Annotated in this window: 105 protein-coding genes, 5 tRNA genes and 1 riboswitch (2 of these 111 running past the window's edge); of the genes, 63 read left to right on the forward strand and 47 right to left on the reverse strand. The window is 40.6% G+C overall.

Going from position 1 to position 115,343, the window contains the following annotated elements:
- The 3 genes from pdxA to lptD form a co-directional block, all read right to left on the reverse strand.
- On the reverse strand, nt 1–218 hold the 5' end (the start) of the coding sequence (gene pdxA / locus PESP_RS02675; protein ID WP_089346654.1) for a 4-hydroxythreonine-4-phosphate dehydrogenase PdxA. The gene continues 775 nt to the left of window position 1, outside the view; 218 of the gene's 993 nt are visible here — the first part of the coding sequence; the start codon lies at nt 216–218; its stop codon lies beyond the left edge, outside the window.
- Between the two features lie 2 nt (nt 219–220).
- A complete protein-coding gene (gene surA / locus PESP_RS02680) occupies nt 221–1,516 on the reverse strand; it encodes a peptidylprolyl isomerase SurA (RefSeq protein WP_089346655.1) in 1,296 nt (431 codons plus the stop codon).
- Between the two features lie 92 nt (nt 1,517–1,608).
- Nucleotides 1,609–3,861, reverse strand: a complete 2,253-nt coding sequence (gene lptD, locus PESP_RS02685; RefSeq protein WP_089346656.1) for an LPS assembly protein LptD — start codon at nt 3,859–3,861, stop codon at nt 1,609–1,611.
- Nucleotides 3,862–3,962: 101 nt separating this feature from the next.
- On the opposite strand from lptD, the gene PESP_RS02690 reads away from it, so the two are divergent.
- The 3 genes from PESP_RS02690 to djlA are packed head-to-tail and all read left to right on the forward strand — an operon-like array spanning nt 3,963 to nt 6,501.
- Complete coding sequence (locus tag PESP_RS02690) at nt 3,963–4,964, forward strand: aminoglycoside phosphotransferase family protein (protein ID WP_089346657.1); 1,002 nt, start codon at nt 3,963–3,965, stop codon at nt 4,962–4,964.
- Nucleotides 4,961–5,623 carry an N-acetylmuramate alpha-1-phosphate uridylyltransferase MurU gene (gene murU / locus PESP_RS02695; RefSeq protein ID WP_089346658.1) on the forward strand — a complete coding sequence of 221 codons (663 nt, stop codon included), beginning with the start codon at nt 4,961–4,963 and terminating at the stop codon, nt 5,621–5,623. The genes PESP_RS02690 and murU overlap by 4 nt, the downstream gene beginning before the upstream one ends.
- Nucleotides 5,624–5,640: 17 nt before the next feature.
- Nucleotides 5,641–6,501 carry a co-chaperone DjlA gene (gene djlA / locus PESP_RS02700; RefSeq protein ID WP_089346659.1) on the forward strand — a complete coding sequence of 287 codons (861 nt, stop codon included), beginning with the start codon at nt 5,641–5,643 and terminating at the stop codon, nt 6,499–6,501.
- Here djlA and PESP_RS02705 read toward each other — a convergent pair.
- Both PESP_RS02705 and rluA read right to left on the reverse strand, forming a co-directional pair.
- Nucleotides 6,484–7,416, reverse strand: a complete 933-nt coding sequence (locus tag PESP_RS02705; protein WP_089346660.1) for a DUF3530 family protein — start codon at nt 7,414–7,416, stop codon at nt 6,484–6,486. The genes djlA and PESP_RS02705 overlap by 18 nt on opposite strands.
- Nucleotides 7,417–7,473: 57 nt before the next feature.
- Nucleotides 7,474–8,127, reverse strand: coding sequence for a bifunctional tRNA pseudouridine(32) synthase/23S rRNA pseudouridine(746) synthase RluA (rluA, locus tag PESP_RS02710; protein WP_089346661.1), 654 nt, complete (start codon nt 8,125–8,127; stop codon nt 7,474–7,476).
- Between the two features lie 135 nt (nt 8,128–8,262).
- Here rluA and PESP_RS02715 point away from each other — a divergent pair, with 135 nt between their 5' ends.
- The 3 genes from PESP_RS02715 to PESP_RS02725 are packed head-to-tail and all read left to right on the forward strand — an operon-like array spanning nt 8,263 to nt 9,216.
- A complete protein-coding gene (locus tag PESP_RS02715) occupies nt 8,263–8,490 on the forward strand; it encodes a ribbon-helix-helix domain-containing protein (protein WP_089346662.1) in 228 nt (75 codons plus the stop codon).
- The gene (locus PESP_RS02720; RefSeq protein WP_089346663.1) at nt 8,490–8,777 is read left to right on the forward strand and encodes a type II toxin-antitoxin system RelE/ParE family toxin; all 288 of its coding nucleotides are present in this window, start codon (nt 8,490–8,492) and stop codon (nt 8,775–8,777) included. Before PESP_RS02715 ends, PESP_RS02720 begins: the two co-directional genes overlap by 1 nt.
- A gap of 22 nt (nt 8,778–8,799) precedes the next feature.
- Complete coding sequence (locus tag PESP_RS02725; RefSeq protein WP_089346664.1) at nt 8,800–9,216, forward strand: hypothetical protein; 417 nt, start codon at nt 8,800–8,802, stop codon at nt 9,214–9,216.
- Between the two features lie 93 nt (nt 9,217–9,309).
- Here PESP_RS02725 and rapA read toward each other — a convergent pair whose 3' ends face one another.
- A complete protein-coding gene (gene rapA / locus PESP_RS02730) occupies nt 9,310–12,204 on the reverse strand; it encodes an RNA polymerase-associated protein RapA (protein ID WP_089346665.1) in 2,895 nt (964 codons plus the stop codon).
- A 306-nt stretch (nt 12,205–12,510) separates the two neighbouring features.
- Between rapA and PESP_RS02735 the strand changes: the two genes are divergently transcribed.
- From PESP_RS02735 to PESP_RS02745, 3 genes are all read left to right on the forward strand, one after another.
- Nucleotides 12,511–13,908 carry a PhoH family protein gene (locus PESP_RS02735; protein ID WP_089346666.1) on the forward strand — a complete coding sequence of 466 codons (1,398 nt, stop codon included), beginning with the start codon at nt 12,511–12,513 and terminating at the stop codon, nt 13,906–13,908.
- A 66-nt stretch (nt 13,909–13,974) separates the two neighbouring features.
- Nucleotides 13,975–17,766 (forward strand): PAS domain-containing hybrid sensor histidine kinase/response regulator, encoded by a 3,792-nt coding sequence (locus PESP_RS02740; RefSeq protein WP_089346667.1) that lies wholly within the window; start codon nt 13,975–13,977, stop codon nt 17,764–17,766.
- On the forward strand, nt 17,750–18,655 hold the full coding sequence (locus tag PESP_RS02745) for a diguanylate cyclase domain-containing protein (protein WP_089346668.1): 906 nt from the start codon (nt 17,750–17,752) through the stop codon (nt 18,653–18,655). The genes PESP_RS02740 and PESP_RS02745 overlap by 17 nt, the downstream gene beginning before the upstream one ends.
- A gap of 67 nt (nt 18,656–18,722) precedes the next feature.
- Here PESP_RS02745 and PESP_RS02750 read toward each other — a convergent pair whose 3' ends face one another.
- Together PESP_RS02750 and PESP_RS02755 are read right to left on the reverse strand one after the other, a co-directional pair.
- On the reverse strand, nt 18,723–19,103 hold the full coding sequence (locus PESP_RS02750; protein ID WP_089346669.1) for a DUF3192 domain-containing protein: 381 nt from the start codon (nt 19,101–19,103) through the stop codon (nt 18,723–18,725).
- Between the two features lie 178 nt (nt 19,104–19,281).
- The gene (locus PESP_RS02755) at nt 19,282–20,226 is read right to left on the reverse strand and encodes a D-2-hydroxyacid dehydrogenase (RefSeq protein WP_089346670.1); all 945 of its coding nucleotides are present in this window, start codon (nt 20,224–20,226) and stop codon (nt 19,282–19,284) included.
- A gap of 488 nt (nt 20,227–20,714) precedes the next feature.
- Between PESP_RS02755 and PESP_RS02760 the strand changes: the two genes are divergently transcribed.
- A complete protein-coding gene (locus tag PESP_RS02760; RefSeq protein ID WP_089349088.1) occupies nt 20,715–21,842 on the forward strand; it encodes a lysophospholipid acyltransferase family protein in 1,128 nt (375 codons plus the stop codon).
- Nucleotides 21,843–21,944: 102 nt separating this feature from the next.
- Nucleotides 21,945–22,190, forward strand: coding sequence for a DUF1289 domain-containing protein (locus PESP_RS02765; protein WP_089346671.1), 246 nt, complete (start codon nt 21,945–21,947; stop codon nt 22,188–22,190).
- Nucleotides 22,191–22,213: 23 nt separating this feature from the next.
- Here PESP_RS02765 and PESP_RS02770 read toward each other — a convergent pair whose 3' ends face one another.
- The gene (locus tag PESP_RS02770; protein WP_089346672.1) at nt 22,214–22,909 is read right to left on the reverse strand and encodes a type 2 periplasmic-binding domain-containing protein; all 696 of its coding nucleotides are present in this window, start codon (nt 22,907–22,909) and stop codon (nt 22,214–22,216) included.
- A 199-nt stretch (nt 22,910–23,108) separates the two neighbouring features.
- Between PESP_RS02770 and PESP_RS02775 the strand changes: the two genes are divergently transcribed.
- From PESP_RS02775 to PESP_RS02785, 3 genes are read left to right on the forward strand one after another with little or no spacing between them, the layout of a single operon-like run.
- On the forward strand, nt 23,109–23,312 hold the full coding sequence (locus tag PESP_RS02775) for a DUF3283 family protein (RefSeq protein ID WP_089346673.1): 204 nt from the start codon (nt 23,109–23,111) through the stop codon (nt 23,310–23,312).
- A gap of 2 nt (nt 23,313–23,314) precedes the next feature.
- Nucleotides 23,315–23,716 (forward strand): GNAT family N-acetyltransferase, encoded by a 402-nt coding sequence (locus tag PESP_RS02780; RefSeq protein ID WP_089346674.1) that lies wholly within the window; start codon nt 23,315–23,317, stop codon nt 23,714–23,716.
- A 23-nt stretch (nt 23,717–23,739) separates the two neighbouring features.
- Nucleotides 23,740–28,245, forward strand: a complete 4,506-nt coding sequence (locus PESP_RS02785) for an EAL domain-containing protein (protein WP_089346675.1) — start codon at nt 23,740–23,742, stop codon at nt 28,243–28,245.
- An 11-nt stretch (nt 28,246–28,256) separates the two neighbouring features.
- Here PESP_RS02785 and PESP_RS02790 read toward each other — a convergent pair whose 3' ends face one another.
- Complete coding sequence (locus PESP_RS02790; RefSeq protein WP_089346676.1) at nt 28,257–29,180, reverse strand: ion transporter; 924 nt, start codon at nt 29,178–29,180, stop codon at nt 28,257–28,259.
- Nucleotides 29,181–29,203: 23 nt separating this feature from the next.
- On the reverse strand, nt 29,204–31,873 hold the full coding sequence (locus tag PESP_RS02795) for a bifunctional acetate--CoA ligase family protein/GNAT family N-acetyltransferase (protein ID WP_089346677.1): 2,670 nt from the start codon (nt 31,871–31,873) through the stop codon (nt 29,204–29,206).
- A 114-nt stretch (nt 31,874–31,987) separates the two neighbouring features.
- Between PESP_RS02795 and PESP_RS02800 the strand changes: the two genes are divergently transcribed.
- Entirely contained in the window at nt 31,988–32,704 is a 717-nt protein-coding gene (locus PESP_RS02800; RefSeq protein ID WP_089346678.1) for an SIMPL domain-containing protein, read from the forward strand.
- Here the strand turns inward: PESP_RS02800 and PESP_RS02805 are convergent.
- The 8 genes from PESP_RS02805 to PESP_RS02840 all read right to left on the reverse strand — a co-directional run bounded on the left by PESP_RS02805 (nt 32,701) and on the right by PESP_RS02840 (nt 39,737).
- Entirely contained in the window at nt 32,701–33,369 is a 669-nt protein-coding gene (locus tag PESP_RS02805) for a hypothetical protein (RefSeq protein WP_089346679.1), read from the reverse strand. The genes PESP_RS02800 and PESP_RS02805 overlap by 4 nt on opposite strands.
- A 94-nt stretch (nt 33,370–33,463) precedes the next feature.
- Entirely contained in the window at nt 33,464–35,296 is a 1,833-nt protein-coding gene (locus PESP_RS02810; RefSeq protein WP_089346680.1) for a DUF885 domain-containing protein, read from the reverse strand.
- Between the two features lie 87 nt (nt 35,297–35,383).
- The gene (gene hemW, locus PESP_RS02815) at nt 35,384–36,520 is read right to left on the reverse strand and encodes a radical SAM family heme chaperone HemW (RefSeq protein WP_089346681.1); all 1,137 of its coding nucleotides are present in this window, start codon (nt 36,518–36,520) and stop codon (nt 35,384–35,386) included.
- A complete protein-coding gene (locus PESP_RS02820) occupies nt 36,517–37,116 on the reverse strand; it encodes an XTP/dITP diphosphatase (RefSeq protein ID WP_089346682.1) in 600 nt (199 codons plus the stop codon). The genes hemW and PESP_RS02820 overlap by 4 nt, the downstream gene beginning before the upstream one ends.
- A 4-nt stretch (nt 37,117–37,120) precedes the next feature.
- Nucleotides 37,121–37,564: a DUF4426 domain-containing protein gene (locus PESP_RS02825; RefSeq protein WP_089346683.1), complete on the reverse strand. Its 444-nt coding sequence runs from the start codon at nt 37,562–37,564 to the stop codon at nt 37,121–37,123.
- Nucleotides 37,565–37,624: 60 nt separating this feature from the next.
- Nucleotides 37,625–38,158, reverse strand: a complete 534-nt coding sequence (locus PESP_RS02830) for a YggT family protein (protein ID WP_004586837.1) — start codon at nt 38,156–38,158, stop codon at nt 37,625–37,627.
- Nucleotides 38,159–38,184: 26 nt separating this feature from the next.
- Nucleotides 38,185–39,006 (reverse strand): pyrroline-5-carboxylate reductase, encoded by an 822-nt coding sequence (proC, locus tag PESP_RS02835; protein ID WP_089346684.1) that lies wholly within the window; start codon nt 39,004–39,006, stop codon nt 38,185–38,187.
- Between the two features lie 17 nt (nt 39,007–39,023).
- A complete protein-coding gene (locus PESP_RS02840; protein ID WP_089346685.1) occupies nt 39,024–39,737 on the reverse strand; it encodes a YggS family pyridoxal phosphate-dependent enzyme in 714 nt (237 codons plus the stop codon).
- A 2-nt stretch (nt 39,738–39,739) separates the two neighbouring features.
- Here PESP_RS02840 and PESP_RS02845 point away from each other — a divergent pair, with 2 nt between their 5' ends.
- Together PESP_RS02845 and PESP_RS02850 are read left to right on the forward strand one after the other, a co-directional pair.
- Entirely contained in the window at nt 39,740–40,780 is a 1,041-nt protein-coding gene (locus tag PESP_RS02845; RefSeq protein WP_004586840.1) for a type IV pilus twitching motility protein PilT, read from the forward strand.
- Between the two features lie 9 nt (nt 40,781–40,789).
- On the forward strand, nt 40,790–41,923 hold the full coding sequence (locus tag PESP_RS02850; RefSeq protein WP_089346686.1) for a PilT/PilU family type 4a pilus ATPase: 1,134 nt from the start codon (nt 40,790–40,792) through the stop codon (nt 41,921–41,923).
- A gap of 91 nt (nt 41,924–42,014) precedes the next feature.
- Here the strand turns inward: PESP_RS02850 and ruvX are convergent, their stop codons facing one another.
- The 6 genes from ruvX to PESP_RS02880 form a co-directional block, all read right to left on the reverse strand.
- Nucleotides 42,015–42,464, reverse strand: a complete 450-nt coding sequence (ruvX, locus tag PESP_RS02855; RefSeq protein ID WP_058549466.1) for a Holliday junction resolvase RuvX — start codon at nt 42,462–42,464, stop codon at nt 42,015–42,017.
- Between the two features lie 9 nt (nt 42,465–42,473).
- Nucleotides 42,474–43,031, reverse strand: a complete 558-nt coding sequence (locus PESP_RS02860) for a YqgE/AlgH family protein (RefSeq protein WP_089346687.1) — start codon at nt 43,029–43,031, stop codon at nt 42,474–42,476.
- A 124-nt stretch (nt 43,032–43,155) separates the two neighbouring features.
- Nucleotides 43,156–44,106 (reverse strand): glutathione synthase, encoded by a 951-nt coding sequence (gshB, locus tag PESP_RS02865; protein WP_089346688.1) that lies wholly within the window; start codon nt 44,104–44,106, stop codon nt 43,156–43,158.
- A gap of 54 nt (nt 44,107–44,160) precedes the next feature.
- Nucleotides 44,161–44,895 carry a 16S rRNA (uracil(1498)-N(3))-methyltransferase gene (rsmE, locus tag PESP_RS02870; protein WP_089346689.1) on the reverse strand — a complete coding sequence of 245 codons (735 nt, stop codon included), beginning with the start codon at nt 44,893–44,895 and terminating at the stop codon, nt 44,161–44,163.
- Between the two features lie 73 nt (nt 44,896–44,968).
- Nucleotides 44,969–45,445 carry a hypothetical protein gene (locus tag PESP_RS02875; protein WP_089346690.1) on the reverse strand — a complete coding sequence of 159 codons (477 nt, stop codon included), beginning with the start codon at nt 45,443–45,445 and terminating at the stop codon, nt 44,969–44,971.
- An 81-nt stretch (nt 45,446–45,526) separates the two neighbouring features.
- On the reverse strand, nt 45,527–46,420 hold the full coding sequence (locus PESP_RS02880; RefSeq protein ID WP_089346691.1) for a DUF350 domain-containing protein: 894 nt from the start codon (nt 46,418–46,420) through the stop codon (nt 45,527–45,529).
- Nucleotides 46,421–46,498: 78 nt separating this feature from the next.
- Between PESP_RS02880 and glnE the strand changes: the two genes are divergently transcribed.
- Nucleotides 46,499–49,297, forward strand: coding sequence for a bifunctional [glutamate--ammonia ligase]-adenylyl-L-tyrosine phosphorylase/[glutamate--ammonia-ligase] adenylyltransferase (glnE, locus tag PESP_RS02885; protein WP_089346692.1), 2,799 nt, complete (start codon nt 46,499–46,501; stop codon nt 49,295–49,297).
- A gap of 81 nt (nt 49,298–49,378) precedes the next feature.
- Here glnE and PESP_RS02890 read toward each other — a convergent pair whose 3' ends face one another.
- The 3 genes from PESP_RS02890 to tolC all read right to left on the reverse strand — a co-directional run bounded on the left by PESP_RS02890 (nt 49,379) and on the right by tolC (nt 52,374).
- Nucleotides 49,379–49,951 carry a toxin co-regulated pilus biosynthesis Q family protein gene (locus PESP_RS02890; protein WP_089346693.1) on the reverse strand — a complete coding sequence of 191 codons (573 nt, stop codon included), beginning with the start codon at nt 49,949–49,951 and terminating at the stop codon, nt 49,379–49,381.
- Nucleotides 49,952–49,989: 38 nt separating this feature from the next.
- Entirely contained in the window at nt 49,990–50,919 is a 930-nt protein-coding gene (gene lpxL, locus PESP_RS02895; RefSeq protein WP_089346694.1) for an LpxL/LpxP family Kdo(2)-lipid IV(A) lauroyl/palmitoleoyl acyltransferase, read from the reverse strand.
- 96 nt (nt 50,920–51,015) lie between these two features.
- Nucleotides 51,016–52,374 (reverse strand): outer membrane channel protein TolC, encoded by a 1,359-nt coding sequence (gene tolC, locus PESP_RS02900; protein WP_089346695.1) that lies wholly within the window; start codon nt 52,372–52,374, stop codon nt 51,016–51,018.
- Between the two features lie 150 nt (nt 52,375–52,524).
- On the opposite strand from tolC, the gene PESP_RS02905 reads away from it, so the two are divergent.
- From PESP_RS02905 to PESP_RS02950, 10 genes are all read left to right on the forward strand, one after another.
- The gene (locus PESP_RS02905; protein WP_089346696.1) at nt 52,525–53,151 is read left to right on the forward strand and encodes an NUDIX domain-containing protein; all 627 of its coding nucleotides are present in this window, start codon (nt 52,525–52,527) and stop codon (nt 53,149–53,151) included.
- A gap of 26 nt (nt 53,152–53,177) precedes the next feature.
- Nucleotides 53,178–53,636, forward strand: a complete 459-nt coding sequence (locus PESP_RS02910; protein WP_089346697.1) for a DUF1249 domain-containing protein — start codon at nt 53,178–53,180, stop codon at nt 53,634–53,636.
- Nucleotides 53,623–54,408, forward strand: a complete 786-nt coding sequence (locus PESP_RS02915) for a metallophosphoesterase (protein WP_089346698.1) — start codon at nt 53,623–53,625, stop codon at nt 54,406–54,408. Before PESP_RS02910 ends, PESP_RS02915 begins: the two co-directional genes overlap by 14 nt.
- Nucleotides 54,393–54,962, forward strand: a complete 570-nt coding sequence (locus PESP_RS02920) for a YqiA/YcfP family alpha/beta fold hydrolase (RefSeq protein ID WP_089346699.1) — start codon at nt 54,393–54,395, stop codon at nt 54,960–54,962. Before PESP_RS02915 ends, PESP_RS02920 begins: the two co-directional genes overlap by 16 nt.
- 25 nt (nt 54,963–54,987) lie before the next feature.
- Nucleotides 54,988–56,877 carry a DNA topoisomerase IV subunit B gene (gene parE / locus PESP_RS02925; protein ID WP_089346700.1) on the forward strand — a complete coding sequence of 630 codons (1,890 nt, stop codon included), beginning with the start codon at nt 54,988–54,990 and terminating at the stop codon, nt 56,875–56,877.
- A 30-nt stretch (nt 56,878–56,907) separates the two neighbouring features.
- Entirely contained in the window at nt 56,908–58,002 is a 1,095-nt protein-coding gene (locus PESP_RS02930) for a PQQ-dependent sugar dehydrogenase (RefSeq protein ID WP_089346701.1), read from the forward strand.
- Nucleotides 58,003–58,012: 10 nt separating this feature from the next.
- A complete protein-coding gene (parC, locus tag PESP_RS02935) occupies nt 58,013–60,307 on the forward strand; it encodes a DNA topoisomerase IV subunit A (protein WP_089346702.1) in 2,295 nt (764 codons plus the stop codon).
- A gap of 167 nt (nt 60,308–60,474) precedes the next feature.
- A complete protein-coding gene (locus PESP_RS02940) occupies nt 60,475–61,188 on the forward strand; it encodes a 1-acylglycerol-3-phosphate O-acyltransferase (RefSeq protein ID WP_089346703.1) in 714 nt (237 codons plus the stop codon).
- Nucleotides 61,188–61,523 (forward strand): ribonuclease E inhibitor RraB, encoded by a 336-nt coding sequence (rraB, locus tag PESP_RS02945; protein ID WP_004587970.1) that lies wholly within the window; start codon nt 61,188–61,190, stop codon nt 61,521–61,523. The genes PESP_RS02940 and rraB overlap by 1 nt, the downstream gene beginning before the upstream one ends.
- 652 nt (nt 61,524–62,175) lie before the next feature.
- Entirely contained in the window at nt 62,176–63,354 is a 1,179-nt protein-coding gene (locus PESP_RS02950) for a polysaccharide lyase family 7 protein (protein ID WP_089346704.1), read from the forward strand.
- Between the two features lie 55 nt (nt 63,355–63,409).
- Here PESP_RS02950 and PESP_RS02955 read toward each other — a convergent pair whose 3' ends face one another.
- Complete coding sequence (locus PESP_RS02955) at nt 63,410–64,381, reverse strand: zinc transporter ZntB (RefSeq protein WP_089346705.1); 972 nt, start codon at nt 64,379–64,381, stop codon at nt 63,410–63,412.
- A gap of 287 nt (nt 64,382–64,668) precedes the next feature.
- Between PESP_RS02955 and PESP_RS02960 the strand changes: the two genes are divergently transcribed.
- The 3 genes from PESP_RS02960 to PESP_RS02970 are packed head-to-tail and all read left to right on the forward strand — an operon-like array spanning nt 64,669 to nt 67,058.
- Nucleotides 64,669–65,097 carry an ATP-dependent zinc protease family protein gene (locus tag PESP_RS02960; protein WP_089346706.1) on the forward strand — a complete coding sequence of 143 codons (429 nt, stop codon included), beginning with the start codon at nt 64,669–64,671 and terminating at the stop codon, nt 65,095–65,097.
- A gap of 10 nt (nt 65,098–65,107) precedes the next feature.
- Complete coding sequence (gene rimK, locus PESP_RS02965) at nt 65,108–66,013, forward strand: 30S ribosomal protein S6--L-glutamate ligase (protein ID WP_058549486.1); 906 nt, start codon at nt 65,108–65,110, stop codon at nt 66,011–66,013.
- Complete coding sequence (locus PESP_RS02970) at nt 66,000–67,058, forward strand: succinylglutamate desuccinylase/aspartoacylase family protein (protein WP_089346707.1); 1,059 nt, start codon at nt 66,000–66,002, stop codon at nt 67,056–67,058. The genes rimK and PESP_RS02970 overlap by 14 nt, the downstream gene beginning before the upstream one ends.
- 84 nt (nt 67,059–67,142) lie before the next feature.
- Here PESP_RS02970 and PESP_RS02975 read toward each other — a convergent pair whose 3' ends face one another.
- From PESP_RS02975 to recQ, 4 genes are all read right to left on the reverse strand, one after another.
- Entirely contained in the window at nt 67,143–67,688 is a 546-nt protein-coding gene (locus PESP_RS02975) for a mechanosensitive ion channel domain-containing protein (protein ID WP_371862725.1), read from the reverse strand.
- 97 nt (nt 67,689–67,785) lie between these two features.
- Nucleotides 67,786–69,495, reverse strand: a complete 1,710-nt coding sequence (locus PESP_RS02980) for a ShlB/FhaC/HecB family hemolysin secretion/activation protein (protein WP_089346709.1) — start codon at nt 69,493–69,495, stop codon at nt 67,786–67,788.
- A 159-nt stretch (nt 69,496–69,654) separates the two neighbouring features.
- Nucleotides 69,655–69,939 carry a DUF3630 family protein gene (locus tag PESP_RS02985; protein ID WP_089346710.1) on the reverse strand — a complete coding sequence of 95 codons (285 nt, stop codon included), beginning with the start codon at nt 69,937–69,939 and terminating at the stop codon, nt 69,655–69,657.
- A gap of 7 nt (nt 69,940–69,946) precedes the next feature.
- Nucleotides 69,947–71,770 (reverse strand): DNA helicase RecQ, encoded by a 1,824-nt coding sequence (gene recQ / locus PESP_RS02990; protein ID WP_089346711.1) that lies wholly within the window; start codon nt 71,768–71,770, stop codon nt 69,947–69,949.
- Between the two features lie 128 nt (nt 71,771–71,898).
- On the opposite strand from recQ, the gene PESP_RS02995 reads away from it, so the two are divergent.
- Complete coding sequence (locus PESP_RS02995; RefSeq protein ID WP_174694372.1) at nt 71,899–72,354, forward strand: thioesterase family protein; 456 nt, start codon at nt 71,899–71,901, stop codon at nt 72,352–72,354.
- Between the two features lie 129 nt (nt 72,355–72,483).
- Nucleotides 72,484–73,401, forward strand: coding sequence for an EamA family transporter RarD (gene rarD, locus PESP_RS03000; RefSeq protein WP_089346712.1), 918 nt, complete (start codon nt 72,484–72,486; stop codon nt 73,399–73,401).
- Between the two features lie 10 nt (nt 73,402–73,411).
- On the opposite strand, the gene PESP_RS03005 is transcribed toward rarD, so the two are convergent.
- Nucleotides 73,412–74,647 (reverse strand): response regulator, encoded by a 1,236-nt coding sequence (locus PESP_RS03005; protein ID WP_089349090.1) that lies wholly within the window; start codon nt 74,645–74,647, stop codon nt 73,412–73,414.
- An 87-nt stretch (nt 74,648–74,734) separates the two neighbouring features.
- Nucleotides 74,735–75,109, reverse strand: coding sequence for a MaoP family protein (locus PESP_RS03010; RefSeq protein ID WP_089346713.1), 375 nt, complete (start codon nt 75,107–75,109; stop codon nt 74,735–74,737).
- Between the two features lie 90 nt (nt 75,110–75,199).
- Here PESP_RS03010 and PESP_RS03015 point away from each other — a divergent pair, with 90 nt between their 5' ends.
- The 8 genes from PESP_RS03015 to ung all read left to right on the forward strand — a co-directional run bounded on the left by PESP_RS03015 (nt 75,200) and on the right by ung (nt 82,957).
- A complete protein-coding gene (locus PESP_RS03015) occupies nt 75,200–76,069 on the forward strand; it encodes a LysR family transcriptional regulator (protein ID WP_089346714.1) in 870 nt (289 codons plus the stop codon).
- Between the two features lie 197 nt (nt 76,070–76,266).
- Nucleotides 76,267–77,199 (forward strand): porin, encoded by a 933-nt coding sequence (locus PESP_RS03020; protein ID WP_089346715.1) that lies wholly within the window; start codon nt 76,267–76,269, stop codon nt 77,197–77,199.
- A 58-nt stretch (nt 77,200–77,257) separates the two neighbouring features.
- A riboswitch (cobalamin riboswitch) is annotated at nt 77,258–77,385 on the forward strand.
- Nucleotides 77,386–77,543: 158 nt separating this feature from the next.
- Entirely contained in the window at nt 77,544–78,353 is an 810-nt protein-coding gene (locus PESP_RS03025; protein WP_089346716.1) for an ABC transporter ATP-binding protein, read from the forward strand.
- 4 nt (nt 78,354–78,357) lie between these two features.
- Nucleotides 78,358–79,362, forward strand: a complete 1,005-nt coding sequence (locus PESP_RS03030; protein WP_245852136.1) for a FecCD family ABC transporter permease — start codon at nt 78,358–78,360, stop codon at nt 79,360–79,362.
- A gap of 5 nt (nt 79,363–79,367) precedes the next feature.
- A complete protein-coding gene (locus tag PESP_RS03035; RefSeq protein ID WP_089349091.1) occupies nt 79,368–80,852 on the forward strand; it encodes a cobyric acid synthase in 1,485 nt (494 codons plus the stop codon).
- On the forward strand, nt 80,842–81,441 hold the full coding sequence (gene cobO, locus PESP_RS03040; protein WP_089346718.1) for a cob(I)yrinic acid a,c-diamide adenosyltransferase: 600 nt from the start codon (nt 80,842–80,844) through the stop codon (nt 81,439–81,441). The genes PESP_RS03035 and cobO overlap by 11 nt, the downstream gene beginning before the upstream one ends.
- Nucleotides 81,441–82,298, forward strand: a complete 858-nt coding sequence (locus PESP_RS03045; RefSeq protein ID WP_089346719.1) for a cobalamin-binding protein — start codon at nt 81,441–81,443, stop codon at nt 82,296–82,298. Before cobO ends, PESP_RS03045 begins: the two co-directional genes overlap by 1 nt.
- Complete coding sequence (gene ung / locus PESP_RS03050; RefSeq protein ID WP_089346720.1) at nt 82,295–82,957, forward strand: uracil-DNA glycosylase; 663 nt, start codon at nt 82,295–82,297, stop codon at nt 82,955–82,957. The genes PESP_RS03045 and ung overlap by 4 nt, the downstream gene beginning before the upstream one ends.
- 64 nt (nt 82,958–83,021) lie before the next feature.
- Here the strand turns inward: ung and PESP_RS03055 are convergent, their stop codons facing one another.
- Together PESP_RS03055 and tal are read right to left on the reverse strand one after the other, a co-directional pair.
- Complete coding sequence (locus tag PESP_RS03055) at nt 83,022–83,210, reverse strand: DUF3545 family protein (RefSeq protein WP_089346721.1); 189 nt, start codon at nt 83,208–83,210, stop codon at nt 83,022–83,024.
- Between the two features lie 190 nt (nt 83,211–83,400).
- A complete protein-coding gene (gene tal / locus PESP_RS03060) occupies nt 83,401–84,351 on the reverse strand; it encodes a transaldolase (RefSeq protein ID WP_089346722.1) in 951 nt (316 codons plus the stop codon).
- A 254-nt stretch (nt 84,352–84,605) separates the two neighbouring features.
- Here tal and yaaA point away from each other — a divergent pair, with 254 nt between their 5' ends.
- The 3 genes from yaaA to PESP_RS03075 all read left to right on the forward strand — a co-directional run bounded on the left by yaaA (nt 84,606) and on the right by PESP_RS03075 (nt 88,798).
- Complete coding sequence (gene yaaA, locus PESP_RS03065; RefSeq protein ID WP_089346723.1) at nt 84,606–85,385, forward strand: peroxide stress protein YaaA; 780 nt, start codon at nt 84,606–84,608, stop codon at nt 85,383–85,385.
- Between the two features lie 127 nt (nt 85,386–85,512).
- Entirely contained in the window at nt 85,513–86,469 is a 957-nt protein-coding gene (locus tag PESP_RS03070; protein WP_089346724.1) for a mechanosensitive ion channel family protein, read from the forward strand.
- A 358-nt stretch (nt 86,470–86,827) separates the two neighbouring features.
- A complete protein-coding gene (locus PESP_RS03075) occupies nt 86,828–88,798 on the forward strand; it encodes a methyl-accepting chemotaxis protein (RefSeq protein WP_089346725.1) in 1,971 nt (656 codons plus the stop codon).
- 218 nt (nt 88,799–89,016) lie between these two features.
- On the opposite strand, the gene PESP_RS03080 is transcribed toward PESP_RS03075, so the two are convergent.
- Nucleotides 89,017–89,337, reverse strand: coding sequence for a BON domain-containing protein (locus PESP_RS03080; protein WP_089346726.1), 321 nt, complete (start codon nt 89,335–89,337; stop codon nt 89,017–89,019).
- Between the two features lie 259 nt (nt 89,338–89,596).
- Entirely contained in the window at nt 89,597–90,823 is a 1,227-nt protein-coding gene (srmB, locus tag PESP_RS03085; RefSeq protein ID WP_089346727.1) for an ATP-dependent RNA helicase SrmB, read from the reverse strand.
- 76 nt (nt 90,824–90,899) lie between these two features.
- Between srmB and PESP_RS03090 the strand changes: the two genes are divergently transcribed.
- On the forward strand, nt 90,900–91,598 hold the full coding sequence (locus PESP_RS03090) for a tRNA1(Val) (adenine(37)-N6)-methyltransferase (RefSeq protein WP_089346728.1): 699 nt from the start codon (nt 90,900–90,902) through the stop codon (nt 91,596–91,598).
- 54 nt (nt 91,599–91,652) lie between these two features.
- Here PESP_RS03090 and PESP_RS03095 read toward each other — a convergent pair whose 3' ends face one another.
- Complete coding sequence (locus PESP_RS03095; RefSeq protein WP_089346729.1) at nt 91,653–92,411, reverse strand: IS5 family transposase; 759 nt, start codon at nt 92,409–92,411, stop codon at nt 91,653–91,655.
- A gap of 231 nt (nt 92,412–92,642) precedes the next feature.
- Here PESP_RS03095 and PESP_RS03100 point away from each other — a divergent pair, with 231 nt between their 5' ends.
- Both PESP_RS03100 and PESP_RS03105 read left to right on the forward strand, forming a co-directional pair.
- Nucleotides 92,643–94,652, forward strand: coding sequence for an alpha-amylase (locus PESP_RS03100; RefSeq protein ID WP_089346730.1), 2,010 nt, complete (start codon nt 92,643–92,645; stop codon nt 94,650–94,652).
- 172 nt (nt 94,653–94,824) lie between these two features.
- Nucleotides 94,825–95,271, forward strand: a complete 447-nt coding sequence (locus PESP_RS03105; protein WP_089346731.1) for a DUF2147 domain-containing protein — start codon at nt 94,825–94,827, stop codon at nt 95,269–95,271.
- A gap of 2 nt (nt 95,272–95,273) precedes the next feature.
- Here PESP_RS03105 and PESP_RS03110 read toward each other — a convergent pair whose 3' ends face one another.
- Nucleotides 95,274–96,188 (reverse strand): LysR substrate-binding domain-containing protein, encoded by a 915-nt coding sequence (locus PESP_RS03110; protein ID WP_089346732.1) that lies wholly within the window; start codon nt 96,186–96,188, stop codon nt 95,274–95,276.
- A 190-nt stretch (nt 96,189–96,378) separates the two neighbouring features.
- On the opposite strand from PESP_RS03110, the gene PESP_RS03115 reads away from it, so the two are divergent.
- Nucleotides 96,379–97,326: a DMT family transporter gene (locus PESP_RS03115; RefSeq protein WP_089346733.1), complete on the forward strand. Its 948-nt coding sequence runs from the start codon at nt 96,379–96,381 to the stop codon at nt 97,324–97,326.
- Nucleotides 97,327–97,360: 34 nt separating this feature from the next.
- Here the strand turns inward: PESP_RS03115 and fldB are convergent, their stop codons facing one another.
- The gene (gene fldB, locus PESP_RS03120; RefSeq protein WP_089346734.1) at nt 97,361–97,882 is read right to left on the reverse strand and encodes a flavodoxin FldB; all 522 of its coding nucleotides are present in this window, start codon (nt 97,880–97,882) and stop codon (nt 97,361–97,363) included.
- A 105-nt stretch (nt 97,883–97,987) separates the two neighbouring features.
- On the opposite strand from fldB, the gene xerD reads away from it, so the two are divergent.
- From xerD to PESP_RS03190, 14 genes are all read left to right on the forward strand, one after another.
- Nucleotides 97,988–98,914 carry a site-specific tyrosine recombinase XerD gene (gene xerD / locus PESP_RS03125; protein ID WP_089349092.1) on the forward strand — a complete coding sequence of 309 codons (927 nt, stop codon included), beginning with the start codon at nt 97,988–97,990 and terminating at the stop codon, nt 98,912–98,914.
- Nucleotides 98,915–98,974: 60 nt separating this feature from the next.
- Nucleotides 98,975–99,703, forward strand: coding sequence for a bifunctional protein-disulfide isomerase/oxidoreductase DsbC (gene dsbC / locus PESP_RS03130; protein WP_089346735.1), 729 nt, complete (start codon nt 98,975–98,977; stop codon nt 99,701–99,703).
- Nucleotides 99,704–99,779: 76 nt separating this feature from the next.
- Nucleotides 99,780–101,501, forward strand: a complete 1,722-nt coding sequence (gene recJ, locus PESP_RS03135) for a single-stranded-DNA-specific exonuclease RecJ (protein ID WP_089346736.1) — start codon at nt 99,780–99,782, stop codon at nt 101,499–101,501.
- 144 nt (nt 101,502–101,645) lie between these two features.
- A protein-coding gene (prfB, locus tag PESP_RS03140; RefSeq protein WP_099052188.1) for a peptide chain release factor 2 occupies nt 101,646–102,744 on the forward strand; the annotation gives its coding sequence in 2 pieces (ribosomal slippage) (nt 101,646–101,720 and nt 101,722–102,744; 1,098 coding nt in all).
- A gap of 26 nt (nt 102,745–102,770) precedes the next feature.
- A complete protein-coding gene (lysS, locus tag PESP_RS03145; protein ID WP_089346737.1) occupies nt 102,771–104,306 on the forward strand; it encodes a lysine--tRNA ligase in 1,536 nt (511 codons plus the stop codon).
- Between the two features lie 556 nt (nt 104,307–104,862).
- Nucleotides 104,863–105,045: a hypothetical protein gene (locus tag PESP_RS03150; RefSeq protein WP_089346738.1), complete on the forward strand. Its 183-nt coding sequence runs from the start codon at nt 104,863–104,865 to the stop codon at nt 105,043–105,045.
- Nucleotides 105,046–105,173: 128 nt separating this feature from the next.
- Nucleotides 105,174–105,266: transfer RNA gene (locus PESP_RS03155), tRNA-Ser, on the forward strand.
- 35 nt (nt 105,267–105,301) lie between these two features.
- Nucleotides 105,302–105,378, forward strand: a tRNA-Arg gene (locus PESP_RS03160).
- A gap of 47 nt (nt 105,379–105,425) precedes the next feature.
- Nucleotides 105,426–105,502 (forward strand) — tRNA-Arg (locus tag PESP_RS03165).
- 47 nt (nt 105,503–105,549) lie between these two features.
- Nucleotides 105,550–105,626 (forward strand) — tRNA-Arg (locus PESP_RS03170).
- A 141-nt stretch (nt 105,627–105,767) separates the two neighbouring features.
- A tRNA-Arg gene (locus tag PESP_RS03175) sits at nt 105,768–105,844 on the forward strand.
- A gap of 684 nt (nt 105,845–106,528) precedes the next feature.
- Nucleotides 106,529–107,704 carry an exo-beta-N-acetylmuramidase NamZ family protein gene (locus tag PESP_RS03180; RefSeq protein ID WP_089346739.1) on the forward strand — a complete coding sequence of 392 codons (1,176 nt, stop codon included), beginning with the start codon at nt 106,529–106,531 and terminating at the stop codon, nt 107,702–107,704.
- Between the two features lie 9 nt (nt 107,705–107,713).
- Nucleotides 107,714–109,375 (forward strand): penicillin binding protein PBP4B, encoded by a 1,662-nt coding sequence (pbp4b, locus tag PESP_RS03185; RefSeq protein WP_089346740.1) that lies wholly within the window; start codon nt 107,714–107,716, stop codon nt 109,373–109,375.
- A gap of 187 nt (nt 109,376–109,562) precedes the next feature.
- Complete coding sequence (locus PESP_RS03190; RefSeq protein ID WP_089346741.1) at nt 109,563–110,939, forward strand: Na+/H+ antiporter NhaC family protein; 1,377 nt, start codon at nt 109,563–109,565, stop codon at nt 110,937–110,939.
- Between the two features lie 208 nt (nt 110,940–111,147).
- Here the strand turns inward: PESP_RS03190 and PESP_RS03195 are convergent, their stop codons facing one another.
- From PESP_RS03195 to PESP_RS03215, 5 genes are all read right to left on the reverse strand, one after another.
- Nucleotides 111,148–111,813, reverse strand: a complete 666-nt coding sequence (locus PESP_RS03195) for a hypothetical protein (RefSeq protein WP_089346742.1) — start codon at nt 111,811–111,813, stop codon at nt 111,148–111,150.
- Between the two features lie 145 nt (nt 111,814–111,958).
- Nucleotides 111,959–112,717 carry an IS5 family transposase gene (locus PESP_RS03200; RefSeq protein ID WP_089346266.1) on the reverse strand — a complete coding sequence of 253 codons (759 nt, stop codon included), beginning with the start codon at nt 112,715–112,717 and terminating at the stop codon, nt 111,959–111,961.
- A 271-nt stretch (nt 112,718–112,988) separates the two neighbouring features.
- Nucleotides 112,989–113,612 (reverse strand): hypothetical protein, encoded by a 624-nt coding sequence (locus tag PESP_RS03205; protein ID WP_089346743.1) that lies wholly within the window; start codon nt 113,610–113,612, stop codon nt 112,989–112,991.
- Complete coding sequence (locus tag PESP_RS03210) at nt 113,599–114,153, reverse strand: sigma-70 family RNA polymerase sigma factor (RefSeq protein ID WP_089346744.1); 555 nt, start codon at nt 114,151–114,153, stop codon at nt 113,599–113,601. Before PESP_RS03210 ends, PESP_RS03205 begins: the two co-directional genes overlap by 14 nt.
- Before the next feature lie 14 nt (nt 114,154–114,167).
- Nucleotides 114,168–114,803 (reverse strand): energy transducer TonB, encoded by a 636-nt coding sequence (locus PESP_RS03215; protein WP_089346745.1) that lies wholly within the window; start codon nt 114,801–114,803, stop codon nt 114,168–114,170.
- 145 nt (nt 114,804–114,948) lie between these two features.
- Between PESP_RS03215 and PESP_RS03220 the strand changes: the two genes are divergently transcribed.
- Nucleotides 114,949–115,343 carry the 5' portion of a DUF3087 domain-containing protein gene (locus tag PESP_RS03220; protein ID WP_089346746.1) on the forward strand. It continues 112 nt past the right edge of the window, so only the first 395 of its 507 coding nucleotides appear in the window; the start codon lies at nt 114,949–114,951; its stop codon lies beyond the right edge, outside the window.

Here is a 115,343-nt window from a genome sequence, read left to right on the forward strand (position 1 = left end):
ATATAAACACTGCCAGCAGGCGCTATGGCTGCTGGTGCACTTTCATCAAAATCGATAAGCTCAATATTAAGGCCTAATAATTGAGCGCGCTCTTTTAATAAGTCTTTATCTGCTATAACGACTAATTGAGCTTGCCATTGCTGCTGCGCTAATTGCAGCAGCAGGTCAGGACCAATCCCCGCGGGTTCGCCCGGGGTAATTGCAATACGTAATGTCATAATTACTCGTCTGTAGGGAAAATTTCAACGTGAGCTTGCTCGCGCATTTCTTGCTGCCAGTTAAAACTTTCTTCTTTAAATTTACGATTAAACAACATGCCGTGAGCGCGGTTACGTTTAGCCAGCTCTGTTTTATCTGCTACACGCTTATCTAAAAGCTGCACTATGTGCCAACCGAATTGCGTTCTAAAAGGCTCACTAATTTGATTTTTATCAAGCGATAATAAAGTATCTTTAAACGCTGGTACGTAGGTTGTTGGGTCAGTCCAATCGTATTCACCACCTTTAAGTGCTGAACCTGGATCTTCTGAGTATTCTTTTGCAAGCTCACCAAAGTCCGCATCGCCTGCGCGTAGCTCTTTAGCAAAACCAGCTAACATGTTTCGGGCTTTTTCTTCACTTAAAATAATAGAAGGCTTAATAAGAATGTGACGAGAGCGCACTTCAGTTGTTTCTACTACTTGGCGGCCGCGTACATCTTGCACTTTAATAATATGGAAACCGGCTCCAGAGCGAAGAGGCCCTACAATAGCGTCTTTCTTTTGACCTTTTACAGCTTCTGCAAAAAGTGATGGCATCTCGTTAATACCCATATAGCCTAGTTGCCCACCTTCTAGTGCTTTTGAGCCACCAGATGAAGAAATAGCAATACGTTTAAACTCTTGGCCATCGTTTAATAATTCAATTACTTTATCAGCACGCGTTTTTGCGCTGGTAATTTCATCAGGCGTTGCGTTATTAGGAATATCAATAAGGATATGACCAATATCGTACTCTTCAGAGTTTTGGCCTTGGCTTTCCATTATTTTTAAAAGATTATCTACTTCTTGCTGGCTAATATAAATACGGCGATCTACATTAGCGCGAGTAACTTGCTGGGTTGTGATCTCTTTACGAATTTCTTCGCGGTAAGCTTGAAAGCTCTCGCCTGCGGCTTCAATTGTACGGCGTAAATCAGCAATACTACCGCCTTGATCTTTTGCCATATTTGACAGTGTTTGGTCTAACTGGCTGTCAGAAATTTCAAGGCCCATACGCTCTGCCATTTGCATCATAAGCGTTTGGTTAACTAAGCGCTCAACCGCTTGTACACGTAGTGTTTCATCTTTAGGAAGTTGCTGGCCTTGCTCTGCGGCTTGCTTTTTAACACGATTAATAATGGTGTCTACTTCACTTTTTAAAATAACGCCTTGGTTTACAACACCAATTACTTTGTCGATTTCCTGTGGAGCGGCAAATGCGCCATGGCATAAGCTTAAGCTTAAAATAGCTGTTGATAATAGTTTTTTTAAATTCATATTCTTTTTACTACTCTTCTAATAGTACTGCTTTAAAACAGGGCGTACTGCATTTTAGGGCTTTAAAGTATCACCTTAATTGCTCGTTTGCCTTAATTATTAAGAAAATACGGTCTACGATAGCCAAAAATACCTTGTTGTAATAATTTTTGAGCATCGTAACGGCTCTTACTGCCAAGCCCTTTTAATACAAAGTTCAAGCTAATGCCCGAATCAAAAGTCGCTTGTTGTTGCCCAATAGACTGATTTAAATCAGTTTCAATCTGGCGGTGGCCAGTAATTTGGATTGCCCAACAGCATGACTCATACTGTAATCCGCTTAAAAATTCGATACTTCGGTTATTTTCAAGGTCGCGGTGATAGCTTGCAATAAATTGCCACTCGTCACTTAGTGGAATACTTGTAAACACACCCGTTTGCTCGATTGTATTTCCTGAGACATCATTTGCATAGCGATGGTTCAATTGAACTAACTCATTATTGTCACCTTTGTAATCAAGGGTGACATTTGACTGGATCATTTGCTTGCCATCAGTGTCGTATTGCATACCTGCAGATAAGTACCAACGACGGTGCCAATGAAGCATTGTTTGAGCTGCAAATAGGGCATTATAGTTAGTGTCTGAGTCTAAATCTTGCTCGGTCGGTTTAGCTGAGTCGTTTAAGTAAAAAATTTGACCCGCGCTAAAGTTAAATACTTCTTCGTGTTTGTTATCAAATAAACGCGTAGTGGCACCTAAAGTAAATTGATTTGCAGCAGCTATACGGTCAACGCCAGAAAAACGAGTATCTCTAAATAAGCCAAAATAATCGTCTTGTAGGCGGGTGGTGTCGTATATGCCAATTTCTGATTGGTCTTTATCTGGGGTATATAAATACTGAACTTGTGGTTCAAGTGTTTGAATGCCGTCTTCAAAAAAGGTTGACGTGTCGCGCTCAAAATTAAGCTGAGAATATAAACGCACTTTTGGCAATGTTCGCGATACGCTATCGCTGTATTGTGTACCCGTTAAATTACCGCTTTGCTTATAGTTTGTTTGTAATAGGCTAACTTCAGAGAGAAACGACCATGCATGGGTTGCGTAGTTATAGCGTGCTTTTGGCTCAACGTGTACACGCGTTGCACTGTCTATATCTACCTCTATTGAATCGTTCGTAAAGTGGCTTACTTCACCAGATAAACTAAAGTCAAAATTATCAAAGCGCCATGGCGCTGTTTGCGTAAAGCTTATTTGAGGTAGAGCTGCATACGACTCTAAGTGATCGCCCAGTACTTCAAAGTTTTGAAATTTAATATCGGTACGCCATGTTTCACCTAGGTGAGTCACCGAACCTGTACGATATAGCTGGGTGTCGGTTTTATTGGCGTAATTTGAATTTAAATCAGTAATGTAGTTATCGTCACTTACATTGGTGATGTCTATATTGGCACGCCAGTTTTCGTTTAGGTAGCTTTGCTGTTGCCAATGAAACATATAACGCTCATCGAGGCTTGGCTCAGAATCATCGCTATCTAAGTACTCAATACCAACTAAGCCTTCGTGCTGCTCACTGAGGTATCTAAATTCTGTTTGTAGTTGCAAACCAATGCGCGACATATAACGCGGCGTAATTGTGGCATCAAAATTAGGGGCTATATTCCAATAATAAGGCGTAACGGTTTCGAGACCGTAGCGATCAGAGCTTGAAATACTTGGTGTTAGTAACCCCGACTTACGGCGCTCATCTAACGGAAACGTAAAATAAGGTAAATACAATACTGGCGTATCAAGAATGCGTAATATGGCGTTATGCGTTTCGCCCCAGCCTTCTTCACGAGATAGGTTTATTTCATCAGCTTCAATAGCCCATACCGGTGTTTCGCCTGGGCAGGTAGTAAAGCTTGCATTCATTAACAATAAGCCAGACTCGTTTACGGTGAGTTTTTCGGCGCCACCTTTACCTTGTTGATCGGTTAAGCTGTAGTCGGCACCCAGTAGGCTTATTTCAGAATTATTTAGATCGGCATTTAAACCCGAGCTGTTTACCTGGCTTACTCTGTCTTGGTAGGTAATTGGCCCTGTAGCATTGAGTAAACCGCGCTGTTTATCTATAAGCGCAGTTTGTGCGGACAAACTCATGTCAAGGGTGTTAATATCAACATTGCCGGTAAATTCAGCGCTTTGTGTGCCTAGGAGCTCTACATCATCAGCTTGAATATCAACCGACCCTACCGCTAAATTGGGTAGAGGTTGCCAAGCTCTGGTTTGCATTGAAATGCCACAAAGGTTGTGTGTCAGTTCAGTTTCGGCAAGCGATGGTGCGCTAACTACGCCTAGCATCAATATGCCCCAGGTTTTGCTCATTTATCGACCTTAATGCTCTTTGATTTATTATAAGCTAGACATAATAAAGGAAAACAATGGCAAATACAGTAATTGACCTATAAAAATAGACATCTTATAAAATGACACGCTTTGATAATTTACAACTATTTATAAATACGTACTTTAATGCGAAACCGCACTCTTTAGTCGCCATTACCGGAGACGCCAGCTTTCGTCGTTATTACCGTTTAAGCTGTGCAGGTAAAGCCTTTATAGTAATGGACTCAGACCCGCAAAAAGTGAATAACGCACCCTATATTTCGCTCAATAAAGTGTTTACTGAGCAAGGATTTTTATTGCCTGAAATAATTGCTAGTGACCAGCAGCAAGGCTTTTTTATCTTAAGTGATTTAGGTAGCACTCATTTGGCTGACAAACTCGATGAGCCAAATAAAATAGAGCACTACAAACAGCTTATAACGTTAGCCACAAAGTGGGCTCAAACGCCAGCTTCACCGGCAATGAGTGACTACAATAAAGAGTTTATACAGCTTGAGCTTAATATTTTTAGCCAGTGGTTAGTAGATGGGTTTATTGGCTCAACTTTAAGCGCTGAACAACAAGCTATATGGCAACAAAGCACAGTGCTTTTAACTGCGGCCATGCTTGAGCAGCCTACAGTTACCGTGCACCGTGATTACCACAGTCGTAATATAATGCACAGCAATGAGCAGTGGGCAATTATAGATTATCAGGATGCTGTACAGGGGCCACTTTGCTACGACGTGGTATCGTTACTGCGCGACTGTTACTACAAACTTCCTCAAAGTGAGCTTGAAAGCTTGCTTAATTTTGCTTACAAAGAGTTTATTGCTCAGGGCTTAATAAAAAATACGACTTTTAATGAGTTTAAATATTGGTTTGATTTAACCGGCATACAACGCCACTTAAAAGCCGCCGGTATATTTTGTCGGTTATATTTACGCGATGGAAAAACCGGTTACCTTGATAATATTTTACCCACTCTTGATTACATTATAGAAGTGGCCGCTACTTACCCCGAGCTTAAAACATTAAGTAGCTGGGTAAGCCAAGTAATTGTGCCACAAGTGTCAAAGCAGCTTGCTAAGGAGCGTACATGAAGGCCATGATTTTAGCTGCCGGACGTGGTAAACGTATGATGCCACTTACGCAGTCTATGCCTAAACCTATGCTCAAAGTGGCAACTAAACCTCTGATTGAGCATCATATTAATAACCTAAAAGCGGCTGGTATTACTGACATTGTTATAAACCTTGCGTGGCAAGGCGATAAAATAAAAAGCTACTTTAAAAATGGGGCCGGTTTTGGTGTAAATATCGAATATAGCCAAGAGGTAGAGGGTGGGCTTGAAACTGCAGGCGGCATTATTCAAGCGCTGCCATTACTAGGCGAAACATTTATTGTGATTAATGGCGATGTGTACACAGATTACGATGTTAGCGCATTAACTCAACTGCATTTAAATAGTGGCGAAGCGCACATCGTTTTAGTAGAAAACCCTGCGCATAATCCTGATGGCGACTTTGCATTAAGTCATTTAGCACCTGAGAGCCAAAAATATACGTTTTCGGGGATCAGCCGTTACCACGCTGACTTTTTTAATGGGTTAAGCGAAGGGGTCCGCGCGCTTGGACCAATTTTGCGTGAAAAATTAACTCAGCACTGCATATCAACCGAGCTATATATTGGCCAGTGGGATGACATAGGTACACCAGAGCGTTTAGCGCAGCTCAATGAGCGCATAAGCAACACACTTTAATAGGGGTAGCAATCTAGATGTGGGGAAAAATTCTCGGTTTTTGTTTTGGCTTTATGTTTGGCAAAATATTTGGCGCTATTTTAGGTTTATACCTAGGCCATTTATTTGATAAAAGCTTAAAAAATGATTTTGATAAAGCGGGTGGCTTTTCAAGTTTATTTAAAGGTGATGATGTAAACGAGCGCCAAGCCTTGTTTTTTTCGAGCTGTTTTGCCGTTATGGGGCACATAGCTAAATCAAACGGGCGAGTAAGCGAGGTGCATATAAAAGCTGCCAGCTTATTTATGGATGAAATGGGGCTAAAAGGCGATGAGCGCCGTGAGGCTCAACATGCATTTCAATCAGGTAAAGAGAGCGACTTTTCACTAAAAGAAACCGTCCACGACTTTAAAGAGCGCTTTGCTAAACGTTATGATTTACTGCAGCTGTTTTTAGAAATTCAAATTCAAATGGCGTTTTCGGACGGGGTATTAGCTGAGCAAGAAAAACAGTTACTCCAAGAGGTAAGCAAACAGTTAGGTATTTCTAAAGCTCATTTTGCTTTTGTACTTAAGCGCTACCAAGCTGAATTTAGTTTTAGGCAGCAGCAACAACGTTACAAGCAACAGCAGCAAGGACAAAGCAGTAGTTACCGCGAGGGCTCTGGGCACCATGTGCCGCCTAATAACAACATGAATCGCTCGCAAGCACTGGCATTGTTAGGCTTAAATAGTGATGCATCTCAACGAGATATAAAAGTTGCGTATCGTAAGTTAATGGCCCAGCATCACCCAGATAAGCTGGTATCGCAAGGTTTGCCAAAGCATATGATGGAAGTTGCAGTTAAAAAAAGCCAAGATATTCAAGCTGCATACGAGTACTTAAAAAAGGCGGCGTAAAAAGCCGTCTATTTCTTTGCTTAAACGTGCATGTTGCTCTGGGGCATCACGCAGGCCAAACAGTTGGCGCTGTCGGTAATCAAATTTAGCATTACGATTAACCCAGCGCTGACGGTTTTTAAGGCTCATTAGGATGTCTGTGTCATCGTTTGCATAGTAAATATCAAGTAATGCTGGGGTAACCAGCGATGTGGTTTGGCTTAAACTTTCATTACGCTGTGTATTGGGTAAATAACTGCTTAAGCTAATAAAAGCATTAATTTTCGAGTCTGGAAAGTCTGCATAGTACTCCATTAACACACCCGCACTGGCTCCTTGGGCTATCACTACAATATTATTAGGCTCGCTCATAGCGCGTTGATAAAGTGCCTTATAACGCAATATTAAGTTAGTTTTATAGTTGTTAAGCACCGCATTACTTACCGTATCAATTGCATTTACATAGTGCGGCTCATTATTGGGCTTTGGTGCTTCTGACTCGCTATTGCTTTGCTCAGTTTGCTCTTGCGCCGCGTTTTGTTGAGCTTCGCTAGGGGCTTGCATATCGCTGGCTTGCCAATCTATATCAGGCACTGTCATGGCGTAAGTGGTATAACCTAAATTATTCAGCTCCTTTCGAAGATAGCTCATGCCAGTGTTATTACTCGCAGTTGAGTTCCAATCGGGTATAAGTAACGCAATCCCTTTAAAGTCGCGGCTCATATACTCGCTGTAAAGGCTTAAAAACTCGGTATCACCAGCAAGTATTGGCTTTATTTCATCATTTGGTAAAAAGCGTTTTATATTGGTGTTTTCTATTGTCGACGGGGAGGGCGGCGAAATATGATCAATTGCATTACTAGGGCTACTAATTAACAACCCACAAGCCAGTAGTAGGTTAACTAATACGGGTTTTAAAAATCGCGCTAATATCATCACAAGCCCTAATAAATACCATTACTTAGCTATCGGCGCGATGGATAAAAAGTTTAATTAAAAATCAGGCTCAGCTTCAAAAGTAAGCACTTGCTCGCTCACAGGGTGTTTTAGTTGAAGCATTTGAGCATGCAACTGTAAACGCGGTGCAGCTGCAAGCGCCTCTTTATGGGCATAGAGCCTGTCACCTAAAATAGGATGGCCAAGGCTTAACATATGTACACGTAATTGGTGGGAGCGCCCTGTAATGGGTGTAAGCTCTACGCGGGTAGCATGCGCTTCGCGCGTGAGTATTTTGTAATGCGTAAGCGATGGCTTGCCATTTTCATGATCAACCATTTGTTTAGGGCGATTAGGCCAATCGCAAATAAGCGGTAAATCTACAGAGCCACTTTCCCCTTCAAGCTGCCCATAAACACGCGCAATATAACGCTTTGCGGTTTCGCGCTCTTGAAATTGCATACTTAAATGCCTATGCGCTGCTTTATTCATGGCCAAACACAGTATGCCTGAGGTTGCCATATCTAAGCGGTGCACTATTTTAGCTGTAGGAAAAACACGATTAACGCGGTTTATAAGGCTATCGGCGTGTTTTGGATCTTTCCCGGGTACTGTTAATAACTCACTGGGCTTATTAACGATGAGCAAGTCGTCATCTTGATACAGTATTGTTAAATACGGACTCATTGGGGGATTGTAGTTAACTAACACGGCCGACCTCAGTAATTTTACAGGGCGCTATTTTAGGGGAGCGAGGGCAAAGGCTCAAGAAAAAGATAAAACTTTAATTGCGTATTTTTTAGTCTGGTGTAAAATTGCACCAACCTAAAGTTATGGGAACACATTATGGCAAGGCAAAGTATTTCACTTACTGAACAGAATGATTTATGGCTTCGTAATCACGTTGAAAGCGTGGGGGATTACGCAAATAAAAGTGAATTGGTGAATGATTTAATTCGCCGCGCAAGAAGAGCTGAAGCAATAAATGGTAAACTTGCTCACTCAGAAAAAAGCGGTTTTAGCGCTCAATCTGCTGATCAAATGTTAGCAGAATTCAAATCAAGCATTAAGTAGTGCGCACATTTAAACTTTCAAATGATGCCAAAGAGGATTTGCGTCGCATTTATCAATATGGCTGTCGCGCATTTTCACAACAGCAAGCGGATAATTACTTTTATAGTTTCTTCTCTATGTTTGAAAAACTAGCAGCAAACCCTTATTCCTACCAATCAGTAGACCATATACGTACAGGCTATCGACGTGCCGTTTGTGGCTCAGACAGTATTTATTACAGAATTACAGAAACGGATGTTGAAATAATGGCTATATTAGGTGGCCAAGATACTGATGAGTGGTTGTAATTCTATTATCTAGGGGACATAGATGAAATTAAGTCATGAGCGAAAGCTAGCATCAAAAAAAGGAATAATTTGTCGGTCAAAAAGAGGTCAACAAATTAGCCCAAGACTTGGTATTGATCCTATTGCGATGACACCAATTGTTATTGGCATTGCTGCTAGTGGGGTTACCATATATAAGGATCTCATTAAGCCAAATTATAAAAATATTTCGTCAAGGCTTGCTAACAAACCATATTCCGAATATGCAGAATCTAAATATATAAAATGTTTGTGCAAACAGTCTAAGTTCTCTGAAAAGCTATGCGGAGCAAAGGCTATGCTACATGAGACCACACTGAATGATGAGCCAATTATTTTGATTAGATGTAGTAAAGTTAAACATCATATAATGGATTATAGAACAGGTAAGCTAATTAAACGTAACAAGCTTGCTATGTAAGACAAATTTAAGGGGGAATATAAAAAGCACGGCCTCTTAACCGTGCTTTTTGAGTGTAGTTTAATTATAAACTAACGGCTGACAGCTTTAGCCTTAGTGCGAAACCACAATTAAACGTATTGCATCAAGCTTTAACTGCGCTTTTTCAATGTGCGTAGTGAGCTCAGTGCGTTGCTTATCAAAGAAGGTAATTTCTTCTTGGCGAATATTAGGATTAATTTTTTTAAGCGCTTCAAGGCGGGCTTGCTCTTCACCTAGGGTGCTTTGCATTTTTTCAAGAGATGCACTGCGAATAGTCTCAAGCTGTTGCTGTGCCATGTCTTTTGCGGTGTTGATCATAGGGTGAACCGCACCTTGTAAAGCACCTGCCAATTTACTTGCTGTTTGGCGACCAACGGCTGAAAGCTGTTGATTAAAGCTATCAAACGCTACATTTTCACCTAGGTTATTGCTGGCTTTATCAAGCAATATACGAATAGGTGTAGGCGGTAAAAAGCGTCCAACTTGCAGTGCTTTTGGTGCCATTGCTTCGGCTACAAATATTAGCTCAACAAAAAAGGTGCCTGGCGGCAATTTTTTGTTTTTAAGTAAAGCAACCGATGCACTACCAAAGTCGTCATCACAAATCATATCCATGGTGCCTTGCACCATAGGGTGATCCCAGCTAATAAAGTGCACATCTTCTTGCGAAAGGGCTGTATCGCGGTCAAAGGTAACCGTCATGCCATCATCTTTTAAGCTTGGGAACGAGGCACTTAACATATGCTCCGTTGGCTTTAAAATAATGGTATTTTCGCCTTTATCTTCTTGGCTTACGCCAAAGGTGTCGAACACGTTAATCATATAACTTGGTAACTCAAATTGGTTATCAAGTGTTTCAATGTCGGTAACTAAAGAGTCTGCAGCGCCTTGGCCTGATGAATGTAGCTCGAGTAAACGATCTCGTCCGCTTTCCATTTGCTTACGCAGTACGGCGTTTTGCTTAGCTACTTGCTCAAGTAATGGGTCAAGCTCTTCTTCATCGCAGTTATGTGCAGCAATGTATTCAAGTAAGTCTTCGCTAAACTCTTTATACAATAATTGGCCCGTAGTTGATGTGCTTTCAAAGGCATCTAGGCCTTCGTTGTACCAACGCAGTAAAACTTCTTGAGCGGTGTTTTCAAAATATGGTACGTGAATATTCACATCTTGCGTTTGACCAATGCGGTCTAATCGGCCAATACGTTGCTCTAGTAAATCTGGGTTTAGTGGTAAATCAAATAACACTAAATGATGCGAAAACTGGAAGTTACGACCTTCTGAGCCAATTTCAGAACACAATAATATTTGTGCGTTGTCGTATTCGTCAGCAAAAAATGCAGCTGCGCGGTCACGCTCAATAATCGACATTCCTTCATGGAAAACCGAAGCTTTAATTGCTTCGCGTTCACGCAGTATTTGCTCAAGGCTAATAGCGGTTTCGGCTTTTGCACATATAAGTAAAACTTTTTCATGCTTTAGGGTTTTAAGTGTTTCGATTAACCAATCTACACGTGGGTCAAATAATCCCCAGCTTGCGCTTTCGCCTTCAAATTCTTGAAATATTTTTTCTGGGAATAGGGCGCGTTGTGCGCTCAGCTCTGCACTTTGAATGCCGCTCATGCTACCAAGTACTGACATGGCTGTTTTATATTGCTTTGGCAGTACCATAGGATATGCGTGCAATTTACGACTTGGGTAGCCATCAATACCGCTGCGGCTGTTTCTAAATAAAATACGTCCAGTGCCGTGACGATCAAGCAACATGTTAAGAATTTCTTTACGCGCTGGTAAATCACCTTGCTGTGCTTTTGCCAGAATATCCGTAATGTCGGTTTCTTTTAATAGCTCTATTAGGGTTGCTTTTGCAGCATCATTAAGTGCTTGCGCTTGTAATAGCTGATTTGCAGCCTCTGCTACATCTTTGTAGTTTGCTTCTTCTTCTTTGAATACGTCGTAGTCGTAAAAACGATCTGGGTCGAGTAGCTGTAAGCGTGCAAAGTGGCTACGGTGGCCTAATTGATCTGGCGTTGCAGTAAGTAAAATAAGGCCTGGAATATCTTGGCTAAGCTCTGCCATGCGTTGGTATTCGGTACTTGGTTTGCCATTGTTAATGCTTAGGTGATGCGCTTCATCAACAACAAGTAAATCCCAATCAGCCAATGTTGCTTGTTCAAACCAGCGTTTTTTCTTGGTTAAAAATTCAAGGCTTGTAAGTACTAGTTGCTCGGTATCAAATACGTTAGGTGAATCGGCAAAGGCTTCGTCGCAGCGCTCTTCATCAAAAATAGAAAAGCGTAAGTTAAAGCGACGTAGCATTTCTACTAACCATTGGTGCTGTAGGTTTTCTGGTACCACAATAAGTACGCGGCTTGCACGGCCACTAATTATTTGTTGGTGTAAAATCATACCTGCTTCAATGGTTTTACCAAGGCCTACTTCATCAGAAAGTAAAACACGAGGTGCAAAACGTTTACCTACTTCTTGGGCGATATAAAGCTGATGTGGAATAAGGTTAGCGCGCTGGCCAATAAGCCCTTTGATAGGAGATTGCTGGCGCTCAAACTGGTGCTGCCAAGTTTGGTAGCGTAATGTGTAACGATCAAAGCGATCTACTTGTCCTGCAAAAAGGCGATCTTGTGGTTTATTAAACTTAATAAAATGATCTAAAAAGGTCTCTTTTAATTTTGCCTCTTCGCCGGTATCAACGCGTGTCCCTACATAGCAAAGTAATTCACCCTGAACTTCAATAGACTCTACTTCTAATTCCCATTCTTCAACGCTTTTGATCACATCGCCAGGATTAAATGCCACACGGGTAACAGGTGCTTCTGCACTAGAATAAACACGGTTTTCACCACTGGCAGGAAATAAAATGCTGACCTGACGGCCCTCAATGGCAACTACGGTGCCTAATCCTAAATCTGACTCTGTATCACTGATCCAACGCTGACCTAAGGAAAAATTCATGTATGTCTCGTCTATGAAGAAAAAGGCGGCTATGTTACCTGTTACATAACACCACTGCAAGGCGCTATTTGGCTCACTTTTAATTAATTTTATAAGTGCGAATTAATCCCATTAACAGCGCTAACAAATGGCTCTTTTTTAGGTAAATAAAAACTATATCGTGTTTGTAATAAAACGGACTTTTATGACAAATAGACTAAACTTAAATTATGCCTTAGCAATTAAGTATTGCAGGTTTGAGTTTCGGCCCGTTTTACTTAGTTATTTTGGTATAGCATAAAAATCATAAAACGTAAGGAAAGTGCTATGGAAAAAGCTTCGAACCTTGAAAGTAAAATGTATGTGCTAGACACCAATGTATTACTCCACGAACCCCTCGCTTATTTATCTTTCCAAGAACATAACGTTGTTATCCCAATGACTGTTTTAGAAGAGCTGGATCACATAAAGGATAGAAAACACGATGTAAGTCGCGATGCGCGAGTGGCTATTCGTGGCTTAGATGAGGTATTAAAAAACGCCACGCCAGAGCAAATGCTCCAAGGTGTGGCATTGCCAAGTAACAAAAAAGCAAATGCCAATTCAACGGGCACATTGATTATTGTTAACGACCACCTTTTTGCAGATTCTATATCAGGCTTACCTGGAGACGAAAACGATCACCGTATTATAAATTGCGCTGTGTACTTACAAAAACAGCACAGTGATTCAAAAATTGTATTAGTAACCAAAGATATAAACATGCGCCTTAAGGCAAAAGGGGCAGGCCTTAAATATGTAGAAGATTACCGTACAGACCAACTTATTGATGACATTGCACTGTTAACCAGTGGCTATAAAAAAATAGAGGGTGATTTTTGGCAGCATGTAGGGGAGTGCAAAACCGAGCAAAACGGCCGCGATACGTTTCATCATGTTGCTAAAAACTTAATCCCCGATGTGTTTTGTAATGAGTACATACTTGATGGCAGTGAGCATTTTGCAGCACGTGTAAAATCGTATGATGATGAACACATAACGCTAAAAGATATTAGCGTAGAGCGCTTAATGCATCAGCAAGCATGGGGCGTTAAGCCTAAAAATATATACCAAGGTATGGCGCTTGATGCGTTACTTGACCCAAGTATAGAGCTGGTAATACTTACCGGCCCAGCTGGCTGTGGTAAAACATTACTGGCGCTTGCCAGTGCCCTTGAAATGGTAATAGAGCGTGGTATTTACGATAAAGTAATAGTAACGCGTAACACACCAGAAATAGCCGAATCTATCGGTTTTTTACCAGGCACCGAAGAGGAGAAAATGGCGCCTTGGTTAGCGGCAATAACCGATACGTTAGAGGTATTACACAAAGGTGATGAAAACCCTATATCGAGTCGTAATTACATTATGGAAAAGGCCAACGTGCAGTTTAAGTCGGTGAACTTTATGCGGGGGCGCAGCATTCAAAATGCCGTGGTTATTTTAGATGAGAGCCAAAATTTAACGGCATCTCAACTTAAAACTATTATTACCCGCTGTGGCGAGGGTACTAAGCTTATTTGTAGTGGTAACCTCGCGCAAATTGATAGTAACTACTTAACGCCAGTTACTTCGGGCTTAACTTATATTGTTGAGCGTTTTAAAAACTTTGAGGGCAGCGCCACGGTTAATCTAAACGGGGTGGTGCGCAGCCGTTTAGCTCAATTTGCAGAAGAAAATTTATAACTTGCGCAGAACTAGTTGGCTCGATAGTCTAGTGATTGATTATCGGGCCAAAACTTAGGCAAAACGTTGAAATTTCTACCTCTTAAAGACTATTACCGCTCCCTGTTTGTTGCACTATTTGTTCCATTGTTTGTGGCTTTTTTATTGTGCCTGCATTTATATAACATCAAAGTTGATCGGGCTGTAGAAAAGCGCCAAGCCGATTTTGAGCAAGTATCAGCGCAAGTTACCCATATAATGAGTTCGGTTAACGACTTTTTTGATAATGCATTTATTTTATACCAGCAACCTGCGTTTGAGCATTTTAATCAAAATTTACTTGAAGGAATAAGCCAGTACGATAATTACTATTATCGCCACTTTAGTGAGCGCGGTGGTGAAATAGTTGGTAAGGGGCAATTTACATTTTCAAATAGGGCATTAATACAGTGGCAGCAAGCCAGTGCGCTTAGCCCAACTTTTAATACAGCATTATCGTTAATGCAGTCTTTATCAGCGGTAGCGTATGTTGATGAAGCTGGTTTTGCCTACGTTGTAAGGCGTAATAAAAGCCAAAGCGCCATGCTAACTGAAATTTTAAACGGAAATTTTAAGCCGTCCTTTACTCCTGGACAGCTAACCTCTAGCCCTATTGTAAAAATACGCGACAGCGCCTACTTTGCCATTGGGCGTAAAAGGCAGCCAAACTCATCCGACTATATAATTTTAATATACGATGTAGAAACCATGTCTAGCTGGCTTAAAAAGGTCGCACCGAGTGTGGGTGAGTATGTGTTTATGAACCAATCTCACCAGGTTATAGCCAGTTCGGTTAATCAGCTTAATGAAGCAACAGCGTTAAAAGATTATTGGCCGCAATTGAGTCATGACGATCAATCTTTGAATACTAAACATAAAACTGAAGCCCAATTTTTTATGCAAGCTATGGGTAACTTGCCTATACATGCCGCGTTTTATGAACCGCAGATAAAAGTAATTACGCCAATAAGGTACGAAGTACTTTTAGAGTTTGTATTTTTAACATTATTTTTAAGCTTAATGTTTGCGGTGTTTTTTTGGTTGAGCCAGCGCATATTTATTAGCCCTATGACCCATTTAATGCAATATTTTGAGCAAAATGATAATCCCAAAGCCACATTATCTAACTATCACATTCCTATAAATTGGCAGCCTTGGTTTTCAAAAGTTAAGCATGTGTTTGATAAAAACAAGCAGCTAGTTGAGTCGTTGCAAGTTGCCAACAAAGAGCTTGATGAACAACTGCAGTTACAATCTCAAAAGCTAAAGCGGAGTTACGAAGCTAAAGAGCGGCATTTAGCGCTATTAAATACAATGCTTAACAGCGTGCCAGACCTTATATATTTTAAAAATATAGATGGCTCATTTTTAGGTTGTAACAAAGCATTTGAGGCCTACGTAGGTAAAGAGCAGGCAACTTTAGTTGGCAAACGTATAGAAGACTTAGATAGCGACGATTTACAACTAAGCCTACTTGAAAAACAAGTGCTGCAAACCAAAAGTAGTATTCAACAGCGCATAGATAGTGCTGATAAATCGTACCAATTAACAATAGCGCCGTTTTATAACGAGCATCAGCATTTATTAGGCACAATGGGTATAGGGCGCGATATAACACAGCAGCAACAAACCTTATCGGCGTTAAAAGCATCAGAGTCTAAATTTAGAAGTGCGATAGAATTTGCTGCAAATAGTGTGGTGCTACTTTCGCTTGAACATACCATTTTACAGGTTAATAAAGCCGCCAGAAAGCTATTCTCACAGCAAGATATTTTAACTGGCGAGCCACTAAAAATGTTGTTTGATGAAGCGCAGTGGCAAGAAATTAAAAGCACATTATCTAAACTATTAGATGATAAAAAACGGGTTTACCATTTAACACTATCGCAAGGAAAGCTAGCAAGTTGGTTACAGCTAAGTGTTTCACTAGTGTGGGATGAAAATCGCGACCCTTCGTATTATGTAATTCATATTCAAGATATTAGTGCACTTACAAAAGCGAAGCATGATGCTGAACGCGCCACCATAGCTAAAAGCCGTTTTATTGCTAACTTAAGCCACGAAATAAGAACACCGCTTAACGCAGTGCTTGGCTTGTTAGATATGATTGTTGAGCAGGGCTTAACCAATAAACAGCTGTCACAAACCAAACAAGCTAAAAATGCAGCGCAAAGCCTGCTGTTAATGCTCAATAGAATGTTAGATTTTGCCCGGGTAGAAAGCGCGCAAGCGCAGCTTAAGCTTGTGCCATTTTGTTTAGTTGAACTGATTGATATCTGCGAGAGCCTAACGGCGCCGCTATGCCAAAATAAAGGGCTAACTTTTAATATCGAAATAGACCCTCTAATTACCCCTGCACTTATTGGTGATTCAATACGCTTACAGCAAATATTAGGTAACCTACTGACTAATGCCGTTAAATTTACCGATAAGGGCAGCATAACCTTAAAAATGCAGCTTGAAGAAAATGACACCCTAGAGCAGCAACGTATTTGTTTTCATGTGATAGACAGTGGCGTAGGTATTGCTAAAGCGGACCAAAGACGATTATTTGATGCCTTTACACAAGGCGATGAGTCTTCAACACGCATTCACCAAGGGGTTGGTTTAGGGCTCGCTATAGTTAAGCACGGTGTGGCTTTAATGGGCGGAGAAATTGCCATTAATAGTGATAAAGGTAAAGGGTGTGAGTTTTACTTTACTCTTTCACTTGCGGTCGATAACACTAAAAATACCGAATTTTTACCTAATACCTTAGCAATTGTTAGCGATGAAACGCAGCAATTGAATGAAGTTGTTAATGCGTACTCGCAATTGCAGGCTATTAACCTAGAGGATGCTCTTCGCTATCCTATTAAGCTTGCAGATGCGCAGCAGTTAATTGTTGATGAAACAACGTTAAGTGAATTATTAAGTATTGAGTCTATAAACGAAACACTTACTTCAAACTCTTACCCTGTGGTTGTTATTAACCACGAACACACCTTAGCTTTGCCAAATACAACAAAAATTAATGCGCAGCATGTTAAAGCAACGGCGTTAACTCAACGTTTGTTTAACCTAAATGCTAACAAAGGACGTGAGTTAATAAAGCCGCATGAAAAAATTGAGGAAATAAAAAAGGATGTATCGGGTCTTCTTATTATGGCGGTTGACGATAACCCTTTAAATTTAGAAATTATTGGTAGTGTTCTAAAACAAGCGCACGTTAATGTAATAACAGTAACCAATGCACCTGATGCAATAGAGCTATTACAAACATTAAAACCTGATTTAATTTTAATGGATGTGCAAATGCCGCATATTGATGGCTGCCAAGCTACGCAGTTAATTCGCCAACAGTTTGACGCCCGCCAACTGCCTATTTTTGCGTTAACTGCGCATTGCGAACCTGCAGATGTTGAACGATCTTTAAATAGTGGCATGAACAAGCATTTAACTAAGCCAGTTGTTGCATCGGTATTGCTTGACGCAATAAGGGATGTGGACTTTGCTAAGCCTAAGTTTTACGACCAAACATTTGCACTAACACAATTTAATTTTGACGAGAACTTACTAGCCACTATGGTTGGTAAATTTGCAAGACTATGTGAAACCCAACTTGAGCAAATTGAAGAGAATACTCAAAAAGATGAGGTGGTACGCTTAGTGCATAGTATAAAAGGGGTTGCAGGAAACTTAGGATTTATAAGGCTTTCACTGTGTGCAAAACAATGTGAAACGCACCTTAAAACCACAAATGAACCTATTCAGCAAACTTTAAAAGAGCTAGTAGTACAGTTAAAGCAAGTGATCATTTTTATTGAAACCTTAGGGGGGCGGGATGCCGAAAAAAGCTAAAATATTGATTGTTGATGACGATCCATTAAATAGGCTAGTGCTTGAAAAAACATTGGGTCAAGATCACGACGTATTTTTAGTTGATAGCGGCGAAAAAGCACTCACTTTTACTAAATCTAATCAAGTGGACTTAATCATACTCGATGTAGTGATGCCAGGTATTGATGGTTATGAAGTGCTTGTACAGCTAAAAGAAAACCCGATTACTCAATCTATTCCTATTATTTTTATATCTGCCAATAATAGCCATACAGACGAAGCTAAAGGACTTGAACTTGGCGCAATGGATTACATAACCAAACCATTTAATGCATCCATAGTAAAAGTGCGAGTGCGTAATCAGTTACTTATTAAGCAAAAAAATGATTTGCTTGAAATGCTTGCCTCTATTGATGGCTTAACGGAAATCCCTAACAGGCGCTACCTAGACGAAAACCTCTCGCGTGAGTGGCGTAGAAGCAAGCGCAATGGTTCGTGCTTATCTGTTTTGTTAATGGATATCGATCATTTTAAGCGTTACAACGACTGTTATGGGCATCGTGCTGGTGATGAATGTTTGAAGCAAGTGGCCCAAGCGCTCGCTGCTCAATGTGAGCGAAGTACTGACTTTATAGCGCGCTATGGTGGTGAAGAGTTTGCTGCAGTCTTACCTGATGTGAATAAACAACAAGCACAGGCATTTGCACAAAAATTAAGAAAAGCGGTTCATGATCTTAATATAGAACATAAAGCGTCTTTAAATGCAGAGCACATAACGATAAGTATTGGTATCGCGAGTATGGAAAACGGCAATGCAAGTGCAGAGCAAGCTTTACTAGAACAAGCAGATTTAGGTTTATACGCCGCGAAAGATGCAGGGCGAGATCAAGTTTTCGCTGTTAATTTGTAGCCAAAAGGTATTAAATATATAAAAAAACGCCACTATTGTGGCGTTTTTTGCTTTTTACTAGGCGCTATTATTTTGCAATCATGTTTAAAGCACTTTCACCAACACCTACTAATTTATCATTCTTAAATACTAGCGGTGTGCATTCATCTTTTGTAGTTTTGCTATCAGAGTGAATACTGTGGGTAGCATAAAAAAGAACTTGGTATACATCGTCGTCTTTTTTTAGTAGCTCAGTAAAGCTAGGTGTTTTTAATTGTGCTAACACCGACTGGTAGCTGCTATCCATTTTTAAGTCGGCAATCACTTCACGGTTCTTTTTATGATGATGTTGCCAGCTAGAAGAGCCACTGCCTGCCCAATGTGAATCGGCTTCGCCATCTGATACGGCAATAACACAACCGGTTAAAAATGGGGCGATAAGTGCAGCAGCTAATAAAGATTTTTTCATTGTTGTCTTCCTTAAATAAGTTTTTATTAATTTATTTACTCATATAAGGCAATTAACAGGCCAAAATAATAATTCATTAAAATTCAAATGGTTAAATTTTAAAGGCTGTTTTTAAATGTGTGTTTATAAAAAACATTAGTAAAAACAGCCATATTTTAGTTTTTTTAACGACTACCTTTTAAACTAAGCGATTACGTGCCTCGTTGTTGCTAAATGCAGTTATATTTAAGCTAACCTCGTTAATTAAACGCACAATAGACTCAGTACTTGCCCATGCAATATGCGGAGTAAGTAATAGGTTGTTACCTGTATAATTAGCAAGTGGGTTTGTATGCTCTGCAGGCTCTTTGGTCAGCACATCAACGCCGGCACCCGCAATTAAGTTTTGCTCAAGTGCTGTGGTTAAATCAGCTTCGTTAATAATTCCGCCGCGGGCTGTGTTAATAATAATAGCGCTTGGCTTCATCATTTTAAGTTCTGCAAGGGATATTAAGTCGCGGGTTTCATCGCTAAGCGGGCAGTGTACGCTGATAATATCGGCTGTTTTTAGAACTTCTTCAAATGCCGTGCGACCTTCTCTACATGGGGCACCTTTGCGCTCAGCTATCACTACTGTGGCACCAAATGCTTGCGCTACGTTAGCCACCCCTTTACCGAGTGTACCGCCGCCAATAATGGCAAAGGTTTTGCCTTGTAAATCGTTAAAGCTGTAGTCTAATCTACAAAACATCTCGCTTTTTTGCCATGCACCTTGCTGGCAGTCAGCTTGGTAGCGGTGTGTGTTGCCAAGTAAGTTAGTAACTAACGAGAAGGTATGCTGCACAACAGAAGGCGTTGAGTAACCAGCAACATTTGTTACGGCAATTCCAAATTCTTCAGCGGCTTTTAAATCTACGTTATTAGTACCTGTTGCGCTTACACAAATTAATTTTAGCTGTTTAAGTTGGCTAATGGTGTCACGATTTAATACCACCTTATTGGTAATAAGCACATCAGCGCCTTGGCTGTGTTCTACAACTTGTTCTGGCGATGTGAGCTCATAGGTAGTGAGCTCGCCTAATTCTTCAATACAGGTTAAAGATGTTTTAGCTAAAGTGGCGTTATCGAGAATGGTGATTTTCATCGTGTGTCCTATCAATATGCGTACAATAAAATTGCGAGAGGAGCTAAGGTACTACGAAAAAATCCCTTTGTTAATGCTATTACTACCAAATGATTAGGTGTATTTATTTTTTGAGGTTAAATTTAACCCCGTGATGGGTATTTTAATAAAGCAGAGATAGAGTCGCTTTGACGCAAAATACCTATGCAATATACACAGGGTTAATTAATGTGGCTGGTCTGCCCACTGAATAAGGCATATCATGATATTTTACCCTGCTAAATAGCTGGGCAGGTATAAGAGTGAATAAGTTTAACCTAGCACTCAGTTAATTTATAAAAACAGTGCACCAATGCTCCTTTGTGTGGTCATACAGTTAATGAACACAATTAAGATAAGTAAGCATGCCTTAGTGGCTATTTCTTATTTAAGAGTGGCTGAGTTATAATCAAATTATTATATAAGCGGTACGTTTTTACGTGCCGTTTTTTAACATTGTAGATGCAGTAATGAGTGAATTAGAAGATAAGTACGCAGACATAAGACCATACAACGACGATGAAGTTGCGGCCTCGTTAGCGCGGTTAATTAACGATAACGCGTTTATTGATGTAATAGCTAAGTACAATTTACCACGCTTTATATCCGCTATGCCTTTTATTGCTCGCACACTGGTGAGAAGCCAGTTACGAAAAAAATGGGGCAAATTTACAACCGTTGAAGATGTGCAAAACGAAGTTGCGCAGTATTTAGATAAGCTTGTTAAGCGCACCACATCTAAAGTAACGTTTTCGGGACTTGATAAGCTAGACCCACAGCAGGCTTACTTATTTATATCAAACCACCGTGACATAGTGCTTGACCCTGCACTTGTAAACTGGGGTTTATATCAGCATAAAATGAAAACAGTACGTATAGCCATTGGTGATAACCTATTGCAAATTCCGTACATCACAGAGCTTATGCGGTTAAATAAAAGCTTTATTGTAAAGCGCTCAGCTAAAGCACCAAAAGAGATGCTTAAAGCACTTACGCAGTTGTCATCTTATATTTATGACTCTTTAACCGCTGGAAACTCTATCTGGATTGCACAAAAAGAAGGGCGTGCTAAAGATGGATTTGATCAAACAGATCCGGCGCTGTTAAAAATGCTTCAACTTAATGGGCGCAAGCAAAAGAAAGAGTTTGGTGAATACATTAAAGAGCTTAAAATTGTTCCTGTGTCTATTTCGTATCAGTACGAGCCATGCGCTATTGCAAAAGCAAAAGAGCTTTATCATAAACAGCACCACGGCGAATATGTAAAATCAGCCGGTGAAGATATAGCCAGTATTGTTGAAGGTTTCAGCACAGCTAAAGGGCATGTACATTTAGCATTCGGAAAGCCTATTGATACTGACTGTAATGATGCAGATGAGCTTGCGCAAACAATTGATAAACAAATTGTAGACTCGTTTTATTTGCACCCAGGAAACTACATTGCTGGTGGCTGCAAACAAGCTGTTATTGATGAACCCGACACCGCTACTTTTGAGCAGCGTTTAGCACTTGTGCCAGAAGAATTAAAACCGCTAGTTTTGGCTATGTATGCAAAGCCATTTCAACGCAAAACGCAAATAAGTGAAGAGCTCAAGTAGTAATACAGCCTCAGATTTTAAAAGCAGCCATTACGCTGCTTTTTTTTTGCGCATAAATAACGCTATACTCATATAAAGCAATTATTTTACTGAGGAGGGGCAATGCAACAAATTGAAATATTTGATATTCCCAGTCCTTGTAAAAGTATTTGCCAAGTAAATAACCGAGGGTATTGTAAAGGTTGTTACCGAAGCCGCGATGAACGCTTTAACTGGAATACGCTTACCAATGCACAAAAAAAGAAGGTATTGAGCCTATGCCAACAACGTTACAAGCGTTATTTACAAAAACGCCAGCAAGCACAACAGCAATCAACTATTGAAAAACAACAAGGGTTTGAATTTTAACCGTGTAGTTAAATTAGTATGCATTAATGTAAATTGTACTTTGCCCGCAGAGCTTGAGTGGTGCCGTTATTATTTAATTTTTTTAATGCTGCTAATAGCTTAGGCGCTAATTCTGCATGTTTTTTATGGATGTAGTGGTACAGCGAAAACGTATTTAAAAGTTGTTTTTGCATACAGGTTTCGGGTAATTCTAAATTAGCTTTAGGCAATACAAAGTCAAGCATAATAGCGCCTTCTACCTTTTTTTGTGCCAGTAGATTAAGTTGGGTCGAAATGTTTTTTACTTCAATCACTTTACCTTTAAAGTGCGTACTCTCTAAGTAATGCTGTTGTACAGGATAGCCTGATAAAATCGCCACGTTTTGTAACATATTTAGGGTGTTTGGTTGGCAGTTTTTAAATAGCATTAGCTTGTAATCAAATAATACATAATTGACTCTAATGAGATTTTTATTTTCTGCTTCAATGCTAATATCGCGACCAAGTTGACCATCTAATACACCATTATTGGCAGCCAATAATGCATTTTGTCGGCTAAAATCAATTAAGTGAATTTCGTAATTAAGCTCTTTATAGGCAAGTGATAGTAAAGCTAAAGCATAGCTGGCCTGAGGTGAGTCGGTTGGGCGATTAAATATAACACTATTATGATGAGCTACTGCGACTTTACTAAAAAGCAAAACTATTAATAAAAACAAAGTATTAATTTGTGACTGCAAGGTTAATTCCGTTTAATATAATAATACCAATCCTGAAATAGATTACTTAATTAAGCAGATTGGTATAACAAGGTCAATTACGAGGGCGAATAGTAGCAAATAGCATGCTTTTTGCCCATGATTGTCGCTTTTTAAACAGTAATTAGTGCTATTTATAAGTATAATAATTACGTATTAATAATCGTACTTAGGAGTGTTTGTGAGTTTTAATTTATGTGCCTTGCCACGCGAGCAAAAATATCAAATTCAGTTAGATTACGAGGCTTCATTTTGGGCTTACCAAATAAAACGTAATAAAAAAACACGCGAGCAAGTTTATAACGCTATTCATAGCCGTCCGGTAGCGGAGCAAATGTTTTTAAAGCAGCAATTTGAGCAGTATCTGGCGTTAATGCTAAGCTAAACATGTACACAGTACAAAAAATAGACGCACTTAAAACTCCATTAGTAAATAAGTTTTATGCAAGTTATAGCGTTCGAGGACGTGCAAACAAGCAAGATAGCGCATGGGTTGTTTACAGCAATATGCAAATAGTTGCTGCATGTCGGGTGCAACAAAAAAGCAATTTTTTATTTTTATCTACGGTTTTTGTATCACCAGAACATCGTAATAAAGGGCTTGCAAAGCAACTTATAAGCACGGTTGTAAAGCAGCAAAGTGCGGTACTTTATACTTTTGCTTATAAAAATATTGCGGCCCTATACTGTGGTATTGGTTTTAGCCAAGTATTAACTTACACTCCTGAGTTAAAAGCACTTTTTGATATTTATGCTCATAGAGATATAGTAGCCCTAAAGTCCCCATAACAATAAAAAATATGGAATAAGCCATGAGTAAAGGCGTTAACTGGATCATTAGTTGCTTTATAGCCCTCAGCGCTATTGTAAGCTGCCATGTAGGCGCACAAGTTAAACGTTTATCCCCAAGCGAAGGCCTTTCACAAAGCTACGTAAATACCATGCTTTTAGATAATAATGGTTATTTGTGGCTTTCTACCGAAGGTGGACTAAACCGCTACGATGGTTATCAGGTTATTTCAATCAATGGGCCAAATGGCGAGCTTGAAGAAGCAATTATCGACTGTATATATCAAGACCCAGCGGGCAATATATGGATTGCTTCTTTATTAGCTGGGTTATTTAAATATGACCCAAGTACCGATACTTACCAACAATTCATATCTCAGCCTACCAGTGAAAAGCAAATTTTAAGTCAGTCTGTGTTTAGTATGGCTGCGGTTGATGACAAAACGTTATGGATAGGGCGTGGTCGCGACTTTGCAAAATTAGATACGCAAACAGGCGAAATTAGCAGTTTATTTGAGCTACCAAAAGAGTACGAAAACACCTTAGTTAGAGAGCTCTTTCATTACAATGGTTATATTTTTATAGGTACTAGCCATGGCGCCTTTGTATTCGATATTGCTTCTGAGCAAATAAGGCCCTTAGAGCACCTAAAAGGTGAAGCGGAACATATTTATCAAAATAACGTGAAGTCTTTTTCAGTTATTGAAAACAACCAATTGCTTGTCGGTACAGTAAAAGGGTTATATCAGGTAGATATAAGTGATTTACCCGGTATGTTTGAGCGCCCCGACTTACCATTTAAAAACCAAGCACTTATAGCTGATCTTAATGTTTGGCGAATCATTAATGAGCACGGAAAATTAGATCTTGCTACTAATAAGGGGTTATTTAAATTTGATTTAGCTAGCAAAGAGCTTGTTAAAAATACACGTATTACGCAAAGTAAATACAGCCTTTCTGATACCAGTATGATTGATATGGTAAAAGATAAATCGGGCGGTTATTGGTTAGCTACAAAAACCGACGGGGCATTTTATTTATCTAACAATAAATACCACTTTAGCAATATAGACGGGAGCCAATTGGGCGGCGATGGTTTGTCGCACCCATCCGTGTGGGGAATAACCGAATATAACGATGCGCTTTGGCTCGCAACGCATAATGGTTTAACCAAAATCGACTTAAGCACTAACACCAGTAAGGTTTACTTAAAAAATTATAAAGTCGACTTACTTACTACTGAGTTTAGTATTTACGAAATTATCCCCTATAAAGATAAGCTATGGCTACATACAAACCGAGGCTTATTTGAGTTTGACCCTACAACGTACCAAATTAACGAACCGACCATAAAAAATGCTAAAAATAGAGAGCTAATAGAGGGCTGGGTTCATGGCGTTACACTTATGCCAAATGGCGATTTGTACTATGTGCACTCGGACCACGGTATGTTTGTATATAACATAGATAGCCAAAGTATAACCCGACTAGAAGGTGCGTTTAGTAGTATAGAGCCGTTTTTAGCACATGGTTTTTCACCTGCACTGGCCACTAAGCCTAATATGCCGCTATTTTTTAATGCCGGTATTTTGTATCAAGTAAACCCAAAAACGCTTACATTAAACACTATTTATAAAGTGCCTAAGCAGCATGAAAATGTAGCGATTAACGTGCTTTCATACGTACTTGATAACAATAAAATTTTATGGATATCGCTATCTAACTTTGGCTTAATAGGTCTTGATGCAACCACTTATAAACTTGTTCATACTATTGATTTAGAAAAAAATAAGTTAGGCACATTACTGTACGATATGGTGCTTGATGACGATGGCATGATATGGATGAGTAGCCACAAAGGTATTTGGCGATTAAACCCTGAAACCCTTCATTTTCAACAGTTTACTACAACAGAAGGGCTGCTTTCTGCAGAGTTTAATAGCAGTGCAATGGCGCATTTAAAAGACGGCCGTATTGCTTATGGTAGTCTCAAAGGAATTACCTATTTCCACCCAATGGAAAATCAGAACTACCACTCATTAATTGATCACGTAAATATAACGCGAGTTGATTTAATGTCGCGCGACTTATCTATCGATTTAAAGCAGCCATTAAAAGAGCTTGTTCTTAATCATGACGACATTGGCTTAGAAGTGGCTTTTTCAGCGATGGCGTTTAGTTACCAAGAGCGCATTATTTACGAGTATCAGCTCGATAACGGACAAAAAACCTATACGCGTAATAATAATAGGGTGCTATTTCCTAAGTTAAACCCCGGTAACTATCAATTAAAGGTGTGGGCAAAAGATCCCTTAACCGGTGAATACACACCACCTGCAATTTTAAAAATTCGTGTTAAATACCCTTTATGGCGCGCCCCATATTTTATGGTGCTCTATGGCGTACTATTGATTGCCTTTATCGCCTTTTGGGTTATGCGCCGCAATAAAGTGCAGCGCATATTAATGGCTGCTAATAAAGAAAGTAAAGAAAGCGAAGCGCGTTTAAAGCTGGCCTTAGAGGGTAGTGAGTCGGGCATGTGGGACTGGCAATCATCATCTACAAGTATTTATCAGCCTCGCTTATGTAGCGAACTTGGATATCAGCAAGAAAGCGTTAGCCTTGATGACTACCTTGCTAAAATTCACCCTCAAGATAAGGCATTGTTTAGGCTAGAGTGGTTAGAGTTTTTATCAACAGATAAAGGCTATTTTAACTGCACTTATCGCCTTCGCCACGCTAAAGGTTACTGGCGTTGGTATAAAGATTTTGGCAAGGTTGTTGAGTGGAATGGCCAATTACCCAAAAAAGTAGCGGGTACTTACACCAACATGACCCGCGAAATGGTGTTTGAAGAACATGCTCGCTTATTTACCGCCGCGTTTGAGCAAACCCGAGATTGGGTATTTATACTAGATAAAAACTTTACTATTCGTGCCTCTAACAAAGCGTTGCAAACCGCCTTTAACTTTCCAAGTGAGCCACGCTCTAGCCGTGCGTTAAATTTAGGTATTTCACGTAGTAGCCAGTTTGATTATTTACGTATTATGCAAAAGCTCAGCGTTGGCGAGCATTTTTCGTGTGAAGACTTAGTTACACTTGCCGGTGGCGAGCAGCGCCACGTATTAGTTAAAATTAGCGCGGTTGCCGACACTGAGCAGCGCCTGAGTAGCTACGTGATCATTTTAACCGATATACATGCGCAAAAAATGGCTGAAAACGAACTTCATATATTAGCCAATTACGACTCGCTGACCGGTTTACCTAATCGTATGCTGTTTAACGATAGGGTTGAACACGCAATTGAGCAAGCACAGCACCACGACTGTAAAGTGGCCATGCTGCATATAAATATTAAGCGCTTTAAATATTTTAACGATTCGTTTGGTCGTGAAGCTGCCGATGAGTTAATTAAACAGGTTGCTAAGCGAATCAAACGCTCATTGCGTCCATCGGGCAGTGTGGCACGTTTTGGTGGCGATGAATTTGTTGTGCTTGTTGAAGATGTACAGCAAATTGAAGAGGTACTCCTTATTTGCTCTAGGTTAATAGAGTCTGTTTGCCAAAATATGCAGTGTAATGATCAAGTAGTAAACATTAATTTGAGCATTGGTGTGGCAATAGCACCCGATGATGCCACAGAGCATGGTGCACTTCTTAAAGCGGCGAGCATAGCGCTTTATCATGCAAAAGAGTCGCTAGAGAGCAGTTATAAATTTTATAAGCAAGAAATGAATCAGCATGTTCAAAAAGCACTGCACTTAGAGTCTTTATTAACTAAAGCATATCAAGAGCATGAGTTTTGTAACTACTATCAGCCTATTGTTAACGCTACAACTCAAAAAACAGAAGGCTTTGAAGTGCTACTGCGTTGGCCTGAAAACAACTTAGTTAATACTCAAGAGTTTTCGCTTGCAGCAGAAGGAATAGGGTTAATTACTAAAATTATGCTGCAAACATTTGCGCGTGCCTTACAAGAGCTTAAGAAGTGGCGTGAAGCCTCTCCTAATTTATACCTATCTATAAACCTATCTGCGCTTGATTTTGAGTACGAAGAACTTGTAACAGAAATACATAAAGCGCTCACAAAAGCCGATATCCCCTCAGACGCCATTGTGTTTGAAATTACAGAGTCGATTTTAATGCGCGATTCTAAACATGCCTTACACAGTATGGAGCTACTTAAAAAGCTAGGTTGCAGGCTTTATATGGATGATTTTGGAACAGGGTATGCGTCACTTACTTATTTAAAGCGCTTTCCTATCGATGTGTTAAAAATAGACCGCAGCTTTGTTCAAGACATTGGGGTAGACTCTGATGATGAAGCAATTATTCAATCAACGCTTACTTTGGCGCACAGCTTAGGAAAAGAATGTGTGGCAGAAGGTATTGAAACTAAACAGCAGCTGCACTTTTTAAAGCAGTTAGGCTGTAATCACTTTCAGGGTTATTTATTTAGTAAGCCAGCGCCTAAAGATGAAGTACTTGCGCTTGTTACAAAAGATTGGAGCGCCGTATTTAGCCAATAATTTTATATATATTATTGGCGTTTTCCGCAGTGGCGACAAAATAAGTGGCTATTACGTTGGTTAAGCTGAGTTTTTATAGCTTTATTTGCCTCAAGTTTACTTAAACCCAGTTTATAGCGAAGTTCTTCTAAGTGCATACGCTGTGAGTCATCTAAGTTGCCGTCATGGAGCTGTTCATGTACGGCGTCTTCAAAAAACTGACGACGTTTACGAATTTGCTCTGAAAAACTCGATGCGAGTAAACCCGTAGGGATTGCCACCATTCCCATGCTCACTAAGGTGATCACCCCACCAAATAGCTTACCTACAGGGGTAATGGGCACAACATCACCATAACCTACCGTGGTAAGCGTAGCCATAGCCCACCACATAGCCGCAGGGATAGAGCCAAATTTATCAGGTTGTATGTCGTGCTCTAATAAATAAATGCCACACGAGGCGAGTATAAGCACCACCGACATAATAAAAAAAGCTGCTAGTAATGAGCTGCCCTCATCTTTAAATGCTTGTAATAACAACTGCATTGCACGAGAGTAACGAGTTAGCTTAAATACCCTTAACAGCCTTAATACCCGTAAAAAACGTAGATCCAGCGGAAATAAAAACATCAGCAAGCTTGGTAATATGGCAATTAGGTCAATAAGGGCCAGCGGCGATAAAAAATAGTGTAAGCGGCGTTTAGCATTTGAACCTTCAATGGCGGCGTACTTACTTTTATCTACACTGGCCCAAAGTCTTGCAAGGTATTCAAGGCTAAAAATAGCCACCGAGATCACTTCTAATAGTAAAAACTGCGTATAGTAGCGCTCATTAATACTTGGTACTGACTCTAATACAATGGCAATCACATTGATCATGATTAAACTAATAAGCGCTACATCGAGCCTATGCCCGGCTTTTTGGTAATCGCCGGTACCTTCAAAAAGGCGTGCCATTTTTTGCCTAAGGGTTATATTCATTATTTTAAATTTAACACCATATTTATGCTGCCTTCTTCAAAGTCGCGGCTAATGGTAAAACCTAGTTTACGCGCCAGTTCAATCATGCCGGTGTTCTCAGGAAGGGTTATACCTTCAACTACTTCAACACCTTGGCGTTTACAATGGTTTATGGCTGCGCTCATTAGTATGGTGCCAAGTCCTAAACCTTGATAGTCAGAGCGCACAACGGTAGCAAATTCGGCGTGTAAGTTATCGGGGTCCATAATTACGCGTGCCACGCCTAACGTGCGGCTTTTGCCCTCAAAGCGCTGACATACAATAAATGCCATTTCACGGTCATAATCTATTTGTGTCATTTTAGCGAGTTGATCATGATTAAACTGAGGTAACTCACCAAAAAAGCGCTTGTAGCGATCTTCTTTATTTAGAGATTGATCAAACTCTTGGTGTGCTTGCTCATCCTCAGGCCTAATGGGTCTGAGTGTGGCTTGAGTATTATTTTTAAGGGTAACTTGTTCAACAAGGTCGATTGGGTAGGGGCGAATACACAAACGCTTTCGGTCACTTTGTGCTTGATACCGGTTTAAGGTAACGGTGGCATCAAGAACCAAAAACTGCCCATTGCTGGCAAGTATTGGGTTTAATTCCATTGAGCTTATATCGGGTTGGTCTACCACTAACTGAGAAATCCGAGTGAGCAGCGCGCATAAACGGTATTTATCGACTTTTTCAGGTAAAACGCGTTCTTTTAACACCCCTTTATCGTGAGCCGCTGCAATAAGGTATTTAGCTAAGTTCATATTAAGTGGTGGTAAGGCAACTGCAGCTTGAGCATATTCAAGGCCATTACCAGCTTCGCCTAGTAATATAACAGGACCAAAGTTTGGCTCTGTTTTAATGGCTATTCTAAGTTCATTAGCCCCTGCGCGCGGTGCCATTTTTTGCAGCGAAAATCCTTCAATCACCGCATCTGGGTAAGTATTTTTAATACGGATTAGCATTGCAAAGGCAGTTTGCTCAACCTCGTTCGCATCGTTAAGGTTAAGCACCACACCACCGACTTCTGATTTTGAAGCAATACTTGGGCTAATCAGTTTTAACGCAACAGGAAAGCCAAGCTCTATAGCTTGCTCTTTGGCTTCTGTTGGCGTGTAGGCGACTTCTGTTTTAATGCACTCAACACCGTAATGGCTCAGTATTTGGCTTGCTTGATGGGTTGGTAAGTAGCTTTGCTCATCATTTAAAAATTCATTAATAAGCGTTTTAGCTGCGTGCTTATTTATTTTGGCGTCGTCGGTATTTGATTCGGGTGTTTGTGTTAAATGCTTTTGGTTACGACGATAGCTTACTAAGTGCATAAATGCGCCTACTGCGCCCTCGGGAGTACGGTAGGTCGGAATATTATGATTAGAACACACTCGCCTTGCTGCGTAGGCTGCATCTTCGCCCATAAAGTTGGTCATTACATAAGGGCGCGCCATATTTGGTATTTTTTGTAAAGTTTGCACTATCATATCGGCGTAATCTTCACTAGGAGCCAAAGCCGAAGGGGTATGAATAATAAGTAAGTTTTTAACTTCTTTGGCGCGTAATAAAATCTCGAGTGCTTGCTTGTAACGCGCAGGTGCTGAATCGCCAAATATATCCACCGGGTTTGATGTGGTATCTGATTGCGGAATGACCTCATTAAGTGCACTGCGGGTTTCTTCGCTTAGTTCGGCAAGCTTGCCCGAATTTAAAATTAGCTCATCAACCGCCATTACACCCGGCCCGCCGCCATTGGTTAAAATGGTTAGTTGTTCTACTTTTAATAACTTAGGGTGGATGGCGAGTGTTTGCGTGGCAGCAAAAAGCTCGCGTAAATCACTCACTCTAAGCATACCAGCACGCTGAAATAGCGCATCATACACGGCATCTGAGCTTTGCTTGCCACCGGAATGAACTTCGGCGGCAAGTGCCCCAGCGCCGGTTTTGCCTGTTTTAATAGCAATAACGGGTTTACTAAACGCGGCAGCACGCGCTGCGGATATAAACCCGCGAATATCTTCAATATTATCTATATATAATAATATGGCCTTGGTTTTAGCATCGCGCCCTAAAAAATCCAGTAATTCATCAAAGTCTATATCAAGGCAATCACCTACCGAAACAAAGTACGAAAAGCCAATTTCTTTGTTTTTAGCCCAATCTAAAATGGTGGAACAAACCGCCGCTGATTGCGATATAAAAGCAAGTTTACCTGGCGCAGCAACAGTGTGTGAAAAACTTGCGTTTAAGCCAATATGGGGGATAAGTAAGCCTAAACAGTTTGGTCCAAGCAGCGTAACGTTGTGTGCTTGGGCTGATTCTTTTAATGCTGCTTTTAGCTCATTTGAAAGGCCATCGGCAATGACTATGGCGCTTTTACAACCAAGCTTACCTAACTGTTCAATGATACTTAGTAGAGTGTTTTTGTTGGTACAAATAACAGCAAGATCAGGTACTTTAGGCAATTCAGCTATGCTTGGGTAGGCAAGTACACCATGTACCGCTGTATGGCTTGGCGTAACTGGCATTATTGGCCCGTTAAAGCCACCCCGTAACAAATTGCGCATTACTACAAAGCCTGCACGAGTTGACACGTTTGAGGCACCAATAACAGCCACCGAGGTAGGTTTAAAAAATTGGCTAATGCGCTTTAAGCTCATGGCGTATCCTTGGCTGATAATATTTTGCGTTATTTATACTCTCAATGTACCCTGTTTGCGGGGTTATTTCGAGCGCCTAGATGCTTATTATTGATATCAATCAAGGAGATTATCGTGAATAAAACACCGGGTATTTATACTGTTATTGCTGCTATATGTTTAAGTATAGGCCTAATTTTATTAGGGTTTATTATAAAAAGTGCCGCTGTTGATGTAAAAGGGATGGAGCGCAGCGTGCAAGTAAAAGGCTTAGCTGAGCGTGAGGTTAGTGCCGATACGGTAATTTGGCCACTACAATACAGCGATGCCGACAATAACCTCGAAAAACTAATAAGCAGGGTAGAGCAAAAAAATGCTGCGGTTATTGCTTTTTTAAAGTTACATGGTTTTGATGATGAGGAAATAAGCGCTGGTAGCCAATCTGTTATTGATAAGCAAGCCCGTGAATACGCTAACGAAAATCAAAAGTTTAGATACTTAGTGCGCGCTAACATTATTGTGTATTCAAATGCGCCCGATAAAGTTCAAAATGCATTAAGCAAAGTAAGCCAACTTGCTAAACAAGGTATTGCAATAGTTCAAGATAGCTACGAAACCAAAGTTGATTATATTTTTACAGGCTTAAACGATATAAAACCTGCCATGGTGCAAGAGGCCACAGAAAAAGCGCGTGAGGTTGCAACTAAATTTGCAAAAGATTCCAACTCAACACTTGGTAAAATTAAAACGGCGCGCCAAGGTCAATTTAGTATAACTAACCGTGATTCAAACACGCCACATATCAAAAAGGTGAGGGTAGTCACCAGCGTAGAATATTACTTAAGTGACTAAATTGCTCTGATTAAGTGGGCAATTTGCGCGGTTGAGCGCTGCAGGTAAGCAGCGCTAAGTAAAATACTGGTTTCGTTTATATCTGCGCCTTTTAATATATTTGCCAGCTGCTGTTTAGCGGTTGGGTTTTGTTTTTGCTCTATTTCCATAAGCGCTAATAATGCTGAAAACTCATGCTTTATTGGCGTGCTAGGTTTATCAGCATAGGCGATATAACAGGCAACAGGGGTAAGGCCGCGAGCATTTGTTTGTGCAAGGGCTTTTACTAAATCATCGTTAGATTCAAATAACATTAATGAGCGCACATAGTTAAACGCCAGCTTTTGAGCATTGGCGTGTTTAAATACATTGTGCAGCACATTATTTCCTTGACTATCTTGTACTAAAAAGCCTTTATTTTCTTTTAATGCGGGTGTAAAAAAAGTTAATGCATCAGTGGTTGTTAATTGGTTTATAAAAGGTGCTGGTGGGGTGTTAGTTGTTAAAATGCGTGTTGCCACATTTTGCATAAAGTCGTATTTAATACTCATCCGCAAAGCACTTTCGTAGAGGTGGTTTAACTGCAATGTTTGCTGAGCAGGACTTAACTGTTTAAAGTCGTTATCAAGTTCATCTAGCTGATGCTTAGCAATTCGCGCATTAAGTAACTGTATGCTTAAATCCATTTTATCACTCTACCTCTTAACGTTTTTATTACTATAAAACAAAAAAGGTCGCATAAGCGACCTTTCATATTTAAACAGTTGCTTTAAATTGGTTTTAAGCTTTTTTGCTTGCTACCCATTCGTTCACAAAGTTCTCTAGTACGTTAAGTGGTACAGGGCCGTTTTTAAGTATAACGTCGTGGAACTGTCGAATATCAAACTTATCGCCAAGTTGCTTTTTAGCATCTTCACGTAGTTCTAAAATCTTCAGCATACCTACTTTGTAAGCTGTTGCTTGCGATGGCATTACAATGTGACGCTCAACCATTTTAACACCGTCAGATGTTGCGTTAGGCGTGTTATTTACGTAGTAATCAATACCTTCTTGACGAGTCCACTTCATTGCGTGAATACCCGTATCAACTACTAAGCGACACGCACGCCATAATTCCATAGAAAGGCGACCAAAGTCTGAGTAAGGGTCTGAGTAAAGGCCCATTTCTTTAGGAATGAACTCTGAGTATAAGCCCCAACCTTCTATGTAAGCTGTGTAACCACCAAACTTACGGAACTTAGGCACACCCTCAAGCTCTTGCGATATAGCAATTTGCATGTGGTGACCCGGAATACCCTCATGGTACGCTAATGCTTCCATTTGGTACGTTGGCATCGCTTCCATGTCGTAAAGGTTTGCGTAGTAAATACCAGGGCGTGAGCCATCTGGCGCAGGTTGTTGGTAAAATGCTTTACCTGCTGCTTTTTCACGGAACGCTTCAACCGCTTTTACTTTAAGATCGGCTTTTGGCTTAACAATAAATAGCTCGTCTAGGCGAGTCTTCATGGTATCAATTAGGCCTGTGGCTTCATCTAAGTAGCGTTGCTTACCTTGTGCATCATTGGCGTAGTAAAATTGCTTATCAGTTTTCATAAACTGCATAAAGGCTTGTAAATCACCTTCAAAGCCAACTTTATCTTTAATTTCGCGCATTTCGTCATGAATACGCTCAACCTCAGCAAGACCAATAGCATGAATTTCTTTTGCCGTTAAATCAGTTGTAGTGGTGCGCTTAAGAGCGTTGTTATAAAACGTTTCGCCATCAGGCAGTTTCCACGCGCCATCGCGATTATCAGCGCGTTTCTCTAGCTGTGCTAAGTAATTAATTAGCTTAGAGTAAGAAGGCTTAACCGCTGATTTTAGTGCATCTGTTGCATCGCTAATTAAGGCATCTTTTTCATCTTGGCTAACTTCAAGCGCGCTTACTTTGCGTTTAAAGTCAGCTAAAAGGGTTGAGTCTTCACCTTTTTCAAATGGCGCACCATGAATAATGTTTTTGCTTGAATCAATAACATGTGGGAATACAAATTTAGGTGCAATAATGCCCTTATCTGCACGGGTTTCTAAATCAGTAATTAGTTGATCAAATACTGTTGGTACACCGTTTAAACGTGCAATGTAGTCTTTTGCTTCTTTAACGTTACTAATTGAGTGTTGGTTAATTAAAAATGCAGGCACCATAGAGTGTGTACCAAACATTTGGTTAACTGGGTAATTATGGTAACGCCATTTAAAATCAGCTATTGAGCTTTCTAGGTCTTGTTTTTTTAAGTCGTAGCTTACTTTAGTTGCATCATCGAGAAGGTCGCGATTAATTGCTTTAAGTGCTACTAAATCGGCTTTAGCTTGTGCTAAGTCTTTTAGTTTTTGCTCTTCGCTGCCGTCATCCCACTTGTCGTAGTCTTTTTTAATACCCATGTAAGTTTGGTAAACCGGGCTGCTCATTACATCGCGGTTAAAGGTATCTTCAAAAAACGCATTGGCTTTGTCGATTTCGCTTTGCACAGGTTGCGCTTGCACTACAGGCGCGGGTGCTGCCTGTTGAGGCGCCTGCTGGCAACCAGCTAAAATAGCAACGCTCACGGCTGCTGCAATAAAGGTAAGTTTACGCATTGTTTTCCCTTTGTTGTTAGAAACCCATTAGGGTGAATTATATTTATTTGCTTGTATTTTTATGTTTATCGCGTGTGGTTAAAACCACTACACGAACAATTCTAGCAGGTCATTTAAAAAACGGTGCCCTTTAAGGCTTACTTGCCAGTGGCCGTTTTCTTGTATTAATAATCCTGCGTCTATAGCTTTTGTTAAAGCCTCTTGCTGGCTTTGTAATGGCTGATTAGTCAGCGCACTGTAATCTTCAATTGGGCAAGGCTCAACAAGGCGAAAACGATTCATAAAAAATTCAAAGGCTAAATCGTCTTGTTCCACTTGCCAGCTTTTATACAAGTAGGGTTTAAGCATATCCATATAACCACGTGGATGCTTAACCTTTTCAGTACGTGTAATAATGCCGCTTTTTACATCAGTTACCTTACCATGTGCACCACAACCAATTCCGAGATAATCGCCAAAACGCCAATAATTCAAGTTATGTTGGCATTGAAAGCCTAGTTTGGCATAGCCCGATATTTCGTATTGAATATAACCAGCTTGGGCAAGTAATGCTTGGCCTTGCTCTTGAATATCCCATAGGGTTTCATCTTGCGGTAGAGTGGGCGGTTTTGAAGCAAACTGTGTATTTGGCTCAATAGTAAGTTGATACCAAGATATATGCGGTGGATTTAAAGCAATAATCTTTTTTAAATCGCTCAGTGCATCGTCAAGGCTTTGCCCTGGTAAGCCATGCATTAAATCAAGGTTAAAGCTATTTAATCCGGCTTGCTTAGCTTGCTCTGCAGCGTAGTTTGCTTCATCGGCACCATGAATACGGCCAAGTGCTTTTAACTTGTCGTTTTGCATGCTTTGCACGCCAATAGAAATACGGTTAATGCCTGCTTTTACATAATCTTTAAAGCGCCCGGTTTCTACGGTGCCAGGATTTGCCTCAAGGGTTATTTCGCAGTCATCACTTAAGCCAATTAGGCTATCAACTTCTTTAAGTAAACGGGTGTAAGCATCACCCGTTAATAAGCTCGGTGTACCGCCACCTATAAAAATACTGTGAATTTTACGCCCTTGTACTAAATGTAAGTCGGCTTTTAAGTCGTCTATTAAGTGCTGAACATATTCAACTTCAGGGATGTCGCCTTTTTGCCCGTGGCTATTAAAGTCGCAGTAGGGACATTTTTGCACGCACCAAGGTACGTGCACGTATAAGCTCAGTGGTGGAAGATTCACAGGCCGCCTTTGCTTTGTAGCTCTAGTAATAACTTTTTAAGTGCTTGGCCGCGATGACTCACTGCATTTTTTTGTTCTTTGGTGAGCTCGGCGCTGGTACAGTTTTGCTCAGCAACAAAAAATACTGGGTCGTAACCAAAACCACCTTCGCCATTTTGGGTTTGTGTAATTTCGCCTTCCCAGCTTGCGCTGCAAATAAGCGGGGTAGGGTCATCGGCGTGGCGCATTAATACTAATACACACCAAAAACGCGCTTTACGATTTAGGTTATCGCCTAAATCATTAAGTAGTTTGTCTATGTTATCTTGATCGCTTGCGCGCTCACCTGCAAAGCGAGCAGAGTAAACCCCCGGCGCACCATTTAAGCCATCTACTTCTAAGCCCGAGTCATCAGCTATGGCTGGCATACCGGTAATTTTAGCTGCATGACGGGCTTTAATTATGGCATTTTCTACAAAGGTGGTGCCGGTTTCGGCCACTTCGCCTACATTAAAGTCGCTTTGTGGAACCACGTTAATACTCAGTGGGCTGAGCATATTTGCCAGCTCGTTTACTTTGCCTGGGTTGCCTGTGGCAAGCACTAATGTTTTAGTCATGTTTTTAATCTACGTAAAATTTTTGCTGAAATTTCAGCTTTTGAGTCTGATTACCTTGTTGAATCTCTACATCAAAACGTAAAATTTCTTCGTTGGTATAGTTTACTTGTGCAAGGTAATAAATTGAGTCACCTTCTTTTACTTCTTTAAAAGTAAGGGTTTGCTTATTGCCAAGTAAGTTTTTTGCAGTACCGCTAAGCTTGGCCGTTTGCGCTGCTTTAGTGCTGTTATTTTTTAACACTGAAATATTAACAACCCCTTTGTAACCGCTACGCTCTAAGCCATATGTTTTGGCTATTTGCGGCTGAATAAAGGTAGAAGGAAAGGCAATGTAATGCACTTGCCAAGGGCCGAGCTCTTTGTACTGCGCACCTTGCATTTCTTCACTTTGGGCATTAAAGGCAAAGGCTAAAAAACTAATAAAGCAAAGCTTAATTAAACGGTTCATTGTTTACTCCAAAAAATGTAAAAAGAGGCCATAAGGCCCCTTTTGCTTAAAACAAAATACTTAGGCTAAAAAGTCCATTAACAGCATTTGTAAAAACTGAATACCAATAATTAATACAAGCACCGATAAATCTAAACCACCCATTGGTGGAATAATTTTACGAAGTGGCTTGAGCATTGGCTCAGTAAGCTGGTGGAATACAGCTTCAATTGGATTATAACCTTGGCTTACCCAGCTTAAAATTGCGCGAATAATTAATACCCAAAATACTAAGTTTAAGCCTTCTTTTAATACGGTAATTAGGGCCTGAATAAACACAGGTTGCGCAGCCCATGCGCCGTAAATTACCAACATTAAAGTACTAATTTTGGCAACAGCTACAATAAATGCCAGCAATAGTGAGGCTAAATCGAGCCCGCCTAGCCCTGGTATAATTTTACGTAAAGGGTTTACTGCAAACGACGTTGCTTTAACCACAAACTGGCTCATTGGGTTGTAAAAGTCGGCTTTTGCCCACTGTAGCCAAAAACGCAGTAGCACCACCATTAAAAATAAATCAAACAGGGTACTGATCAAAAATTGCATGGCATTCATAGTGTAACCTTCAATAAAAAGTAGTTTTAAAGTTCTTTTTCCATTTGCATCGCACGCGCAATACACGCATCCATTGCATCGCTAACTGTTTGTACTAAGCCTTCATCTTTTAAATGCTCAACAGCTGCATGGGTAGTGCCGCCTTTAGAGGTTACATTAGCGCGCAATTGCGAAATGCTTATCTCTGGTTGGCTAAGGGCCATTTCGGCTGCACCGAGTGCGGTTTGCTGCACTAAACGACGCGCATCTTCATCGTTAAAACCAAGTGCTTTTGCTTTTTCTTCTATGGCTTCCATAAATAAGAAAAAGTAAGCTGGTGATGAGCCGGTTACTGCAATTACATCGTTAATTTGTGACTCTTGCTCAACCCACACCACAATACCGGTACACTCAAATACTTGTTGTACAAAATTGTGTTCTTCAGCTGTTTCGTCTGCACCAAATAAACCTGATACCCCACGGCCAAGTAATGATGGCGTATTTGGCATACAACGTACCATTTTAACGTTTTGGCCAAGCATTTCGCGTAAGCGCTTAACGGTTAAACCCGCCGCCACCGAAATAAACAGTTTATCGCTAAAGTCGATACCCGAATCTTGAAACGATTTACATAAATCGCCCATCATTTGTGGCTTAACAGACAATACAATGACATCAGCATCGCGTAAGGCTTCGTTATTGTCGCTGGTGGTTTTCACCTTGAAATCGTCTGCTACCTTTGCAAGCTTTTCTTGGTTGCGGTTTGTCGCAATAATATTATTAGCGTTAAAACCGTTTTTTACCATGCCGCCAATAATGGCGTAGCTCATGTTACCTGTGCCTATAAATGCGATTGTTTTATCTGACATATGTCTGTTATCACCTTTTAAGTTCGAGTTCCAAAAATGTCTGTGCCGATCCTCACCATGGTTGAGCCTGTATTAATAGCGGCTTCAACATCATTGCTCATCCCCATCGACAACGTATCTATATGAGGATATTGGGCCTTTAGTTTATCAAAGCAAGTTTGTAATTGCTCAAAAGATTGAGTTTGCTCGTTTGGATTGTCGCTTTTAGCCGGAATTGCCATTAAACCACGCAGAGTAAGCTGCTCACTGTGGTCAATAAATTCGGCAAGTTCAGGTATTTGCTCAATACTACAACCTGATTTAGCCTCCTCTGCGCTTATATTTACTTGAATAAGCACGTTTAAAGGGGCTTTATCAGCGGGGCGTTGAGTATTTAAGCGCTTTGCTATTTTTACTCTATCAACGCTTTGTACCCAGTCAAAATTAGCGGCAACAAGCGCGCTTTTATTTGATTGAATTGGGCCAATGAAATGCCAAATGATATCGCTAAATGTGTGTAGTTGAGCTATTTTATCTACAGCCTCTTGAACATATGACTCACCAAATTGGCGTTGGCCATGCTCGTAAGCAGCAATAATATCGTCGCTAGGCTTTGTTTTAGATACCGCCAGTAGTGTAATTTCGTTACTACTACGCTTGGCATTATTTGCCGCGTTAGCAATTCTAGCGTAGGCGGATGTGAGTCGTTCTGCTATTGTAACCATATATTTATCAGTTAGTTGTGGAGTCATAAATGGATATTACCGAATTATTAGCGTTTAGTGTGCAACACAAAGCATCCGATTTACACTTATCGTCGGGTGTTTCACCTATGATACGCGTAGATGGTGATGTTCGCCGCATTAATATACCTGCACTTGCAGACAAAGACGTAAACAGCCTTGTATACGACATTATGAACGATAATCAACGTAAGGACTACGAACAAAACCTAGAAGTGGATTTTTCGTTTGAAGTACCTAACCTTGCGCGTTTTCGTGTGAATGCATTTAACTCAAACCGTGGCCCTGCGGCAGTATTTCGTACTATCCCAAGCGATGTACTTACGCTGGAAGATTTAGGTGCCCCCGATATTTTTAAAACAATTTCAGATAACCCGCGTGGATTGGTATTGGTTACAGGCCCAACGGGTTCGGGTAAGTCAACAACACTTGCGGCTATGGTTGATTACATAAATCAAACAAAACATCACCATATCCTCACTATAGAAGACCCAATCGAATTTGTTCACGACAATAAACTAAGCCTGATTAACCAGCGTGAAGTACACCGTGATACGCACAGTTTTTCTAATGCACTTCGTAGTGCGCTGCGTGAAGACCCCGATGTAATACTCGTTGGTGAGCTACGTGATTTAGAAACAATTCGCCTTGCTATGACCGCAGCAGAAACGGGTCACCTAGTATTTGGTACATTGCATACTACATCAGCGCCAAAAACCATTGACCGTATTATTGACGTATTCCCAGGTGAAGAAAAAGACATGGTGCGTTCAATGCTTTCTGAGTCGTTACGTGCAGTAATTTCGCAAACACTGCTTAAAAAAATTGGCGGTGGGCGTGTGGCTGCGCACGAAATTATGATTGGTGTTCCAGCTATTCGTAACTTAATTCGTGAGGATAAAATAGCGCAAATGTATTCGTCTATTCAAACGGGTGCATCGCATGGCATGCAAACTATGGATCAATGTTTAAATAATTTGGTTAATCACGGCATAGTAACAACCGCCGCTGCCAAAGAAAAAGCCCAAGACAAAACACAGTTTGGTGGCTAAGGAATTATTATGAATTTATCTTTAAACCACTTTTTACTCATTATGATTGAGAAAAAAGGCTCTGACTTATTTGTATCAAGCCAGTTGCCTGTCAGCGCTAAAATTAATGGCGAACTAATCGCGTTAAGCGACGATAAGCTAACTGACGAACAGGCTTTACAGCTTGTTGAGTCTGCCATGAGCGACAAGCAAAAAAATGAGTTTCATACCACCAAAGAGTGTAACTTTGCGATAGCCACAGACGAAGGGCGTTTTCGTATTTCGGCTTTTTGGCAGCGCGACAGAGCAGGCATGGTTATTCGCCGAATAGTAACGCAAATACCTGATGTAAGCGATTTAGGGCTGCCTTCAACACTTACCGATGTAATTATGGCAAAGCGTGGCTTGGTGTTGTTTGTGGGTGGTACAGGTACCGGTAAATCAACCTCATTAGCTGCATTAATTGGCTATAGAAACCGGAATCAGCGTGGTCACATTTTAACAATAGAAGACCCTATTGAGTTTGTTCATGAGCATCGTAAAAGTATTATTACTCAGCGCGAAGTAGGCCTAGATACCGACAGCTTTGAATCGGCACTTAAAAGCTCACTACGCCAAGCTCCCGATGTAATATTAATTGGTGAAATACGTTCGCAAGAAACCATGGAATATGCACTGAGCTTTGCTGAAACCGGCCACTTATGTGTAGCCACATTGCATGCTAATAACGCAAACCAAGCCATTGACCGTATTATGCATTTAGTGCCTAAAGAAAAGCACGACAAGCTTAAGTACGATTTAGCGCTTAACTTACGCGCTATTGTAGCGCAGCAGCTTATTCCTACCTCAGATGGGGAAGGGCGTGTTGCCGCCATTGAAATATTATTAAACTCACCCATGGTGGCAGAGCTAATAAAAAGTGGCGATATTGGCGGCATTAAAGAGGCTATGTCTAAGTCTAAAGAAATGGGCATGCAAACCTTTGACCAAGCACTGTTTGAGCTATATAAACAGCAACGTATTAATTACGCTGATGCGCTGCATCATGCCGACTCGCCAAACGATTTACGCTTGATGATTAAACTGCGCAATAACGAGCAGCAAGGCGCAGGCTTTTTACAAGGTGTAACCATAGATGGGTTAGATGATAAAAACGGTAATTAACCTACAGTATGTGTAGGTAAGTAAGTTACTCATTTTTGATAATTTAATGCATAAAAAAAGCGCCTATTGGCGCTTTTTGTTTTGAAGAGAGTTATTCACCATAACTGGCTTCAAAAAAACTTTCTAAAATAATCACTGCCGACATGTTATCAACATTGCCTTTACCTAAGTTTTTATAGCCGCCGTGTTCAAACAAACGTGCTTTTGCATCCGCGGTAGTTAGGCGCTCGTCTTGCGTTTGCACCGGTATGCCATAATGATTATGTAATCGGTTAGCAAACTTTTTAGCTTTAAACGTTACCTCTTGCGAGGTGCCATCCATATTAAGTGGCAAACCCACCACCATTAAATCGGGCTGCCATTCTTTAACTTGTACTGCAATATGGTCCCAATTAGGAATACCATCTTGTGCTTTTACAGCTTTAAGGCTAGATGCGCTGCCAGTAAGCTCTTGTCCTATGGCAATACCAATGCTTTTGGTACCAAAGTCAAAGCCCATAACAGTTCGTTCGCCTTGCGGCTTAAGCGTTTTTTTAGTCATTGTTGTTCTTTAAGCGTGACCAGCTTCACTGCTAAGCTGACTAATATCAAACCCAAGCATTGAAACGGCTTTTTCCCAGCGTTTTTCAACCGGCGTATCAAAAATGATCTTCGGATCGGCTTCAATGATCAACCAGCTATTATCTAAAAGCTCTTGCTCTAGCTGCCCTTGCTCCCACCCTGAATAGCCTAGTGTAATAATAAATTGTTCAGGTGCGTGGGCGGTAGTTAAATTGGCTAATACATCTTTTGAGGTGGTGATCATTATCTCGCTGCTAAGCTTTTGGCTTGCAGAGTAACCAGGCTGGGGTGAATGAAGTACAAAACCACGGTCGGTTTTAACCGGCCCACCTGCAAATACAGCTACTTGAGCCGCTTGCTGGGTTTTGTCATTATCTATTTCTATTTTATCTAAAAGCTCGCCTACGGTAACATCAATAGGTTGGTTAATAACCAAACCCATAGCCCCATCTTCATTGTGCTCACAAATATACGTTACGGCACGTTTAAAAAAAGGGTCTTGCATCGACGGCATTGCGATTAAAAAATGATTTTCTAATGATTGCATAGATTTCACCCTTTTATTTTATGAATATTAGTTGAACTTTTAGTATGGCATAGTTCTATAAATTGAACATAAAAAGCGCATTAATTGTATGAAATACTTAAACTAATACGCTTTTAAATGGTGCTTATTTTGTTAGTTTACGCTCAATAGCGTCAAACAAAATACCAGTAATAGAAATATCGTACGCAGCTTCTATTTCACGTACACACGTTGGTGCGGTAACGTTAATTTCAGTAAGCTTGTCACCAATAATATCTAACCCTACAAACACCAGGCCTTTTTCTTTAAGTGTTGGCGCAACTGCTTGGGCTATTTTAAGATCTGACTCGCTAAGTGGACGGGCTTCACCGCGACCGCCAGCTGCTAAGTTACCACGTGTTTCACCATTTTGAGGAATACGTGCTAAACAGTACGGAATTACTTCACCATCAACAACCAATACGCGCTTGTCGCCTTGTTTGATCTCTGGGATGTAATTTTGCACCATTGCAAAGCGGCTCCCGTGCTCGGTTAGCGTTTCGCAGATAACCCCAATGTTTGCATCGTTTTCTTTAATACGAAAAATCGATGCGCCACCCATGCCATCAAGCGGCTTTAAAATAATGTCTTTATGCTGTGCTAAAAATTCACGAATTTGTTTTTGGCTACGGGTAACTAACGTATCTGGCGTATGTTCGCTAAACCATGCAGTAAATAGCTTTTCGTTTGCATCACGCAGGCTTTGTGGCTTATTAATTATAAGCGTGCCTTCTTGCTCTGCGCGTTCAAGAATATAGGTGGCGTAAATGTATTCAGTGTCGAACGGCGGATCTTTACGCATTAAAATGACATCTAGATCGGCAAGGGCAATAGTGGTTTTTTCTTCAAGCTCGTACCACTTTTCAGTGTTATTAAATACTTGTGCTTTGGCAGCCGTTGCATACGATTTTCCCTGACGAAGAGACAGGTCGTCCATCTCCATGTAGTAAATTTCGTAGCCGCGTTCTTGCGCTTGCATCATCATTGCAAAACCGGTGTCTTTTTTAATGTTAAATCCACTAATAGGATCAGAGATAATTCCTAACTTAATTGCCATGCGCTGTGCCTTACTATAAATATTACTGTTTATATGAGGGTGCTTTTAGTTATTTCAATTAGCTAAATCACCAAATTGTAGCTGTAATGCACTTAGGACCGTTAAAGCGGCGGTTTCTGTTCGTAAAACGCGTGGGCCTAAGCGAATATCTACAAATTCTTGCTGTTTAGTTTGCGCCATTTCTTCATCGGTAAAGCCGCCCTCTGGGCCTACTAAAAAGCGCACGCCATCTTTTGGCACTGTAATAGTTTTAATGCTGTGCTCGGCACGCGGGTGCAAAGTAAGCTTAATTGCCTGCGTTTGTTGTTCAAGCCACTGCTTTAAATCAATAGGGGTATGAACAATTGGTACAAAGTTACGGCCCGATTGCTCAGCAGCTGAAATGGCTATTTTTTGCCATTGTTGGTGTTTTTTCTCTAAGCGGTCGCCACTGAGTTTAACACCGCAGCGCTGGCTAAAAATAGGAGTGATTTCAGTAATACCCAGCTCAACCGACTTTTGAATTGTAAAATCCATTTTATCTCCACGGGATACACATTGCCCTAAATGAATTTTAAGAGGTGACTCTACATCGTGCTCGTCAAAGCGCTGTGGCATAACAACAACGGTTTTTTTTGTTACCTCAATAATTTCACTGAAGTATTCGCCGCCTTCGCCATTAAAAATAGACACATGTTCGCCTACTTTCATACGCAGTACGCGACCAACATGGCCGACTGCATCATCGTCTAAAGAAACGGGCGTGTTTAAGGCAATATTTGATGCCTGATAAATATGAGGTACTCGCATGGTGCGTCACTTATTTTATAGCGTAAAGGTGTATAGCGCTATGGTAAGTAAGCTGCGCGATGTACGCAATTATTTATTTTTTATTAAGCTGTAGCGCAAGGTCGATTAAATCTTTGGGTGTTTCGGCAATGTCGGTATCACACGAAAGATGATTTTTAAAACCTTCTTCAGTGATACGCTCAAATGTATAACCAACATCATCAAAGCTTACTACGTAGCGTTTTGCGTGCAGAGAATTGTATATAAAGCGTTGTTCATTGCTAGCAAGGAGGTAGTCGGTGTTATTAAATAAAACACCTTGTATATCATGGTGCTCGTGCAGGTAAGTGGCAAGTTCAGATACACTAATTTCGTTTTCTAAATCGCAATAGCAGTAATCTTTAATGAGTTCATCAAACATCATTTTTACTAGCTTGCGAGTATTGCTACCTGCAACAATAAGGGTACTGGGCGTGTTGGGTGTCGCATTTTTAAAATAGTGCTCGGCAAATGCGCGACTAAATTCGTTATCTATATCAATTAACAAATAGTTAGTTACTTCAAATGACATAGGGCCCCGTTGCGTTTAAGCAATGTGTTGTGCCAGTAAACTAAATACGGGGCGCTTTGCGACTGATTTAATTGTGTGGCGTTAAATTGAAAACATGCTTATAAGTAAATAGCCTATAGCACAAAAAACAGCAAACTCGATGCATGCTATGCCTATATTGTCTTGGTGATCTACCTCTAATGCGGTATCGATATTTGGTAATGAGATAGCTTTTATTACAAAACTTAAACAATATAATAACACCCACATTACACCGCAATGCATAACCAGTGTAAATATATTTTCGACCATTTTTCCATTTTGAAACGCCGCGCTTGATAAACCTGCATAAACGGCAAGAGCTAAACCTATTGATTTTCCAGCGTACCTTATACCAATAGAGGTGTTCTCTAAATTAAAATTACTCTGCAAAGAAGCGCCTTGGTTGGCTTTAGCAAAACGGTGCTCACGTATTTTACTATCGAGTGCAAACATTCCCTGAAGTGTAAAAAAGCTAACAAAAGCAATAAGTAAGTTGCTAAACCCTTGGGCATGTGTCCACGTGTACAAACCAAGTGCAATAATGCAGTTAGCTAATAACATGCCGGAATCAACCAGTGCAGCGCATACATTTTGCTTTAAAATAGCTGCTTCTTCATTAAATCTGTGAAGTATCCATTTTCTATGAATTAAATGACCTACTTTGATAAATGAAAATAATAGAACAATTAAAATAACAACTTTTAGTGGGTTATGCTGAGCAGTGCTCATGCTTATTTCGTCAAACAAAAACGCCATAGTGGCAATAACAACCGTAATTTCAGAGGCAAAACTAATCCCCATTGCAAAGTTATCGTGTTGCGCAAGTTCATCTTTAAGTGCTTGTTTTGCTTTTAGTTGAGCCACAATTCTAAGACTAAAAATAGTAATGCATATAACCGCAAAACTAATGGCAATCGCAACTAAACTAGTGTTAGATAATGATAAATATGACATGCTGATCCTAAGTAGTGATAACCTTTCTTGGTTTTAGTTATTCTAGTATGGTTACGACATATATAAAAGAGAGGATTGATGAGTAACAAAATGCAACTTCCTATTCAATTACAAAAACTTGGCTCAAGGCGCTTTGCGCAGCTTTATCCGCAGCAAAACCCACAAGAAGAAGTTGTAAAATTATGTGCTCTGAGCGACTTTGCCTTTCGCTGCTTAGAATCGCAGCCTGATTTAAAAGAGTGGTTAATAAACCCCGATGAACAGTTTAGCCGTGCTGTTCCTGCCCCATTTGACGGCCTTGATCTACAAAATGTAGATGAAAACCAATGTAATAAAATTTTGCGCCAGTACCGCGAAAAATACTGGTTAAAAGTGGCTTATCTAGATTTATGCTGCAATAACCCAATTAGCGACAGCATTAAATACATTAGTTTATTAGCCGATATGCTGATTAATAGCGCTAATATGTGGGCGCATGCACAAACTACCAAAACATGTGGCGAGCCACTTGATGAGCAAGGCAAAGCCTTACCGCTAATGGTGCTAGGTATGGGCAAGCTTGGTGGGCATGAACTTAATTACTCATCGGATATAGATTTAATTTTTGCTTATCCGCGTAATGTAAAAACGCAAGGCGGGCGTAAACCCGTTGAGGCACAGGTTTTTTACACTAAGGTTGCGCAAAAACTTATTAATACGCTCAACTTAGTAACGGGGGATGGGCAAGTATTTAGAGTAGATATGCGCCTTCGTCCGTTTGGTGAAAGCGGGCCGCTAGTAATGAGCTTTAACGCTATTGAAGATTACTACCAAGAGCAAGGGCGTGATTGGGAGCGTTATGCCATGCTAAAAGGGCGCTTAATTGGCACACCAAACCCGTATTGGGATGAGTTTATTCAGCTGTTAAAGCCTTTTGTTTATCGCCGTTATATTGATTTTTCGGTGGTTGAGTCTTTGCGCAAAATGAAATTAATGATAGCACAAGAGGTTCGCCGTAAACGTTTAACCAATAATATAAAGCTTGGCGCGGGTGGTATTCGTGAGGTTGAATTTATTGTCCAGGCCTTACAAATGGTACGTGGTGGGCGAGAAGCTAACTTACAAACCCAATCGTTGTTATATGCCCTTGAGCAGCTTATTTTAAACCAAGCAATAGATGAGCAAGAAGCACAGGAATTAAAACGTAACTACTTACATCTGCGCAAAGTAGAGCAGTATTTGCAAATTTTTGACGATCAGCAAACACAAACCTTGCCAGATGATGAGCAAAATCAATTACGGTTAAATTATTTACTTGGCGTTGAGCATTTTTCAGATACGCTTAGCGATATAGAGCAAGTAATGGCCAAAATTCATGATGAATTTTTATTGGTTATAGGGGAGGAAACCGTTCCACTTGATACCTGTGAAGGGGCATTTATAAGTGCTTGGGATCATGGTGATGTAAGCTTTTTAAATGACGTAAAAGAGCAATGGCAAATTCCTTTACACGATTTTAAACAGCGCTTAAGTAAGGTCAATATTGGTAACCGAGGGCGTGATATTCTCGATAAACTTATGCCTGTATTGCTTAAGCAACTAAGCGATTTTAATGCCAGTGGTGAAACATTTACCATGGTATGCCAAATACTTAATAAAATTATATCGCGTACAGCTTACCTTGAGCTGTTGTACGAAAACCAAGGTGCATTAAAACAGTTGGTATTATTGTGCTGCCACAGTAAGTGGATAGGCGAGCATATTTCTCGTTACCCTATTTTACTCGATGAGCTAATAGACCCTGCCGTGCTTTATAAGCCAACCCCATTAAGCGCATACAAAGATGAAATTCGTCAGTACTTTTTACGTATAGAACACGACGATTTAGAGCTGCAAATGGAAGCGTTAAGGCAGTTTAAACAAACCCATCAATTACGTATTGCTGCAGCTGATGCAACCGGTGTCATTGATGTTATGAAAGTGAGCGATCACTTAACTGCGTTAGCAGAAGCCGTGGTAGACCAAGCGGTTAATATTGCATGGTATAACACTGTTAAGCGCTTTGGTATGCCGCCTAATACAGATGACGAACACAAAGGCTTTGCGGTTATTGCCTATGGCAAAACAGGCGGCTTTGAAGTGGGTTACGACTCTGATTTAGATCTTGTGTTTGTACATAATCACGATGGCAACAGCACAACCAATGGCGATAAAGCGATTACCTCAAGGCAGTTTTATTTAAAACTCGCGCAGCGTTTAATGCACTTATTTAATACCCGTACAGCGTCGGGCATTTTATATGAGCTAGACACTCGCCTTCGCCCAGAAGGTGCCTCAGGCTTGTTGGCAATTAACCTAGAGAGCTTTAACCATTATCAGCAAACCCAAGCATGGACCTGGGAGCATCAAGCGCTTGTACGCGCACGTGTAATTTTAGGTCAAGAAGAGCTAAGAGTACGCTTTGCGCAAATTCGTAAAGATATACTCTGTGCAAAGCGCGACGAGCCAACTTTAAAGCAAGATGTACTCAAAATGCGCGAAAAAATGCGCACGCATTTAGCAAAAGGCAATAGTGAGCAATTTGACTTAAAGCAAGGTGTTGGCGCAATGACCGACATAGAGTTTATTACACAATATTTAGTGCTCAAATACGCAAATCAGTTTAGTCAATTAACGGTGTTTTCAGATAACGTCAGAATACTTACCGATGCCGCAGCGATTGGCTGTATTACTAAAGAGCAAAAGCAGCAGTTAATTCAAGCTTATATAGATTATCGCTCGCGCTACCATGTGCTGAGTTTAAATCAGCAAGGGCGCTTGGTATCTCGTAAAGAGTACCAAACAGATATTGAGAGTGTATCGGCGTGTTGGCATAGTATATTTGAACTTGAGGCGTAAATATTAAAAACCCAAGCTTAGCTTGGGTTTTTAGTAAATAGGCGCTGTTGAGCTTTTAGTAAATTAGTTGGCTTTACTGTTTTATGTTTTGAGCTTTAAACAATTGCTACGCACAAACTCAGAAGGTAACTCGGTAATTACTGCTGCACGTTGTTTATGGCATAAATAAGTGTAAACCTCATATTCAAAGTCGTCGTTGATAGCGCGGCCAACTTGATACAGGGCTGAGGTAAAGCTGCTATCTACTCTAAAGTGATCTTTCACTACGTAGTCTTTGCTTAAGTACCAATATAATTCGATGCCTTCGTTTTTAGCATACTGATTAAGAACATCTTTTAATGTTGTGCCATTTTCAAAGCGCCTAGGTTCACTTGTTCCCGTCCAACTTGTAGGCATAGGATCAACGAGCCTGCCGCGTTCGACTAAAACGCGATCAAGCGTTTGTTCTGGCTTTTTAAGTTGCAAAACAAACTTGTCGCGCTCTCTATTAGACTTAACTTGATTACGGATTGATGAGTAAAACCGAGAGAGCCCCTCGGCGGCTGCATTTTTAGATTCTTTTATATCAAGCAAGGGGCCAGTGCCGACTAAAACGTAAATAGCCAGTAAAATTAACGCTACAGCTAGTATTAAATGCTTAATCCAAAACCACATAACTCATACTCATTTATCTTAATTACTCTTTTATACCACTACTTTTTATAAAAAGAAGGAGTATTTTTATCTGGGCGTGTTTTAAAGCGGCGGTGCAACCACATGTACTGCTCAGGTGCTGCATTAATTGATTGCTCAACACGCTGGTTTACGCGAATCACATCGGCTCTGTCGTCACCGCTTGGGAAGTTTTCAAGCTCAGGTACTATTTCTAGGTGGTATTTACCTTGCTCATCTCGACGGCTAATTAGGCTCATTGTTTCGCAATGCTTACTTGCAGCAAACATAAGGGTGCCTGTGGTGGTTGCTGTATCTGGTACGGCATAAAAAGGCACAAACTCACAGCGGTTACGGCCGTAATCTTGATCGGGTAGGTAATAACACACCTTTTTGTTTTTTAATGACTTTAATAAGCCTTTAACATCTTTACGGCCAATTAAATATTCGTTAGAGCGAAGGCGGCCATTGGTTGTAAAGTATTCCATTAAAGCATTGTTGTGTGGGCGATAAAATCCAAGGCCTTGGCACTTAGTGCCCATAATGCGACTTGCCATTTCTAAGTGCAAAATATGTGGTACCAGTAATAGCACACCTTTACCTTGTGCCTGTACACGTTCAAAGTGCTCAAGCCCTTTAATTGAGCCATAGGCTTTATTTACACGCCATTGAGGCCACCACCACGCCATGCCAGTTTCAACCATAGCAATGCCAGTGTTTTCCATGTTTTTTAATACAAGTTGCTGCTGATCAGCCTCACTCATATCAGGAAAACACAGTTTTATGTTTACTTCGGCAATATGGCGGCGACGTTTCATAAACTTGTGTACTAAGCGGCCAAGTAGCTTACCTAAGCTAAGCTGAATTTTTTGTGGCAACCACGAAATCAAATATAAAAAGAAAACGCCAATCCAAGTTAGCCAATAGCGAGGGCCTAAAAAAGAGGCTTTAAAAGGAGATGAGGTGACCACAAAATACTCTCTAAAATAAAAACGCTAGTTTAACGCTAAGCGTTATAAAATACAAAAAGCCAGCAATGGCTGGCTTTAAGGGTTACTTTTAAGTGGTTAGGCTTGTTTTAAACCTTGGTTAATACCCACTAAATCGGCACTTGTTAACGTACCCGCAGCTTGCTTTAAGCGCAGAGTAGATAACACATAACGATAGCGTACATCGGCTAGGTTACGTTTAGCGTCGTATAAGTTTTGTGTGCTTACTAGTACATCAACAATGGTACGCGTGCCCACTTCAAAGCCCGCTTCTGTTGCTTTTAGTGCACTTTGCGCAGAAACAACAGCTTGCTCTAAGGCTCTGTAAGTTGCTATATCAGATACAACTTGATTGTAAGAGGTTATAACGGTACGTGTAACCGCGCGGTAGTTTGTTTCGTAGTCTTGGCTTGCACCTACATAAAACGCACGAGCTTGCTTAGTTGCTGCAACGGTTGCGCCGCCTGTGTACAGAGGCACACTTAAATTAACTGCAACCGATGTTGAGTCTGCGCGTGGTTGGTCGTTAAAGCTTAAGCCATTAATGTTTTGATCGGTTAAAGAGTCACCGTAGCTCGCATCAAGTGTAAGTTTTGGGTAGTGACCAGCTTTAGCCAGTGTAATTTGGTCTTTAGCAATATCGACCGTTACTTTAGAAACCTGTAAACTAATATTGTTGTTTTCAGCTACTTTTACAAAATCGCTAGATTCTTTAGCCGGTTTAACCGTTGAAAACGTTTCTGTATTTAAAAAATCAAGTTTAGCGTGATATTTACCCGTTATTTCTCTTAGTTGCTCGCGGGCTGTTTCTACTGCATTGCTAGCAATAATTTCTTGCGCTACTGAGTTATCGTACTGTGCTTGTGCTTCATGTACGTCGGTAATGGCTGTAAGGCCTACCGCATAACGTTGTTTTGTTTGCTCTAACTGGCGTTCAATGGCACGTTTTTCGGCTTGCACAAATTCAAGGTTATCAATTGCACTTAATACGTTAAAATAACCTTCGGCTACGCGAACAATTAGGTTTTGCTTTGCGTTGTCGTACTGAGCGTTAGCTTGCAGTGCTTGTTTTTTGGCAATATCAAGCGTGTTCCATGCACCTAAATCAAATAAGGTTTGGCTTAAACTTACACCACGCGTGAACTGGTCCGTATCGCTATTTATTTTAACTTGGTCAGCTAAGTTACCTACGCTTTGATAAGATGTAGAGTCGCTTTTTTCATAACCCATGCTTACGCCAATTTGTGGCAGTAATGCACTCATAGCTAAATCATTTTCGTAAGCTTGTGCGTCGGCTTGGGCTTTAGCTTTTAAAACAGTAGGATCGTTAGCTGTAGCAATTTCGAAAACTTGCATTAAATCTTCAGCACTTGCTGTAGTTGCGCCTAATGCGCATGACAAACTAACCAGCGCCGCAAGGATGTTCTTTTTCTTCATGTGGGGTTCAGTCCTTAGACAAATTTTGTACTAAAAGCATGGTAACCTGTTTTGCTAAATAACTAAAAAAGAAATTAGTAAAACAGTATGTTCAAATGTAACAGAATATATTAACGCATTTTAATAGTTTAGATAAACAGGAAGTATAATATGGCAGATAAAAGCTTGGTTCAATTTACCCACGAAGATGTCAGCTTAAAAGCGGTTAAAAGTCTGTATAATGGCTTTTTTAAAGTAGATATGTATGAGTTTGAGCATAGCCTGTTTAATGGCGGAAAATCGCAGCTTATACAGCGTGAAATTTTAGAGCGTGGCGACGCAATAGCCGTACTGCCTTACGATGTAAAAACCCAAAGTGTACTTTTAATTGAGCAAATACGTATTGGCGCTATCAACAGCAAACACTCGCCTTGGCTGCTAGAATGTATTGCTGGCATGACCGATGGCAGCACCGATTACGAAGGTGTAGTAAAAAAAGAAGCTTTTGAAGAGGCTGGCCTTGAGCTTAGCGAACTTGAATTTATGCTTTCGTATCTTTCAAGCCCAGGTGGTACAACAGAGCGCCTACATTTATATTTAGCGCGTACCGACCTTAGCCAAATTCAAAGTGGTGTATACGGGCTTGAAACCGAAGGCGAAGATATTAAAACGCATGTTTTAACCCTTGATGATGCGCTTACACGCCTCAATAACGGTGAAATAGACAATGCAGCCACGGTTATTTGTTTGCAGTGGTTAGCGTTAAACCGACAACGCATGACAAGCGCATGGGCATAATTTTAATTACTTAATATGGCGGTACTTTGACAGCACTATTAGCAACGCAGCGATATATTCAGAGCCTCCCAAAGTACATGACACTTTGTGAGCATAACTACGTACGACTTTCTAAGCTATTACCTAAAGAGCGCACTGCAAAGAGTGTGCGCAAAGTAAAATTAGGGAGTAGTGAGTTTGCCATTATCATTGACGATAGTGCAAAGTACACACTGGATATTTCTATAAAACAGCTAACAGGGATGGTTAAAGGTGTTTCTCCTTTGTATTTAACCGTGAGGCTTTATCAAGATGCGAAAGTGGCTGAAATTATCCACCACGATTACCATCAACGTATAAAGCCATCTTATGGGTATCCAAATCCTAAAATGCATCAAAAAGATGAAAAGTATCAGCTTAATGCGTTTTTATATGACTGGTTGGTTGCGTGCGTAGAGCACGGACAAGCGGTATTAAATTGGGATATAAACAATGGCTTGGTTTGATGATAGTGTTTATTTTTCAAAATCATCATTGCGCCTTGCCCATATAACAGACAGCCATTTATTTGCAGACCCAAACGGCGAGTATTTTAATGTAAATACGGCTGAGCACTTTGCTAAAGCGTTAGCGCACATGGCAAAGCAATCATTAGACGGGGTTATTTTTGGCGGCGACTTAACGCAAGATCACTCCTTTGACTCATACTTATTATTTGCCGAGCTGATCAATAGCTCTGAGCTAACATGCCCCGTTTTTTGGGTGCCTGGCAACCATGATGAAATAGCCATGCTCAAGCGTATCAGTGGCGGGCAAATACACAGTGCTAAACATATACATACACAAGCTATGGGTGTATTACTTATTAACTCAAAAGGGCCAACGCCTGCAGGGTGGGTAAGTAATGAACATATAAATGAAATTACACAGCGCTTAGCCAGTGTAGATACACCGCACTTGGTATTTTGCCATCATAACCCGCTTGCTATAAACGGCTACCTTGATAAACACATGCTCGAAAACGGCCCACAATTACTCAACGTGCTCGTTAATAGTGGCAATGTAGCAGGTGTATTTCATGGTCATGTACATAATGAGTACGCGCAAACCTTTAGAGAGCTGAGTATTTATGCAACGCCTGCCAGCTCTGTGCAATTTACAAAAAATAGTGTGCAGTGGCGCCAAGAAAACTGTGGTCCAGCTTATCGATTGCTCGATTTAACGACACAGGACAATGCTTTAACAGTTAAAACGGATGTTGTATGGTTAAACGCGTAATTTATATTCATGGCTTTAATAGTTCTGAAAAATCATATAAAGCTGTGCGCTTTGGCGAGCTTATGGCAAACTATGACGTTGACTATTGTGTACCACGTTTAAACCACGAGCCCTTACAAGCTATTTTACAGCTTGAGCATTTATTAACGCCAGATACCGCGTTATTAGGAAGCTCGCTTGGTGGGTTTTATGCCACTTATTTATCGCAGCGTTATAATCTTCGGGCGGCGGTTATAAACCCAGCAGTAGCACCTTTTAACTTATTAGCGCCACTTATTGGTCGCAATTATAATCCGTATCAGGATTATCATTATGAGTTAAATACCAGCCACATAAATGCTTTAAAAGCATTGTATGTGCCAAAATTAACTTCACCAGAGTTACTGTACTTATTGCAGCAAACGGGTGATGAAGTGTTGAACTATCAACACGCAATAAATTATTTTTCACAATGCAAACAGTTAGTTGAGTTTGGGGGCGATCATAGTTTTGTAGGCTTTGAGCGCACCGTAAACAGTATTGTAGAGTTTCTTAAATTACCTAAAATAAATTAGCCTAAGCGCATATAAAGATAAAATTATGAGTCAGCAAAATTATAATGCCGAAGCCATTGAGGTTCTCAATGGATTAGAGCCGGTAAAACGCCGTCCGGGTATGTACACCGACACCGTACGCCCCAACCATTTAGGCCAAGAGGTTATCGATAACAGTGTCGATGAAGCCATGGCTGGTCACGCCACTAAAATAGATGTGATTTTACACGAAGATAACTCGTTAGAAGTGGTTGACGATGGGCGCGGCATGCCAATAGATATTCACCCAGAGGAAGGTATTCCTGGGGTGGAGCTGATTTTTACCAAGCTGCATGCCGGTGGTAAATTTTCTAATAAAAACTACCAGTTTTCGGGTGGTTTGCACGGCGTAGGTATTTCGGTTGTAAATGCACTTTCGCACCGTGTAGAAGTAACCGTAAGACGCGATGCGCAACAATTTAGAATGGCCTTTGAAAACGGCGACAAAGTAGAAGATTTAAATGTTATTGGCACTGTAGGTAAACGTAACACAGGTACAACTGTGCGTTTTTGGCCAGATGCCAGCTATTTTGACTCAGCTAACTTTTCAATTACTAAGCTAAACCATTTATTAAAAGCAAAAGCGGTTTTATGCCCAGGCTTGCGTATTAAGTTTGTAAATAAGCAAACAAAAGAAACCCAAGAATGGTACTACGAAACAGGCTTAAAAGATTACTTAGTTGAAGCCGTAAAAGGTTTTGAAGTATTACCAAAAGACCCGTTTGTAGGTGAATTTGCAAGCTCAATTGAAGGCGCTGACTGGGCGGTTGTATGGCAGCCTGATGGCGGCGAGTCAATAGCTGAAAGTTACGTTAACCTTATTCCTACTGCGCAAGGCGGTACTCACGTTAACGGGTTACGCCAAGGCTTACTTGAAGCTATGCGTGAATTTTGTGAATTTAGAAACTTACTTCCACGTGGCGTAAAGCTTACTCCTGATGATATTTGGGAGCGCTGTAGCTATGTGTTATCGGTAAAAATGCAAGACCCTCAATTTGCAGGTCAAACAAAAGAAAAGCTTTCGTCGCGCTCATGCGCCGCGTTTGTATCGGGTGTAGTTAAAGACTCATTTAGCTTATGGTTAAACGAGCATACTGATACTGCAGAGCTGCTAGCCGAATTATGTATTTCTAATGCCCAGCGCCGCTTACGCGCAGCTAAAAAAGTAGTGCGTAAACGTGTTACTTCAGGCCCCGCGTTACCTGGCAAGCTGACTGATTGTAGTGCAGCTGATAACGACCGCACAGAACTCTTTTTAGTAGAGGGTGACTCAGCAGGTGGCTCGGCTAAACAAGCGCGCGACCGTGAGTTTCAGGCAATTATGCCGCTACGTGGTAAAATACTTAATACGTGGGAAGTTGAATCAGGGCAAATATTAGCCTCGCAAGAAGTACATGATATTTCTGTGGCGCTGGGTATAGACCCAGACTCAAGTGATTTATCGGGGCTGCGTTATAACAAAATTTGTATACTTGCCGATGCTGACTCGGATGGACTTCACATTGCAACACTGTTGTGTGCCTTGTTTGTACGCCACTTTCCACAACTGGTTAAAACCGGACATGTGTATGTGGCTATGCCGCCTTTATTTAGAATCGATATTGGTAAAGAAGTGTATTACGCCCTCGATGAAGATGAAAAAACCGGTATTTTGGCTCGTATAGAAGCAGAGAAAAAACGCGGTAAAGTAAACGTGCAACGATTTAAAGGCCTGGGCGAAATGAACCCACTGCAGCTGCGCGAAACCACAATGGATCCAAATACACGTCGTTTAGTGCAATTAACACTTGATGAAGAAGAGCAAACCCTAGAAATGATGGATATGCTACTTGCTAAAAAACGCTCATCAGACAGACGCCAGTGGCTAGAAGATCATGGTAATAAAGCACAGGTATAATAGTCTTGTGTTTAACACTTGGAGAGGCAAATGAATAAAATACTAAGAAGTTTATTATTGCTGGGCTTAACTACAGCCCCAGCAATGGCAAATGACATACTAGACAAACTCACCGTAGCGCCGGGGTTTGAAGTCAGCTTATTCGCAGATGATGTTGAAAACGCACGCCAAATAGCGGTTTCTAAAAAAGGCATTGTGTACGCAGGTTCGCGTAAAGCAGGTAACGTATATGCATTAATCGATCATAATAGTGATGGCGTAGCCGATAAAAAAATGTTGATTGCAGAGGGGCTTAATATGCCTTCAGGCTTAGCCATTAAAGACGGCGATTTATACGTAGGTGAAGTACATCGCGTTATTCGCTTTAAAAATATCGACACGCAATTAAAAGACCCTAAATTTGATGTAGTGTATAACGCGCTACCTTCAGATCGTCACCACGGCTGGAAGTTTTTACGCTTTGCGCCAACTGGTGAACTTATTATTCCGGTTGGCGTACCGTGTAATATATGCGCCGAAGATGAGCGTTACGGGCGTATTTTTTCACTTGATGTAGAAACCAAACAAATAAAAACGATTGCACAAGGTGTGCGCAACTCTGTTGGTTTTGACTTTCACCCAAGCACGCAAGCGTTGTGGTTTAGTGATAATGGCCGCGACATGATGGGTGATGACATTCCACCGGATGAAATTAACCGTGTAAGTAAAGAAAATGAGCACTTTGGTTTTCCTTACGTTCATGCAGGTGCCATTGTAGACCCTGAGTTTGGTAAAGGTAAAAACATTAGTGATTACAGTGCACCAGCGATTGCATTAGGTGCTCACGTTGCGCCATTAGGCATTCATTTTTATACCGGCAAGCAGTTCCCAGCAAATTACAAGCAGCAGTTATTTGTAGCTGAACATGGCTCGTGGAACCGTACTAAAAAGTCAGGCTATAAAGTGGCTGTAGCCAATGTAGAGCAAGGGCGTATTACAAAATACACGCCATTTATTACCGGCTTTATGCAAAACGAAACAACATTTGGACGCCCAGTTGCATTTGCACAATTAAATGACGGCAGTCTGCTAATAAGCGACGATTACGCAAACGTGATCTACCGCGTAAGCTATAAGAAAAACTAGGTAAGCTTTAATGAGTGATACAGATACCTTGCTAATGCAAGGAATTGAACAACAAACAATGGGGCGTTTTACCGAAGACGCCTACCTAAATTACTCTATGTACGTAATTATGGACCGTGCATTACCGCATGTAGGTGATGGTTTAAAACCGGTTCAGCGTCGCATTATTTATGCTATGAGCGAGCTGGGTTTATCAGCCGCGGCTAAGTATAAAAAGTCGGCCCGTACGGTAGGTGACGTACTTGGTAAATACCATCCGCATGGCGACAGCGCCTGTTACGAGGCTATGGTACTGATGGCGCAGCCATTTTCGTATAGATACCCGCTGGTGGATGGCCAAGGTAACTGGGGTGCTGCAGATGACCCTAAGTCATTTGCTGCAATGCGTTATACCGAAGCACGTTTATCTAAGTTTTCTGAAGTATTACTTAAAGAGCTAGGCCAAGGTACCGTTGATTGGACGCCAAACTTTGACGGCACCATGGACGAACCGCTGGTTTTACCTGCACGTTTACCGCATATTTTGCTAAATGGCGTAACCGGTATAGCTGTAGGTATGGCAACTGATATTCCACCACATAATGTGCGTGAAGTAGCCAGTGCATGTTGTTTATTACTTGATAAACCTAAAACCGAGCTTGATGAATTACTTGAGCTTGTGCATGCGCCTGATTACCCAACCGATGCAGAAATAATTACCCCCAAAGCCGATATTCATAAAATATATAAAACTGGCCGAGGCTCAATTAAAATGCGTGCGGTTTATACCGAAGAGCACGGCGATATTGTTATTACAGCGTTGCCCCATCAGTGTTCTGGTGCAAAAGTACTCGAGCAAATAGCAGCGCAAATGAATGCTAAAAAGCTGCCTATGGTAGCCGATTTACGTGATGAGTCTGATCACGAAAACCCAACGCGTATTGTTATTGTACCGCGTTCAAACCGTATTAAAGCAGAGCCGTTAATGGCTCACTTGTTTGCCACCACCGATCTTGAAAAAAACTACCGTGTAAACTTAAACATGCTGGGGCTAGATGGCCGCCCGCAAGTAAAAGATTTACGTAGTATTTTAACCGAGTGGCTCACTTTTAGACGCGAAACAGTACGTAGGCGTTTACAACATCGTTTAGACAAAGTGCTGGCACGGTTACATATTTTAGAAGGTCTACTCGCTGCCTTTTTAAATATTGATGAAGTGATTGAAATTATTCGCACAGAAGATAAGCCAAAACCAGTATTAATGGAGCGCTTTGATTTAACCGATACGCAAGCAGAAGCTATTTTAGAGTTAAAACTTCGTCATTTAGCAAAACTTGAAGAATTTAAAATTCGTGGCGAGCAAGACGAGCTTGCCAAAGAGCGTGACAAACTAGAGCTAACACTGGGTTCAGACCGTCGTATGTCAACGCTGCTTAAAAAAGAGATTCAAGAAGCGGCCGAGATGTATGGCGACGATCGTCGCTCGCCGGTTATTGAGCGCGTAGAAGCCAAAGCATTAAGTGAAAAAGATTTAATCCCTTCAGAGTCAGTAACCGTGGTGCTTTCTGATAAAGGGTGGGCACGTGTAGGTAAAGGTCATGATATTGATGTAGAGGGCCTAAATTATCGCGCTGGCGATGAATACAAAGCCTCTGCTAAAGGTAAGAGTAATCAACCTGCGGTATTTTTAGACTCAGCAGGGCGTGCATTTGCAACCGACGCGCACAGCTTGCCGTCGGCACGAAGCCAAGGCGAGCCAATGACAGGGCGCTTTAACCTAACCACAGGCGCTAATTTTGAGCATGTGGTAATGGGAGAAGACAACCAAGTATTACTTATGGCCTCTGACGCAGGGTACGGTTTTATCACCGACTTTAAAGATTTGGTGAGTAAAAACAAAAACGGTAAAGCGTTAGTGAGCGTACCTAAAGGCGGCATTTTACTTTCGCCCATTAGGGTCAACGACGTGGCCACCGATTACTGTATGGCTATTTCTAACGAAGGGCGCATGCTGTTATTCCCACTTCGTGATTTACCAAAACTGGGCAAGGGTAAAGGAAATAAAATTATTTCTATACCAGGTGCCAAAGTACAAGCGCGTGAAGAGTTTGTAAAAGTGCTTGCGGTCGTACCGCAAGGTAGTAGCGTTACGCTGCATGCTGGCAAGCGTAAGCTTACACTTAAACCGAGCGACCTTGAGCATTATCATGGTGAACGTGGCCGTAGAGGTAACAAGCTACCAAGAGGCTTACAGCGCGTAGATGAAGCCGTTGTAGAGTTTACCCCTGCAGATGACGAAACGGATGAAGCAAGCGTAGAAGAGTAAAAAATAGCAAAATACTAAACGGCCTGCTTAGCAGGCCGTTTTTATTTGTGGATAAAATTTCAGCTTACAGCTGTTCGCTATTGTCTCGTGCTCGTCATAAAATAACGTTATAATAGTAAAATGTGCGCAGCAACTAGCGCATTGCACACACATTTTGGAGAAAGAGTTTGTTAGCTGTTATACGTATTTTAATTATTGTGCTGTTTATATTATTAAGCTGCTTGTTTGGTTTGTTGTTGTCAATTGTAAGGCCATTTCATCCAAATAATGTGCACGTGATTGCCGGTTGGTTTGGGTCGATGGCTAAAATGCTAGGCGTAAAGCTGGTATTAAAACGCCACCCTGATGCAGAAAATATTGGCCCTGCGGTATATATATCAAATCATCAAAATAGCTATGACTTATTTACCGTACCAGCCATGGTGCCTAAAAACTGCGTAAGTTTAGGCAAAAAAAGCTTAAAGTGGATCCCATTTTTTGGTCAGCTTTATTGGTTGTCGGGAAATATATTAATAGATAGAGCAAATCGCTCTAAAGCAGCAGGGACTATTTCAAGAGCGGCTGAAAAAATTAAACAAAATGGTTTATCTGTTTGGGTTTTTCCTGAAGGCACTCGCAGCTATGGTCGTGGTTTACTGCCTTTTAAAACTGGCGCATTTCATACTGCTTTAAGTGCAGATGTACCCATAGTTCCGGTATGTATGAGCACAACAGATAAAACTATTAAGCTAAACCGCTGGGATAATGGTACAATTTACATCGAAATGTTAGCGCCTATATCACTTGATAAAAAAGTTGGCGCCCGCGAACAGGCTGCCCAAGTGCATAGTATTATGGCTGCTAAAATAACTGAATTAGATGCTCAAGTGAGAGATAAATAATGGAAAACTGGCGTGAAATAAGTGAAGACATCGTAAGTTCACTACTTGAAGATGGTTCTGATCCTGAAATACTTTACGAAGTAGAGCACCATTTTGTATGTGAAGACTTTAGCAAATTAGAGCAAGCTGCTTTAGCTGCTTTTAAATTAGGCTACGATGTTGAAGAACCTGCTGAACTTGAGCTTGAAGACGGCAGTAAAATTTGGAGCTTTGACATAGTAGTTGAAGCCGAGCTAGACGTTGAAGTAATAATGGAAGACGTTGATAAACTAGCAGCGCTTGCTGTTGAGTGTGACGTTGAATACGACGGTTGGGGTACTTACTTTCAAGAGTAATTTAACCAATTAGTTTTAAGAGGGCGAGCATTGTAAAGTGCTCGCTTTTTTTATGCCTATAAGTCCCATTTGTTACGTCACTTTTAATATTTACTCTCAGTTTTACCGTTTTCGCATGCCTCACATTAAGCTATATACCACCTTTATTGGTATTACCAATTAAATTTATGTTATTGCCAATTTTATTTTGATATAAAAATAATAGTTAAAAAAAGCAGCGTGTTCATTTTTTATTAAGCTTAATTGTTTTTATTGGTAAGTGAGGTTTTTATTTTGCTACTACTTATTTCTTAAATTTAAAAATAATTAATTTTTATTCTTTTTGTGTACCTATTAAGTAACGTGATGATTTTAATATTTAAATAAGCATATAGAAATAAATAATTTAGTAAAACCAATACTTAATTGCTATTAACTAGCTTGTTGACATATTGGTAACAAAAAATATAGCCTTTGTATCGCCATCTGGCACAAGCTTTTGGTAATACCAATTATTGGTTTTATATTTGTTTTTGTAACCAGTTATTTTATTGCCAAAATATTCATACACAAATCAGAAGCCTGATTGAATGGTGTGATCTAAGTTTTAGTGAGTGTCACTAAACTACGTAGTTAGGTTATTTTTATATTCAGGTTTAAAGGAATAAAGATAATGATTAACCATAAAAAATTATTAATTTGTACAGCTCTTACTGCAAGTTCTGCGTTATCGCATGCCGCAACGATTAACAATGCGGGTTTTGAAAGTGGCTTTAGTGAGTGGAATGAAACAGAGCCCGCAGCAATATCTTCAGATGCGTACAGTGGTTCAAAATCGCTAAAAATTCAGGGTAGCCCTGCTCGCGTTTATCAAGTTGTGGATATTCAACCCAACACTGAATATACATTAAGCGCTTATGTACGTGGAAAAGGGCAAATTGGTGTTAACGATTTAAACGGTTTATTTAAAAATAAAACCTTTGATGTTTCTTCATGGACCAAAGTAACTAAAACTTTTACATCAGCAAACACCAATTCATTACAAGTATTTGCTAAGCACTACAACAGCTCTAGCGACGTTCGCTTTGATAGCTTTTCGTTGGTTCAAGGCAGTGGTAGCGACAATGGTGGCTCAGATGGTGGTACTGATAACTCAGGTGGTGGCTCAAATATTCCAAGTAGTATTGCCAGTGGCAGTATATTCGATTTAGAAGGGGATAACCCAAACCCATTAGTTAACAATAGTACGTTAGTATTTGTACCTTTAGAGGCGCAGCACATTACACCTAACGGGAATGGCTGGCGTCATGAGTATAAAGTAAAAGAAAGCTTACGTGTTGCTATGACACAGTCTTATGAGGTATTTGAAGCAACGGTAAAAGTTGAAATGTCTGATGGCGGTAAAACAATTATTTCACAGCATCACGCCAGCGATACCGGTACAATTTCTAAAGTGTATGTTTCTGATACCGATGAGTCAGGCTTTAACGACAGCGTAGCAGGTAATGGTATTTTTGATGTGTACGTTCGTTTGCGTAATACCAGCGGTAACGAAGAAAAGTATGCGTTAGGCACCATTACAAGCGGTGAGTCTTTTAATCTGCGAGTCGTAAATAATTACGGTGATGTAGATGTAAGTGCGCTAGGTAATTCGTTTGGAATCCCTGTAGAGGATGATTCTGAATCTTACTTTAAGTTTGGTAACTACTTACAATCTCAAGATCCGAATACACTCGATAAATGTGGTGAACCAGGTAACTCTAATTCATTTAAAAATTGCTTTGAAGATTTAGGGATTACTCAATCTAAAGTAACGATGACCAATGTGAGTTATACCCGTCAAACAAACTAAGTAGTTATTAATTTATGGCCACTCAATTGAGTGGCCATATTAAAGTAGCGTTAATTTACAACCACTTTTTGTTTTTAAAATACACGCCAATACCACCTGTAAGTACAATTAAAAATATAACAAATGCACTAAATGCATAGGGGTTTTCGGTACCCGGTATACCGCCAACGTTTACACCTAAAAGACCTGTTAAAAAGCCTAACGGTAAAAATAATGCAGCCACAACCGACATTACATACATGCGTTGGTTTAATTGTTCAGACACTTGGTTAGTAATGGTTTGTTGAATAATTTGCGCGCGCTCTATTGCGCTATCTAGCTCTTCTAAATAACGAATAAGTAAATTTGTGGTTTCGTTTAACTTTGCTTTATCGTCATCTAAAAGCCACAGGTATTGGTTATTAACCATTAAAGTGAGTGCTTCTTTTTGCGGTTTTAAATAGCGCTTTAAAGCAATAGTCTGGCGCCGAAGCTGCGATAAACCTTGGTTATCAAATTTTTTACTTGGTTCGTCAATTTCTTCTTCAAATTCATCGAGCGTTTCATCAAGTGAATCAATCACTGTTTGCATACGTGATGTCAGCTTTTGTGTAATTGAGCACACTAATTCTGAAATTGAACTAGGGCCTTTATTCGCATTAAGCTCTGCTAATATATCTTGAATTGATAACAACCGGCGCTTTCGGGTTGTTATAACCACTGACTCACTAATGAATAGGCGAATAGATACCATGTCTTCAGGGCTTTGCGCAGGGTTTAAATTTACGCCACGTAAAAACAACATATGCCCATTGGTGGTGGGCGTTAAACGAGGGCGGGTTTCATCAGCTATTAACGAATCAAGCTCAAAGTCGGTTAAGTGAGATTGCGCCTTTAACCACTGTACCGCCTCTGTTTGGCTGTAATCCATGTGTATCCACAGTTTACCTTGGCTAGGTTGCCAGTTATTTAAATCGCGGGTGTTTTCAATTGCGCGTGCGCCGCCTTTTTCATCAAGCACCAATGCGTGTAGTAAACCATTAATCATCTTTAAACTCTTATAATAGTGTATTTCTAATACAGTTAACTATAGTGTATCTACTTAGCTGCTTACAAACTTACCTTTATTTTTAATAAGTTAAGTTTATTTTACAAAATATACGCAGAGTATTTATGTGCAATAAAGCAGCTATAGCCTGTAATCAGCAAGGGGCGCATTGTGTGAATAGTTCCCATAAAAGATCAATTTAATTTTCTCATCGACTAGATAAATTTATTTCGTTGGTGTTTTTTCACCCGTAGCGTATAAGTCACTTTTTTATTAAGGGCACATTTATGACAGCAAAGATCACAGTTGGTTGGCGTGAGTGGTTAAGTTTACCCGAGCTTGGCATCGAGAAAATTAAAGCAAAAGTTGATACTGGCGCCCGCACTTCATGTATTCATGCAATTAACATTGAAGAGTACGAAGAGGGCGGTGAAAAGTGGGTAAAATTTATAGCCCAGCCTTTGCAAGACGATGAGCAAACACGCATTACTTGCAAAGCAAAGGTTAAAAAAATTAAGGCCGTAACCAGCTCTAGTGGGCAAAAAGAGTTACGGTACTTTATAGAAACAACATTGCATGCAGGGCAGCACAGCTGGCCAATAGAAGTCACTTTAACGAGTAGAGCAACAATGAAGTTTAGAATGTTACTAGGGCGTACAGCCATGGAAAATCGTATAGTCGTTGATCCGGCTTTATCTCATTTATTAGATAGTTAAGGTTTTAACTATGAAAATTGGTATTTTATCTCGCAACAGAAATTTATATTCAACTCGCCGCTTAATTGAAGCGGCAGAGGCACGCGGTCATGAAGTTAAAGTGATTGATGCGCTTCGTTGTTATATGAATATAAACTCAGAGCAGCCAGAAATTCACTATCGCGGTGAAAACTTAAAAGAATTTGACGCTATTGTCCCGCGTATTGGTGCATCAGTTACATTTTATGGCTGTTCTGTTTTACGTCAGTTCGAAATGATGGGTGTTTACCCTGTTAACGAATCGGTGGCTATCTCTCGTTCGCGCGATAAATTACGTTCGCTTCAGTTACTTTCACGCAAGGGCGTAGGCATGCCGGTAACCGGTTTTGCAAGCAAACCCGATGATGTTAAAGACTTACTTGAAATGGTAGGCGGTGCACCTGTAGTTATTAAGCTACTTGAAGGCACACAAGGTATTGGTGTGGTACTTGCCGAAACGCGCAAAGCGGCTGAAAGTGTTATTGAAGCGTTTATGGGCTTAAAAGCCAATATTATGGTTCAAGAATATATTAAAGAAGCTGGCGGTGCCGACATTCGCTGTTTTGTATTAGGCGATAAAGTAATAGCAGCCATGAAACGCCAAGCTCAGGAGGGGGAGTTCCGTTCAAACCTTCACCGTGGTGGTAGCGCTACACTTGTACGCATTACACCAGAGGAGCGTAAAACGGCTGTAGCTGCAGCAAAAGCAATGGGCTTAAATGTAGCGGGTGTTGACTTACTTCGCTCATCTCGTGGACCACTGGTAATGGAAGTTAACTCTTCACCAGGCCTTGAGGGTATTGAAGTAGCAACAGGTAAAGATATTGCGGGCATGGTAATCGACTTCATCGAAAAAAATGCTGCTATTAAAGGAACAGCAACTCGTGGCAAAGGTTAAAATTAACCGTCCTTTTACCTTATTAGGTGAAAGCGTAGGCGTAGGTGAGCGTAAAACACTTGCCTTGGAGGCTGCAAAACTCTACACCCATTCACCGCTTAATATTCCTATTGAGGTGGTTAATGGTGTGATGGAAGGCCCTGTACTTATGGTATGTGCAGCTATTCATGGTGATGAGCTAAATGGTGTAGAAGTTGTACGTCAGCTGCTCTCTAAAATAGATGCAAGCCAACTGCGCGGAACCATCATTGCGGTGCCTATTGTTAATGTGTTTGGCTTTATTCATAAATCGCGGTATTTACCCGATAGACGTGATATGAACCGTAGTTTTCCGGGCTCTGAGCGCGGATCGCTAGCTGGGCGTATGGCACATATGTTTTTTAATCAGGTGGCGGTACATTGTACTCACATTATTGATTTACATACCGGTGCCATTCATCGTACTAACTTACCGCAAATACGCGCCAATTTAGAAGATGAAGCAACAGCGGATATGGCTAAAGCATTTGGCACACCAGCGGTAATAAACGCATCCCTGCGTAATGGCTCGCTAAGAAGTGAAGCCGCTAACTTAGGTATACCGGTTATTACTTACGAAGCCGGTGAAGCACTTCGCTTTGATCCTATTGCTATTGCAGCAGGTGTGCAGGGGGTGGATTATGTAATGCGTCATTTAAAAATGATCCGTGGTAAACGTCCTAAAAAACTACCAGAACCTATTATTGCAGGGTCTACAAGTTGGATACGTGCTGAGGTAGATGGCATTGTGCGCGCACAAGTATCGCTTGGTGAGCATGTAGAAAAAGGCCAAGTGCTGGCATATATAAGTAGCCCTTTAGGGGATTCTGAGCTTGAGCTTTTAGCGCCTAAAGGCGGTATTGTAATTGGTCAGCAAACTATGCCATTAGTAAACGAAGGAGATGCAGTATTCCACCTCGCTTACTTTGCAAATGACAATAGCTTAGTAGAGCAGCAACTAGAGCATTTTATTGACGAAATAAATGATTTAGATGAAGAGCTTAAAACAGCTGAGCTAAATAACTAGTCTTAATTGTGGTTAGTTAAGTATTAAAAAGCCGCAGTAGGTAATTTACCTACTGCGGCTTTTTTGTGAATATGACTTTTTAAACTATGTCTTTTTAGGGCCTATAATGCGCTTAATTGCCGGCGCTTTAGTAGGCTTAGGCTCTTTTTTTAATACCATTACAGGGCGAGTAACAAATAGGTTATTTGGGTATACAACTCTGTGCCCATCTACATGCTCAAGCACGACGTTCATTAAGCCTAGCTCAACAATACGTCCTTCTACATGGTTTGCACCATCAACAATACGTACCCAGTAGCCAACATGAAAATCGTTCTGAATAAACATTAATAAAAAGGCGGTAAGGTTACTTAGTAACGACCAAGCAGCAAATAAAGCGACTCCTAACATAGCAAACAGCGATGAGCCTAAAACTAATAATCCGCGCAGTTCTATACCCCAAAATATCAATACTAAACACAGCACTACAAACGCGAGTATTACTTTTAATAGCAGTTCAGCTCTAAATTTACGATGAACATCTACTTTGCCTTTAATGGCTTTTTCGAGCAGCTTTTTAGTTATTTTTAATAAAAGAGGAAAAAGTAAAATGGCAATAAGGGTAACAATTAATTTATATTGCGTACCCATTAGCTCTAAAAGCGCAAACAATTCCAAAGTGTGCTCCCATGCTATTTATAAGCGAGTTTAAAGCGCTAGTTTAGCGCTTTCGTATGTTACTCGCTATTTAAAAGGTGTTTTTGACGCTAACTAACCACTGCACCGAATCAACATCGTCGTAGCTATCTAGAGGCGCTGCAATATCAATGTGGATCATGGTGCCAGAATTTGCTCTGCTTGGCGCTAAGCGCAGCCCAATACCGACATTTTTTAAAACATGATCGTTCTCGCCATTGTCTTCATCATTAAACCAAGCGCGGCCTACATCTAAAAAACCTGCTGCACCCACTTTAAATAGTTGCAGTAAATCGTATTCCCAGTAATAGCGTTTTTCTAAACTAACTAAAAAGCTACGATCGCCATGTTGGTAATCCATTGGGTAGCCGCGCAAACCTGTTTCGCCGCCTAATGTAAGCTGCTTATCGGCCGTTAAATTTTTAGCGTACTGCGCGCGGGCTTTAACATACCAAGACTGATCAACGCTGGTATTTAAATAATACTGAATTTGGCTGGTGGCTAAAAAGTTTTCTAGCTGTTTGTGTTCTTTATTCCAGTAGCCATCAAGCTCGGTACTAAAGCGCCAAAGCGTTCTGTCGGTAGTAAAGTGCGCTTTTTTAGCTTTAAAAGAATACACTGCACGGGTGTCGTCGTTACTTACAGATTCGTCTGAATAGCCTAATAGTGCTTTTATATTCCAACCTAAATTTAGATCTTCAGTGCGTGAAATACTGTCAAAGTTACGTACTTTTATGTAGCTGTCTTCAAACCAGTGCCCACTAATATAGGGGTAACTCAGCTTTCGGTTTTGAGCAAGCGGGGCAAAGGTGGTATCAATTTCTTCAAAGCTGTCTTCTTGGTTTACGTAGCCAAGCGTTAGGCGCTGCGTCCAACTGTCACTCAGTGCTTTTGAGTGACCTAAAAAAGCACTAAACAGATCGGTTGTTTGATCAAACTCGCTGTATTCATCACCACGGCGATACAGTGATTCTTCTCTTTGCTCAGAAAAGCTTTTAATACCATAACTATAAGGCGTATCTATGGCATAAAACGGGTAGGTGAGTTCTAATAAATGGCGTTTACCGTCGCTGTTGTCGGCATATTCTAAACGACCACGGTAGCGGGTTGATAAAATATTAGGGTCATCGTACACAAACAAGTAACCGTTACGATCGCTGTCGGTTGTGCGAGCAAGCGATAAACGTTTACCCCACCCAAATAAATTAGACTCTCGAAAGCCAATACTCGATTTATTTTCGCCCCCGCTGCGGCTAAAGCTTATTTCGGGTAATAGGGTCCATAAATCGCGAGTGACTACCGTTACGTCTACGTTGCCGTCGCAGTTTTCTGCAGCGCTTATTTGCGCGTCATATAAATAGCTTTGGCGGCGTAATAAACGCTCTGACTCAGCGAGTTTTTTTGCGTTGTATTTATCGCCTTGTTTAAACAGTAAAATATTACTAATAACATCGGGCTCGGTTTGAATATGGGCGCGATTAGCAAAGCGAAAAAGTGCGTTATTTTCTTCTTCAAGCTCGGTATTAAATACATTAAGTTGGGTTAGCGTAATTGAGGCTATTTGCGCATCACTGCGGCTATTAACGAGTGCAGTTTTGTCTTCTACTTCTCGGCGCAGGTTTTTATTTTTTTCTAAATGAGCTTGAGTGAGTGGGCAAGTGTCGGTTTTATCAGGCGCTTGCTGGGCAATAACGCTAGGCACGAAAAAGCTTAAAGCACTTAAGCTAATAAAGCATTGGGCCATCCATTTCTTATTCACCATTAAACCTCTTTACTGCTACGTAGCAACTGCATATCGTAATATCAGCTTACATCATTGTTATTACAATGTAAGTAAAAGGTATGGATTTTGAAACGAATTAATTGTTACTTGCTTACACGTTTGTTAATTAAGGCTTTGTAGTGTATTTATCACTCAAAATTAGCTTAAATAAAAGGCAAGAGCCGCTAATAAGTGCTCGGCCTCTAGGCCTTCACCGTTAATCCAAATACTTTCGCTGTAGTGTTCAAAGTTTAAATTAAACGTATGTTGTTGGTAGCTAAAGCGAACTTGATGGCGATCTGCACCTGCTGAATACTCACTAATAGTAATATCATCTGCGTGCAAAAATAGTGTGCTCCACAACTCAAAGTCTTCATCGTGTGGTGGCTCTACAGGGCTAACTACAATGCATTTATGGGCGTGATCGTATTCTATTTGAGTCATAGGGTTCTTAATTGGTCGCTAAGTAATTGCGAATTGCAGTTAAAAATTCGCCGCCATATTTATTTAATTTGGTAAAGCCCACTCCCGACACTTTTAAAAACTCGCTGTCGTTTGTAGGGATTAACTGCGCCATTTCGGCTAACGTTTTATCGTTAAATACAACATAAGGCGGTACGTCATCGGCATCAGCGAGTTCTTTACGTAAGGCGCGTAGGCGGGCAAATAGTTTTTTATCGTAATTAAACTGGGCAAGTTTGTCTTGGTAAACGTGTTTAGCTTGTAAGCGAGGTTCAGCCATTTGCAGTGCGTATTCACTTTTAAGTACGGCGCGGGCTGCTTCGGTTAAGCGAAGTGATGCACCTTGCGTTATATCTTGGCTTAGTAAACCCTGATGAATAAGTTGGCGCAAAATACTAAGCCAAAACTCACTGCTTTTATCTTTACCTATGCCGTATGTACTTAATTCGTGATGGTTGTTGTCGCGTATGCGACTGGTATTTGCGCCGCGTAATAACTCAACAATATAACCTAAGCCAAAACGCTGCCCAGCCCGGTAAACACACGAAAGCGCCTGTTGCGCTACTAATGTGCCATCAAAGCTTTTTGGCGGATTTATGCAAATATCGCAGTTACCACATTGCTCGCGTTTGTACTCACTAAAGTAATTAAGGAGAATTTGACGTCTGCAGGTTTGTGCTTCGGCAAAACTTGCCATAGCGTTAAAGCGCTGCTCTTCTACGCGGCGGCGCTGTTCATCGTCTATATCTTCAAAAAAGCGCCTAACGCGGCCAATATCGGCAGGGTCAAAATACATTATGGCTTCGGCGGCGAGTCCATCACGACCAGCACGCCCGGTTTCTTGATAGTAGGCTTCTATACTTTTTGGAATATCGTAATGCAATACAAAGCGCACATTCGGTTTATTTATTCCCATACCAAAGGCCACGGTTGCAACCACTATCTGTATGTCGTCGCGGGCAAATCCCGTTTGTACAAATTGGCGCTGCTCGTTACTCATACCTGCATGGTAAGCAGCTGCATTAAGCCCTGCATCTGCCAGTTTTTCGGCAATGTCGTCTACACGTTTACGGCTGGTGCAGTAAATAATACCGCTTTGATTTTTTTGCTCTTTTAAATAGCGCAGTAGTTGCGCCATAGGTTTGAATTTTTCTTCTAGTGTGTAACGAATATTAGGTCTGTCGAAACTGCCGGTATGGATATAGGGGTGTTGTAGTTTTAATTGTTCAACTATATCAAAGCGAGTGGCTTTATCGGCTGTGGCAGTAAGTGCCATCATAGGTACATGAGAAAAACGTTGTTTAAGCTCGTTTAATCTAAAGTAATGGGGTCTAAAATCGTGGCCCCAATGGGATACACAGTGCGCTTCGTCTATGGCAAAGAGGCTTACATTTAGGTGCGATAAACGCTCTAAAAAGTCACGTTGCAATACTTTTTCAGGGGCTACATATAATAGTTTAATTAATCCCTGATGGAGCTGTTGATACACTAACTGCTGTTCTTCTCGCGCTAGGCTATTATTAACGTAAGCTGCTTTTACACCCAGTGCCTGCAGCTGTGTTACTTGGTCTTGCATAAGCGATATAAGCGGAGAAATAACCACGGTAACGCCTTCAAGTACTAAAGCCGGAACTTGGTAGCACACTGATTTACCACCGCCTGTTGGCAGTAGTACTAAGGAGTCTTGGCCGTTTATAGCTGCGTCGATCACTGCTTTTTGGCCATCACGAAACTCACTGTAACCAAACACTTGTTTGAGGACAGTTTCGGGTTTACGCACGAGCGTGCTAGGTGTAGGCGTTAATGTATTCATCGGCGGCTATTTTAGAGTTTTTTTTATAGGATGTCTTTAACTTAGCGATAAATGATTTAAGTTAGTGCCTCGTAGTTTTGCCCAAGTTATGCTTTACTCATCGTACCAGTGTTACATAGAGAATAATAATGAATAAAGAAATGTTAATTGAACAAGTAGGCGCGCTGTTTGTAAATGGTATGCCATTCAATCAGTTTTTAAATATCTCGGTAGAGTCGCTTAGCCCAGAGCAAGCTAAAATAAGCTTTCCTTGGCAGGACGTATTTATTGGTAATCCTGCGCAAAAAATTCTCCATGGTGGCATTATTTCAGCTGTGCTTGATAATGTAGGCGGCATGCTTGCTGCTGCCAGTGTAATCGATAAATTAACCGATATAGATATGCCAAGCGTACAGCAAAAACTTGCCACTTTAGGCACTATTGACTTGCGCACCGATTACTTACGCCCAGGCAAAGGGGAGCACTTTATTGCGAGTGCCACACTCATTCGTTCAGGTAATAAAGTATGCGTGTGCAGAATGGAGCTACATAATGAAAAGTCAGTACAAATAGCGTTTGGTACAGGTACGTATTTAGTGGGGTAAAGCCGCTAATTAAGTACTGCTAAATAAAATACTTTGCCTTGCGTTTAGGTTTACTCACCTCAAAATAAATCACTTAATTATATGAATTGATATAAACTGTCGGCCTTTTAGTATTAGTAAGTATTATTTATGTCGATGGAAAACGAGCAGCGTAAAGGTGGTATTTTTGCTTGCCTAGCCTTTTTAATGTGGGGCCTCGCGCCTATTTATTTTAAGCAAATTCAGCATGTTTCGGCCTTTGAAATTTTAACGCACCGTGTGGTGTGGTCTGTCGTTTTTTTAGTGCTTGTGGTGAGTGTACTCAAGTATTGGGATAAGGTTAAGCGCATTGTAGTGCAGCCCAAAATTATGCTTATGTTAGTACTTACATCGTCTATATTGGGCTTTAATTGGGGTTTGTTTATATGGGCGGTTAATAACAACCATATGCTTGATGCCAGTTTAGGTTACTACATAAACCCGCTACTTAACGTTTTGCTGGGCATGCTATTTTTAGGCGAGCGCTTGCGTAAACTACAGGGGTTTGCGGTATTTTTAGCGTTTGCAGGAGTGGTACTGCAACTTGTAAGTTTTGGCTCGTTCCCTGTGGTGGCATTTTCATTGGCTACCTCATTTGCAATTTATGGTTTATTACGCAAAAAGCTGCCTGTAGAGGCACTCCCAGGTATTTTACTTGAGGCGCTCATACTGCTGCCTGTTGCGTTAATTTATTGGTGGGTCATGGCGCCAACGCCTACCTCAGATTTAATTGTGAATGATTGGCATACCAATGCACTACTCATTAGTGCTGGTATTATTACTACCTTACCACTACTTTGCTTCACTGGGGCCGCTAAACGTCTGCAGTACACAACACTTGGCTTTTTCCAATACATAGGGCCAAGCTTAATGTTTATGCTAGCAGTGGTATTTTACGATGAGGTGTTTGATGCCGAGCGAGTGATTACGTTTGCGTGTATTTGGAGTGCCTTAGCAATATTTACGTGGGATTCGTATCATCAGTCGCGCAAACGTAAAAAGGCGGCAATTACAGCCGCCGAGGTATAGGTGTTACAGCCTAGCTAACTACCTTATTACGGCCGGTTTCTTTAGCGTCATATAGCTTTAAATCGGCCTGCTTTAGTAATTCATCTATTTGGTAAATTGGGCCACTTGCAAAGCCAATTGAAATGGTAAATTTAATTTTCTCTTGGCTAAACTCTTGGCTGTTTAATTCTATAAATTGCCTAAAGCCTTCTAATCGCTTTAATGCTTGCGCTGTTGTGGTTTCGCTAAAATAAACCGCAAACTCTTCTCCGCCCAAACGAGCTACCAACTGTTTTTCAAAATACTTTTTAAAGCATACCGATAAACCTTTTAATACATCGTCGCCAGCATCATGACCATAAGTGTCATTAATTGATTTAAAGTGGTCTATATCAAGCATGGCTAGTGCGCCATCACTATTTAATTTTTTTAGGTGTTTTAGTGACTTGCTCGACTCTTCAAAAAAGTAACGTCGGTTTGGTAATTTGGTTAAGTAGTCGGTGTTAGCTTGTCGCTTTATAGTGGCTATTTGCTCAAGCATGTCGACGTTTTGACTAAGCCGACAATAAAATTCTTCGCTATTAAAAGGTTTATGTAAATAATCGTTAGCACCATTTTTTAAAAATAGACTCGAAAGTGCCGATGAATCAGCGCCAGAAATGCCAATAATGGCTTTCTCATCATTGCTATAGAGCCGGCGTATTTCTGCGCATAACTCATCGCCATTCATGTTAGGCATTTCGTTATCGGTGATAATAACCGATACATCTTTTTGGCTTTCCAATACTTCTAGTGCTTGTTTACCATCTTTGGCTTCAAGAATTTGATACTTGTGGCGCTTGAGTAAACTACAAATATATTTACGTGTTGATGTTGAGTCATCAACCACTAAAACTTTAACATTTTCATTACGAGGTAGGCGTTGTAATTGCTTTTCAAGGTATTGATAGGCTTGTTTATTTTCTTTTATTATGTAATCGATAATAGGGTGTTTTTCTACTGTATCGCGGGTTTGTTTATCGATATTGCCGGTCATTACTATGGTTGGGATTTCTGCAGCGATAGTGCAGGGGATTGCTTCACCTGCGGGCGCGTCAGGTAAAATAAAGTCTACAACAGCGCAAAAATAGCTGTTTTGCTCAACAAGCTTTTTTGTTGCCTCTAAAGACTCTGCTATATCTACTTCGTAGCCTACCTTTAGCGCAATATGCTTTTGCACACGCGCTATAGTAGGCGTATCTTCAACTATTAATATTCTTCGCGTCACATAGTTACCTTGTTTAATATTTTGCAAAAGTATTTGCTAATACAAGTTGTAACTGCTAAAACGCAAAAAAGCAAATAACTTAGTGGCTTACAAGCTATCTGATTCTGAATAATAGTCTTGGCTAATGGGTGCTGGCCCTGACATTTTTGAACGACCAAACAAAGTATGAAACTTTGTTTTACAGGTGGTAAGTTTAAGGTATTTAACCCAAGCTTTTTCTATTGGGTTTGCAGCTTCTTGAGCACCAAAGGCTACTGCAACAAACTGTTCTTGGTAAGCATTTTGAGGTGCTAGCGTTTTATTATACAAACCTTTTAACACAACACCGTGTTGCTCTAGTATGCTAGCTTCTAATAAAGTGAAATTTCCGCTGCGGCTAAATCCGCGAGGAAAGTTTTGATCATCATAAAATTGACGTTGGCTCACAAACGCTTGGCGAAGTAGTGAAATATCATTGCTCATAGCTTAATCCTCATACCTAGTTTATTGGTGGAGTATGATGCAAGTTTGGCAATTTATTAAACAAGTTATTTTTATCGTGAGGATAAAAAATTGGATATAGATTTATTAAAAACATTTGTAGAAGTTGTACGAACTCGTCACTTTGGTAAAGCAGCCGAAAACCTTTATATTACTCAATCTGCGGTGAGTTTTAGAATTCGACAACTTGAGCAAGGCTTAGGCGTTAACTTGTTTATTCGCCAGCGCAATAATATTCAATTAACAGCGCCAGGCGAGCGTTTACTTCCGCACGCTAAAATGATTATTACCGGTATGCAGCGTGCAAAAGTCGATGTAGCGCTTGCCGATAATATGCATAAGCAAATCAGCTTGGCGGGTACGCCTAATATATGGGATGCCTTTTTACAATTTGGTATTACTAATATTGTATCGGCTATGCCGGGTGTATCTTTGGTTGCTGAAGTAAAAGCACAGCAAGAGAGTACGCGTTTGCTATTAGAGCGCACACTCGATTTAGCGATTTTATTCGATCCTCCTAAAGTAGATGAATTAGTAGTGGAGCGAATTTGTGAACTGCCTATTATTCCGGTAAGTGGCTACGATACAGCAACCAATGAAAACTTTTTTGATAACCAATATGTTTATGTTGACTGGGGAACCACCTTTTCACTTTGGCACGCGCGCCAATTTACGGGTAAAACTCCGCCTTACTTTAGAACCAGCACCGGACGTATTGCACTGGATTTAATACTACAGTGTGGTGGCAGTGCATTTATTCCTGAAGTTCTGGTTGAGTCGCACCTCGAAAAAGGTGAGTTATTCCATATTAAAGATGTAGAACACACCTCGCGTGATATTTTTGTGGCATACCATAGAGATAACGATCAGAAAGAATTAATAGAGACGCTTATTAATTTATTACCAAAAATAAATACACTTCACCTTCTTGATGAAAGCTAAATACGAACTATGATTTTATTAAAGTCAAATAGGTACAGTTTTGTATATTAAATATTCATGTCGTTTTGTTTTCAGATTTAATTCACTTTTATTAAAATAAAAAGACAAAAATGTTTCCTTTGTAATATATCTGTCATTTAACAGTGACAAACTGCAGCTGTTTTAAAAATTAGTCTTGTGATTATCGAGGAAATAGCATGAAATTTGTAAAATCGAGCTTATGTGTCGCTTTATTAAGTGGTTTGTCTTTCAACGCTTTTGCAGACGTTGATGTATACGGTAAAGCTAATGTTACTGTGCAGTCGTCTGATGATGGTGAAGGGTCTTTCACTGAAATTAAAAGTAACGCATCTCGCTTTGGCCTAAAAGGTTCTGAAAAAATAACAGATGGCTTAGAAGCAGTTTATAAGTTTGAGTTTCAAGTAGATGTGTCTGATGCTGACTCAAAAGGCGATAACGACGACAACATTTCTGCACGTAACCAATATGTTGGTTTAAAAGGTGCTTATGGTCAGGTTGTTGTTGGTCGTAACGATACAGCACTTAAGCAGTCTCAAGGTAAAATGGATTTATTTAACGACCTTGAAGGCGATATTAAAAACGTATTTAAAGGTGAAAACCGTTTAGGTGATTCAATCACTTACACTTCTAAAACATACGAAGGCTTTAAAGTACTTGCTACATTTATTGCTGAAGACGATGTAGATGCAGACAACGGTTATTCAATGGCGGTTACTTACGGCGACTCAGCTCTTAAAAAGAGCGCGGTATACGCATCGGTTGCGGCTGATAGCGAAGTTAACGGCTACGACGTAGTTCGTGCGTCAATCCAAGGTAAAGTTGAGAGCTTTAAACTAGGTGCAATGTACCAAACGCAAGAAAAAGTAGATGGCAGTGCAGAAGCTGACGGTTACTTACTAAATGCAGCTTACAGCATGGGTAAAAACACCTTTAAAGTACAATACCAAGCAATGGACTTTGACGATAGCGAAGATAAAACAGCGATTTCTGTAGGTGTTGATCACAAGTTTAATAAAAACATCAAAGTATTTGGTTTTTACTCAAGCTTTGATATGGACAACAATGTTGACCAAGATTACTTAGGCCTAGGAATGGAATACAAGTTTTAACCAAAGGTTAAAACACTCCCTTTTTAACCGCGCTCCTTTGAGCGCGGTTTTTTTTGCTTTAAATTATTTACTTACCCGCCCATAATAGAGCTTCGTTTGGAATGAGGTGCAAGTCCTCAACTATTCCCGTAACTGTAATTAGCAAACTGCTTTAAGTCAGATACAAACGAGTAATACTAATAAGCATAAATAGCAGAAAAATTTAAGACGTTAATTTATTAACGTTAAATTGGCTCTATATTTAAGTTGGTTGGTATAAATTTTAACGAGCGGGTTTACTCATATTTTTATTAATGCACTATTTTTGTGCTGTTAGTGAGTGCACGCCTACCAAGGACTCACTATTGCACACTGAATCAGCGCCTAATGCGGCTCTAGTAAACGTTGAAAATGTTTCGTGGAGGGCGGCCAACAAAAGCATCTTAAACAATATTAATTTGCAAATACCGTCAGGCAAGTTTGTTGGGTTAATAGGCCCAAATGGGGCTGGTAAGTCGAGCTTGTTACGTTGCTTATATCGCTTTAATAGGCCAACGTTAGGCAAAATCACCTTTAATCAACAAGATATATGGCAACTCAAAAGTGAAGATTACGCCAAGCATGTGGCTGTAGTTTTGCAGGAAACGCCCTCTCAATTTAACCTTTCTTTATATGATGTAGTTGCACTTGGGCTTACCCCTCATAAATCGTTATTTAGCTCTACAACGCAAAGTGACAAACAAAAAATTACCCAAGCAATTGCCACTGTTGGGCTTGAGCAACAGTGTAATCAAAGTTTTGAGTCGCTCTCTGGCGGCGAAAAGCAACGCGCTCTAATTGCGCGCGCAATAGTGCAGCAGCCGCAGCTGCTAATTATGGACGAGCCAACTAGCCATTTAGACGTTAAATACCAAATACAAGTAATGGAGCTGGCTAAATCGCTAGGTGTAACGGTATTTGCGTCATTTCATGATTTAAATCTTGCCGCTGCAATGTGCGATGAACTAGTTGTTATTAAAAAGGGCGAAATTACGCATACTGGTACGCCTTTGCAGGTACTTAGCGAAAATATGCTCGCCGAGGTTTTTGAAGTTTGCGCACAAGTAACTCATCACCCGCAATTATCAAAATCGGGGAGTAGCATTCCTCACATCACTTACTTTTATGGTTATTAATAACATGACTGTAAATAAAAAAAATCAATTAGCTTTACTTATTACTGCGTTTCTAATCGCTATATTAAGTTTATTTAGCGCACTTAATTTTGGCGCGGCCGAAACCAATATAAACGATGTAATAACCGGTATTTTATCCTCTGGTGAAGGCTCTTTTAATGCACGTATTATTTACGAGTTAAGGCTGCCACGCACGTTACTTGCGTTTATGGCTGGAGCCGGTTTAGCTATTGCGGGGCTTATTTTGCAAACCGTGACACGTAATCCGCTTGCCGATCCGTATTTATTTGGCATATCGTCGGGGGCCTCGTTTGGTGTTGTTGTGATAATGTCGGTTGCAGGCATTAGCGCAGGATTTATGCTATCAGGGGCGGCACTTTTAGGTAGCCTTTTGGCTATGGGACTATTAATACTCATTGCTGGTAGGCAGCAAAATGCACAAGTAGAGTCTATGTTGCTTGCAGGTGTTGCGCTGTCGTTTTTATTTAGTGCTTTTACCAGCTTGCTACTTTATTGGAGCGACCCACAAGCCGTTGCTGCTATTTTATTTTGGACGCTAGGCAGTTTTGCTCGTGCGCAATGGGCCACACTATGGTTACCATTTTTAGTTATTGTGGTGTGTATTAGCTTTATGTTGAGCTTTAAAAGGCAGCTAAATGCTATGTTATTGGGCGATGAAAGCGCAACAACACTTGGCGTGCGGGTTCACCGTTTTAGAATTTTAATGTTGGTGCTAAGCTCGTTAATTACCGCAGTGCTGGTGGCTTTATGTGGCGGTATTGGCTTTGTAGGTTTAATGGTGCCGCATATAGTGCGCTTTTTTATATCCCAAGGTAGTACAGCAGGATTATTGGTTACCAGTTTAGTAGGCGGCACCTTTATGGTGTGGGTAGATGTACTTTCACGCTCATTATTAAAAAACCAAGAGCTACCTGTAGGTGTTATTACTGCTGCTATTGGCAGTGTGTTTTTTTTAAGTTTATTGTTTTTTAGAAAATCAAAGGTGTAATGCTAATGAAAACCTTAATGGTACAAGGCACTACATCAGACGCGGGTAAAAGCACATTAGTTGCCGCGCTTTGCAGAGTGTTTGCCAATCAAGGTGTAAAAGTAGCGCCTTTTAAACCGCAAAATATGGCATTAAATAGCGCAGTAACAAAAGAGGGTGGCGAAATTGGCCGTGCTCAGGCGTTACAAGCTATAGCTGCAAAAGTGGAGCCTTTAAACGACTTTAACCCCATATTACTCAAACCCAATAGCGATACCGGCGCACAAGTTATTATTCATGGTAAAGCCATTAGCAATATGGAAGCGGGCAAATATCACGACTATAAAAAAGTGGCAATGAATGCCGTAATAACTTCGCATAACCGCTTAGCTAAAAACTTTGATCTACTACTTGTTGAAGGCGCAGGCAGCCCAGCTGAAATTAACCTACGTGAAAACGATATAGCCAATATGGGCTACGCAGAAGCGGTAGATTGCCCTGTCATAATTGTTGCCGACATTGATAAAGGCGGCGTGTTTGCACATTTAGTGGGTACATTAGCGCTATTAAGCGAATCAGAACAAGCGCGCGTAAAAGGCTTTGTTATAAACCGCTTTAGGGGCGATATAAGTTTATTGCAAAGCGGGCTTGATTGGCTTGAGCAATACACAAATAAGCCAGTGCTTGGTGTACTTCCTTACTTGCACGATTTAGCCCTTGATGCTGAAGACGCCGTAGCAATAAATAACACAGTGACAAATGCCACCATTAACATTGCAGTGCTTTTATTGCCTCATATTAGCAATCATACCGACTTTGACGCACTGCGTTTGCACCCCAACATTAATATTAACTATGTACGCCACACACAAGCGATCCCCGCGGTTGATCTGATCATTTTGCCTGGTAGTAAAAACGTACTAGGTGACTTAGCCTTTTTAAAAGGCGAAGGTTGGGACACACAAATAAAGCAGCACTTGCGTTATGGCGGCAAAGTACTTGGTATTTGTGGTGGCATGCAAATGTTAGGAAATACAGTTTATGACCCCGAAGGGGTAGAGTCATCGCTAAAAAAAGCCCAAGGGCTTAGCCTATGTGACTTTGAAACTACTTTAAGCACGCAAAAAGTACTCACTAAATTAACAGCAACACTGCAGTTAAATGATTTACAAACACCGTGTAGTGGCTACGAAATACATGCAGGTATTAGTAAAGGCGCAGCACTCAAAAAGCCATTTTTAATTTTTAATGAGCACCCAAATGGGTTTGTAAACGATGGCTTTATTAGTGACGATAATGCTGTGGCAGGCACTTATTTACATGGTTTATTTGATGAAGCCAACGCCACATCGCAAATTTTAAACTGGGTAAAACCAGAGGCTGTAATAAAGCCAATTAGTATTGCTAAGCACCGCGAACAGCAGTTAGAGCGCTTAGCCACTATGTGCGAGACGCACTTAAACATACAACAAATTATATCGATTTATGAAGGACACAATAATGACAGATAAAAGCAACGATAAGCACCAGCAACGCCAGCAAAAAGTAAAAGAGCAAGTAGATGCCCGTGTTGCCGCCGCGCAAGACGTAAAAGGTATATTCCAAGTAATCACAGGAAATGGTAAAGGTAAATCAACCTCGGGTTTTGGTGTGGTTGCACGTTGTGTTGGCCATGGTAAAAAAGCCGCAGTATGTCAATTTATTAAAGGCACGTGGGAGTGTGGCGAGCGTAATTTATTACAAGGTGCAGGGGTTGAATTTGCAGTAATGAATACAGGGTTTACATGGGATACACAAAATAAAGAGGCCGACACCGCTGCTGCGCAAGCCACCTGGCAGGAGTCTAAACGTATGCTTGCAGATAGCAGCATTGATTTAGTATTACTTGATGAACTTACCTATATGGTGACTTACGGTTACATTGACCTTGATGAAGTAGTTAATGCACTTAATAACCGCCCACCTATGCAGTCGGTTATTATTACTGGGCGCGCAGCGCATCGCACCTTAACAGACCTTGCAGACACAGTTAGTGAAGTACGTAATGTAAAACATGCGTTTGACTCAGGAATAAAAGCATTAGAAGGGTTTGATTACTAATGCACAAAGCGATTTTAGTCGCATTTGCTATTAGCTTATTTGGTAATGCAGTTGCTAGTGAGGTAACTGAGCCTAACAAGCTACGCATTGTGGCCCTTGCCCCGCACATAGTTGAGAACTTATACGCAATAGGTGCAGGCAGCAATATAGTTGGCACGGTTGATTACGCCGATTACCCAGCTGAGGCTAAAAGTATTGAGCGCATTGGGGGTTATTATGGTATTTCTCTTGAAAAGCTTTTAATGCTAAAGCCTGATTTAGTTATTGCTTGGAAAAGCGGAAACCAAAGTGAAGATTTAGAGCAAATAAAGCGCTTAGGAATAAACGTACATTTAAGTAATCCAACCACAATTAAGGCCCTTGCAGATGAGCTACTAACGCTAGGTAAATTAACAGGCCACATTAAACAAAGTCATAAAGTAGCTGATGACTTCATTAATAAATTTGAGGCAATAAAGCTGCGCCAACAAGGTAAAAAAACGCTCACTGCTTTTTATCAATTATGGGCAGAGCCCATGATGACAATAAATAAAAACACGTGGATTAATCAACTTATTGAAACCTGCAATGTACACAATGTATTTGCACAATCACCTACCGATTATCCGCAAATAAGTATCGAAAATGTCGTTGTACATAAGCCGCAAATTATTATTATTCCAGATGAAAAAGCCGACACGCCTCAACCTACAGTCAATTGGCAAAAATGGCCTGAAATTCCGGCTGTGAAATACAAACAATTTATCAGTGTAAATGCCGACTTACTGCATAGATTTACGCCGCGTATGCTAGATGGACTGGCCGATATGTGTGATAAAATAAACGAATCACGTAAACAGATTAAGAGTACACAATGAGCGATTGGTCAGCCTTTTTAAAAAACGAATTACAGCAGCCTTACATGCAGCAAACGTTAGAGTATGTAGCAAAACGCCGCGAAGAAGGTGTTGCTGTTTACCCGCCAGAGCCACAAGTATTTAGTGCTTTTGATGCAACAGAACTTAACAACATTCGCGTGGTTATTTTAGGCCAAGACCCATACCACGGTGAAGGACAAGCTCATGGCTTGTGTTTTTCAGTATTGCCAGAGGTTAAAAAGTTGCCACCTTCACTTAAAAATATGTACAAGGAATTGGCAACCGATATGTCTGGTTTTGCAATACCTGAGCATGGCTACTTACAAAGTTGGGCAGAGCAGGGCGTATTTTTATTAAATACGGTACTTACTGTTGAGCAAGGGCAAGCTCATTCACATAAACACTTAGGCTGGGAGCAATTTACCGATAACGTCATTGCGCATATAAACAAGCACTGCCAAGGCGTGGTGTTTATTTTATGGGGCGCACATGCGCAAAAAAAAGGTAAAAGCATAAACAGCGAACAACATCATGTTTTAAAAGGGCCGCATCCGTCTCCGCTTTCTGCGCACCGAGGCTTTTTTGGCTGTAAGCACTTTTCACAAACTAATGAGTTATTACAATCTCAGGGTAATAAGCGCATTAATTGGCAGGTTTAAAAGTAATGCATTAAAAAAGGCTTTCATACGTGAAAGCCTTTTGATTAGTTGATGTGTATTAATATTAAAAATCTAACTCTTCAACATTAATACTGTCTGTAAAAAAGTTTAACTCCTGTAGTTCTTTACGTAAGCGCTGTTTATCTTTTATTGCTTCTATTTCACGCCATTTTCTTTTTTTATTTTTTTGAGAGGTTTTTCTCGTTGTATCAGGACCTTCTAATATCTCGACTACATCATTTAGGCTATCCATGTACTTCTCCTATTGATTTTATTGACCTCAAGAATACCTATACCACAGGCCTAGCTAAAATAGAATAAAAAAGTGACATTAATGTTACGAGGTTGTGATTTATTGATGAAGCTTTGTGCAAATAATTAGTGTTTTTTAGACATAAAAAAACGCCGCAATTGCGACGTTTTTTAAAGTACGTTTAAACCAATTACATTGCTTTAAAGCGTGCTTCTAGTTGTTCTTGTGCATCAGCAAAAGAGCGAATGCCTTCAGCTAGTTTTTCAGTCGCCATTGCATCTTGGTTATGTAACCAACGGAATTGTGACTCTGTAAGAGGAGCAGGTTTTGGCTCTTTAGGAATATCGCTTTCTAGTAAGTATTCCTCAGCGCCTTCTAAATTACCTAAATCTTCTAAAAGGTTAGGGCTAATAGTTAACTTGTCACAACCTGTAAGGGCAATAATTTCGCCCGTGTTACGAAAGCTTGCGCCCATAACAACGGTTTTGTAATCATGGCGTTTGTAAAATTCAAAAATGCTACGAACAGACTGAACACCAGGATCTTGTAACGGATCGGTTGGTTTTTCCATACCGTTAGCAACGTGCCAATCTAAAATACGGCCAACAAATGGCGAGATTAAAAATACGTTAGCATCTGCACATGCGCGTGCTTGGGCATCGCTAAACAATAAAGTAAGGTTACACTTAGTGCCTTCTTTTTCTAGTTGCTCAGCCGCTTTAATGCCTTCCCATGTAGAGGCAACTTTAATTAAAATTTTGTCTTTGCTAACGCCTTCTTTTTCGTAAAGGCTAAGTAGAGTATGTGCTTTATCAATAGTTGCTTGTGTGTCGAACGATAAACGAGCATCTACTTCAGTAGAAATATAACCAGGTACTATTTCGCTAATTTCTTTACCTAATAATACGGCAAAGTAGTCACATGCAAGTTCAAGCTGTTTAGCTGCATCTTGCTCTGTTTCTTTTGCGTAGCTCCAAGCTTTATCTAAATAAGGCTTATAAGCTTCAATCTCGCTCGCTTTTAATAAAAGCGACGGGTTTGTGGTTGCATCTTCAGGTTGATGCTTTTTGATCGCTTCAATATCGCCAGTGTCGGCTACGATAGATGAATGTTGTTTTAGCCTTTGTAGAGCGCTAGTCATTTGCCTTCCTCATTCCAAGCAAGTTAAAAGAAAATCTATACTACCTTAATATATGTGTTTAATACTGCAACAGTGTGACAATGCTTGATAGGTCTTATGTCCTTATCAATAGAAAAACGACGATGCATGATTTATTAAGGTAGGATTTATACCATTGCTATTAATTTTCAATGATATTTTATAAACAAAACGTGCTTTTCGTTTCATTTAATGTTGAAATTGACATTAAATAAATTACAAGTCAATAGCTAACTATGATCACTGTTATTTCACCAGCAAAAAATCTTGATTACGAAACGCCACCCGCAACAGATAAGTTCACTCAACCTGAATTACTAGAGCACAGCGAAGAGCTCATGAAAGTATGCCGTGAACTAACGCCAGCGCAAATTGGCAGCCTAATGAAAATTAGCGATAAGCTTGCAGGGCTTAACGCAGCGCGCTTTAGTGAATGGTCGCAACCGTTTACACAAAGCAATGCTAAACAAGCGGTACTGGCCTTTAACGGCGATGTATACGGCGGTTTAGATGCTGCAACCCTTACTGCAAGCAACTTAGAGTACGCGCAAAGTCACTTACGTATACTTTCAGGTTTATACGGCTTATTAAAACCACTTGATTTAATGCAAGCTTACCGCCTAGAAATGGGCACTAAGCTTGAGAACTCGCGCGGTAAAAATTTATATGAATTTTGGGGTAGCATAATTGCTAATAAATTAAACGAGGAATTAAAAGCGCAAGATGCACAATACCTCGTAAACCTTGCCTCAAATGAATACTTTAAAGCGGTAGATAAAAAAGCGCTTAATGCACAAATTATTACGCCGCATTTTAAAGACTGTAAAAACGGTCAATACAAAGTAATTAGCTTTTACGCTAAAAAAGCACGCGGCATGATGGCGCGTTACATCATAGAAAACCAAGTAACACAGTTAAGCCAACTAAAAGAGTTTACTGTGGCAGGTTATTACTTTAGCCCTGAGGCAACAACCAAAGAGCTTGAGCCGGTATTTATGCGCGACGAGCAAAACTAGCGCGTTTTACCCACGCTAAACAACACTTTAAAAAGCCATGCATTGCATGGCTTTTTTTATGCTGGCGCTAAACTTGCTAACTTCACCTAATATTAATGAAATGACTAATAAATAGGTGCAAAAAAATATGATCAGTATTCCTTCAGTTGGCGAGGCCGAAAAACTCATAGAAGAAAAACTCGGTGGATGGTTTGATGTAGTTATTAGCCACATACCAAATTTTATTGTTGCTGTTGTTATAGCCATCGTATTTTCAATAATAGCGCGCTTTGCCGGTCGGCTGATGAAAAACCTACTTAGGCGCTCACTCGACTCAAAACAAATAGCCGACCTAATGGCCTCTATTTTTAAAGTCATTGTTTTGTGTGTCGGCTTATTTATAGCACTTGATTTTATGGGGCTAAAAGGCACCGTAACCTCGTTATTAGCCGGTGCGGGTATTGTAGGTTTAGCCATAGGTTTTGCATTTCAAGACATGACCGAAAACCTAATAGCCGGTATTGCTATGGGTATACGCAAACCGTTTAAAGCGGGTGATGTTATAGAAACCGATGACGTATTTGGTTCCGTGCACTCAATAAACCTGCGTAACACGCTAATAGAGAGCTTTTACGGGCAGCTAATCCTAGTACCAAACAAAGTGTTATTTAGAAACGTGTTAAAAAATTACACTACCTTAGGCGTTAGGCGCATAGAAGTACCGGTTGGTATTTCATACGGCGACGACATCGAAAAAGCCAAAGAAGTAATAGTTGATAAAATTAATGAATTTGACTTTGTAATACGCAAAGACGAAACCGCCGTATACGCAGAAGGTTTTGGCGACAGTAGCATTAATTTACTGGTATGGTTTTGGATTAAATACCCAGGTGAGCCAGACTTTATGACCGTGCGCCACAAGGGCGTAGTAGCCGTTAAACAAGCACTTGATGCTGCAGATATAAGTATCCCATTCCCAATACGTACTTTAGATTTTGGTATAAAAGGCGGTGAAAAACTCGATGCCATGATAAGCGATAAAATAAGCCAGCAATCAGCAAATAAAGAGGGTGATAATAATGCTGATGCAAGCCAAGGCGAGTAAATAGTATAAAACCCACAATGCAAAAGCATTGGGAAATAGTTACTGACTATCAGCGCGTTTTTACAAAGTAAAAGCGCGCTTTTTTTATATTTTATAAAATTAAGGGCCTAATTATAAAATTAACTCCTTTCACATACATATAAAGTAACCATTTTCGATAAGAGCGCAATAACGAACACTTGTAACCATTGTGAATACATAAATAATGAGTGTTTGGATAAACCATGCATTATAGTGCTTTTTTGTTCCTTATTTATGTATTTAAATCTGTTTTTATGTTTTTTTTAAATAAATTAATTTATTTTCACCATTGGTTAAGCTAGATTTAAATTAACTATTCTTTATTTAGTAAATGTAAATGCCAAGCCAGAAAGAAAATTCAGCTTTTCAAATGAGTCACTGGAGTTTAAAAACTAAGCTAACTTTAATTTTCCTACTTGTAGGGATAATACCCGCTCTCATAATTACGACAATTTCTACATTACAATCGAAATCACGCGTCGAATACAACATATCTCAGTCGCTAGAGGCGATTAATCAAATAAAAAAAACTCAGATCAAAAACTACTTTAAGCAAAAAAGGGCAGATATTGAGCTTTTGGCTTTAACTGTTCCACTGCTTAAGGAAGACAACTACGATCGCTTTTTTACAGAATATATACAGAAGTATGGCTATTACGATGTGTTTTTAATTGATAATAATGGACTTATTTATTACACCCAAGCTAGAGAGTCTGACTATCAAACAAACATCTTAAAAGGGAAGTATGCAAGTTCAAATTTAGGAGGTTTAATTAAAGAGGTTAAACAATCTAACAGCTTTAGCATTGCTGATTACAAACCGTATGCACCAAGTAATGGAGAACCAGCCGCATTTATTGCTATACCTGTTGATGGTAGCGATGTAATTGTTGCTTTACAGCTTTCAAGTGAAGGGACTAATCAAATAATGGGTGTTCGTGAAGGGATGGGAGAAACTGGTGAGAGTTACTTAGTTGGAGAAGATAAGCTAATGCGTTCTGATTCATATCTTGACCCAGAAGGACACTCACTCAATGCAAGCTTTGCAGGAACTGTAAAAAATAATGGTGCTGATACAGAGGCTGTAAATTTAGCTTTAAATGCTCAGCATGGCACTAAAATAATAAAAGATTATAATGGAAACAACGTGCTTTCAGCCTTCGATAGTATAAAAATTGGCGACTTTAGCTGGATTATATTAAGTGAAATTGACGAATCAGAAGCATTCGCACCAGTCCATCAGACTGTGCTCTTTAGCGTAATTTCTATATTAGCAGCTGCAATTGTTGTTGTATTCATTGGTGTTTTCTTTTCACGAAAAATAGCAACTCCAATAATTGTTGCGTCCGCTTTCGCAAAAAAAGTAGCAGCAGGAGATCTTCGCAGTAACATCGAAGTCAATTCGCACGATGAGGTAGGCATGTTACAAGTTGCATTGCATACTATGCTAGAAAATCTCAGAAAAATGATTGGTGAATTATCTAACGTTGCAGTTCAGCAAGGCAGTACAGCGACAGAGCTCGCCTCAGTTACTGAACAAACTAGCTTAGCAGTTACCGAGCAACAAGCACAAACTATACAAGTTGCAGCTGCCACTACCGAAATGACTGAAACAGTTAAAGAAATAGCAAGTACAACCGCTAGTGCATCATCATTGTGTAAAAACATTCAAATAATGGCCCGGGAAGGGTCTGAAAATAATGATAGTACTTACAATGCACTTGTTTCTCTTGGAGATGCTACACAAAAAGCAGCACATGAAGTGACAGAGTTGAGGCATAATTCGGAAAAAATAGTGAATGTATTAAGCGTTATTAAAAAAATAGCTGATCAGACTAATTTGCTTGCTTTAAACGCTGCAATTGAAGCTGCTAGAGCAGGTGAGCAAGGGCGTGGTTTTGCTGTTGTTGCAGATGAAGTACGCAGCTTAGCTAAGTCAACTCAAGAGTCTACAATGGAGATTGAAGTCATCATTGAAGCTGTAGTGAGTGCTAGTAACGCAGCTGTTCAAGCAATGACAGATAATGTAGGGCAAACAACTCAAGTTCAGGAAATAGCTAAGAAAGCAAACTTAATCAATAGTAATGTAGGCAAAGAAGTCGACGAAATTTTTGATATGGTTGTTCAAATTGCTACTGCCTCTGAACAGCAGTCGACTACCATTGATGAAATATCGCGAAATATAGGCGTTATAAATATGGGGATATCAGAAACTGAGCAAGCAGTAAGGGATATTGCACAATCAAGTAGCGAATTGTCTAGAATGGCAAACGGCTTAAATGATGAGGCTCAAAAATTTAGCCTTTAACTTACTCTATTTATCTAGAAATTTATTAATTCAATACAGCCAATTTTATTAATATAACCACGATAGAATGTTACAAGGATGTACCTTAAAGGGCACAAGTTATACGTGCGATAGATGGTACACGGATATTAATAAATATTCTGACCAACGAACTGCTGAAAAACTGACGCTCTCGTAAATTGCAAACTTTAAAGCATATAACATATTTGTTTTGTACGTTAAATAACACTAATTTTATTTCGAATGATTTTAACCCCATCCATATTTTCTAAAAATTTTTGTGCCAGAGCGCGCTGAAAACCTGTTTTTGCTTCTCCGTATAAATCGACTTCACCGTTTTTAACCTGTACACGAATATCACTTAATGCCAAATTAGGGTTGGTACGTAAGGTGTTGGTAATTGATTGTTGTAAGTTAGGTTGAGTAGCCACACTGCTTACTATGGCTAAGTTAGTTGCTGCACTTACTTTAGTAGCGCAAGCTAATAAAAATAAACAACAAAATGATACTAAAGCGATAGTTAACTTGAAGCGGTTCATAACTTTATCCTTACATTACGGTTAATAGTGCAGCAATTGTTTGCTGAGTTATTTTTACAGTTACAATTTCAGTGCCAAAATTAATGCATTGAAATATAAGGATATTTTATTAAGTGAGAATTCAGGTGGGCAATAATTACATTTTACTGAGTATGAGTTACATGCTTGGGTTACATTTGTAACAGGTACAAAGGGCAGAGCCTGTAAGGCTTTCACTAAAAAGCCGGCTAATGCCGGCTTTAATATAAAAATGTTTAAGTTATTTTTTCTTTTTAACCTTCGCTTTTTTCTTGGCTTTCATTTTTACTGGATCTTTACGCTTTTTAGCTGGTGGCTTAGCTTCTTTGTGTTGTGGCTCAATACCTTTAATTATACGGCGCTTAAGCTTTTGCTCTGTGTAGCGTTCAACTTTGTATAAAATACCAATGTCGTGTGCTTCAACAAGCGATATTGCAATCCCTTTTTTACCAGCACGGCCAGTACGGCCAATGCGGTGTACATATACATCGGCAGTGCGTGGCATATCAAAGTTAATTACGTGGCTAATGTCTGAAACGTCAATGCCACGTGCAGCAACGTCGGTTGCTATTAATATGCGAGTTTTACCACTGTGAAAGTTTTCCATGGCTTTCATGCGTTTGTCTTGTGGCATTTCACCACGTAGCCATGCTGCTTTTACACCATTATTAGTAAGCTCACCAATGAGTGTTTCTAGGCGCTCACGGGTTTTAACAAACACAATAGCTTTACTTACGTCAGGGCCATTTAAGGTATTTACTAAAAGCTCTAATTTGTGGTGGTAGTCATCAGCAAGGTGAACCCACTGGTGAATTTTTGCTTTTTCTTTACGTGACGATTCCGCTTCAAGTAATGCAGGGTCGTTTAAAATGCGCTCTGCAAATAACTCTACGCTGTCGCCCTCAAGAGTGGCTGAGAATAAAAAGCACTGACGACGGTTTTTAGCTTCATCACATATACGTAGCATTTCTTTTCTAAAGCCCATGTCTAACATGCGGTCGGCTTCATCAAGAATTAGCATTTCTACGTTTTCGGCGTGGAAATTTTCGGTTTCAAGGTATTCCATTAAACGCCCTGGTGTGGCGATTAAAATGTCATTATTGTTTTCAAAAATTTCTTTGTGAGTACCGTAGTTAATCCCCCCGGTTACTACACCAATTTTAAGGTGAGTACCTTTAGCAAGTAGTTCACATTGTTCATGAATTTGATAAGCCAGTTCACGCGTAGGGGTCATAATTAACACACGAGCAAAACCAGGATCGCGGCGTGGAAAATCCATTAAGTATTGAATTGCCGGAATTAAAAATGCCGCTGTTTTACCTGTGCCTGTAGGTGCCGACGCTAAAATGTCGCGACCTTGTAAAGCCTCAGGAATAGCTTGTTGTTGAATGCTGGTTGGTGTTTCATAACCCATTTTATCAATGGCGTTGAGTAGCTTTGTATCAAGATCAAATTCAGAAAATTGCATAGAGTGTCTAAAATAAGGGACAATTACCTGCAATTATACGCGCTATACGCCAGTTGGTGAATGAAAAGGTGAAAAAATGTCAGGGTTTACATTTAAACAATTTAAGGTTGAGCACGATAAGTGCGCCATGAAGGTCTCAACCGATGGCATTTTACTTGGTGCATGGGCCAATTTAAACGGCGCACAATCATTGCTTGATATAGGAACAGGCACGGGGTTACTGGCGCTAATGTGCAAGCAGCGAAGCAGCGGGCTTGCAATAACTGCTGTTGAGGTTGATGAAGCAGCTTATAACCAAGCGCTAAAAAACTGTGCGAGTAGCCCATGGCCAAATATTAATATAGAGCACACCACAATTCAGAGCTTTGAACATGCCAAGCCGTTTGATGTCGTGATTTCGAATCCGCCGTATTTTAATAACAGTTTAAAAGGTGAAAGCGATACCCGAAACACCGCCCGCCATACCGATGGATTAAGTTTTGACGAGTTAATAAATGCGTTTAAACGTTTAAGTCATAGTGGCTCTCGCTTTAGCTTAATACTTCCCAGCATTGAAGGCGCGCTATTTATTAAGCTTGCTACGCAAAATGGGCTGTATTTAAATGTACATTGCCAAGTAAAAGCCACTCCTAATAAAGATATTAGCCGCAGCTTAATGACATTTAGCTATGTAAAAAGCGATATAGAATCTTCAATACTGTGTATTAGAAACTTAGATAATAGTTACACAGTTGATTATGTAGCGTTGTGCAAAGCATTTTATTTAAAAATGTAAGCTGTTTATTGAGCTTGTTTATCTAGGGGTTGTTGATCTTTGTTTGTATTTTAGTCAGGTATGCATCGATAACCACATAATAGCGAATGCTAATGAAACCATTGATGCATAGTTCCTTTCTAATTTATCGTACCGAGTTGATACTGCTCTGAAGTGCTTTATTTGTGCAAACGCATTTTCAACTAAGTGTCGATACTTGTATAGATCCCAATCCATATCATTGTTTTTCTGGGTGTTATCTTTACGCCGAGGGATTAGTGGCTCACTTCCATGCTCAGTTACATAGTCACGAATTGATTGGCTATCGTAGCCCTTATCAGCAATCACATAGTCACTTTTAGGCGAATGTTTTATTAGGCTTTCTGCCATAACAAAGTCATTTCGCTGACCACCTGTTAATTCAAAGTGTACTGGGTATCCATAGCTATCAACGGCCAGATGAATCTTAGTTGAAAAGCCACCCCGACTTTTACCTATCGACTCATCTTTGTCGCTCTTTGCACCACTACTATGTTGATGTGCTCGCACAATACTGCCATCAATGAATAGCCATTCAGAATCAGTGATGAGGGCTAAATGTTTAAAAATAGTATTTAAAATGCCTTTCTTAGACCATAAGTTAAAGCGCCTAAACACAGTACTCCAAAGCCCAAAGTGTGGTGGTAAATCTCGCCAAGGAATTCCTGTGCGCATTCGATACAAAATACCTTCTAGCGTCATTCGGTGGTCAAATTTATTATAAACTCGACCACTATTGAGCATTAATTCTTTGAGCTTTAACCAGCGTTTATCTGTTAACATTGTTCTTGGCATAGCAACATCCGTTCTCGGTGGTATGTTTGATTTTTGGCGAAACCAATTATACCTTGTTGCTATGCCGTTTACTTTTTCAACAAAGATCAACACGCCCTAGTAATAAAGGATAATTTACCTATTATGCATACGTATTCAGTTTTTATTTAATCAACCTCCCGACTAGTGTTAACCACTTGTAAATAACGTCGAGTATGCAGTATAGCTCGCTCAACATTTGGAACACACACTATGAAGCTGAATAAAATTATCACCACCGCCGGGTTAAGCCTTGGCTTAACTTTACCAAGCTTAGTATCGGCTGCCCCTACAACATTTGTGCATTTATTTGAATGGAACTGGCAAGATGTAGCGCAAGAATGCGAACAGTTTTTAGGGCCCAAAGGATACGCTGCTGTGCAAGTATCACCACCTAACGAGCATATTACAGGTAACCAATGGTGGACTCGCTATCAACCTGTGAGCTACCAACTACAAAGCCGTGGCGGTAACCGCTCGCAGTTTATAGATATGGTAAATCGCTGTAATGCAGCAGGCGTAGATATATACGTTGATACGCTAATAAACCATATGGCAGCAGGCAGTGGTACTGGCACTGCCGGTAACACCTTTGGTAATAAACAATATCCTATTTATAGCCCACAAGATTTTCACGAAAGTTGCTCAATTAACCCAGAAGATTACGGAAATAACCGTTATCGGGTTCAAAACTGCGAGCTAGTAGGGCTTGCCGATTTAAACACCGCTTCAAATTATGTACAAAATACGTTAGCGGCCTATATTAACGACCTTCAAGATATTGGTGTTAAGGGGTTTAGGTTTGATGCTGCTAAGCATGTTGCCGCAAGCGATATTCAAGCTTTAATGGCAAAAATAAATGGCTCGCCAGTGGTGTTTCATGAGGTGATAGATCAAGGTACTGAAGCGGTAGATGCCTCAGAGTACTTAAGCACAGGTTTAGTTACTGAGTTTAAATACAGTACAGAGCTTGGTAATGCCTTTAGAAATGGCTCGCTTGCGTGGCTAAGTAATTTTGGTGAGGGCTGGGGCTTTATGCCAAGCTCATCGGCAGTAGTATTTGTTGATAATCACGACAATCAGCGCGGGCATGGTGGTGCGGGTAATGTAATTACTTTTGAAGATGGCCGTTTATACGACCTAGCTAATGTATTTATGTTGGCGTATCCGTATGGGTACCCAAAAGTGATGTCGAGTTATGATTTTCATGGCGATACCGATGCGGGTGGACCAAGTGTGCCAGTTCACAATAATGGTAACTTAGAATGCTTTGCAAGTAATTGGAAGTGTGAGCACCGGTGGTCGTACATTGCTGGTGGTGTCGATTTTAGAAATAACACTGCCGACAATTGGGCTGTAACAAACTGGTGGGATAACACCAATAACCAGATTGCATTTGGGCGAGGTAGTTCAGGCCATATGGCAATTAATAAAGAAGATGCCACTTTAAATGCAACGGTTCAAACAGACATGGCTGCTGGGCAATACTGTAATGTGTTAAAAGGTGAGCTTTCGGCTGATGCTAAAAGCTGTAGTGGTGAGGTTATTACCGTTAATAGTAATGGCACTATTAACTTAAATGTGGCGCCGTGGGATGCCATGGCAATTCATAAAAACGCTAAATTAACGCAAAGCTCGCTCCCTAATAACGCAGAGGATTGGCAAAGAACCGTTGTTTTTATTAATGCACAAACACAAAGCGGGCAAGATATGTTTGTTCGCGGTGGAATAGACCATGCCTATGCCAACGCAAACCTTGGTAGGAACTGCCAAACAACTAACGTTGAATGTGCCATGCCTATTCGTCACAACAATTTAAAAAATAATACCACTTCGCTTTGGAAAGCAAACGATAACTACCTTGATTGGTATGGTATTGAACAAGGCCAAAGCAGCGAGGCGCAAGGTACGGCGACGGATTGGACTACAAATATATGGCCTAGTGAATATGGCACGCAAAAAACGGTAGATGCTGATGGCTTTGGCGTTACGCCCCTTAACATATGGGGCGAACACTACTGGATGCTTGATGTAGAAATGGATTGCAGTAAAGCGGTTAACGGCTGGTTTGAGCTAAAAGCATTTGTAAAAAATGGCCAAGAGTGGGAGGGCGATATAAACCAAGCAAATACCCCATATGCAAGTACTAACCATATGGCACAGTGCGGCAAAATTAATATGTTTGAATTTAATAGCTCAAGTGTAGAGGTGCGTGACTTTTAAATACGTATTTTAAAATATGTACTTTAAAACATAGTTATTAAAAACCAAGTGCGTTAACGCGTGCTTGGTTTTTACTTTTTATATGTACCTAATTAGCTATTTAATTTCATAGTGTGTTTATAAATCAGCTGGTATTATCGCTTTATTCGCCATTTTAAATTAAGGCAACATAATGAAAAAATTAAATAAACTATCTTTGCTAAGTACACTCGCAGCGGCTTTATTTGTAAGCCAAGGTGCGCTTGCAAACATGAGCCCTGTAGGGCTTTGGAAAACCATTGATGAAGATACAAGCGAAGCTAAATCGTACGTACGTATTACACAAAACAACAATGTACTAAGCGGCAAGGTAGACTCTATTTTAGACCCAGCTAAGCAAGATGGCATTTGTAAAGAGTGCGATGGCGCATTAAAAGATCAGCCTATTTTAGGTATGACTATTATCACTGATGTAAAACCAGAAGATGATGGCGTATGGGGAGATGGCGAAATACTCGACCCAACTAATGGCAAAACCTACACCGTGCAACTAACGCCACAAAACGACGGTAAAACGTTAGAGGTTCGCGGTTATATTGGCTTTTTTTACCGTAACCAATATTGGGAGCGTGTAGAGTAACGTTATTCGCTGGCGGTTTTTAAAAACTCACGTTTTAGCCACTCTCTTAATGCACTTACTTGTGGGTGATTAAGCATGGCGTGGCTTGTTGCAAAATAAAACTGCTGGTGCGGGTTTACTATACTTTTGCCTATTTGTGTGAGCATACCGTGCTTAATATCGTCACGTACAAATTGTTTGTGAGTTACTAAAATACCTAGCTGGCGCATAGCTGCTTGCGTTGCCTGCACCGAAATATTAAACGTTAAATTATTATGCTGTTTAGGCTGCACTAAGTTATTAGCCTCGCACCACGTTTGCCAATCGTTTTGCCTACGTGGGTTGGTAACGTATATTGCTTTAAAACGCTCAAGTAAACTTTGAGGAGTTAACTCATCCTCATTTAACCCCGCTAAAAGCTGTGGGTTACACACTAAAATTAACTGATCGTCGGCTAGTTTTTCACAGTGGTATTTTTGCCACTTATCGGGCTGACCATGAATAATAGCGGCATCAATCCCTTCACGTTCTAAATCAAATTCACCCACCAAGTTAGAAATACGAATATCACTATTTGGAGCCATAAGCTGAAAATCCGCCACGCGGGGGATCCACCAATGTAACGCCAACGAGTTAACCATATTAAGTGTTAAGTGGGTGTGTTCATTACTTGCGTTACTGGCTTCTTGGCTGGCTGTTAAAATTTCGGCCATGGCTGGGGCAATGCGTTTGTAATAGCGCTCACCTACAGGGTTTAGCTCAACCCGCCGACCAATACGATTAAATAGCGCAGTATTAAGCTGCGACTCTAGCGCTTTTATCGATTGGCTAACCGCAGAGTGGCTAATGCTTAGTTGCTCTGCCGCTAGTACCATACTGCCAGTTTCGGCAACGGCTATAAACGTATACAGTGATTTTAAAGGCGCCGATTTAATCATACTCACCACACATTACTATTAAGTTTTACTTACAGGTTAGTTTAGTATTATTCGCTTTTATATTTATAAAGTACACGTAAAATTAGCGCTATAAAAGCACATGCCAATTTTTTAAAAAATAATAAATAGATTAAAAAAATTAAGCTTTTAAATCAGTTTTTATTAATTTTTTATTTAAAGGATAACCGCGGTGTCGTTAAATTCTCGTGCTAGTGTATTTATGCTGCTTTCTACATTTACTCTGGCGTTAAACAGCTTTATTGCGAAGCTACTAACAGACTACTTTAGTACCAGTGAAGTGGTTTTTTTACGGGTGTTTTTACCCGCCATTATTATGTTGGCACTGGCGGCGGGTATTAAATGGCAACTGCCGAATAAGTCGGCATGGCAAACCTTTGCAACCCGCGCAATTTTTATTGTGCTGTGCCAAAACTGCTTCTTAGTGGCGTTAAACACCTTAACGCTGGTGGAGGCGGTTATTTTATTTAGTACTGGGCCGTTATTTATTCCGCTAATAGAGCGGGTACTTTTTAAAACCAAATTAAATTGGTTATTGCTGCCTACAATGGCGCTTATGTTTACAGGCGTTATTATTCAAAATATTCATAGCGATGGCATACAGTGGCGCTGGAGCTTATTAATTGGTTTAGGTGCGGGTATTTTTAATGCCTGTTCGCAAATTACCTTATTTAGAGCAAGTAAAATCAATCTCCCCATGATGGTAATAAACGGCTGGAGTTTTGCCTTAGCCTCTTTATTTATGGTGCCGGTATTAATGTTTACCAGCACCGAGGCAAGCTTTTACCAAGGCTTTGCAATAGATATGAGTGATTATGGATTACTGCTTGTGGTGGCATTAATTGGGTTTTCGACCGCGGCTACGCAGTTTTTTAGAGGTAAAGCGTATCGCTTAGCAAGCTCTAACTCACAGCTAGCGCCGCTTATTTATTCTAACTTGTTATTTGCGTTGCTATTCCAGCTTATATTTTACGATACAACATTAAGCTTGTCGCAAGTAATAGGCTCCGCGCTAATTGTATTAGCATGCATTATTAATACTTTTGCGCCAAATTGGCTGTTGCGTAGGCAGGTAAAATTAGATGAAAAAAAGCGCGTTAAAAAGCTAAGTTATTTATAAAGTGTTGGCCTAAACATGGTTTAGGCCAAACTCGTTATAGCGTTTCGCTGTACTCGGTCATTACTTGTTCAACCCAGCTAGCTATGCGCTCATCGCTTAGCTCGTATTGGCTGTCTTCATCAAGCGCGAGTCCTACAAAGTATTTACCATCTGGGGTAAGGGCTTTTGAAGCTTCAAACTCGTAGTTTTCGTCGTTTGGCCAAAAGCCAAGTTGCGTAAACGACTGGGTATTTATTTCATCGTGAAGCATACCAAGGGCGTCTTGAAACCACTGTCCGTAACCTTGCTGGTCGCCCATGCCAAATAAAGCAATGGTTTTACCATTTAGGTTTACATCTTTCATGTCGTCCCACTTAGACTCCCAGTCTTCTTGTATTTCGCCAAAATCCCATGTTGAAATACCAAAGATGATAAAGTCGTACTGCTCTGCATTTTTTAGTGGTTCGTCTTTAATATTGTGTAAGGTCACTACATCGGCGCCAATAATGTCGCGAATTTTTTCTGCTGCCATTTCTGTGTAGCACGTAGTAGAGCCAAAAAATAAACCAATCTGCATCGTATTTATCACTGTGTAATTGCCTGTTATGATAGGGCGCAGTTTACCGTAAGGTATTTTTAATTGATACCTTCTACCGTGGTATTACCAACAAGAGATCACAACGTGACAACGCTACCTGACGATTTACCTGAACAAAATACCGAGCTAAGTAGCAATAGCGACTTTTTAGAAACCTTTTTAGATAGCTTGTATTTAGAACAAGGTGTTAGCGAAAACACCCTAAGCGCGTACCGCAGCGATTTAGACAAGTTTTGCCAGTTTTTAAAAGGCGAAAACCTAATGACAGTTACTAGCCTTGATATAGAAAGCTATTTAGCGCACCGCGTAGATTTAGGCTTAAAGCCTCGCAGTACCGCACGCAGCATCAGTGCACTCAAACGGTTTTATCAGTACTTTGTGCGCGAAAAACACATTTCAAGCTCACCGCTTGAAAACATAGCGCAACCAAAAGCAGGGCAGTCGTTACCTAAAACACTCTCTGAGGCTGAGGTAGATGCACTTTTAAGTGCGCCTAATATTGAAGAGCCAATGGGCCTGCGCGATAAAGCCATGCTTGAGCTACTTTATGCAACGGGCTTACGTGTCACCGAACTGGTAGGGCTACGTATGGAGCAAATTAACTTGCGCCAATCGGTAGTGTTTGTAAAAGGTAAAGGCAATAAAGAGCGCTTAGTGCCACTAGGCGAAGAGGCCATGTATTGGCTTGAGCAGTTTTTAAAAGATGGCCGCGCACAAATGATCAAACACGCCACCGATTTTGTGTTTCCGTCAAAACGTGGTGTAGGTATGACCCGACAAACCTTTTGGCATCGTATTAAACACTATGCTATTTTGGCATCTATTGAATCAGATTTATCGCCGCACACGCTGCGTCATGCATTTGCAACACATTTGCTTAATCACGGGGCAGACCTTCGAGTAGTACAAATGATGTTAGGGCATAGCGATTTATCAACTACACAAATTTATACACATGTTGCTAATGAGAGATTAAAATCGGTACACTCAGAGCATCATCCGCGCGCTTAATATGAAATTTATTATCAGCTTGGCGGTCAATTTAGTACGTATTATTAGATAGAGAAAACTATGAAAAAATTAATGTTAGCAGGTGCAATGTTGTGCACAAGTATTAGTGCATTTGCAAATGGCGTAGCGACAGCGCCAAGTGCTGATGATCCTATCGTTACTAAGTTTGCCACGCTAGGCGTAACGGTTAAGCAAATTAACCCAAGCCCAGTTAACGGCTTAAAAGAGTTAATTACAAATAAAGGTGTTTTATACGCAAGCCCAGACGGCCAGTTTTTAATGCAAGGCACGTTAATCGATTTAAACAATCGTAGTAACTTAACTGAGCAAGCGTTAAATGGTGTACGTGTTGAAGGCGTAAAAGAATACGAAGACTCAATGATTGTGTACAAAGCGCCAAACGAAAAACATCAAATTACCGTATTTACCGATATTAGCTGTGGTTACTGTCGTAAATTACACCGCGAGTTAGACGACTTACTTGATGCGGGCATTACTGTGCGCTACTTAGCATTTCCGCGTGGTGGACTACAGGGTTCTGGTTATGCTGATTTAATGAATGTGTGGTGTGCACGCGACCAACAAGAAGCACTAACAGAAGCTAAATCGGGCGCATCTACAAGCGAAATAAAAGGTTGTAGCGCACCGGTTGCAGAGCATTACCAACTAGGTCAAAGCTTTGGTATTAGTGGTACGCCAGCCATTATTTTAGAAGATGGCACCATGATCCCAGGTTACCAACCAGCGGCCGCATTAAGTGCAGCACTTGAGGCAAACAAAGCGTCTTAATAAGGCGTTTGCGTTTATTAAAAGGCCGTAATGGCCTTTTTTTGTTTTTATTTTGAATTTATAAGTAAACCTCAGCATGAAAAAACTGATCATTGCGCGCGAAAACGTAGACGACTCGTACCTGCCAAGTAATTTACACCCTGTTATTAAGCAAATTTATGCAACGCGTAACGTGCAAGATGCGCACGAGCTAAATAACAGTGCAGCTACGCTTATCGACTTTAAGTTGTTTAAAGACATAGATAAAGCCACCGAGTTACTTATAAACGCGCTTAATGCACAAAGCCGTATTTTAATTGTGGGCGACTTTGACGCCGATGGCGCAACCAGTACCGCCACGCTAATGCAAGGTTTAGCAATGTTTGGGTTTAATAACTTAGACTACCTAGTACCAGACCGCTTTAGTTTAGGTTATGGCTTGAGCCCTGCGCTGGCTGAGCAAATAGTACAAATAAACCCTGAACTGGTTATAACGGTAGATAACGGTATTTCGTGTATTGCCGGTATTGATATTTTAAAAGCCGTGGGTATAAAAGTGCTGGTAACAGATCATCACTTACAAGGCGAGCAACTCCCTAATGCCGATGCAATTGTAAATCCTAACCGCCACGATTGCGGCTTTCCGTCAAAATCTATTGCCGGTGTTGGCGTTGCTTTTTACTTGCTTATAGCACTTAGAAGCACACTACGTGAGCAAGGCCACTTTGAAACCCACGCTATGCCAAACTTGGCCGACCTACTTGATATAGTCGCCCTTGGCACCGTAGCCGATGTTGTTGCGCTTGATGCAAACAACCGCACCTTAGTACACCAAGGTTTAGCGCGTATTCGCAGTGGTAAAACGCGACCTGGTATAACGGCACTTATTGAAGTGGCGAATCGAAATGCAGCGCGTTTAAGCGCCAGTGATTTTGGTTTTTCGCTTGCGCCGCGTTTAAATGCCGCAGGCCGGTTAGACGATATGAGCTTAGGCATAGCGTGTTTACTAAGTAACGATATAAACCAAGCAAGGCGCATTGCCGGTGAACTCGATAGCTTAAACCACGCGAGGCGCGAAATAGAGCAGGGCATGCAAGCCGAGGCACAAGCTGTGCTTGATAGGCTTGCCTTTAACGACGACAACATTCCCGACGCTATTTGTTTATACCAAGAGGACTGGCATCAGGGCGTTATTGGCATTTTGGCTGGCCGCTTAAAAGAAAAATACCACCGCCCAACCGTTATTTTTGCTGGTGGCGAAAACGGTGAAATAAAAGGTTCGTGCCGCTCTATTGAAGGGCTACACATGCGCGACCTCCTCGAACGGTTAAACACCGCCGACCCTCATTTAATTAGTAAATTTGGCGGCCATGCCATGGCGGCAGGTTTGAGCATTAACGAGCAAAACTTTAACGAGTTTAAAAACGCGTTTGATACAGCCGTAAGTGCGCAGTTAAGCGAAGAAAGTAAACGCTGTATTGTATTTACCGATGGCGAGTTGCCAAACGAATGCTTTACCATGGACTTTGCTCAGCTATTGAAGCAATCAGGCCCATGGGGACAGCAATTTCCAGAGCCGGTATTTGAGCACACCTTTGAAGTTATTCAGCAGCGTATAGTGGGCGAAAAACACCTAAAATTAGTGCTTAAGCATCAATCTGGGCGGTTAGTCGATGCCATTGCCTTTGGCATTGATGTAAAAGCATGGCCCGACACCGAAGCCCGTTATGCAAAAGTGGCGTATCAGCTCGACATAAACGAGTTTAGAGGTAAGTTTAGCCTGCAATTAATAGTAAGAGAGCTTGAAAAAGTGCATTAAAAAATATGCACAATGCATGCATAAAAGGCTAATAAAACGCGCGGTTTTTTGTTAAAATCGGGCGTTTTTATCATTTGACGATAATTTATTGCGTTAGGAGCTAATTTTAGCGCGCAATAATCTAGCCATTTTGGAGTAATGTACATGTTTGAAGTGAATCCTGTGATTAATCAAATCAAGGAAATTCGCGAACGTACTGAACTGCTTCGGGGGTACCTTTGACTACGCTCTTAAACAAGAACGCTTAGAAGAAGTAAACGCCGAACTTGAAGATTCAGCCGTATGGAATGAGCCTGAGCGCGCACAAGCCCTTGGCCGTGAAAAATCAGCACTAGAAGCCGTAGTTGAAACAATCGACAACCTAGTAGCCGGTGCTGACGACGTTGAAGGTTTGTTAGAGCTTGCAGTAGAAGCCGAAGACGAAGACACCTTTGTTGAAGCGCAAACTGAGCTTGAAGGCTTAAATAAACAGCTTGAAGGTTTAGAGTTTCGTCGTATGTTTTCGGGCTCTCACGATTCAAACGATGCTTACCTCGATTTACAATCGGGGTCTGGCGGTACCGAAGCACAAGACTGGTGTAACATGCTACTACGTATGTATTTACGCTGGGGTGAAGCCAAAGGCTTTAAAGTTGAGTTAGTAGAAGCTACCGATGGCGATGTAGCCGGTATTAAAGGCGCAACAGTGCGCTTTGTTGGCGAATACGCATACGGTTGGCTACGCACAGAAACAGGCGTACACCGTTTAGTACGTAAAAGTCCGTTTGACTCAAGTGGCCGTCGTCATACCTCGTTTGCCTCTGCGTTTGTATACCCAGAAGTAGATGACAACATTGAAATTGATATTAATCCGTCAGATTTACGTATAGACGTTTACCGTGCATCGGGCGCGGGTGGTCAGCACGTAAATACCACCGAATCGGCAGTACGTATTACTCACGTACCGACCAACACGGTTGTACAGTGTCAAAACGAGCGTTCGCAACATAAAAACAAAGCCCAAGCAATGAAGCAGTTAAAAGCTAAATTATTTGAGCTTGAGCTTCAGCAACAAAATGCTGAAAAGCAAACTCAAGAAGACGCAAAGTCGGATATTGGCTGGGGTAGCCAAATTCGTTCTTACGTACTTGATGATGCACGTATTAAAGATTTACGCACAGGTGTTGAAAACCGTAATACGCAATCGGTACTAGACGGCAACCTAGACAAATTTATTGAAGCCAGCCTAAAATCTGGCCTATAACCACCAAGCTAAAAAAGAGCTAAAAAATGACTGATCAAATCCAAGACGAAAATAAGTTAATCGCTGAGCGTCGCGGCAAGTTAGACGCTATTCGCGAAAATTGCCCAGCCAACGGTCATCCTAATCAGTTCCGTCGTGAACATTACACGGCTGATTTACAGGCTGAGTTTGGTGATAAGAGTAAAGAAGAATTAGTAGAGCTTCAGCATGTTGTATCAATTGCTGGACGTATTCTTGCTAAACGTGGTCCTTTTATGGCAATTCAAGACATGAAAGGCCGTGTACAAGCATACGCATCTAAAGATGTGCAAAAAGATTTAAAAGCAAAATATGGTCAACTAGATATTGGCGATATTATTGGTGTTAAAGGCGCACTTAATAAATCAGGTAAAGGCGATTTATACGTAGAAATGACCGAGTACGAACTACTTACTAAGTCACTACGCCCATTACCAGAGAAGTTTCATGGCTTATCAGATCAAGAAACTAAGTACCGTCAACGTTATGTTGATTTAATTACTAACGAAGCAACACGCGAAACATTCCGTATTCGTTCACAAGTAGTTGAAGGCATTCGTCGCTTTTTAGCTGAGCGTGACTTTATGGAAGTAGAAACGCCTATGCTACAGGTTATTCCTGGCGGTGCATCTGCGCGTCCATTTGTGACTCACCATAACGCACTTGATATAGACATGTACTTACGTATAGCGCCTGAGCTTTACCTTAAGCGTTTAGTGGTAGGTGGTTTTGACCGCGTATTTGAAATTAACCGTAACTTCCGTAACGAAGGGTTATCAACGCGTCACAACCCAGAATTCACTATGATTGAGTTCTACCAAGCGTACGCTGATTACATCGACCTGATGAATATCACCGAAGACATGCTACGTACTGTTGCAACTAACGTATTGGGTAGCCCAATTGTCGTTAATACAACTAAAGACGAAAACGGCGAAGTAATCGATTCAGTAGAGTACGACTTTGGCCAACCGTTTACACGTTTAAGCATGGCTGATGCTATCTTAAAATTTAACCCTGAGTTTGATGCTGCGGTATTTAATGACCCAGAAAACCACTTTGATGAATTAAAGGCGTACGCTAAACAAGTACACGTTAAAATTCCTGAAAATTGTGTGTGGGGCCCAGGTAAGTTTTTATGTGAAATATTTGAAGAAACGGCTGAGCACATGCTTATCCAACCTACATTTATTACTGGTTACCCGTGGGAAGTGTCTCCACTGGCGCGTCGTAACGACGAAAACCCATTTGTTACCGACCGCTTTGAGTTTTTTGTTGGCGGACGTGAGCTTGCAAATGGTTTCTCGGAGCTTAACGATGCACAAGATCAAGCTGAGCGCTTTACTCGTCAAGTTGAAGAGAAAGACGCAGGTGATGATGAAGCAATGCACTACGATGAAGACTACATACGCGCACTAGAGTACGGCTTACCGCCTACTGCTGGTGAAGGTATTGGTATTGACCGACTAGTCATGTTGTTTACTGATTCACCAACCATAAAAGACGTTATTTTGTTCCCGCATATGCGCCCACAAGCTGACTAGCTTAAACTAACAAAATAAACACTAAAAACGCCGCTAAATTTTAGCGGCGTTTTTGTATGCCCATAAAGGCAATTGTAATAATACCAATCCGTAATAATACTTAATCATTTTTAGGGGCTAAACGTGTTGCTACCTGCGTTAAAAATTTTATTTAGAACAACTGAATAGCGAATTTTTTGCCTTGCTATCAACACGCTTTTACATCATCAAAATAGATCACTTAATTATACGGATTGGTATAATAACTTGGAGAGAAAATTGCTTAAAAAAAGAAGGCAAAAAGTTTGTTGAAGTACTTACCACTTTTAATTAATTAGTACTAAACTAATTTTAAAAGGTAGTTATTAATAATTATTAATGGTTAATTCAGATTGGGTTATCTATTGTAGGCGCAAATAAAAGATTATTAATCGCAGTGCTATAACTTAGCTTTATGACTGTTTTTTAAACATTTTGTTGTATTTATGTAAAAAACTTAGCTAGAATACGGCCGAATTTTAGGCTGGGTTAAAATAGCACGCTAAATATGAATTCTCAAATGGACTTAGAATAAAATATGAAAGACAACCGAGTTGAAGAATCGCCAGAAACCGACACAACTGAACAAAAGCGACAAGCCTATTACAGAGCCTGCATTGCAGAGTTTCAGCAGTTAGGTTACCAAGAGCAATATTTAGAACAACTAAAAGATGATTTAGTGCCTTTAATGGGCGTTAACCCGCAAGACAAAAACATTTAAATCGTATACTTTTCAAACCAATTATATAATTAATGCCTACTTATGCGCGTTCTCTAACCAGATAGTCATTTTTGACATAAAAGTGTTTGACATATTTTCTGAAATCTTTATTATACGCCCCACAAGACGGAGAGGTGTCCGAGTGGCCGAAGGAGCTCCCCTGCTAAGGGAGTATAGAGTTTGTAGCTCTATCGAGGGTTCGAATCCCTCCTTCTCCACCATTTCTTTTAATGGCGAGTCTTGTAAAGTAAAGATTGGGCGCATAGCTCAGCTGGATAGAGTACCTGGCTACGAACCAGGCGGTCGGAGGTTCGAATCCTCCTGCGCCCACCACTCTTTACACACTCTGCTTAGAGTATAAACAAGCAAACAGTAAAAGTGGGCGCATAGCTCAGCTGGATAGAGTACCTGGCTACGAACCAGGCGGTCGGAGGTTCGAATCCTCCTGCGCCCACCACTTTTACAACACTCTGCTTAGAGTATAAATTAGTAAAAAATGAAAGTGGGCGCATAGCTCAGCTGGATAGAGTACCTGGCTACGAACCAGGCGGTCGGAGGTTCGAATCCTCCTGCGCCCACCACTTTCATACATAAGCCGACATAAGCGTCGGTTTTTTTGTGTCTAAAATAATACATAAGTTAAGCTCACATTTTTAAAATGTGTACTTAAATTGGTTATTTTAGAAACTCAACTTAGAGTATAAATAAGAAAAAATGAAAGTGGGCGCATAGCTCAGCTGGATAGAGTACCTGGCTACGAACCAGGCGGTCGGAGGTTCGAATCCTCCTGCGCCCACCACTTTCTATTACTACTTAAGTTAATAGAAAAGAAGCCGACGAAAGTCGGTTTTTTTGTGCTTGGAATAAAGTAAAGCGTAGATATAAATAAAGTACCTTACTGCGAACCAAGCGCTCGGAGGTTCACTCTTACAAGGTACGTCCTGCGGCCACCACTTTCTATTACTACTTAAGTTAATAGAAAAGAAGCCGACGAAAGTCGGTTTTTTTGTGCTTGAAATTTAAGAAAACCATAAGCCAAGCCTAACTAAACACCTCTGCTTACAATTTCACGTAGACGCAGAACTTGTTCGCGTGAGAAGCGAAGCTTCTAATTACTTACGTATCTAATCAAAACCATTTACGAGCGATGCTCGTCGCGCCAGCAAGCTGAGCGCCTACAGTTAAACTTTAAATTGTGAGTTAAATTATCATCGTAGACGCAGAACTTGTTCGCGTGAGAAGCGAAGCTTCTAATTACCTACGTATCTACTCAAAACCATTTACGAGCGATGCTCGTCGCGCCAGCAAGCTGAGCGCCTACAGTTAAACTTTAAATTGTGAGTTAAATTATCATCGTAGACGCAGAACTTGTTCGCGTGAGAAGCGAAGCTTCTAATTACTTACGTATCTACTCAAAACCATTCACTGCTCTTTAACTTAAGCTGTGGTATTTTAAACACCTTGTTTAAAAGGATCTTGCTGTATGTTTAAAGCCGTATTTATCACCTTTGTATTATTATTTAGCAGCTTATTTAATGTGAATGCGAAGCAAAGCGAAGCGCAAAATTTACCTGTGGTTGGCGCTGCGCAGTTCGCACATTATTTGCCACAATTAAAAAACAAACGTGTTGGGCTTGTGGTAAACCAAACATCACTTGTTGCTAACAAGCATTTAGTCGATGCCTTACTCACTAAAAATATAAACATAACCAAAATTTTTGCACCTGAGCATGGCTTTAGGGGCGATCACGATGCCGGTGCCCATGTAAAAAATGCAGTTGATAGCAAAACCGGTATCCCACTTATTTCTATTTATGGCAAAAACAAAAAACCAAGCGCCGAAGCTCTTAGCAATGTAGATGTTATTATTTTTGATATACAAGATGTAGGCGTGCGCTTTTATACTTACATAAGCTCTATGCATTACATGATGGAAGCCGCAGCAGAGCAAGGTATTGAGTTTATTGTACTTGATAGGCCAAACCCCAATATTGCCTACGTTGATGGGCCAATACTTGAGCGCGACTTTAAATCGTTTGTAGGCATGCACCCAATACCCGTGCTGCACGGCATGACGGTAGGCGAGCTTGCTAAAATGATCAAAGGCGAAAGCTGGATCAATAAAGCCGCTGATTTAAAGCTTACTGTGATCCCCGTTGATCATTACTCGCGCACAACATCCTACAGCTTACCTGTAAAACCCAGCCCTAATTTACCGAACGATCAATCAATTACGCTTTACCCGTCGCTGTGCTTTTTTGAGGCAACGCCTATAAGTATTGGCAGAGGCACCGACTTTGCGTTTCAGGTAATTGGCTATTCGCCCGTTGCGCTTGGAGATTTTAGTTTTACACCGCGCTCTATTAAAGGCGCGGCAGCAAACCCTAAATTTAAAAATATCCCTGTAAAAGGGCTTGATTTACGTGCGGAAAATACGCATGGGCTTAATTTAAGTTACTTAATAACGGCTTATAGTAAATTAACTAAAAACAATATTACCTTTTTTGAACGCGCTGATTTTATGGATAAACTAGCAGGTACTAATAAGTTACGTTTAGCTATTGAAGCAGGGCAATCAGAGGGACAAATAAAACAAAGTTGGCAGCAAGGGCTTGAGGCATTTAAAAAGCAACGTGCGCCATATTTACTATACAAGTAAGGGTTATAAATGGCGTTAGTAATAAACACAAAAATAAGCACTTATTTTAAAGCCACTTTAGTCGTACTTATGGGCCTTACACTTGCAGCGTGTAGCAGCAATAAAGCTAATGATTTTACATCGAGTGAGCTTAAACAAAGTAATTTGGTAACGCTTCCAAATGCACAAGTAGTGGTTACCTTTCCTGAGGCTAACCCAAGTAGCCGTGAATACGTAAATAACCGTGGCACATTTAAAGCGTACAAAGGGCGAGGGCAGTTATTAATTCAAAATAAAAACGCGATAAGCGCCGATATATTTATTAATAACCAAAAGCTTAATATTACCAGCCAGCTAGCCGCGAATACTTTATACGAGTATTCGCTCGCAAGGCGTACTCATAACGGGGTAAATACGTTTAAAGTTGAAAATATTAAGCCTGAGGGCGCAAGCCTTACCTTACGCTTTGAGTTTCCGACGTTAAATACCGCTGCGCAAAGTAATATAGATTTTAGCCAAGTCGATGCCCTTATTGAAAAAGACGTAAAAGCAGGTTTTCCGGGGGCGGTATTGGCCGTTGTTAAAAGTGGCGAACTCATAAAGCTTAGCGCCTATGGCGATGCTAAGCAGTACCAACAAAGTGATTTAATGCTACTACGCCCAGAGCCAATGCAAACACATACTTTGTTTGATTTAGCGTCTAACACCAAAATATTTGCCACTAACTTTGCCCTTATGAAACTCGTAAGCGAAGGGCTTTTAAATATAAACAAACCCGTACAACGTTATTTACCTGAGTACAAAGGCGATGGGCGCGAGCTGCGCACAGTAAAAGATTTACTCACGCATACAGCGGGTTACCCGCCGGTGTTTGATTTTCATCGTAAAAGCACTAAAAACGGCGATGCGTATTTTTCGCAAAACAGCCAAACCACTAAGCAGCTGTTACTTACGCAAGTACCGCTAAGTAATAAATACCCCGCACAAGCAGTATACTCAGATATTGATTATATGATTTTAGGCGTACTGGTTGAGCGTATAGCCGGGCAATCACTCGATGACTACCTAGAGCAACACATTTACGCCCCACTTAAACTAACCAATACGGTATTTAACCCGCTTAAAAAGGGCTTTAAACGTCCTGAATTTGCAGCCACCGAGCTTAGCGGTAACACCCGCGATGGGCGTATTAAGTTTGATAATATTCGCACTAATGTTTTGCAAGGCGAAGTGCACGACGAGCGAGCATTTTATTCGTTTGATGGCGTAGCAGGGCATGCGGGTTTATTTAGTAATGCACCCGATTTAGCGGTGCTTAGCCAAGTGCTATTAAACCAAGGTGGCTTTGGCAATAACCAGTTATTTAGCGCATCAACCTTAGCGCAGTTTTTAACGCCACAATTAAACAACGAAACCTACGGCCTTGGTTTTAGGCTTGCCGGTAACAACCAAGCTAGGCGTTGGCACTTTGGCCCTTACGCAAGTGCACAAGCGTATGGTCATACCGGTTGGACGGGCACAGTTACTGTAATTGACCCAACATACGATTTAGCCATTATTTTATTGACCAATGCGCGCCACACACCAATAAAAGGCACCCAAAAACATTACCAGTTTTTGGGCAAACAATACGAGACCGCGCAATATGGCTCGGTGGTATCGCTTATTTACGAAGCACTACTAAATCAATAAATTATCGTTTAGGTTAAAATGGCCTAAGTGCAGTGCCTTAAGTGATTTATTTGCAGGTGACTTAACTAAGCCAATCCATTAAGCTAAGCGGTTTACAAATTCAGGCCACATTTTTTAAAACGGCTTGCAAAATAAGCGTTTCAACGTGAATAAGCGAACGCACTTCGCTATTAATAAAGGTTAATTTATGTCTTGGTATTCTATATTACCGCCGCTCATTGCTATCGCCATCGTATTTTGGCGAAAAGAAGTAATAATGGCACTTTTGGTGGCTGTGGCTTCATCAGAACTTTTACTCGCAATACAAGGCGAAGGTAATACCTTATTTGCTACATTTTTAAATACCATTGAGCGCATAATATCGGTAGCCAGCTCGCCAGGTAACACCCGCATTTTAATATTTAGTATTATGATTGGTGCTTTGCTTGCCTACATACGCGAATCGGGCGGCGTAGCAGCCACCGTTAATATGCTAATGAACAAAGGCATTGCAAAAAGTAAGCGCCAAGTTGGCTTTTTAACCATGTTTACCGGCATCGCAGTATTTATAGAATCAAACCTAAGTGTATTAACCTCAGGTATTGTATCGCGCGGCCTGTTCGATAAATTTAAAATGAGCCGAGCACGCCTTGCTTACATTATTGATAGCACCAGTGCACCGGTATGTATTTTAATACTGCTTAACGGCTGGGGCGCATTTGTACTGGGTTTACTTGGCAATTACGAGCTAAGCGAATCGGCAGTCTCTATTTTATGGGGCAGCGTAGGGTATAACTTTTACGCCATTATCACCTTAGTCATTGTGTTTTACACCATCGCGTTTGATAAAGTGCACGGCCCAATGAAAGAAGCCGAGCAAAAGCTAGAGCTGCAAAAAACCGACCTAAAAGAAGAAGTAAAAGGCTCTAAAGCGCGCTACATGCTCGTGCCATTATTAACACTTATTGTGAGCATGGTAGGCTTTATGTTTTACACCGGTAACGGCGTATTAGCAGAAGGTAGCGGCTCTAAATCAGTATTATACGCAACCGTGTTAGCCATTGTGGTTGCTTACGCTTTAATGATTAGCTCACGCCAATTTACCCACCATCAATTAGTAGACACCGGCTTTAAAGGCATGGGCGAGCTATTACCATTGGTAAGTATTGTATTGCTTTCGCTTACACTTGGCGCAAGCTTAAAAGAGCTAGGCACCGGCGTATTTGTCGCATCGCTAGTAGGCGACTACCTACCAATTTATTTAATTGTACCTGTGCTGTTTTTAACGGGCGCGGTTATGTCGTTTACTACGGGTACATCGTGGGGCACATTTGCCATACTCATCCCTATTGGCGTGCCACTTATTCAAGAGCTTGGCCTACCGCCCTCACTTGTAGTGGGTGCTATTTTGGGTGGTGGTATATTTGGCGATCACTGCTCACCCATATCCGACACCAGCGCCGTATCGGCACTCGCCTCGGGTTGTGACTTACTCACCCACGTTAAAACGCAGCTACCGTACGCATTATTTGGCGGCGCACTGACGTTTATAGCGTACTTAGTAACAAGCATAATTGTGTTATAAACACATTTTAAAATAAGTCAGTTTCAAACACTCAAAAGCCTGCTTAACCGCAGGCTTTTTTGTTTACACGTAGGTTGTGTTGAGTGACACGAAACCCAACGGAACGCCAATTTATTTCACCGCTTTAAAGCCGAGTTTATATATTGTTTTGTAGGCGCTTAGCTTGCTGGCGCGTCGGGTGTGAGCTCGAAATAAATTCAATATATAATTATTTAAAGTTTAGCCTAAATTTATGTTGTGTTGAGTAGTCTTTAAAATCAACTTCCTGAAAATAAAATTTTTCACTTTCAGATCTTGCAGGAATAGTTTTGAATTTAGCTTTTTCTGTAGTAACAAATGAAAAAGGTAGTAAAATAAATAAGTTATTAAATTTACCGCTTAACATGTACCTCAACTTATCTTTAGAGCTCTCTTTAAATAACGTCACGCTTAACAGCTCCTTATTGTCACAACTCGGTAAACGGTACCCTATATTCGCCACAGCGGTATAATCAAAATCTCTAAATCCTTTATTAGATATAAGCCATTTAATTACGTCATCAAATATTGATACATCTTGATCTGGTAATAAAGATATTAAGCACTTAAGGAGTGCTTTGTAGACTTTAACATTTGAGAATTTTTGATTTGATATAATTACTTCTTTTGAAAATATGTCTGGCTCATCTTTTATCTCTATGAAATTACTTGTAGCAAATATTTTTCCGCCACCCTTAACATAAGAATTACTGTAGCCCTTTTTACCTTTGATCTGTGTTATAAAAGAAGGAGGGATAAAGCGGCTTAAATGATTTTCAAAGTCAGAGAAAATAGAGTTACATTTATCACACTCATTTATTGTGAAGATACTTTTATTACCTAAAAGCTCGGGCAACGAGTGAGATAGGTTATTGTACGTTGCAGATCTTGACTTGCAAAACCTACACTCTGATGTATTTTTACCAATCTCTAAACGAGGATAAATACAATAATTTTTTTGGTTATGATCTAGGGGTTGTTGATCTTTGTTTGTATTTTAGTCAGGTATGCATCGATAACCACATAATAGCGAATGCTAATGAAACCATTGATGCATAGTTCCTTTCTAATTTATCGTACCGAGTTGATACTGCTCTGAAGTGCTTTATTCGTGCAAACGCATTTTCAACTAAGTGTCGATACTTGTATAGATCCCAATCCATATCATTGTTTTTCTTGGTGTTATCTTTACGCCGAGGGATTAGTGGCTCACTTCCATGCTCAGTTACATAGTCACGAATTGATTGGCTATCGTAGCCCTTATCAGCAATCACATAGTCACTTTTAGGCGAATGTTTTATTAGGCTTTCTGCCATAACAAAGTCATTTCGCTGACCACCTGTTAATTCAAAGTGTACTGGGTATCCATAGCTATCAACGGCCAGATGAATCTTAGTTGAAAAGCCACCCCGACTTTTACCTATCGACTCATCTTTGTCGCTCTTTGCACCACTACTATGTTGATGTGCTCGCACAATACTGCCATCAATGAATAGCCATTCAGAATCAGTGATGAGGGCTAAATGTTTAAAAATAGTATTTAAAATGCCTTTCTTAGACCATAAGTTAAAGCGCCTAAACACAGTACTCCAAAGCCCAAAGTGTGGTGGTAAATCTCGCCAAGGAATTCCTGTGCGCATTCGATACAAAATACCTTCTAGCGTCATTCGGTGGTCAAATTTATTATAAACTCGACCACTATTGAGCATTAATTCTTTGAGCTTTAACCAGCGTTTATCTGTTAACATTGTTCTTGGCATAGCAACATCCGTTCTCGGTGGTATGTTTGATTTTTGGCGAAACCAATTATACCTTGTTGCTATGCCGTTTACTTTTTCAACAAAGATCAACACGCCCTAGTAAAATCTCTTTCATATTAAATTCATTTTATTTGAATATGATACTTTATATTAAGCGTTTTATGAGCTGGTTTGCGAGTGCTATTTGTAGTTTTTAATTATAATTTGTAAGTTTAATTACATAGCTTTTAAATAAAAAACTTAGTTTTAAGCGTAGATGTCACAACTAATTTTATGCGCCGCACTGCCTAACCCCTTCTCCCGCATGTTTAAGCGCTATAATCTGCCCTTTGCCGTTATGCGCCATAGCGAGCATATCACCGGTATTTATATTACTTTCAACTGCGTGCCTTCCCTTTAAATCACTTAAGAGCGACTGCTTAATTTGTACCAGTACTTCGTCATTACAACTGGCTATGTACCAGTCGTTATCGACCTTTACTAGCGTGCCGTATTCTATGTGGCGTTGTTGGTGTAGGCGTAAGTTATTGGCATGTTGAGTATCGAGTGCATGTTTTTTCTCGGTAATGGCGCTTGTGTAACTGCCTGATGGGGTTATTTCGTGAGTTTTTATAATTGAATAGTCGTGAATGTCTATAGTCTTAAATGAGCTGTTAAGCACGGTTTTTGGCGCGTGGTTAATACCATTGCTGCTATCAAACACAATAAATGCGAACACGCCCAGTGCACAGGCGAGGCTGGCAAGTTGTAGTGTAAAACCAAACTTTTTAGGCTTTGTGCGCGTGGCTTTATTAAGTAACGCTTTTTGCTGCGAAGCAGTGAGTGTAGTACGTGCTTTTCGCTCTTTGTAATGTTGAGTGAGCTTTTGGTCAAACTGCTCATCAGGCTTGTTCATTGTTTGCTCCTAATAAACGTTTAAGATTTTGTTTGGCGTAGCGCAGCCGTGTTTTTACGCTTTCATGGCTGCTTTGTGTTATAAGCGCTATGTCGGCAAGGCTAAAGCCTTCTTGTTGTAAGGTAATGGCTTCGCGCTGTACAAAGCTTAGTTGTTTAAGTGCATTATCGAATGCTTGATAACTTATATTGCTTTGCTCATTTTGCTGCGCGGGTAGATGAGTATTTTCGTCAAGTTCTACAAAGCGCTGCTGTTTGCGGTATTCGTCTATTAATGTGTTGCGCGCGAGTTTAAATAACCAGGCTTTTGGCGTGGTTTGCGCTTGGTAAAGGTGGCGTTTTTCGATTACCTTTAGCCACGTTTGTTGGCTTACGTCGTATGCTAAATGCGTATTAGATTGTGTTACCAGATAATGGTACAAATCGTTACTGTATAAGGCAATAAGTTGCTCTAAGTGGCGGTTGTCGCCACTTTTTGCGTAACTTGCCATGCAATCCTTGCTTGGCGTTTCAAATAACCATGACTTAATACTTAGTAGCATAGGCGTTTAGTCCGTTAAATAGAGTTATCTAATTTAAAATCGAGCTGTACAGTTTGATCTGTTTGTAATTGTGCCACACCTTCTATTACTTTGGGGCGATATTTCCAGCGTTTTATGACTCTTATTGCTTCGCGGTCAAAGGTGCGTTTTGGCTCTGCGTTAATCACTACTGGGTTTATTACTTCACCGGTGGGCGAAATACTAAAGCTAAGTTGTACCCAGCCTTCAATGCCATCGCGGGCAGCAGACGTTGGGTATTTAGGGTTTATGCGCACTATGGGCGTTGCATCCCCCGTAGGGCGGTTAATGGTGCTATTTATATCATCACCAAAATCATCAATAGTTACCGGCATTACTTCGTTTATAGCAATTACAGGGTCGTTTGAGGTATCTATTGGTGGTGCCTTAGGCGGTGTTTTTGGCACCGGCGGTGGCGGCTGTATTTTTTGTATATGCCTTACTTGTGAGTCCTCTGGTGCCTTAAAAATCTCTACAATAATATCGCCACCGGTTTTTATTGGTGCGCGCTGCTCGCCAGATATTAAATATTGCATAAACGCAAAAGCCGCAAAGGTCATTACTGCACCGCCAATTAGGGCGGTTGATGTTTTAATAAATACTGAGTTATTGGGTGCTTCAAGTGTGTGCATAAGCCGCTCCGAGTAAACTTAATTGGGTTATTTAAAAGCTATAACGGGAGGCAAATCAAAAAGGGGTTAAATAATTTTATAAAAATTGCGGGGTTTAGTTACAATAGCGTTTTGTATTCTTTTACTTATAAACTTTTAGGCTGTTATGCAACTTATACAAATAGATAAAGCACGTTACCGCAAGCATTTAAATCGGGTAATTGCAGGTTGTGCAGCGGGTTTGGCTGTTGGCAGCTTGGCTGTATCGCAAACTTTAATAGCGCTATTTCCTGATGAAAGCGGGAGCCATTTTCATTGGAATTTAACCGGTGTTGTAATAACAAGTTTGGCGATTGGCTGGCTGTTAAATAAGTACCGTACACATAGTTTTATGACCGAAGTGGTGTATGTGTGGGAGCTAAAACAAGCGCTTAATAAAATAACCCGCAAAATGCCAAAACTAAAAGCAGCAGGGCGCGAAGGTAATGCCGATGCACTGTTAGCGATTCATTATAGTTACGCGGGATCACGGCTTTTATGGCAGCTAGACGATAACACCAT

Origin of the sequence: Pseudoalteromonas espejiana DSM 9414 (assembly GCF_002221525.1) — a bacterium.
In the GTDB taxonomy this organism is placed as follows: Bacteria; Pseudomonadota; Gammaproteobacteria; order Enterobacterales; family Alteromonadaceae; genus Pseudoalteromonas; species Pseudoalteromonas espejiana.

What these genes read in the sequence shown, in the direction of transcription:
- surA (WP_089346655.1), bottom strand. Translation starts at nt 1,516, where the DNA reads ATGAATTTAAAAAAACTATTATCAACAGCTATTTTAAGCTTAAGCTTA.
- lptD (WP_089346656.1), bottom strand. Translation starts at nt 3,861, where the DNA reads ATGAGCAAAACCTGGGGCATATTGATGCTAGGCGTAGTTAGCGCACCA.
- PESP_RS02690 (WP_089346657.1), top strand. Translation starts at nt 3,963, where the DNA reads ATGACACGCTTTGATAATTTACAACTATTTATAAATACGTACTTTAAT.
- murU (WP_089346658.1), top strand. Translation starts at nt 4,961, where the DNA reads ATGAAGGCCATGATTTTAGCTGCCGGACGTGGTAAACGTATGATGCCA.
- djlA (WP_089346659.1), top strand. Translation starts at nt 5,641, where the DNA reads ATGTGGGGAAAAATTCTCGGTTTTTGTTTTGGCTTTATGTTTGGCAAA.
- PESP_RS02705 (WP_089346660.1), bottom strand. Translation starts at nt 7,416, where the DNA reads ATGATATTAGCGCGATTTTTAAAACCCGTATTAGTTAACCTACTACTG.
- PESP_RS02715 (WP_089346662.1), top strand. Translation starts at nt 8,263, where the DNA reads ATGGCAAGGCAAAGTATTTCACTTACTGAACAGAATGATTTATGGCTT.
- PESP_RS02725 (WP_089346664.1), top strand. Translation starts at nt 8,800, where the DNA reads ATGAAATTAAGTCATGAGCGAAAGCTAGCATCAAAAAAAGGAATAATT.
- rapA (WP_089346665.1), bottom strand. Translation starts at nt 12,204, where the DNA reads ATGAATTTTTCCTTAGGTCAGCGTTGGATCAGTGATACAGAGTCAGAT.
- PESP_RS02735 (WP_089346666.1), top strand. Translation starts at nt 12,511, where the DNA reads ATGGAAAAAGCTTCGAACCTTGAAAGTAAAATGTATGTGCTAGACACC.
- PESP_RS02745 (WP_089346668.1), top strand. Translation starts at nt 17,750, where the DNA reads ATGCCGAAAAAAGCTAAAATATTGATTGTTGATGACGATCCATTAAAT.
- PESP_RS02750 (WP_089346669.1), bottom strand. Translation starts at nt 19,103, where the DNA reads ATGAAAAAATCTTTATTAGCTGCTGCACTTATCGCCCCATTTTTAACC.
- PESP_RS02755 (WP_089346670.1), bottom strand. Translation starts at nt 20,226, where the DNA reads ATGAAAATCACCATTCTCGATAACGCCACTTTAGCTAAAACATCTTTA.
- PESP_RS02760 (WP_089349088.1), top strand. Translation starts at nt 20,715, where the DNA reads ATGAGTGAATTAGAAGATAAGTACGCAGACATAAGACCATACAACGAC.
- PESP_RS02765 (WP_089346671.1), top strand. Translation starts at nt 21,945, where the DNA reads ATGCAACAAATTGAAATATTTGATATTCCCAGTCCTTGTAAAAGTATT.
- PESP_RS02780 (WP_089346674.1), top strand. Translation starts at nt 23,315, where the DNA reads ATGTACACAGTACAAAAAATAGACGCACTTAAAACTCCATTAGTAAAT.
- PESP_RS02785 (WP_089346675.1), top strand. Translation starts at nt 23,740, where the DNA reads ATGAGTAAAGGCGTTAACTGGATCATTAGTTGCTTTATAGCCCTCAGC.
- PESP_RS02790 (WP_089346676.1), bottom strand. Translation starts at nt 29,180, where the DNA reads ATGGCACGCCTTTTTGAAGGTACCGGCGATTACCAAAAAGCCGGGCAT.
- PESP_RS02795 (WP_089346677.1), bottom strand. Translation starts at nt 31,873, where the DNA reads ATGAGCTTAAAGCGCATTAGCCAATTTTTTAAACCTACCTCGGTGGCT.
- PESP_RS02805 (WP_089346679.1), bottom strand. Translation starts at nt 33,369, where the DNA reads ATGGATTTAAGCATACAGTTACTTAATGCGCGAATTGCTAAGCATCAG.
- PESP_RS02810 (WP_089346680.1), bottom strand. Translation starts at nt 35,296, where the DNA reads ATGCGTAAACTTACCTTTATTGCAGCAGCCGTGAGCGTTGCTATTTTA.
- PESP_RS02820 (WP_089346682.1), bottom strand. Translation starts at nt 37,116, where the DNA reads ATGACTAAAACATTAGTGCTTGCCACAGGCAACCCAGGCAAAGTAAAC.
- PESP_RS02825 (WP_089346683.1), bottom strand. Translation starts at nt 37,564, where the DNA reads ATGAACCGTTTAATTAAGCTTTGCTTTATTAGTTTTTTAGCCTTTGCC.
- PESP_RS02830 (WP_004586837.1), bottom strand. Translation starts at nt 38,158, where the DNA reads ATGAATGCCATGCAATTTTTGATCAGTACCCTGTTTGATTTATTTTTA.
- proC (WP_089346684.1), bottom strand. Translation starts at nt 39,006, where the DNA reads ATGTCAGATAAAACAATCGCATTTATAGGCACAGGTAACATGAGCTAC.
- PESP_RS02840 (WP_089346685.1), bottom strand. Translation starts at nt 39,737, where the DNA reads ATGACTCCACAACTAACTGATAAATATATGGTTACAATAGCAGAACGA.
- PESP_RS02845 (WP_004586840.1), top strand. Translation starts at nt 39,740, where the DNA reads ATGGATATTACCGAATTATTAGCGTTTAGTGTGCAACACAAAGCATCC.
- PESP_RS02850 (WP_089346686.1), top strand. Translation starts at nt 40,790, where the DNA reads ATGAATTTATCTTTAAACCACTTTTTACTCATTATGATTGAGAAAAAA.
- ruvX (WP_058549466.1), bottom strand. Translation starts at nt 42,464, where the DNA reads ATGACTAAAAAAACGCTTAAGCCGCAAGGCGAACGAACTGTTATGGGC.
- PESP_RS02860 (WP_089346687.1), bottom strand. Translation starts at nt 43,031, where the DNA reads ATGCAATCATTAGAAAATCATTTTTTAATCGCAATGCCGTCGATGCAA.
- gshB (WP_089346688.1), bottom strand. Translation starts at nt 44,106, where the DNA reads ATGGCAATTAAGTTAGGAATTATCTCTGATCCTATTAGTGGATTTAAC.
- rsmE (WP_089346689.1), bottom strand. Translation starts at nt 44,895, where the DNA reads ATGCGAGTACCTCATATTTATCAGGCATCAAATATTGCCTTAAACACG.
- PESP_RS02875 (WP_089346690.1), bottom strand. Translation starts at nt 45,445, where the DNA reads ATGTCATTTGAAGTAACTAACTATTTGTTAATTGATATAGATAACGAA.
- PESP_RS02880 (WP_089346691.1), bottom strand. Translation starts at nt 46,420, where the DNA reads ATGTCATATTTATCATTATCTAACACTAGTTTAGTTGCGATTGCCATT.
- glnE (WP_089346692.1), top strand. Translation starts at nt 46,499, where the DNA reads ATGAGTAACAAAATGCAACTTCCTATTCAATTACAAAAACTTGGCTCA.
- PESP_RS02890 (WP_089346693.1), bottom strand. Translation starts at nt 49,951, where the DNA reads ATGTGGTTTTGGATTAAGCATTTAATACTAGCTGTAGCGTTAATTTTA.
- tolC (WP_089346695.1), bottom strand. Translation starts at nt 52,374, where the DNA reads ATGAAGAAAAAGAACATCCTTGCGGCGCTGGTTAGTTTGTCATGCGCA.
- PESP_RS02905 (WP_089346696.1), top strand. Translation starts at nt 52,525, where the DNA reads ATGGCAGATAAAAGCTTGGTTCAATTTACCCACGAAGATGTCAGCTTA.
- PESP_RS02915 (WP_089346698.1), top strand. Translation starts at nt 53,623, where the DNA reads ATGGCTTGGTTTGATGATAGTGTTTATTTTTCAAAATCATCATTGCGC.
- PESP_RS02920 (WP_089346699.1), top strand. Translation starts at nt 54,393, where the DNA reads ATGGTTAAACGCGTAATTTATATTCATGGCTTTAATAGTTCTGAAAAA.
- parE (WP_089346700.1), top strand. Translation starts at nt 54,988, where the DNA reads ATGAGTCAGCAAAATTATAATGCCGAAGCCATTGAGGTTCTCAATGGA.
- PESP_RS02930 (WP_089346701.1), top strand. Translation starts at nt 56,908, where the DNA reads ATGAATAAAATACTAAGAAGTTTATTATTGCTGGGCTTAACTACAGCC.
- parC (WP_089346702.1), top strand. Translation starts at nt 58,013, where the DNA reads ATGAGTGATACAGATACCTTGCTAATGCAAGGAATTGAACAACAAACA.
- rraB (WP_004587970.1), top strand. Translation starts at nt 61,188, where the DNA reads ATGGAAAACTGGCGTGAAATAAGTGAAGACATCGTAAGTTCACTACTT.
- PESP_RS02950 (WP_089346704.1), top strand. Translation starts at nt 62,176, where the DNA reads ATGATTAACCATAAAAAATTATTAATTTGTACAGCTCTTACTGCAAGT.
- PESP_RS02955 (WP_089346705.1), bottom strand. Translation starts at nt 64,381, where the DNA reads ATGATTAATGGTTTACTACACGCATTGGTGCTTGATGAAAAAGGCGGC.
- PESP_RS02960 (WP_089346706.1), top strand. Translation starts at nt 64,669, where the DNA reads ATGACAGCAAAGATCACAGTTGGTTGGCGTGAGTGGTTAAGTTTACCC.
- rimK (WP_058549486.1), top strand. Translation starts at nt 65,108, where the DNA reads ATGAAAATTGGTATTTTATCTCGCAACAGAAATTTATATTCAACTCGC.
- PESP_RS02975 (WP_371862725.1), bottom strand. Translation starts at nt 67,688, where the DNA reads ATGGGTACGCAATATAAATTAATTGTTACCCTTATTGCCATTTTACTT.
- PESP_RS02980 (WP_089346709.1), bottom strand. Translation starts at nt 69,495, where the DNA reads ATGGTGAATAAGAAATGGATGGCCCAATGCTTTATTAGCTTAAGTGCT.
- PESP_RS02985 (WP_089346710.1), bottom strand. Translation starts at nt 69,939, where the DNA reads ATGACTCAAATAGAATACGATCACGCCCATAAATGCATTGTAGTTAGC.
- recQ (WP_089346711.1), bottom strand. Translation starts at nt 71,770, where the DNA reads ATGAATACATTAACGCCTACACCTAGCACGCTCGTGCGTAAACCCGAA.
- PESP_RS02995 (WP_174694372.1), top strand. Translation starts at nt 71,899, where the DNA reads ATGAATAAAGAAATGTTAATTGAACAAGTAGGCGCGCTGTTTGTAAAT.
- rarD (WP_089346712.1), top strand. Translation starts at nt 72,484, where the DNA reads ATGTCGATGGAAAACGAGCAGCGTAAAGGTGGTATTTTTGCTTGCCTA.
- PESP_RS03010 (WP_089346713.1), bottom strand. Translation starts at nt 75,109, where the DNA reads ATGAGCAATGATATTTCACTACTTCGCCAAGCGTTTGTGAGCCAACGT.
- PESP_RS03020 (WP_089346715.1), top strand. Translation starts at nt 76,267, where the DNA reads ATGAAATTTGTAAAATCGAGCTTATGTGTCGCTTTATTAAGTGGTTTG.
- PESP_RS03030 (WP_245852136.1), top strand. Translation starts at nt 78,358, where the DNA reads ATGACTGTAAATAAAAAAAATCAATTAGCTTTACTTATTACTGCGTTT.
- PESP_RS03035 (WP_089349091.1), top strand. Translation starts at nt 79,368, where the DNA reads ATGAAAACCTTAATGGTACAAGGCACTACATCAGACGCGGGTAAAAGC.
- cobO (WP_089346718.1), top strand. Translation starts at nt 80,842, where the DNA reads ATGACAGATAAAAGCAACGATAAGCACCAGCAACGCCAGCAAAAAGTA.
- PESP_RS03045 (WP_089346719.1), top strand. Translation starts at nt 81,441, where the DNA reads ATGCACAAAGCGATTTTAGTCGCATTTGCTATTAGCTTATTTGGTAAT.
- ung (WP_089346720.1), top strand. Translation starts at nt 82,295, where the DNA reads ATGAGCGATTGGTCAGCCTTTTTAAAAAACGAATTACAGCAGCCTTAC.
- PESP_RS03055 (WP_089346721.1), bottom strand. Translation starts at nt 83,210, where the DNA reads ATGGATAGCCTAAATGATGTAGTCGAGATATTAGAAGGTCCTGATACA.
- tal (WP_089346722.1), bottom strand. Translation starts at nt 84,351, where the DNA reads ATGACTAGCGCTCTACAAAGGCTAAAACAACATTCATCTATCGTAGCC.
- yaaA (WP_089346723.1), top strand. Translation starts at nt 84,606, where the DNA reads ATGATCACTGTTATTTCACCAGCAAAAAATCTTGATTACGAAACGCCA.
- PESP_RS03070 (WP_089346724.1), top strand. Translation starts at nt 85,513, where the DNA reads ATGATCAGTATTCCTTCAGTTGGCGAGGCCGAAAAACTCATAGAAGAA.
- PESP_RS03075 (WP_089346725.1), top strand. Translation starts at nt 86,828, where the DNA reads ATGCCAAGCCAGAAAGAAAATTCAGCTTTTCAAATGAGTCACTGGAGT.
- PESP_RS03080 (WP_089346726.1), bottom strand. Translation starts at nt 89,337, where the DNA reads ATGAACCGCTTCAAGTTAACTATCGCTTTAGTATCATTTTGTTGTTTA.
- srmB (WP_089346727.1), bottom strand. Translation starts at nt 90,823, where the DNA reads ATGCAATTTTCTGAATTTGATCTTGATACAAAGCTACTCAACGCCATT.
- PESP_RS03090 (WP_089346728.1), top strand. Translation starts at nt 90,900, where the DNA reads ATGTCAGGGTTTACATTTAAACAATTTAAGGTTGAGCACGATAAGTGC.
- PESP_RS03095 (WP_089346729.1), bottom strand. Translation starts at nt 92,411, where the DNA reads ATGCCAAGAACAATGTTAACAGATAAACGCTGGTTAAAGCTCAAAGAA.
- PESP_RS03100 (WP_089346730.1), top strand. Translation starts at nt 92,643, where the DNA reads ATGAAGCTGAATAAAATTATCACCACCGCCGGGTTAAGCCTTGGCTTA.
- PESP_RS03105 (WP_089346731.1), top strand. Translation starts at nt 94,825, where the DNA reads ATGAAAAAATTAAATAAACTATCTTTGCTAAGTACACTCGCAGCGGCT.
- PESP_RS03110 (WP_089346732.1), bottom strand. Translation starts at nt 96,188, where the DNA reads ATGATTAAATCGGCGCCTTTAAAATCACTGTATACGTTTATAGCCGTT.
- fldB (WP_089346734.1), bottom strand. Translation starts at nt 97,882, where the DNA reads ATGCAGATTGGTTTATTTTTTGGCTCTACTACGTGCTACACAGAAATG.
- dsbC (WP_089346735.1), top strand. Translation starts at nt 98,975, where the DNA reads ATGAAAAAATTAATGTTAGCAGGTGCAATGTTGTGCACAAGTATTAGT.
- recJ (WP_089346736.1), top strand. Translation starts at nt 99,780, where the DNA reads ATGAAAAAACTGATCATTGCGCGCGAAAACGTAGACGACTCGTACCTG.
- lysS (WP_089346737.1), top strand. Translation starts at nt 102,771, where the DNA reads ATGACTGATCAAATCCAAGACGAAAATAAGTTAATCGCTGAGCGTCGC.
- PESP_RS03150 (WP_089346738.1), top strand. Translation starts at nt 104,863, where the DNA reads ATGAAAGACAACCGAGTTGAAGAATCGCCAGAAACCGACACAACTGAA.
- PESP_RS03180 (WP_089346739.1), top strand. Translation starts at nt 106,529, where the DNA reads ATGTTTAAAGCCGTATTTATCACCTTTGTATTATTATTTAGCAGCTTA.
- pbp4b (WP_089346740.1), top strand. Translation starts at nt 107,714, where the DNA reads ATGGCGTTAGTAATAAACACAAAAATAAGCACTTATTTTAAAGCCACT.
- PESP_RS03190 (WP_089346741.1), top strand. Translation starts at nt 109,563, where the DNA reads ATGTCTTGGTATTCTATATTACCGCCGCTCATTGCTATCGCCATCGTA.
- PESP_RS03200 (WP_089346266.1), bottom strand. Translation starts at nt 112,717, where the DNA reads ATGCCAAGAACAATGTTAACAGATAAACGCTGGTTAAAGCTCAAAGAA.
- PESP_RS03205 (WP_089346743.1), bottom strand. Translation starts at nt 113,612, where the DNA reads ATGAACAAGCCTGATGAGCAGTTTGACCAAAAGCTCACTCAACATTAC.
- PESP_RS03210 (WP_089346744.1), bottom strand. Translation starts at nt 114,153, where the DNA reads ATGCTACTAAGTATTAAGTCATGGTTATTTGAAACGCCAAGCAAGGAT.
- PESP_RS03215 (WP_089346745.1), bottom strand. Translation starts at nt 114,803, where the DNA reads ATGCACACACTTGAAGCACCCAATAACTCAGTATTTATTAAAACATCA.